This is a genomic window from Brevibacterium sp. CBA3109, assembly GCF_040256645.1.
GTDB lineage: Bacteria > Actinomycetota > Actinomycetes > Actinomycetales > Brevibacteriaceae > Brevibacterium > Brevibacterium koreense.
This window is the reverse complement of sequence record NZ_CP158281.1, coordinates 3,386,404-3,501,746: the sequence shown is the minus strand read 5'-3', so window position 1 is coordinate 3,501,746 and position 115,343 is coordinate 3,386,404. Positions and strand designations below refer to the sequence as shown.

Here is a 115,343-nt window from a genome sequence, read left to right as displayed (position 1 = left end):
GCGATGCGCACCCGCTCGAGGTCGAGTGCCTGCCGGGTCAGCTTCTGTTCCTGGCAGCGGACCTCGGCGTTGGCGGTGCGCAGCTCGTCCATGAGCCGGCGTTGGTTCCAGGCGCGGTTGCCGAAGAGCCAGGCGCCGCCGAAGAATGCCACGTTGATGAGGAAGGAGACTGCCGAACCCGCCGCGAACTGCAGGACGGTCATGTCTCCGATCGCCTCGAACTGCAGGGCCATCGATATGAGCAGGTAGACGAAGATCCCCACGCACAGTAGAAGACGAGAGACGAATGCCGCTCTGCGATTGCTCTGCCACGCGCCGACCGAATAGAGGCCCATGAACAAGATGATCTGAGTGACCCCGGGCTCCATGATGGCCAAGAACTGCGCAGTGACGAAGATAGTGGCCTGAATCCAGGCGACTTGGCTGGGATAGCGTCGTCGGTAGAGCAGCGGCACGGTGACAAGCACGGATGCCAGGCAGATCAGCCACAGCGGACCCTTGAAGGGCCAGTAGGCCGTCGTGTTGTACAGGATTGCAAAGACCATCGAAGCCCCGGCCAGCGCGAGCACCAGATACACATCGCCGCGCGTGGGTCTCAGCGATGCCGGTTTCTCTGCCATTCCTCAAGCTTAGACACTCGGACGGGCCTTCGACATCCGGCCGTGTGGGGAGCGGGAGGCGCGATGTCTCCGACCGGGGGCGGACGAGCCGTGAGCGTACCGAGATGCGACCGGCTCCAGGCAGACAGTCTGCCTGGAGCCGGTCATTCCTTGCAGAGCATCAGTGGACGTCTCTACAGTTCGACTGCCGCCACTGGGTCGCTCGTCGGCTGTTCGGATCCGCCCTCCGGCTCGACAGTGATGCCGAACAGGTTGCCGGCAGCGAAGCGTCGGTCGTCGATATTCGCCGTAGCCTCGGTCATCAGCCCTGCGCTCTCGGGGCCCTCGTCGCCGATCACCCACATCTGCAGGGACTTGCCTGACTCGGCCTCGACGCCTGTGGAGCTTACGTGGATGAGCTGCTCGCTCTCGGATGACACCACTGTGACTGAGCCGCCGTCGGGAAGCTCGGCAGTGTCCGTGCGCATATCGCTTGCCTGCATCAGCTTCGATGTCTCATCGAGCTGCTGCTGCGTTGCCGCCAGGTCGTCTTCCAGTTCGTTCTGCTTCTGCCAGGAATTCACCCCGACGCCGGCAGCGACCACGACTGCGGCAGCGGCGGCGGCCATCGAAATCCAGGGGCGGCGCTTCCTGCGGTGCTCAGCAAGGTCAGCTGGAGGAGGTGGTGATTCCTCGTGTGCTCGGCCGTGCGAATGAGTGTCTGAATCAGCGTGCGGCTGGGGCGTGGTGTCTTCCTGCGCATGCATGCTCGGGATGCCGAGGATTGCATCCCGGGTAGCCGCGCTGACGGACTGTGGTGCATCCGCAGCAGACATATCGGTCACCGCTGCATCGGATTCGGCCATGAGTGCCATGGTGTCGGCATATGCTGCGACCTCGGACCGGAAGCCGGCGTCGGTGTCTGCGAGAGTCTGTGCCTCGGACAGCTCCGAGTCGCTGAGTCCGCCCAGTGCCAGGCCGGCAGCAAGATAGTCACGATCGGTGTTCATCGACTTGCCTCCAACTCTTCTCGCAGCTTCTTCATTCCGTCTCTGATTCGTGACTTGATGGTACCGAGGGGCACCTTGAGATTCTGTGAAATCTCAGCGTGGGTCAGGCCCTGGTAGAAGGCCATGACGATGGGTTGTGCCTGGTCCTCGTGAAGGATCTTCAATGCCGTGACGGTTCTGTCCGACTCGGATCGATCGATGACCGTCTGCTCGACCTGCTCGCCTTCGTCCGCCGACGACCTCAGGCCGTCGGCGTAGTCGCGGTTCTGCTGGGCCTGCACACTGCGTACGCAGTCGATGGCTCTCCTGCGGCACAGTGTGATCAGCCATGCCCTGCCTGTCCCGAGCTGTGGGTCGAACCCGGAGCACCGAGTCCACACTTCGGTGAAGCATTCCTGGAGCACCTCCTCGGCGAGTGACTGGCTTCTCACGATCCGCAGGATCACGGCCATGAGGATTCGGGATTGTGCCACGAAGAGTTCTTCGAAAGCGGACCTATCACCGGTGGCGATCCTGAGCAGCTGGTCGCTGCTCGGGTCTGCTGCTGTGGTGACGGTGCCGTCAGACGCTCGGGCATCATTTCCCGGGGGTCTATGGCCTGGAGCCGAAGGATCATCTGAACTCATTGACCAATCATGTCATTCGATCGGCTTCTATTCTTCAGTTGTCCACGCATCGTATGAAAAAGGTGGTGGCCAAGGCCCGATCCGAGTCCTCGGAGTCGGTCCTTGGCCACTGCCCTGTGAAGCCCTGATGTCACTTAGAGGGCATCATCACGCTGTCGACCATGTACACGGTGGCATTCGAGGTTGCGACTCCGCCGCAGACCAGACCGGCATCGTCGAACTTGAGGTCGTCGCCCTCGCCGGAGATCGTCACCTTCGAGCCTTCGACGGTCTCGTGCTCACCGGCGATCTCGTCGGGGGACAGCTGTCCTGGGATGACGTGGTACGTCAGAACCTTGGTCAGCATGTCCGAGTCCTTGGCCAGTGCGTCCAGGTCGTCCTTGGGCACGTCGGCAAAGGCATCATCGGTGGGTGCGATGACGGTGAACTCGCCACCGTTGAGGGTGTCGACGAGGTCGACATCAGGATTGAGCTCGCCCGAAACAGCCTTGGTCAGGGTCTTGAGCATCGGGTTGTTCGACGCTGCTGTGGCGACCGGGTCCTGGGCCATTCCTTCGACAGATCCGCCGCCGTCAGGATTGGCTTCGGCGTAGGCCGCGCAATCGGGCCCGACGAGATCTCCGCCGGCCATGGCAGCGTCGCCTGACTCCTCGGGCGCGTCGCCGCTTTCGGCGGTATCGCTGGACTGGGTCTCGGTATCACCGGATTTGGAGTCGGAGCCCATGTCTGAGCAGCCGCTCAGAGCCATGAGGCCGATAGCGCCGGCGGCGAGGATGGTGGTGGTGCGATTGCGAAGCAGCGTTTTCATCGTTCTTCTCCTAATTGAGGTGGTGCATCAACGGTGGTGCGTATCAGCGCACAGCTCTGAAGTTGCCTTCATTGCTCGCTGTGTACCTGGTATTCGCAGCCCCCGCGGTCCTGGATGGGTGAAACTCAGATTTTCTTCGATATTTTTCCGAGTGCCGATCGGTTCGACGGGAGCGGCCCCAGGCTCCGCCTACATGGGGAGTCTGGGTCCGCGGTGCTGGGGGCTCTGCCTGGCCGCGAGTGCGGCGAGCACGTTCGTGCTGTGGCCGGACTGAGGATCGCTCTACTCAACACTGAACTGGATGTGGTGGTGACCGGTCGCGGAATTGGGGATGGACTTCCTGCGCTCCGGAGTCTGGACGTTTCCGTCCTGGTCGATCGCACGGACCGTGACGGTGTGCAATCCTGCATCAACGTCGCTGAATCCCGTCTTCCACTGGCGCCAGGTGTCGATATTGACCTCATCGCCGAGTTCGGCCGAAGTCCACTCCCCGTCGTCGAGTTTCACATCGACTCGCTTGATACCGCTCTGCTGCGCCCATGCCGTGCCAGCGACGGCCACATCGCCTGCCGGCACCTTGGCCAGCGGCTTCGGCACTTCGACTCTGGACGCGACGAGAATGGGTGCCCTGGCATCCCACCCTCGATCGGTCCAATAGGCGGTCTTCTCATCGAAGCGGGTGACCTCGAGTTCGGTGACCCATTTCGTGGCTGAGACGAATCCGTACAGTCCGGGAACGACGAGGCGGGCTGGAAAGCCGTGCTCGGGAGGAAGCGGGCTGCCGTTCATTCCCACGGCCAGCAGGGAATCGCGGTCATCGGTCAGGGCTTCGATCGGGGTCGAGGCCGAGAAGCCGTCGATGGAATGGGAGAGGACCATGTCTGCGTCCTTGTGGGGTTTTGCTTGGCGCAGCAGCTCACGCACCGGGTAGCCCAACCAAGTGGCATTGCCGACGAGGTCGCCCCCGACCGGGTTGGAGACGCAGGTGAGTGTGATGTGATGCTCGTCGAGAGGAAGGTCGAGCAGATCGTCCATCGTCAGAGTCACCTCCGACTCGACCATGCCGTGGATCCGCAAGGACCATTCCTGAGGGTCGATGACAGGGGGAGCCAGCGCCGTGTCGATGCGGTAGAAGTCCTTGGGATCCGTGACGAAGGGGGCCAAGCCCTCGACATCAGGATGTGCTGCGGCGGGAATCGGTGGAGCCTTCTTGGCAGGTGTCGGCAGAACCAGTTTGGCCACTGCCGCACCGGCATCCAGAGTCAATGAGGCAACGGTCTGTCCTGCCGCCACGGCAGCGGCCCCCGCCGCCCCGATGATGCCGGTGATGGCGAAGAAGCGGCGCCGAGATGGCTCTGCGGCCGGCGTCTCGGTCGTGTCGGATGGGGAGGGTCCGGGTGTGGACGAGCGAGCGGGGCGGGTCGCTGCAGGGAACTTCCTGGCAGCTGCGGGCGTTGTTCCGGTCACAGTCCGGCTCGTTGCGGAGCTGATGAGGACACGGAAGACGGTCATGCCCAGGACGAGTCCGATGAGCGTCGGGATGATGTCGAGGACACTGGACTCGGGGCGGATGAGAATGGCGAGGATGGGAGCCAGTCCGGCCGCGAACAGGAGCACGGTCGCCAGGCGGGGCCGGTGGGAGGCCAGCCAGCCGATGAGCCCGCCGAGGACCAACGCTGCGAAACCTGTGGTGAGGATGAGGAAGAGCTTGTCATTGGTGCCGAAGAGGTCGATGACAGGTTTGACGATTTCGGTGGGGGTGAGCGGAATGATCGTCTGACCCAGCGCCAGCAGAGGCGCCGACTGCGGACCGAACGCGCGGGCGATCAGGTCAGCGGCACCGAACAGGACAAGGGTGGCAACGATCCCAGCAAGGGCGGCGCGAAATGGTCTTCTCATGCCAGATATTCGGAGCAGGAGGCGATTCGGATGGGTGGCCCGGGTGCGAAGATTCGCCCCTGTGCCTCATCGTATTCACGAATTTGCCAGTGAACTTGTCATCAAGCTGACGTAGCATAGTGCAATGACTGAGAACCCAGGATACGCCGAGCCGCAGGCGCCAAGCGGAGACTCGGACGAACCAAGAAGTGCAAGTGCCCCCATCTATACGGCCAAGGTCGAGAACCTCGGCGGGACCTCGGGCGAAGTGCGAGTCGAAGACGGAAAGACGCTCGCGACGGCACCCACCTCACACGCTGATCGGGGGAACAACCCGGAGCAGTTCCTCGCCATGGCGTGGAGCACCTGCCTCGGCGAGACCCTCAAAGTGGTGCTGTCCGTCAATGAGGTCGAAACCCTGTCCCGCGTCCGCGTCGAGGTCGACCTGCACGGGGATGCCGCCGGGGGATTCTATTTCGAGCCCCGGGCCTACATCTCCATCGAAGGCGTCTCCGCCGACGATGCGGAGAAATACGCGGGCCGAGCTCACGCCAGATGCCCCATCTCGAAGCTGCTCAAGGGGCAGGGCAGCCCGATTGTCGAGATCGAGGATTACAAGAACCCCGACAACTTCCAGCTCAGCTGAACGCGGCGCTCGCCGCCGCCTCGGCGCACTGATATAACAGTAGTGACCGTTGCCGCAGCAGTGACCGCGCACCGAGTGCGTGCCTGGTCTCCGCAGTGCTGACCAGGCATCGTGTGGTGTGCGGAGAGTCGTTGACGGGCCGGAAGGGGAACAGTCGTGGACGTTCAGGAAGCAGTCTTCCTCGCACTCGACCTCACCGGCACCTTCGTCTTCGCGGTCTCCGGCGTCCTCTTGGCCGCCCGCCGGGGCTTCGACATCACCGGTGGTCTGGTGCTTGGACTGATGACGGGCATCGGCGGAGGCATGATCCGCGACGTCCTCCTCGATCGAGTTCCGAACGCGCTCGGTCAGCCGATCTATCTGGCGCCGCCGCTCATCGCCACACTGCTGATCTACCTCATCGGCAAGCACATTTCGCGTGCTCGGATCTGGATTGTCACCTTCGATGCGATCGGGCTCGCCATCTTCAGCGTCACCGGCACAACGATCGCCCTCGGTGCGGGTGCGAACTATCCTGCAGCGCTGCTCATGGGTGCACTCACGGCCTGCGGCGGGGGCCTCATGCGTGATGCCGTGGCCAGTGAGGATCCGGCGATCTTCCGCGGTACAGACCTCTACCTCATTCCCGCACTCTTCGGAGCGGGAGTCACGCTCATCGCCGATGCGACGAACTTCCTGGGCGGAGTGGTCTCGCTGATCATCGCCGCACTGGCATTCGTCTTTCGCATGCTGGCCTGGAAGCTGCAGTGGCGGGTACCGCAGCCGATGCGGCAGTGGTCGTACCGGGAGACGCCGAAGAGGATGAAGAGGCTGCCGTCCGTGTTCAGGAAGCCCGACTGAGGACGCAGAGCCTGCAGCGGCCACCAAAGATATAGACGCTGACCCTCCTGCCTGCAAAGATGTACGCATGAGCGAAAAGACAACGCAGAGTTGGACCGACGATCCTCAACCGCTGCTGCGGGCAGGGGAAGGATTTCGACTCGACGATGTTGATCCGAAGTCGACCCCTGGCTACGATGGCAACAAGAAATCCGGACGTCAGGACCTGAAAACCAGCGTTCCCGAGCTCGCTGACCTCCAGGAGCGACTGTTCGCGGCCCACCATGATGAGGAGTCGGGGCCAGCGGTCCTCCTCGTCCTCCAAGCGATGGACACAGCGGGCAAGGGCGGAATCGTGCGCCACGTCGTCGGCTCCGTCGATCCGCAGGGTGTTGAGCTCGCATCGTTCAAAGCGCCGACGAAGAAGGAGCTCGCCCACGATTTCCTGTGGCGTATCCGGCCACGCGTGCCTGGTCCCGGCATGATCGGCGTCTTCGATCGCTCCCACTACGAAGATGTGCTCATCGCCAAAGTCCGCGGGCTTGCCGACGGCAAAGAGATCGGACGTCGTTACAAAGCCATCAACGCCTTCGAGGCAGAACTCGCCGAGGCGGGTGTGCGCATCATCAAGGTTATGCTCCACATCTCCCCCGATGAGCAGAAGGACAGGCTCATGGAGCGCTTGGACCGCCCCGACAAGTACTGGAAGTACAACCCGAGTGATGTCGACGAACGCCTCCTGTGGCCCGACTACATGAAGGCGTATCAGGCGGTGTTCGAGGCCACCTCGACCGAGATCGCACCCTGGTACGTCGTGCCCGGGAACAGGAAATGGTATGCGCGTCTGGCGATCCAGCGACTTCTGCTGAATGCGCTGCGGACCATCGACCCGCAGTGGCCGGGCGCAGACTTCGACATCGAAATCGAACGGGAACGACTGGCCGAAAGCTGAGTTACCGCCCCGGCGACGGTGGAGTTCAGCCGTGGCCGGTGGTGAAAGTCAGCCTCAGTCAGCGCTGGTCACATAAGGTTCAGTCGCGGCGGATGCTGAAGTCGACCTTCGTCTCCTGCTCGACAGTCCGGGACACAGTGCAGTACTTGTCATGAGAGAGGCCGACGAGCTTCTCGATGCGGGCATCGGCCTTGCGGCCATCCTCGTCATCGGGGAAGGCGAGGTCGAAGTCGAGGTGGACGTTGTCCACTCGGGAAGCACCGTCCTCGTCGATCTTGTCGGCCGTGGCCGAGACATCGAAGCGCGTCGGCTCGGTGTGCCTGCTGGTTACAGTGTCGACGTCGATGGACGAGCACCCGGCGACGGCTGCGAGCAGCAGCTCGACAGGAGTCATCAGGCCCTCGCCGCGGCCGAATTCGATGCTCGCCCCGCTCGGCGCGGTGGCCCGGTAGTGGTTCTCTGCGATTCTGGTCAGTTCGATGCTGCGGGTGTCTTCGCTCATAGACCCATGATGTCAGGAAACCGGGTGGATCGCGCACCGGTTGCCCGACCTCGGCGAAATCATGGCGCGGTGAAGTCGACGACTGCTGATTCCTGCACTCGAGCGCTTCGTCCGGGTCCGGATTCGAAGCTCCAGCAGAGGTTCGTGTGTGAGACGACCTTGTCCGGCGATGGCGCTCGAGTGCAGGAAACGGCAGTGGCAGTTGTGCACGAGGTGCCAAAATGGTCCGGGTGAGCACGACACGCGATGATTCGTCCCAGAGCGCCCGGCGCCCCCGCCGCTTCGGCGTGCTGCGGAGCTGGGCGACGGCACCGTACCTGGTCGGGTCCGGGATGGCGATGATGGGCGACAACATCGAACACGTCATCACCTACTGGGTGCTGTGGCAGAAATTCGAATCACCGGCCCTTGTCGGGTTCCAACTCATCAGCCACTGGCTGCCGTTCCTGCTGCTGTCCGTCTACGCCGGATCCCTGGCGGAACGCTTCGACTGCAGGCGCCTGATCCAGATCGGGCAGGGCCTGTTCATGTTCGTGTCCCTGTGCTGGGGTGTCCTGTTCCTCACCGATTCGCTCCAGCTGTGGCAGGCGTGCGTGCTGCTGATCATCCACGGACTGGCCGGATGCCTATGGGGCCCCGCCGAGCAGATGATGCTCTACGACTTCGCCGGACGCAGCGAACTGCCCAGTGCGGTGCGCATCAATGCTACTTTCCGCAGCCTCGGCATCTTGTTCGGTCCCGTCGTCGGGTCTGCGCTCCTGCTGTCATTCGGCCCGACCTGGGGCATCTTCATCAACGTCGTCTTCTACCTGCCGCTGACGATTTTCCTCATGCGCACACCCTTCACCGGCCACACGAGGAGCGGGAGTCCGCGAACCACGCGAACCACCCTTTTGGCCTCGCTGCGGGTCCTCGCCGACGTCCGCCACAATCGTTCGATCATCAGCATGCTGCTGCTCGCAGCGCTCGCCTCGATCACGATCGGGGCCGTCCTGCAGACCGCGATGCCGGTCTTCGGAGGCATCTTCACCGGCCCTGGCGGGGACAGCGACTTCACCTACGGGCTGCTGCTCTTCGCCCTCGGAGCCGGAGGCGTGCTCGGCGGGTTCTTCCTCGAGGCCACAGGCTGGGTGCGACCGACACCCGCGGCGGCAGCGGTGGCCGCCACCGGCCTGGGCGCGAGCTCGATCGTCTTCGCTCTAGCCTCACATCTGTGGCTGGCGCTGACTGTCCTCGTCCTCGCTGGAGTCTGCAAGATCACCGCTGAGGCGACGCAGATGGCGATCATCCAGCTCGAGGCGCCACCTGAGATCCGTGGACGCGTCATCGGGTCCTACTCGATGTTCGGCCCCGGCATGCAGACCTTCTCCGGAGTGACCGTCGGGGTCCTCGGCACGATCGCCACGATCCCACAGGCCGTGACGATCGGCGGTTCCGTCCTGGCCATCGGCGCGCTCGGGATTGGTGCGTATGTCCTGGCCGGACGCGGGCGACGCGTCGGTTGAGGAGTGGGGCCGCCGACAGGGTTTTGGGGTACGCCGCTCAGGTGACTGCGCCGCGGACCTTGTGCGCAGGGGCGTCCCAGATCCGGTTGTCGAGGATGTCGCGCAGGGCTTCGACGGTGTCCCAGACATCGGTGAAGCCGAGGTAGAGCGGGGTCAGACCGAAGCGCAGAACCTCAGGTTCGCGATAGTCGCCGATGATTCCACGTTCGATGAGCGCACTCATGATCGCGAAGCCCTCGGGGTGCCTAATGGAGACCTGTGAGCCGCGGTGGGAGTGCTCACGCGGGGTGACGAGCTCGACAGGGTGCTCGGCCAGGCGAGATTCGACGAGCTCGATGAAGAAGTCGGACAGCTGCAGGGACTTCCGCCGCACCGCGGCCATATCGACCCTGTTGGCGATGTCGAGGCCCAGCTCGGCCACCGACATTGAGATGACGCCCTGCGTGCCGGTCAGATACCGGCGAATGCCTTCGGCCGGAGCATAGTCCGGCGACATCTCGAAGGGCTTCGCATGCCCCCACCAACCAGAGAGCGGCTGTGTGAAACGGTTCTGCAGTGCTTCACAGACCCAGATGAAAGCGGGAGAGCCTGGCCCTCCGTTGAGGAACTTGTACGTGCACCCGATGGCCATGTCCGCACCCGACCCGGCCAGGTCGATCTCCAGGGCACCCGCCGAATGGCACAGGTCCCAGATCACCATGCCCCCACCGTCATGGATCGCAGAGGTGGTAGTGGTCATGTCGAAGAGCCGGCCCGTGCGGTAGTTCACGTGGGTCAGGACGACGAGAGCCACCTCGTCGGTCATCGTGCTCGGGAACCCAGCGGTCACCTCGACGTCATCGACGAGGCGCACCTCGTAGCCACCACCCAGCTGCTCGGCCAGCCCCTGCAGCATGTAGATATCGGAGGGGAAATTCTCCCGCTGAGTGAGAATGACTCGACGGCCGGGCGCATCCGCGGCCTGCATCTTCAGCGCGGCCGACGCAGCCTTGAACAGGTTGATCGAGGTAGTGTCCGTGACAACTGTGCTTCCAGACCCGCCGCCGACGATGCCAGCGACCTTCTCGCCCAGCGTCGCCGGCAGATCGAACCATCCGGCGGTGTTCCACGAGCGGATGAGCCCGGCGCCCCACTCGTCGGCGATGACCTCCTGAGCGCGTTCGGCCGCGCCCTTCGTTCGGGCGCCGAGTGAGTTCCCGTCGAGGTAGATCGTGTCAGAGGGGAGGATGAACTCATCCTTGAACCCGCGCAGCGGATCCTCGGCATCGAGGCGTTCACAGGTACTGCGGTCACGAGGGGTGCTGTGTTCGGGAGTCGTCATAGGTCACCTTCATCGGGTCGGGCATGGGCCGGTGGTGCGTGGGGCCGGCATTGCTGGTGGCGAATCTCCTCACAGACTACCCAGATCACGGATATCATCGAATCATTCCGAACAGATGGCGGAAATAGGGAGTGATTCTTGTGGTGAATTCGGAATTGATCGTCGATCATCGTTCTCAATCGAACGATTCCCACCTCGCCGAGGTGGACCTGGCGATTCTGCGCGAGCTCAGTTCCGATGCCCGGATCTCCAACAAGGATCTCGCTGGCAGAGTGGGATTGGCTGCCTCCACATGCTCGGGGCGGGTCAGCGCCCTGAGGTCGCGGGGAATCATCAGCGGGTTTCATGCCCAGATCGACTTCGGAGCTCTCGGTCTGCACGTGTTCGGTATGATCTCGGTGCGGATGTCTCCAGTCGGGCGGTCGAAGATGAGCGAGGTCATCGCTGGGTTGCTCCGGGCCCCAGAGACCCTCGACGTCTTCCAAGTCTCGGGGGAGCGAGACTTGCTTGTGCACATTGCCACCGCCCATCCGACGGGATTGAATGCCTTCATCGATGAGCATCTCTCGGATCCAACGATCGCCCACACCCAAACCAGCCTCGTGTTCGGACATCACCGGCCTTAGGCTGCGACGTCCCACAGGATTCACTTCAAGCGAAGACGACTTGCAGGAGCACGAGAGACGCAGTCGAATTGATCGCCAAGTGCAGGCCCAGCGGCCCCCACAGATTTCCGTGGAATGCCCGCAACAGTGCAAGGCAGAGGCCCAGGGCCAGCATATAGGGCAGAAGAATCGGCACTCCGTGGCACAGTGCGAAGACGACAGCGCTGAGGGTGACCGCACCCGCTGCGCCGAGGCGATTGCGCACATAGCCAAAGATCACACCGCGGAAGAACAGTTCCTCCCAGAACGGGGTGATGATCGCGACGGCGAGGAACATCACGATCGCAGCGACAGAGCCGGCGTTCCCGGCGACCGAATCGGTCGATGAGTCACTGACTGGTTCCGAGCCGGTGATCGCGAAAACGAGGAGCTGCGCACCGAGCACGACAAGCACAGCAGCGGGAATCTGCCACAGCAGGTGGAGGAGGCGCAAAGAGGGACGGGAGAAGCCAATGGTCGATATTCGGTGTCCGCGGCGGCGCAGAACGAACGCCAGAGCAACCAGCGTCCCCACACTCTGCACGAGCAGTGCAACGATGATGAGGGTATCGAGATGTGCTGGGATTCCCGGAACAGTGAGGCCGATGGCGACGGCAGTGCCGAAGACGAGAGCACCGACTCCTAGGACCATGCCTGCCGAGATGAGCAGGGTTGTCGTCGTCAGCCGCCTTCGCTGTGGGGATTCGCGCATATCTCGACCGTACAAGTCGCTGATCAGCGCCGTTGTCGCCCAGAAGGATGAGATTCCATCGCACAGCTGGATGGGCGAAGGAAGCAGCGGTGCCAGATCGAATCGTGTCGGAATGCGTCAATCCATTTCGTGTGGATGACGGACTGCGTCGGAATCTGACGAGTGGCCCTCGCCGGAAAGGCCGGTGGTCCTAATCTGGGGATCACTCAAACGAAGGAGACGTCCCCATGACCATCACCGCTGATACGACCAAGAATACGGAACGGATACGAACACAGGTAGGACCGTTTTGATCAGCGCCGGAGACCGTGCCGATCGGCTCACCTCTGCAGGTCAGGCGTGGAATGAACAGATCGTCTCCTCGGCGAAGAATGCACAGCTGACGTTCTCGGCAGAGGGAAGCGCCCAGGGCTCGGTGTCCTCGGTCATAACGGCCGGAAACCACACTTTCACCGTCGACGAGCCGGCCCCACTGGCGGGCGACGATGTGGCCCCGAGCCCCGTCGAATACGCGTTGGGTGCCCTCATCTCATGCCAGATCGTCGTCTACCGGCTCTACGCGCACAACTTGGGGCTGACGATAGACAGCCTCGATGTCAGAGCAGAGGGCGACCTCAACGTGCAGGGACTCTTCGGAGCCGCTGAGGCTGTGCGCCCTGGCTTTTCAGCCGTTCGCGTCATTGTGGACATCACGGGACCTGACAGCGATGAGGCCTACCAGGAGCTGCAGACGACGGTCGATGCCCACTGCCCTGTCTTCGACATCTTCACGAACCCGACACCCATCGATGTCACCGTGACCAAGACGAACTGACGGGCGCGAGTCGGCAGAGCATCCGGCGTTGGATTTGAGCTCAGACCGCGCTGGACTCGAGCTCAGGCCGCGCTGGACTCGAGGATCTCGAGAACTCCGGGTCCATAACGATCGAGTTTCTTCAGACCCACGCCGCTGACCTGGCCGAGTTCGCTGATCGAGTTCGGCTTGGCTTCGACGATTCCGTACAGGGTGGCATCGGGGAAAACGACGTAGGCGGGAACGCCCTGTTCTTTCGCCTGATCGGCACGCCAGGAACGCAGAGCTTCGAACAGGGCTGTGTCCGCGGTCCCGAGTTCGACCTCGGGGCCGCCTCGGCGCTTGGCTCCTGCTTTCTTGGGCCCGGATTTCTTCACGGGGTCCACGCGCAGGGACACTTCCACTTCACTGCGCAGGACTGGACCCGCGTCCTCGGAGACGACGAGTACACCGTAGTCGCCGTGGGACTCCAGGAGGCCGCGGGCGAGGACCTGACGGACCACGGTCTTCCACTGCGTCTCACTGAGGTCTTCGCCGATTCCCCAGACGCTTAGGCTTTCGTGATCGGCCGCACGGGAGCGCTCATTGTCATTACCGCGCAGGACGTCGACGACCTGACCCGAGCCGAACTTCTGGCCGCGTTCACGGTCGAGTCGGATGACGGCCGAGAGCAGCTTCTGCACGGCCACTGTTGCGTTCCAGGTCACTGGGGGTGTGATGCAGGTGTCGCAGTTTCCACAGGGTGCGGATTCCTCGTCGAAGTAGCGCAGCAGCTGCACGCGCCTGCAATCGACGGTCTCGCACAGAGCCAGCATCGAGTCGAGGTGCGACATCGCGCGTCGTTGGTATGTACGATCACCGTCACCTGATTCGATGAGGCGGCGCTGGGAGACGACATCGCCGAGGCCGTAGACCATCCACGCATCGGCTGGTAGTCCGTCGCGTCCGGCACGACCGGTCTCCTGATAGTAGCCTTCGACGCTGCGCGGCAGGTCGAGGTGGGCGACGAAGCGGACATCGGGTTTGTCGATGCCCATGCCGAAGGCGATCGTCGCGACCATGACCAGGCCGTCCTCGCGGAGGAAGCGAGCCTGGTGGTCGGCACGCACCTCGGAGGGCAGCCCTGCGTGATAGGGCAGGGCGTTTATTCCGCGGGCCACGAGCGCCTCAGCCAGCTGCTCGACACCGCGGCGGGATAGACAGTAGACGATGCCGGAGTCGCCAGCGTGTTCGGTGGTGATGAAGTTGATGAGCTGCGAGCGGCCGGACTGTTTCGGTTCGATGCGGTAAGTGATGTTCGGGCGATCGAAGCTGGCGACGAAATGCTGGGCACCGCCCAGGTGAAGACGCTCGGTGAGTTCGGCGTGAGTGGCGGGTGTGGCCGTGGCTGTCAAGGCGATGCGTGGCACGTCGGGGAATCGTTCGGCCAGTACTCCCAGGCCCAGGTAGTCGCTGCGGAAATCGTGGCCCCACTGTGAAACACAGTGGGCCTCGTCGATGGCGAACAGGGCGACCTGTGCACGTTCGAGCAGCGCCATCGTGCGCGGCAGGACGAGACGTTCAGGTGCCAGGTAGAGCAGATCGAGTTCACCGGCCAGGAGCCCACGTTCGACGTTCTGCGCTTCCTCGAAGTCGAGGGTGGAGTTGAGGTACGCCGCTCGCACACCGAGGTTCTCCAAAGCGGCGACCTGATCTGCCATGAGCGCGATCAGCGGCGAGATCACGATGCCGGTGCCCGGCCTGACCAGGCTCGGAATCTGATAGCAGAGGGACTTTCCACCGCCGGTGGGCATGAGGACGACAGCGTCACCACCGCCCACGATCTGATCAACGACCGCTTGCTGTTGACCCCGGAACTCGTCATAGCCGAAGACATCGTGGAGGACGTCGAGCGGGGAGGTTGTGGGTGCCGAGGTCATGCTCTCAAGCCTAGTGGACGGTGCTGACTCGGCCGAACTTCTTACGCCGGACCCGTGCTTGGAGCATGCGCTCCGTGTCAGTGACGACGAAGAGGTGAGTGTTCAAGGGGCACAGGGGCAAGACACACACTATCTATGGCGGATGGGTGATGCCCGTTCGCCTTCGTGCCTGGGCTGACATCAGACTGCGCTGACATCAGAGCGGAGGCACTGAGCCTCGAGCTCGGAGGCAAGCCAGCCGCGGCGTATCCGAGTCTTCCCCTGCAGAAGGCCGGCGAGGGCCAGCACCGCATCCCTCGCGATTCGACCCCCTCACACGGCACCACCCCCAGACAACACTGATTCCAAGACTGCGCCCCGCCTTCGAAGCCCTATCGGGCCAGAGCTGCGCAATGCCCGGCGGTGGAAGCTCCAGCAGCAGGCAGCAACGGGCTCTCAACGGGAGGTTTCTGGTGACCTGGAGGTATGTGGTGGGCGTCACTCCCGCTTTTCCGATTTCGAGTTGCGTGGCAGTCCTGGCCTGGTCTAGAGTGGTATCTCGTTGCCCCGCAGAAAACGAGTTCTTCTCGAACAGTTTTCACCGGGTGTGACCAGCACAAACACAGTTTGGTTGGGTCGCACGAGAATGTGGGTAGCAGCAACATAATTGAAACTGACACCCCTGGTGAACACGGCCATTTATGGTTTGTGGTGACGGGTGAGTGTGTGTGGTTTGAGAATCCAATAGCGTATTTGTTTGAACAGATAGTGATGCCAGAAACATTTTTTCTGGTAAGACAATCACATGTCCAGACACCAGTGTTCGTTCCCCTCGCCGGGAATGGGCACTTTGTTGTGTGTGGGTATGAAATTTTTAGGTCAACTGCGATCACCCCGTGATCGTTGATTGACTGTCTTGCCGGGGTTATTAACGCAACATAATTTTTTTATGGAGAGTTTGATCCTGGCTCAGGACGAACGCTGGCTGCGTGCTTAACACATGCAAGTCGAACGCTGAAGCCCCAGCTTGCTGGGGTGGATGAGTGGCGAACGGGTGAGTAACACGTGAGTAACCTGCCCCCGACTTCGGGATAAGCCCGGGAAACTGGGTCTAATACCGAATATGACTCCGACTCGCATGAGTTGGAGTGGAAAGTTTTTTCGGTTGGGGATGGGCTCGCGGCCTATCAGTTTGTTGGTGAGGTAATGGCTCACCAAGACGACGACGGGTAGCCGGCCTGAGAGGGCGACCGGCCACACTGGGACTGAGACACGGCCCAGACTCCTACGGGAGGCAGCAGTGGGGAATATTGCACAATGGGGGAAACCCTGATGCAGCGACGCAGCGTGCGGGATGACGGCCTTCGGGTTGTAAACCGCTTTCAGCAGGGAAGAAGCCACCTTCGGGTGGTGACGGTACCTGCAGAAGAAGTACCGGCTAACTACGTGCCAGCAGCCGCGGTAATACGTAGGGTACAAGCGTTGTCCGGAATTATTGGGCGTAAAGAGCTCGTAGGTGGTTGGTCACGTCTGCTGTGGAAACGCAACGCTTAACGTTGCGCGTGCAGTGGGTACGGGCTGACTAGAGTGCAGTAGGGGAGTCTGGAATTCCTGGTGTAGCGGTGAAATGCGCAGATATCAGGAGGAACACCGGTGGCGAAGGCGGGACTCTGGGCTGTAACTGACACTGAGGAGCGAAAGCATGGGGAGCGAACAGGATTAGATACCCTGGTAGTCCATGCCGTAAACGTTGGGCACTAGGTGTGGGGGACATTCCACGTTCTCCGCGCCGTAGCTAACGCATTAAGTGCCCCGCCTGGGGAGTACGGTCGCAAGGCTAAAACTCAAAGGAATTGACGGGGGCCCGCACAAGCGGCGGAGCATGCGGATTAATTCGATGCAACGCGAAGAACCTTACCAAGGCTTGACATACACCAGACCGGCCTGGAAACAGGTTTTCCTCTTTGAGGTTGGTGTACAGGTGGTGCATGGTTGTCGTCAGCTCGTGTCGTGAGATGTTGGGTTAAGTCCCGCAACGAGCGCAACCCTCGTTCTATGTTGCCAGCACGTAATGGTGGGAACTCATAGGAGACTGCCGGGGTCAACTCGGAGGAAGGTGGGGATGACGTCAAATCATCATGCCCTTTATGTCTTGGGCTTCACGCATGCTACAATGGCTGGTACAGAGAGATGCGAGACCGCGAGGTTTTAGCGAATCCCTTAAAGCCAGTCTCAGTTCGGATCGTAGTCTGCAATTCGACTACGTGAAGTCGGAGTCGCTAGTAATCGCAGATCAGCAACGCTGCGGTGAATACGTTCCCGGGCCTTGTACACACCGCCCGTCAAGTCACGAAAGTCGGTAACACCCGAAGCCGGTGGCCCAACCCTTGTGGAGGGGGCCGTCTAAGGTGGGACTGGCAATTGGGACTAAGTCGTAACAAGGTAGCCGTACCGGAAGGTGCGGCTGGATCACCTCCTTTCTAAGGAGCACACATAAGAACCCCGACAACAGACACCGATTGTGTGTCTGGTTGGGCAGCTCAAGGGTGGAACATTGCTATTTTCGCTCATCCGACCTGCGTGGTCACGGTATGTTCCGTGTTCGCGGGGGTTGTGTGGTGGGCTAGAACAAGTACGTTATTGGGTCCTGGAATCACAGGCCCCACAACGATGCGCACTCTTTTGAGGGTGTGGTGGTTGTGGTGTGGTGGTTTCAATCTAACGGACCGACCCAGGTCATGGTCATACTGCTGTAGCAGTGTGGGTGTGGGTGGTGTTTGGTAGTGGTTTGAGAATCGTATAGTGGACGCGAGCATCAACAACACACTTGTGTGTGTTGTTTATGTAATGTGATTTTTCTTGTGAAATCCGAAAGTGTTTTTTTCGCGCACACAATTATCGACTGACTTCATTGTGGTTGGTATGAGTGTGTAAGAGCGCATGGTGGATGCCTTGGCATCAGGAGCCGATGAAGGACGTGGAAATCTGCGATAAGCCTCGGGGAGCCGATAAACGGGCTGTGATCCGAGGGTGTCCGAATGGGGAAACCCCGCCACATGAGAGTGTGGTGACCCGCATCTGAATATATAGGGTGTGTGGGGGGAACGCGGGGAAGTGAAACATCTCAGTACCCGTAGGAAGAGAAAATAAAATATGATTCCGGGAGTAGTGGCGAGCGAAACTGGAAGAGCCTAAACCTTGTCAGTGTCAAACGTGCTGGTGTTGCTGGCTTGGTGTTGTGGGGTATGCGTGTTCGGTCCAGCATGACCGGAACGTTGATGTGTGCTGCGTGTAGTCGAAGCTGGTGGGAAACAGTACCGGAGTGGGTGAGAGTCCCGTAGACGAAACATGTGGCCCCAACGTTGTGCATATACCCGAGTAGCACGGTACTCGTGGAATGTCGTGTGAATCTGCCAGGACCACCTGGTAAGGCTAAATACTTCCTGATGACCGATAGCGGATAGTACCGTGAGGGAATGGTGAAAAGTACCCCGGGAGGGGAGTGAAATAGTACCTGAAACCATGTGCTTACAATCCGTCAGAGCCTCCTTGTTGGGGTGATGGCGTGCCTTTTGAAGAATGAGCCTGCGAGTTAGCGGTGCGTGGCGAGGTTAACCCGTTGTGGGGTAGTCGTAGCGAAAGCGAGTCCGAATAGGGCGTTTCAGTCGCGTGTCCTAGACCCGAAGCGGAGTGATCTAGCCATGGGCAGGGTGAAGCGTGTGTAAGAGCGCGTGGAGGCCCGCACCCACTTCAGTTGAAAATGGAGGGGATGACCTGTGGTTAGGGGTGAAAGGCCAATCAAACTCTGTGATAGCTGGTTCTCCCCGAAATGCATTTAGGTGCAGCGTTGCGTGGTTCTTGCCGGAGGTAGAGCTACTGGATGGCTGATGGGCCCCACCGGGTTACTGACGTCAACTAAACTCCGAATGCCGGTAAGGTTCAGCGTGGCAGTGAGACAGTGGGGGATAAGCTTCATTGTCGAGAGGGAAACAGCCCAGACCATCAACTAAGGCCCCTAAGCGTGTGCTAAGTGGGAAAGGATGTTCAGTTGCGAAGACAACCAGGAGGTTGGCTTAGAAGCAGCCATCCTTAAAAGAGTGCGTAATAGCTCACTGGTCAAGTGATTGAGCGCCGATAATGTAGCGGGGCTAAGTACACCGCCGAAGTTGTGGCAGCATCCCAATAAGCCGTAATGGTGGGGTGTTGGGTAGGGGAGCGTCGTGCTGGCAGTGAAGTCGCCGTGTGAACGAGTGGTGGAGCCGGTACGAGTGAGAATGCAGGCATGAGTAGCGAAAGACGGGTGAGAAACCCGTCCACCGGATGACCAAGGGTTCCAGGGCTAGGCTAATCCGCCCTGGGTAAGTCGGGACCTAAGGCGAGGCCGACAGGCGTAGTCGATGGACAACCAGTCGATATTCTGGTACCGACGCATAACCGTCAATACCAAAACACGTGATACTAACCATGTCACATGCCCGTGATGTCTTCGGATGTCTGGTTGGTGTGTGGTGTGGGACCTGAGTGTGGAGTCGGTAAGCGCGAGGTGTGACGCAGGAAGGTAGCCAGGCCACGCGATGGTAGTCGTGGTCTAAGGTCGTAGCACGTGGGGGTAGGTAAATCCGTCCCCACATTGAGTGTGAGAGCTGATGGGCGCCCCATTTTGGTGGGGTGATCTGGTGATCCTATGCTGCCGAGAAAAGCATCGGCGTGAGGTTGTGTGTTGCCCGTACCCTATAACCGACACAGGTGGTCAGGTAGAGAATACTAAGGTGATCGAGAGAATCGTGGTTAAGGAACTCGGCAAAATGCCCCCGTAACTTCGGGAGAAGGGGGACCATCCCGGTGAAGCCAACTTGCTTGGTGATGTGCTGGTGGTGGTCGCAGAGGCCAGAGAGAAGCGACTGTTTATTAAAAACACAGGTCCGTGCGAAGATGTAAGTCGATGTATACGGACTGACGCCTGCCCGGTGCTGGAAGGTTAAGAGGACTCGTTAACCCCTTTAAGGGGGGTGAAGCGGAGAATTTAAGCCCCAGTAAACGGCGGTGGTAACTATAACCATCCTAAGGTAGCGAAATTCCTTGTCGGGTAAGTTCCGACCTGCACGAATGGCGTAACGACTTCTCTGCTGTCTCAACCACGAACTCGGCGAAATTGCATTACGAGTAAAGATGCTCGTTACGCGCAGCAGGACGGAAAGACCCCGAGACCTTCACTATAGTTTGGTATTGGGATTCGGTGTGGTTTGTGTAGGATAGGTGGGAGACTGTGAGACCTTCACGCTAGTGGGGGTGGAGTCGTCAAGTGAAATACCACTCTGACTATACTGGATTTCTTAACTTCGGACCCTGATCGGGTTCAGGGACAGTGCCTGATGGGTAGTTTAACTGGGGCGGTTGCCTCCTAAAGAGTAACGGAGGCGCCCAAAGGTTCCCTCAGCCTGGTTGGCAATCAGGTGTCGAGTGTAAGTGCACAAGGGAGCTTGACTGTGAGACGGACGTGTCGAGCAGGAGCGAAAGCTGGGACTAGTGACCCGGCCATGGCTTGTGGAAGCGTGGTCGCTCAACGGATAAAAGGTACCTCGGGGATAACAGGCTGATCTTGCCCAAGAGTCCATATCGACGGCATGGTTTGGCACCTCGATGTCGGCTCGTCGCATCCTGGGGCTGTAGTCGGTCCCAAGGGTTGGGCTGTTCGCCCATTAAAGCGGTACGCGAGCTGGGTTTAGAACGTCGTGAGACAGTTCGGTCCCTATCCGCTGCGTGCGTAGGAAATTTGTGGAGGCCTGTCCTTAGTACGAGAGGACCGGGACGGACGAACCTCTGGTGTGCCAGTTGTACCGCCAGGTGCATGGCTGGTTGGCTACGTTCGGGAAGGATAACCGCTGAAAGCATCTAAGCGGGAAGCCTGCTTCGAGATGAGATTTCCAACCCCACTTGTTGGGGGTGAGGTGTCCTATAGATTATGGGTTTGATAGGCCGGGTATGGAAGCATCGTGAGGTGTGGAGTTGACTGGTACTAATACGCCGATCACTCATACAATCCTTTATTGTGGTTGGTGTGTGTGAGTAACATTTGTAGGGTTTCACGAGACGTTCTTTGTGATGAGTCACGTTATGTGTGGTGTTCGCGTTCGCTGTACGGTTCTTGGACCGCTACTGACTCTTTGAGGACTGTGTGTTCTTGGGGTGGTAGTTGGTTTGTTGGTTTTGCGGTGGTGATAGTGGTGGGGAAACGCCCGGTTAACCGTTCCGATCCCGGTAGCTAAGCCCATTCGCGCTGATGGTACTGCAACTTGGTGGTTGTGGGAGAGTAAGTGACTGCCGCAATATTCTTTGAAGTGGCGGTGTAAGGTTCGATCCTTTATGGATTGTTCCTTACACCGCCACTTTTTATTCATGCTTGCTGCGGATCCTCAACGTTCGGGCCATCTCATATCTTATGGGGTGGCCTTCTTTGTATTCATGCGTTGGCTTTCGGACCGCTGGGCATGTTGGGGCCTGTTGCACTCGGCCCGCCTGGATCCGCAATTCGCGTGCTCGTTCGCGGCCCGGGCTGCAGCGGAATGCTGATGGCGGCAGCGATGGCGGAAGATCTACTTTGTTTCGCCGGTGCGAGGATGGTGCCTGTCCTTCCTGTGAATGCGGACGGGCGGCACTCAGTACGGTAGTCGGACAACACATGAGCGGGCAGTCAAGAAGCTCGGGGCACGAAGCTTACGTCCAGTGGCATTGCTGCGTCAGACCCTCGCGCTACCCTGGAAGCCGAGCAACCGAACCGAGGCCGAGCAAACCAATCGCAGCTGCGCGATTGACTCATAATCCAAGAACCGAGGAGCACAGTGGAAACAACCAGGCGCACAATCATCAAATCAGCGAGTGTGGCTGGATCCGTCGCAGTCGTCGGATCCTCGGCCGTGCTCACCTCAGCATGCACCTCGGCGGAGTCGGATGACTCGCAAGCGGAACCCGGGCCAGCTGCCAGCCTTTCGAGCAGCGAGGTTCCGGTCGGATCCGGCACCGTCGTCGACGACACCTATGTCGTGACCCAACCGAAGGAGGGCGAGTTCCACGCTTTCTCTTCCGTCTGCACGCACCAGGGTTGCCAGGTTCGCAACGTCACCGAGACGGAGATCGTGTGCCCGTGTCATTCCTCGATGTTCTCGACGACCACCGGTGAGGTGCTCGGCGGTCCCGCAACAGAGCCTCTTCCGGAATACTCCGTGTCCGAATCCAGCGGAGAGCTGACGATCTCCGGGACGTGAGCGCAAAGCCACCGTCGAGGGGCGGCCAGCGGACGGCGGGAGCGCGGGCGTGGTGCAGTCCTGAGAGGGACGGCCCGTGAACTCAGCTCAGCAGGATCCCAGGCACCACGAGGGCAGCGGAGATGACGATGACCAGGACACCTGAGAAGCAGAGGCTGGTGACCTCTGACCGACGAGCCTTCGCTCCCGCTGCACGCCACGGAAGGCTGGGCCACACTGTTGCGGCTCTGTACACGCCGTATGTGTAGGAGACCAGGCAGACCAGCCAGACGTAGATGAACCAGTCTGTCCATCCGCCGAAATCCACGACGAGACGGACGATCAGCAGCATGGCGGCGGCTGAGAAAAAGCGGCCCAGCAGGCCGGTGCGGGTCGTCGTGCTGTATGCCCGAATAGCGGTGAGGGCGCCCCAGGAAATGACGATGGCGCTGGCGACCTGGGAGAAGAGTTCGGGGCTCATGAGGGATCTCCCGCCGACGAAGAACGTGCGACTGTCGAAGTCTGCGAGCCTGCCCGTGGACCGCGTGTCAACTGTGGATCGCGTTTCGCCGCCCGAGGCGAAGCCTTGTCAGACGAGATCAGGTCGGCGGCGTTGTCGACCCCGTTGGTCGAGTCGGCGAGGACGATGATCCCCTGCCGAGACTCCGGATCGAAGCCGAGGTAAGACCGGTATCCGCCGGTGCCGCCGTTGTGCCAGGTGAGGTTGGGACTGCGATGTTTCGTTGTGAGCCACGCCCAGCCGATGCGATCCGACTCGTCGAAGTCCTCGCGTGGTTCGGCCGCCACGGCGCCGGGGGCTGTCTGGTTCATCGTAGCCCGCAGCCAGATGTCGAGGTCGTGAGCGGTCGATCGGATGGCACCCGCCGGGCCCGACCCGCCCAGGGTCCATGGCGCGGCCGGCAGCCCGGAGGCTGTATAGCCGTGGACCAACCCCTCGGCCGAGTCGGGAACGTAGGTGCTGTTCATCCCCAGCGGTGCAGTGATCCTGTCCCTGACGAGATCTCCATAGTCGGTGCCGGTCACGGTCGCCAGTGCCTGGCCAAGAACCGCGAACCCGAAGTTCGAATACTCCGGCTCCGTGTCTCCCACGCTGACATCCTCGAGTGAGTTGACGAGGTCGGCCGCGGTCCCTCGATACGGGTCAGTGTGGATGTACCTCGAGACGATGCTCGCGAGGCCGTCACCGAAGCTGACAGCCGGTTCCCGCGAAGGCAGCCCCGAACGGTGCATCGCAATCGACGTCAGCCTCACCGCGGCGACATCACCGTCGAGGTCGGGCCAGACATCGCCGAGGCTGGTATTCTCGTCGATCTCTCCGCGCTCGATCGCATCGGCGAAGAGAGCCGCTGTGAAGGTCTTCGTGATCGACCCGATCTCGAACTCGGAGTTCTCATCCGCCCCGACCCCGCTCCAGGTCACCTCGTCTCCGTCGATCTTCGCCGCGGCAAAGTGGTGCCAGTGCTTGCTGCCCAGCGCCTTCTCGACCTCGTCGACGAACGCGGCGCTGCCAGTGGGTTCGCCCTGGAATCCGTGTGGGAACGGAGTGATGAGCAGAAGCAGTCCGGTCGCAATCGCAGCGGCCATCACCGCGCTGATCCCGCGCCGAGGCGGCGACGGGTCGGTCGTCGCGGCGTTGGTGTGCATCGTGTCAGTGTCCATGGAACCTTCTCTTCGAACGCGTAGGGCCCGTCGGAATGTGCGGATCGAGATTGGCGAAAGTCGACCGCCGTCTGCTCGTATCTTTCAGCGGGTGCCGATGAGGATGAGTGTGAGCAGGGGGATGATCTTCTGGCCAGGGACCTGCCAGTGGCCGCGCCGAGAGCTCTCCAGCCAGCCGGCTCCGGCGAGGGCATGGATGTGGTGGTAGATCTGGCCGGTCGTGCCGAACCGGTCGTCCTCGCCGAGGTGGGCCACGGTGGTCGTGCCCTCGTAGATCGCCTGCAGGAGCTCAAGCCGGACGGGGTGGCCCAAAGCAGCCAGGGCCGGAGCCGCCTCGGCGAAGTTGAGATCCTCGAGGCCTGCCGAGGTCAGGCCCATCTGCCAGGAGACCGGGGACTTCGCGCCCGGCGGCGTCGTGTGACCGGTGTAGACGACACCGCCTTCGTCTCCCGCGTGGTCGATGAGGCCGTTGAGAGCCCAGAAGGTCTCGTCGTCGGCACTTCGGAGCCCTCGGCTCCGTGCAGGGGCAGAGCCGGCCTCGGGAGAAGGAACAGGTGCGACCGCCGCATTCTCCCAGCTGGCGACCTTGCGCTCGAGCTCTGCCAGGCGGGCCTCGACCGTGCCACAGGATTCATTCTTCGGTGACGTGCTCATTTCCCCATAGTAGACACAATACGTAATTACGTAAATACGTGGTTAGCTCGCTGGGTGCCCGGTGCCAGACAGACTCAGGTGAGAGACCTAAACTGGTGTTGTGATGAGTACCGACGAACCCCGCACCGAGCCCACGCAACCGCGACCCGACGCACTGCCCCAGTCCATCTCCGAGTCGAAGGCGCTCGGCGCACCGATGGTCGTCCGCGGAATCCTCGGCGTCGCCTTCGGCTTCGCGACGGTCTTCTGGCCACGCGATGCGGCCAGTCCCAAACACCTGTCGATGGACGTCGATATCGTCGACATCCTGTCCATCAGCTACCTCGTGCTCTTCGCTCTCGCCCTTGTCTACCAAGGTCTCCGTGCGCCGCTGAGTGTCCGCACTGCGGTCTATGGTCAAGTTGTCATCACGATCCCCGCGATCGTGTTCCTGTTCCTCGCAGATCAACCCGCGGAACTGCGCGCGGCACTGAGTATCTGGGCCCTGCTCCACGGGCTCATCGAGCTGTACAACTATCGTCAGCTCAAGTCCCACCCGATGGCATCGGACTTCCTCATCGCGGCGGCCTGCCATGTACTTCTCGGCGTGATCCTCATCTTCGGCGACGGATTCGGTGCGCTGTGGATCCTCGGCTTCACCGGTGTGGCCACACTCATCGCCGGCGTCATCTTCATCATCGGCGGCTACTCGCGCATCAGCAAGGCCAAGCAGATCGCAGCCGACAAAGAACCATTCGTCGACGGACTCCCCGCCGCCGAAGCCGATGCCCCAGACGTCCACGACGCTCCCGGTACGCCCGAGGCTCCCGACGACAAGAACTGAGCCAGGCCGCGCAGCCGGCACAACCGATGTCACCCGACGCCCACAGCCGAACTCGAGAAGACCGAGGTGAGATGAGTACAGGCGAGCATGACTATGAGAATCTTTCCCCACTGACTCCGATCGCCGCCTCCGTCAGCTCCTCGGGGCTGCTGGGAGACCTGGCCGAGGCCAGCCGTGAACTCTCCCCTGAGCTCTTCCGAAGGCTCTTCGAGGTCGCGCGCTCGCACACGCTCCTCATCGCCACCGATTACGACGGCACCATCGCACCGATCGTCGATCTGCCCAGCCGGGCCTTCCCGCTGGAGAGTTCGGTCGACTCCCTGCATGCGCTCGCTCAGCTCCCATCCACCTCGGCGGGGGTGATCTCCGGTCGCAGCCTCCGTGATCTCGCGGCGATGTCTCGGCTGCCACGCGAGGTTCACCTCTTCGGCTCCCACGGTGGAGAGACGGACACGGTCGCCATCGACACCCTCGACCCGGACCAGCGCTCGGCTCTCGACGGCCTTCGGCGAGACCTATTCCAGGCGCTGCCGACGACGATCCTCGAACACAAGACCACCGGTGCAGCTGTTCATCTGCGCGGACTCGACGAAGCCGAACGCCACCGGGTCGAAGCCGCCGTGAGTGAGCTCGTCGACACATATTCGATCTTCCCGACGCGGGGCAAGCAGGTCATCGACCTCTCGGTCGTCCCCTCCTCGAAGGCCGAGGCCCTGCAGCGCCTACGGCACCAGACCGGGGCAGAGGTGGTCGTGTTCATCGGCGATGACACCGCGGACGAATTCGCCCTCGAAACCTTGGGAGAGGCTGACCTGGGGCTCAAGGTGGGCCGCGATCCCGCCGAAACTCACGCGGACTTCCGCATCAGCTCTCCGGCAGAGGTCTCCGTCGTCCTCGCCGCAATCTACGAGCTGCGCAAATCCTGGCTGTTCGGCAGACGCGCGACCCCGATCCACCGGCATAGCCTTTTGGGGAACGGACAGTCGACGGCACTGGTCGACCCTCTCGGCAGCATCTGCTGGATGCCGCACCCGCTGCCGCACTCCTCATCGATGTTCTCCGAAATCCTCGGCGCCGAGGCCGCCGGGTTCTTCGCCGTCGATACTGAAGCCGGCGCCGCGCCGCTGACACAGCGCTACCTCACCCACTCGACGCTCCTGGAGACCCGGTGGCCGGGCCTGAACTGCATCGACTACCTCGCCCCGGTCGACGCCAACAGCGACGACACCATCGTCGTGCGCGTGCTCACCGGCGATACCGCCGCCCGAATCCGATTTGCTCCCCGCCTCGACTACGCCACCGTGCCAACGCGGATGGTCCGCACCCACGACGGCGTGCAGGTTCTCGGCACTTCCGAGCCCATCTCCCTGATCGCGCCCGGAGTCGACTTCGAGATCAGCGAGACCGGAATGTCCCATACCGCCGAGGCGGTCGTCGTGCCCTCGCAGCAGCCCGGGGGAGTCGTGGTGCTCGTCCTGGCGTGCGGCACAGGCACCGGCGATGCCCGCTACATGGCTACCGGCGGTGAGCACCATGTGCGCGAGCGCGCCCTGAACTTCTGGACCAACTGGGTCGACACCCTGAACATCCCCAGTCATCACCGCGAAGAGGTCATCCGCTCGGCGGTGACTCTGCGCGCCCTATGCCACGAACCGACTGGAGGTGTGCTCGCCGCACCGACGACCTCCCTGCCCGAGGGCATCGGCGGCGTGCGCAACTGGGACTACCGCTACACCTGGCTGCGCGACGGATCGATGACCGTGCGCGCGCTGCTCTCGCTCGGGTCCACCGGCGAAGCCGAAGGCTTCCTGTCCTGGCTTACGGGAATCCTGGCCCGCACGGTATCCCCCGAGCAGCTCCACCCGCTCTACGCAGTCGACGGTTCGGCTCTGACCACCGAGGCGGTGCTGGCCCATCTGCCCGGCTATGCGGGATCTCGCCCGGTGCGAGTGGGGAACGCGGCCGAGCACCAGGTGCAGCTCGATGTCTTCGGTCCGGTCACCGAGCTCCTCAACGATCTCAGCGAACACCTCGGCGATCTTCCCGATTCGTATTGGATGCTGACCTGTCAGATGGTCGCAGCGGTGAGCAAACGGTGGTTCGAAGCCGATCACGGCATCTGGGAGGCCAGGCGGCCGCCGAAGCACAACGTCTACACGCGAGTGATGTGTTGGGTGACGGTCGATCGGGCGCTGCAGATCGCCGAGCGCTTCGACCGTGAACTTCCCGGTGCCTGGCGGCAGCTGCGCGAGGAGATCGCGCACGATGTGCTCGAGAACGGGTACAACGAAGAGGTCGGCGCCTTCACCGTTGCCTACGGTGAGACCGACCTCGACTCGGCATGCCTGTTTGTCGGCCTCTCTGGCCTGCTGCCAGCCGACGATCCTCGCTTCGTCTCGACTGTCGATGCGATCGAGCGCGAGCTGCGGGTCGGGCCAACAGTCTTCCGCTACCGCTACGACGACGGGCTGCCCGGTCTTGAGGGCGGCTTCCACATCTGCACGACCTGGCTCATCGAGGCCTTCATCAAGGTCGGACGCATCGACGACGCCTGGGACCTGTTCCGGCAGCTGAACAACCTGCTCGGGCCCACCGGCCTGCTGGCCGAGGAGTACGACCCGGTCGCGGAGATGCACTTGGGCAACCACCCGCAGGCGTACTCGCATCTGGGCTACATCCGCGTCGCGCAGATGCTCGACGCGTACCGTCCGAGCTGAGGGCAGACCTCGGCTCGGACGGCGGTACAGTGACGCTCAGGTCACTCGACGAGGAGGGTGACCACCTCGGCGATGCACGCAGGACGCTCTTCGCCTTCGATCTCGATGACGTGCTTGAGGATGACCTGGGTGCCCTTGTCTCCGGGAATGACCTCGTTGACGCTGACGGTGCCGCGCAGGCGAGAGCCCACCGGCACCGGCTGAGCGAAGCGAACCTTGTTGAGGCCGTAGTTGACGCGGATGGACACGCCTTCGATAGTGAAGATCTCGCTCGAGAACTTCGGGATCAGTGACAGAGTGAAGAAGCCGTGGACGATCGTCGAACCGTACGGGCCCTTCGCCGCGCGCTGCTCGTCGATGTGGATCCACTGGTGATCGTCGGTGACATCGGCGAAGGTGTTGATCGCCTCCTGGTCGATCGTCGTCCATTCGGACGAGCCCAATTCGGTGCCGACGAGCGAGGTGATCTCATCGATTCCATTGAGTGTGCGCATTCTTCGTTCTCCTTTGATCCGTGATTGTCGTACGCAGAGAGTGTCAGGCGTGTTCTTAGCGGACATTCGATTGAAGGAATGCCGGTACTTGGCACCTTACTTGTTCGCATCGGACTTGGCACCGGTGTGTCCGGGATTCGGCTAGGTTGGTGGTATGGAACCTCTGACTCAGCCGCTCTCACCCCGGTGGATCGACCGACCGGCAGGCTACCGGGACTTCGAATCGGCCTTCTTCGTCGGTCATGGGCGTGACACCTTCGACCGCTGCGCGGAGGAACTGCTGCATTGGGAGGTGAAGATCCGCAGCGGGTTCGACATCGGTGTCCAGGCTCGGGAGGATGACACAGACGCCCTGGGCGTCGGCATGGGTATCGGCTCCCAAACCGGCTCCGGGCCGGGCTGCCCGCGGGTCCGGGCCGGACAGGAGCCGACGATCTTCGTCCGGATCGGGCCGTTCCGCCTGCCAGAGCCAGCCCGCGTCATCGAGGTCTTCGAGTCCGAAACACGTCGTGGCTTCACCTATGGCACGAAGCCTGGGCATCCGATCACCGGCGAGGAGTCATTCATCCTCACCCACACTCCCGATGGTCGAGTCTTCCTCGTGCTGCGCTCTGTCTCCCGAGCCGGAATGGGGATCTGGCGCCTCGGTGAACCCTTCGTCCGACTTGCCCAGATCATCTACCGCAGGCGATACTCCCGCGCTCTGCGTGGGTGAGGGCTGCGGGCTCTGCGCCGCCCGCTGACTCCCGCGCTCTGCGCAGCAGCCGCTAGATGGATTCGAGGTACTGCTTGAGCGCCTCATCCTGGGCCTCGGGATCCGGGAAGATCGCTTCGGTGCGTGCACCACCGGTGACCGGATCATTGCTGAAGATCAGGTGAATGCCCAGCAGACGAGCCTGTCCCTGTGCGATCACGAGCCCCAGGCCCATGCCTCCGCCGCCGGCGGAGACGAAGCGGGTCGGGCCGGTGTTGACGATGTCAGGCGGGTAGCCGGAGCCGGAGTCGGTGATCGTGATGCTGCGGGTGCTCGTCTCCAGGTGGATCGGATCCCCGCCGTGCTTGATCGCGTTGACCAGCAAGTTTGAGATGATGCGTTCGAAGCGGCGAACATCGGTGACCAGTGTCGAGTTCAGAGCTGCCAAGTGAGTGTCGATCTCATGGTCAGACAGGGCACCGGAGGCGGTCATGGTTCCCAGCAGCGACCGGACCGCTTGGTCGATGTTGACGCGAGTGAACTCGGGGTTCGCGCGACCCGCATCGAGGCGGGAGACTTCGAGCAGGTCTTCGACGAGGACCTGCATTCGCTGCACTCGGTCCTTGACGAGCTCGGCGGGGCGTGAATCCTCCTCGAGCAGGTTGGCCGCGTTGACGAGGCCGGTCAGCGGGGTCCGCATCTCGTGTGCCAGGTCAGCAGTGAAGCGCTGCTCGGAGTCGATTCGCTCGGTCAGCCGTGTCACGGCTGTGTCGACCGCCGAGGCGAAGGCCGCGACTTCTTGGTCCGTGTCGTCGACGACATCGGCGATCCTGATGCTCGTGTCTCCGGCCGCGATCTTCCGCGCAGCTTGAGCGCCCAGAGTCAGCCTGCGTGAGATGCGCCCGGCCACGATGGAGCCGACGCCGCCGACGACCAGTGCGGAGCCGATCATGCCCACCAACAGCGCCTGGTCGATGCGGCCGATGAGCTCCTGGCTGTCCGCGGTTGAGGCGCGCACGGAGATCACCTCGGTGTAGGTGCCGACCTCGATCGGGGCAGCCGCCCACACGATCTCCTCACCGTCGACCTCGGAACGCATCGTCACGCTCTGGCCCTTGAGCGCCTGGGCGCGTGCGTCCTTGGGCAGTGCAGGGTCGTCGATGCGGGCGTTGAGGGTGAGCACCCCGGTCTCGGAGAAGATGGCGACGGAGTTCGCAAGCTGCTCGGTCACGGTCGAGCGCATGCGGTCATCCTCGGCCCGGGCCGCGGACTGGCGCAGCACGATGGAGCAGGAGAGCACGGCGATGATCACCGAGGCAACGATGAGCAGGGAGATCTTCCAACGCAGTGACATGCGATCAGCCCGCGAAGCGGTACCCGAATCCGCGGACGGTCTCGATCATGTTGGCGCCGATCTTCTTCCGCAGGCGCTGGATGTGGACGTCAACGACACGGGAGTCGCCGGCCCATTCGTAGCCCCAGACGGTGAAGGCGATCTTCTCGCGGGAGTAGACGTGCTCGGGCTGCTCGGTCAGGAGCAGGAGGACGCGCAGCTCGGTGGGGGTGAGGTGGACTTCCTCGCCGTCGATCTCCACGGTCAGGCGACCGGTGTCGAGGACCAGCGAACCCAGCCGCGTCCGGAACGGACCGAGCTCGCTGTCGGAGTCGACGCTGCCGCTGTGGTTCTCGCCCGCGCCCGTATAGCCGCCCTGATTGGAGCCCGACTGCATGACCGGTGAGCCGTCCGGGCGGGGAGGAACGGTGACATCGCCGCCGATCATCTGCTCGTCCCCGCCGTCGTTCATGTCCGCCGAGGTGAATTTTCCGCCCGCTCCCAGGAAAGTGTCGTCGGACTCGAGTTGGGCCTTGAGACGTTCGCGGGTGTCCATGCCGGGGCTGGCGCCGAGCACCTCGGGGATGCCGTCCCCGGTGATCATGCCGCCGGGACCGATCACGGTTTCGTGCTCCTCGTCCAGCTCGGTGGTCGGGGAGTAGCCGAGTCTGTCGGTGCCGGTGGTGATGAAGCGGCGGACGACGGCACGGATGCGGGCATTGAGCACCTGCATGTCGAAGGGCTTGGTGAGGTAGTCGTCGGCTCCGGCTTCGAGTGCCTGGACGATGTCGATCGCATCCGAGCGTGCGGAGATGATGATGATGGGAATGGTGGATCGCTCACGCACGGCCCGGCAGATCGATGCGCCGTTCATGGTGGGCAGCATGAGGTCGAGAAGCAGAACGTCGGCACCATGTGCAGCGACGAACTCGTACCCCTCGCGACCGTCGGCGAATGCCGACACCGTGTAATCGAACCGTTCCAGGCCGATCTGGGTCGTCTCCCGGATGACCTCGTCATCCTCAACCAGAACAATATGCATTACGTTTCTCCATTTAGCCGCGTGAAGCGTTGACCCGGTTCAAATCTACCTTTATGCAGGCGGAACACCTGCACCGACCAGCCCGAAGGGCAGCAGGCCTCGTCGCCGTCGGCATACATCGCCTCCTGCACCACCAGTGTCCCATTCTTACCTGGGCTGAGTTTGAGCTGGTTGCCGGTGGCGATCAGTTCAAGGCGTGGTTCACCATCCTTCTCACTGATGACGGCGCCCGCAACGATCTCGCTCTTCTGCTGCGGGTTGGCCACGGTGACCAGTTGGAACTTCCTATCGTCGCTGAGGAAGGGTGTCGAGAATTTGAGGCATTCCCTGCAGTCGGCGATGACTCGCGCAGACTCCGTTGCCTTCCCCGTCACCGCGATTCCCGAGGCGTCCACAATGGCCTTGCGGATCTCCTTGAGCGAGAAGGGTTCATCGGGTGGCCCCGAGTCCGAATTCGCAGGTTTGAACTGAGTGGGAGATGTCTCACGTTCCGGTTCCACCCGCAATCCCCTGTCCGGGCCGCACGCGGTCATGCCCACCAGCGTGATCGTCGCAAGGACGATTGCGATCGCTGTTCTGCTGGCTGTGCGCGGGCGCGACTTCTGACCGGGGAGGAACTGGCTCGAGCTGAGCGCGCGCGACACCTCATCGGAGGGGCGCCGAATGGGGGTGGGCACGTAGACATTTTTGCGTGTTCTGCCCGGGTAGTCCACCCGCGTCCCGATTCTGGCGAGTCAGACGCGCCCGATTCCTCACATCGCCTCCGGGCCGCCGGTCGACCTCGGTGCACCGTTTCTCAGCTGAGGTCGGTACGCTGGGGGTATGGCAGCATCGAAGTCTGAGAAAAGGTCTACCAGCACCGTGTCCTACAAGGATGCGCTCAAAGTGGGGCTCGTCTGCGGCGTCGCAGTTCTGATCCTGTCGATCATCGTCACCCGCGCCTGGCAGGATTCGACGGCTTTCGGATTCGCTTTCGTCTATGCCGGTGCCGCGTTAGTCCTGGTCAGCGCCTTCGCCTGCATTCTCAATTGGGTGATGCGCAATGACACCCAGAATGACGATCAGTCCTATCCGATCCTCAAGTGAGCCCTATCCGATCCTCAAGTGAGCCTTACACGGTCCTCAGGTGAGTTGAGTGATCCTCAGGTGAGGATCGTCAGCTGAGGCTCACCCCGGTGACGTAGGGTTTCCCCATGGAGACGTGGAACACAGAACTTACGCCGCTGTCCTTTCTGCGCCGCTCTGCGGAAGTCTTTCCCGACAAGCGCGCCGTGGTCTACAACGACCAGGAGATGACCTACCGGGAATTCGCCGCGGCTGTGGAGACTCGCGCGCATGCTCTGCGCACGGCGGGCATCGAGCCAGGCGATCGAGTCGCCTACCTTATGCCGAACCTCCCCGAGGCGCTCATGGCCGCCTTTGCGGTGCCGCTGGCCGGGGCTGTGCTGGTGCCGATCAACACCCGGCTGGCTCCCGAGGAGGTTCGCTACATCTGCAACCACAGCCAGGCGAAGCTGCTTGTGGTGGACACGCAGCTGTGGCCCAGCGTCTCGCCGGTGATCGATGACCTCGACACGGTCGAGGCCATCGTCGACGTCGAGGACACAACGATCGAAACCTCCGCCGAGGTGGTTCGCCCGAATTCGTCCTCACCCGCCGTGACCAGCCTGGACGAGTTCCTGGCTGGTGCGAAGGACGATGCTGAGGAGTTCACCTGGCGCGTCGAGGACGAGCGAGCGACGTTGTCGATCAACTACACCTCAGGCACGACAGGACGGCCCAAGGGTGTGATGTATACGCACCGGGGCGCCTATCTCAACGCTCTCGGCGAGGTCATCCACTCCGAACACGACGGCAACAGCGTGTACCTGTGGACGCTGCCCATGTTCCACTGCAACGGCTGGTGCACGGGCTGGGCGCTGGCCGCTGCCGGCGGCGCCCAGGTGTGCCTGCGGGAAGTCCGCGGTGAGGTGATCTGGGATCTCATCGATCGTCACGCAGTCACGCACCTCAACGGTGCCCCGACCGTGATGAGCACAGTCATCAACGCCGAACAGGCACACTCTCTCGATCGGGCAGTGACCGCGACGATGGCGGGCGCCGCGCCGAGTCCGACCCTCATCTGGCAGTTGGAGGCGCTGAACTTCGAGATCGTGCACGTGTACGGACTCACGGAGACCTACGGCCCGTACGCCGTGTGCCAGTGGCAGGATTCGTGGGCTGGCCTCGATGACAAGTCCCGAGCCAGACTCCGCGCACGGCAGGGAGTCGGCATGGTCCAGGCCGATCAGGCCCGCATCGTCACCCTCGATTCAGGGGGCGAGCTCGTCGACGTTCCGGCCGATGGCGCGACGATCGGAGAGATCGTCATGCGCGGAAACAACGTGATGAAGGGCTATTTCCGAGATGTGAAAGCCACCGAGGAGGCCTTCCGGGGCGGCTGGTTCCACTCCGGTGACCTCGGCGTGATGCATGAGGACGGCTACATCGAACTGCGCGATCGTTCGAAGGACATCATCGTCTCCGGCGGAGAGAACATCTCGACCGTCGAGATCGAACAGGCGATCTCCTCGCACCCGGCAGTCCTCGAAGTCGCCGTCATCGGCGTGCCCGACGACAAATGGGGCGAACGGCCGAAGGCATTCATCATCGTGCGTGAGGGCCAGCCGGTCACCGAGGCTGAGGTCATCGACCATGTGCGCACTCAGATCGCGAAGTACAAGGCCCCGCGCGAGGTCGAGGTCGTCGCGGCTCTGCCCAAGACCTCGACCGGCAAGATCCAGAAGTTCGAACTCCGGAGCCAGGAATGGGGCGACCGGCAGTCACGTATACAGGGCTGAGGCGCTCTACTTGAACCGCAGCAGGCGCAAGCTGTTGAGGACGACGAACACTGAGGAGAACGCCATCGCGGCGCCGGCGATCATCGGGCTGAGCAGACCGAACGCGGCGATCGGGACGGCCGCCGTGTTGTAGGCGAAGGCCCAGAACAGGTTGCCCTTGATCAGTCCCAGAGTCTTCCGGGACAGGCGGATCGCCTGCGGGATCTGACGCGGATCCGAACGCACCATGGTGATGTCGGAGGCCGCCATCGCCGCATCGGTGCCCGATCCCATCGCGATGCCCAGATCGGCACCGGCCAGGGCAGCGGCATCGTTGATGCCGTCACCGACCATGGCCACGGCCTGCCCTTGAGCCTGCAGCTCATTGATCACTGCGACCTTGCCTTCGGGGCGGACGTCGGCACGGATCTCGGTGATGCCCAGCTTGCCCGCGACCACCTCGGCGGCTGGGGCATTGTCCCCGGTGAGGAGGACGGTGCTGATGCCCAGCGCGTGCAGTTCGTCGATTGCCTCGGCGGCACCGGTTTTGATCTCGTCGGAGACGAAGGTCAAGCCACGGAACTGCGAGTCGATGGCCAGGGCGACGATCGTGGCACCGGTGGGCACATCCTCGGCCGGGAACGAGACGTCGATCCCGCTCTCCCGGAGCAGATCCGGGCGACCGGCGAGCACCTCGGCGCCATCGATCGTGGCCCGCAGGCCGCCACCGGGAATGTTATCGAAGCCATCGATACCCGAGCGGTCGATGGTGGCGCTGCTGCTGCCGGGCGCCTCGGCGACTTTGTCCATCGTCGCAATCGAAGCCTCGACGATCGCGCGGGCCACGGGGTGTTCGCTCTGCGACTCCAAACGAGCCAGAACCGCAAAGTCCTCGTCACCCAGCTGCGTCCTCTGCAAGGACATGACACCAGTGGTCAGGGTGCCCGTCTTGTCGAGGACGACGGTGTCGATCGAACGTGTCGACTCGAGCGCCTCGGGTCCGGACACGAGGATACCCAGTTGGGAACCGCGTCCGGACGAGACGGCCAGAGCCGTCGGCGTGGCCAGGCCTAGCGCACAGGGGCAGGCGATGATGAGGACCGTGAGTGCGGCGTGCAGGCCCATCGCCCAGTCCCCGGTGATCAGTCCCCAGGCCAGGAGTGTGAGAGCACTGATCGCGAAGATGGTCGGCACGAACACCGCCGAGATCCGGTCGGCCAGTCGCGCCACAGCCGGTTTGCCCGTCTGCGCGCGGCTGACCAGATCAGCCATGGCGGCCAGAGTCGTATCGGCCCCGACTCGGGTGGCTCGGACCTCGAGCACGCCCGAGGCGTTGATCGTGGCGCCGGTGACCGAGTCGCCGAGTCCGACCTCGACCGGCACGGATTCGCCGGTGAGCATCGCTTCGTCGATCGCGGAGTGACCGGAGATCACCTCGCCGTCGGTGGCGATCTTCTCGCCCGGTCGAACGATGAAGACATCGCCGACGGTGAGCTCGTCGATCGGGACCTGGACCTCCACCCGATGATCGGTGCTGGAGTGCGCAGCGTCGGCGTCCGAGGTCGGCGAGTCGTCGGTGCGTTCGCGCAGCACGCTCGCGGACTTCGCGCCCAGTCCGAGCAGTGCCTTGAGTGCGGCGGTGGCCCGGCTCTTCGCTCGGTCCTCGGTGAGTCTGCCGATGAGCAGGAACACCGTGATCGCGGCAGCGGCCTCGAACCACACATGATAGTCCTCGGGGATCTGCCAGCCGTAGCCGTCGCCGACAGCCCGGCCCAAGGTGATGTAGGAGTAGAGGCTGGCGACGATGATTCCGACGCTGACCAGGGTGTCCATGGTCGTGGACCGGCCCCGTGCGGCCTTGAATGCTGCCGAGTGGAACGGCCACGCACCCCAGGTCACCACGGGCAGTGCGAGGATCGCGACGATCCACTGCCAGCCAGTGAAGTGCCAGCCCATGACCATGGAAACGGCCACGATCGGCACGGCAAGAATCAGGGATCCGATGAACCGCGGCCGCAGATGCCTGGGGTCGTAGTCGACGATCTCAGGTCCGCTCGCCGAGGCGGTTGTGACCGTGGCACCGTAACCGGCCTTCTCCACGGCGGCAGTCAGGTCCGCGTCGGAGAGTTCAGAGTCGACGACCACATGGGCGGAATTGAGCGGAAGATTGACCTCCGCGCTGACTCCGTCCAAGCGTGTCAGCTTCTTTTCGATGCGCGCAGAGCACGATGCGCAGGTCATTCCCGTGATGTCGAGATCAACCTCGCGTGACATCAGTTCACCTCATAGCCGGCTTCATCGACGGCGGCGCTGATCGCGGCATCGTCGAGGACCTCTTCGGAGGTGATGGTCACGGGGGAATCCCCGCCGGCGTTGAGCTCGACGGTGACCTCGGTGATTCCGGGCAGAGCCCCGAGCTCTTCCTTCACGGCGCCCACGCAGTGGCCGCAGGTCATTCCGGTGACGTTGATGGTGGTGGTCATCATGATGTGTCTCCTGTCTTCGCGCGTCAGCACCGGCAGGTTCGCCGATGATGTGCCCTCAGCTCTTGATGAGCCGGGAAATAGCGGCTGAAGCCTCTTCGATCTTCTTGCGGGCGGCGTCATCATCCCCTGAGGATGCGGCGTCGACCACGCAATGAGCGATGTGCTCTTCGAGGAGGTTGATGGAGACCGCGTGCAGCGCGGCCGTTGCTGCGGACACCTGGGTCAGGATGTCGATGCAGTACTTGTCGTCATCGATCATCTTTCCGATCCCACGGACCTGACCTTCGATCCGTTTCATCCGCTTCGCAAGGGCGTCTTTCTGCGGGGTGTATCCATGTTGCTCAGTCATGACGATACTCTATACCCCTGTAGGGTACTGGTCAAGAAGGGGCATGCATTGCCGGTGATTGTGCGATTGGTCTCACCGTGGGCACCCGATGGCGCCAAGCTCCTACAATTGAATCATGCGCATTGCCAGACTGTTCCGATTCCCCGTCAAGGGATTCCCTGCCGAAGAGATCACCGAGGCGGATGTGCGCACCGACCGAGGCATCCGCGGCGACCGCATCGCTGCGTTCACCAACGGCAGCCTCGACGTCCCCGCTGACAGTTGGCACAAATACTCCGCCTTCACTGTGCTCAAGAACAACACCGACCTGCAGAAATGGCAGGTGGCCATCGACCTTGAGGAAGCGGCCGCCCAGTTCGCACCCGAGGTCGAGGCGGATGAATCCTCGGTGGTGACCATGACCGATTCGCCGGCGACCGTGACCCTGACGTCCCCGACGGGGGAGTCCACGACATTCCACACGCATGACCGGGACACGCGGGCCGCCTCGGCAGATTTCCTCTCTGCACGCATACCACCGCAGGGTGACTTCCCACGCGCACTGAGTGTCGCGGACCAGGGAATGTTCGACTCGCGGGCCGCAGGTGTCTCGATCATCAACCCGGCCACGGTCTCGGCGATCTCCCAGACCGCCGACGGGCAGGCGGCCCTGGCGCCGAGCGAAACCGAACTCGACCCACTGCGCTTCCGCGGCAATGTGCTCGTCGACGGACTCGCCCCCTTCGAAGAGTTCGCACTCATCGGCAAGATCGTCCGCCTCGGCGGGGTGCGCCTGGCCATCACCCAGGCGATCGAACGCTGCCCGGCGACCACGGTCAACCCTGCCACCACCGAGGTCGACGTCAACGTCCCCCGGGTCCTGGTGTCGGCCTGCGGACACCTGCACTGCGGCATCTACGGCCGAATCCTCGAATCCGGACTGGTCAGCACGGGTGATCGGATCGAGATCGAAGGCGAGGCCCCACGCGAACTCGTCAAGACTGCGCGGACCCCGCGCTACATGACGGTGCTTGGCAGCCAGCAGATCTGCAACGATATCGTCGAAGTCTCCCTGCGCGATGATCAGGGTTGGATCCGTGAATTCGACGAACCCGGCACCAATCTGCGCGTCCACCTCGAGCTGAGCGAACCATTCTGGCGAACCTATACGATCACGGACGTGTCCGATGACATCGTTTCGATCGCGGTGCGTACCCAGGGCAAGGGCTCTCGGGCAGTCGCCGAACTCGCGGCCGGGCAGGTCATCCTCGCCTCCGGGCCGCACGGGACCATGACCGCCGACCGCGTCTTCGGCGGCACGACCGCGCTGGTCACCGCCGGCATCGGCATCACGCCGAGCCTCGGACTGATGCGCGGGGCCGAGTCGTCTGGCACGGAGAAGGTCAAGCTCTTCCACGTCGACCGAGACCACCGGACGGCCTGCCTCTGGGATCGCCTGCAGAAGCGTGCCCAGTCTCGGCAGATTCCGGTCGAAGCCCACCACCATGACACCGCGAGCCAGGGCAGACCAGGCCACGCCGAGCTCGTCGACTGGCTGAGAGACTGCGACAACGTCATGATCTGCGGACCCGCCGACTTCACCCGCGCGGTGCTCGACGCCAGCGCTGAGGCGGGAGTCCCGGCTGTGCATCAGGAGATCTTCGCCTCCCCGAACACCGGACATGTCGACGAGACCATCGCCCAGTGCCCGCCTGCCGAGGTGACCCTGGAGGATTCGGGGACCAGCTTCCTCTGGGAGCCGCAGCAGGGAACCCTGCTCGAGGCTCTGGAGGCCCGCGGATTGCAGGCCGACAACTCCTGCCGTGGCGGCTCGTGCGGAACCTGCGCCGTGTCCTTGGCCGCAGGGTCGGTCATCTACCCGGTCGAGCCTGCCGCGCGAATCACCGCCCATGAGGTGCTCGTGTGCTCCGCTGTTCCCTCCGGGCCCATCAGCCTCGGACTCTGACTGACTCGAGTCTGGAACTCTGACTGACTTGAGCCTGGACATTCCGCACGCGGCTGACCGGGGGCTGGGCGCAGCGGATGGCAGAATGGGCCCATGCCCCAGGATCAGCGTGCCGCAATCTCAGGAGGACTGTCAGGAGGACGGTCCGGACCGGTGGCACGTGTGAGCCGACGAATGAAGTTCGGCGTGGCCGGACGCATCATGTTTGCGAACTCGATCATGCTCGTGGGCATCATGGTGCTGACCACGAGTCTCCTCTACATCCAGCTCTCCCAACTGAACCAGAAGCGCGAACAGGATCTGCTGCGCTCCGCGGCAGACAATATGTCGATGTCGCTGAGCCTTGTCGGGTCAGGTGAGGTCGGTCCAGCCGACTTCATTGACGAGGACTCGCAGGGCAACGTCGAGAAGATGCTTGACAACGTCGTCAGCGAATACGACTTCGATGTGGCCGCGGTCGTCCCCCTCGACTACCTGGTCACCCCACCGTCATTGGGTTCGTCGAACCGGCAGGAGCGCAACGATGCAAGCATCGTGTCCTCGAACTCGGGAGGCGTGCCCGATGACTCCATTGATCAGCTCGCCACGGCCATCGACGGTTCGCGGGTCGCCGACGGTGAGTCCATCGTCCGCTTCCTCGACGATGGAGGCCCAGGCGGGGGCACCGTGTACGTCATCAGTCCGGTCTTCGCGAAGCACCTCGGCGTCGACGACACCGGCCCCAATGCCGTCGTCGGGGCAGTCATCGTCGGCAACTCAGCCGATTCGGTGCGGGAGGGCTTCTTGGCCCAGGGAAACTGGCTCATCGGCATCGCCATCACCACTCTGCTCCTGGGCATCGCCGCCTCCTGGGCGACCTCCCGCGGCCTGCGTCGAGTCACCGGCGACTACGGCGCCACTGAGCTGCGCAGCATGCTCGAGTTCTACTCTTCGGTGCTCAAAGCCGTGTCGGAAGGGCTGCTGCTCGTCGATCGCTCGGCGGGCATCGTCCTCATCAACGCCGATGCGCGCGAACTCCTGGGACTGCCCGCCACGGGAGAGGAGTCCACGGGTGAGCCGGTCGCAGCCACCGACGATCCCCTTCGGGCGACCTCGCCGATCGGCGGCATCGCGTTGCGTCAACTCAATCTGCCCGATGCCCTCATCGATCTGCTCTCGTCTGGACGGTGGGCCCGCGATGAGATCCACTACACCGACGATCGGGTGCTCGTCGTCAACCAGCAGCCCACCGATGCCGCCAGCGACACCTGGGTCGTGACGATGCGCGACCACACCGAACTCGCCGAACTCTCCGGTGAGCTCGTCTCCGTTCGATCGTTCTCCGACTCTCTGCGCGCACAGACCCATGAATACTCCAACCGTCTCCATATGGTCATCTCCCTGTTGGAGACCGGACATGTCGCCGAGGCGATCGAATTCGCGGCCAAGGACCTCGACGACCTCAACCGGGTCACCGGCGACGGGCAGATGAGCTTCGATCACCCCGTGCTCTCAGCACTGCTGCTGTCGAAGATCGCCCAAGCCGCCGAGGTGGGCATCGATATGACGGTGGATACAGCGGAACTCTCGGGCCGCCTCGGCGGGGATGACCGTGACCTTGCGACCATCCTCGGCAATCTCATTGACAACGCATTCGACGCGCTGAGCAGGCGAGACGTTCTTCCTGAGGACAAGAGGGTGCATGTGCACCTGAGCGGTGCGGGCGGTGCCGGCGGCTTCACGATCGAGGTCAGCGACGACGGCCCGGGCATTGACGAAGAATACGTCGACGCGATCTTCGAACGTGGGTGGTCGACCAAGCACGACGGTGTCGAGATCGACAAAGGACTCGGTCGGCAGGAGACCGGCACCCGCGGGGTCGGACTGTCCCTGGTCGTCCAGGCGATCCGTCGCCTCGGCGGGGCTGTCGACGTGGTGGGCCGCGGTGAGGACTGCGACGATTTCAAGGGTGCTGTGCTCACGGTGTGGCTGCCCGATCGCGAATACCTCGATCCCGGTGCGCTCGGCCAGGCGTCCGGGCGCACCTCCTCAGGGTCGCCGTCGTCGAGCCAGCAGCCATCCGGCAACCCGCCCACGGGGCCGATCCGGATCGTGTGCGACGACCGCGACTGACCTGGCCGAGCAGACGGCCAAGGGTGATGCGCGATATCCCATTGAATGAAACATTTCCTATCCATTTCATGGATCCGGCATAGGCTGTGCAGGAATGCCGGGCTGATGACCACGTGTCATCGGCGTGAGCGAAATCGAGTGGAGGAACCATGGGCCAAGACATCGTCGTTTGTGAACCGCTGCGCACCGCGATCGGAGGATTCGGAGGACAGTTCCGCGACATCCCCGCCCACGAACTCTCCGCCACCGTTGTCCGCGAACTCATCGCCAGAACCGGACTCGATCCGGAACTCGTCGCCGATGTCATCATGGGGCAGGGCTACTCCACCTCCGAGGCTCCCTGCATCGGCCGGGTCACGGCCCTCGACGCGGGCCTGCCCGTGACCGTGCCGGGCAGACAGGTCGACCGCCGCTGCGGTTCCGGACTGCAGGCAGTCATCGACGCCTCACTGGTCGTTGGCTCCGGCAACGGAGAATTCGTCATCGCCGGCGGTGTCGAATCGATGTCCCACGCCCCCTTCTACAACGACACCATCCGCTGGGGAGTGCGCGGCGGCAACGCCGAATTCGCCGACTCCCTGGGCCGGGGCCGCACCACTCCGGGCGGGAAGAACTATCCCGTTCCCGGAGGCATGCTCGAGACCGCAGAGAACCTGCGCCGCGAGTACTCGATCGGCCGCGAAGAGCAGGACGAACTCGCATACACCTCACACCAGCGTGCAGCTACCGCAGCCAAGGACGGACGCTTCGCCGAAGAGATCGTGCCGGTGACGATCCCCGCCACCCGGAAGGTCGCCGAACACCAGGTCGACGCAGATGAGCACATCCGTCCAGATACCAGCATCGCCAAGCTCGCCAAGCTGCGCCCCATCCTGGGCAAGGGCGATGATCAGGCAACAGTCACCGCAGGCAACGCCTCGGGACAGAACGACGGGGCTGCTGCTTCCATCGTCACCACCCGCGCCGCAGCCGAAGCACAGGGGCTCAAGCCGCTCGGCCGCCTGGTCAGCTGGGCCGTGGCCGGAGTGCCGCCGAAGACCATGGGCATCGGGCCTGTCCCGGCCACTGCGAAGGCACTCGAGAAGGCCGGGCTGAGCTTGGCCGACATCGACCTCATCGAACTCAATGAGGCCTTCGCCGCCCAGGCGCTGTCCGTGACCCGGGAATGGGGCTTCGGCAAGGACGACTTCGACCGCCTCAACGTCAACGGCTCCGGAATCTCCTTGGGCCACCCGGTCGGTGCGACCGGAGGTCGGATCCTGGCGACGCTGCTGCGCGAAATGGAGCGCCGCGACGCCCGCTACGGGCTCGAAACCATGTGCATCGGCGGAGGCCAGGGCATCGCCGCAGTCTTCGAACGCGCCTGAGGCAGGAGCTGCGGCTAGTGCCTAGGCGTGCCGACTGAGCCCAGTTTGACAGTTGCGCCCGGCTTGACAGCTGCGCAACCCGTTCCGCCTGCCGCCGCGATGCCTTCCAGACCTGTGCCAGAGATGTGCCCAGCCTGGAACAGAAAGCCCAGGATCCCCGTCATGGCGACGGTTAGACTGGCGGCATGTCAGATACATCTGCGCCTGAGTCGAGCATCGGTGTGCTCGTGGTTGAGGACGAGGCAGTCGCCGCCCGAGCCCACGCGAAGTACATTGACCGCATCGACGGATATCACATAGCTGGGGTGGCGAACAACGCCACTCAGGCGATGGCTGCTCTGACCGGAAAGATCTACGGCCTCGACGCCGAGGCCATCAACCTCGTCCTCCTCGATATGAACCTCCCCGACGGCCATGGACTGCAGGTCTGCCGGGCCATCCGCGGCCACCGCGTCGATGTCGACATCATCGCCGTCACCGCCGCCAGGGACATGCAGGTCGTGCAGGAGGCGCTGTCCTACGGTGTCGCCCAGTACATCATCAAACCGTTCACATTTCCCATCTTCAAATCCAAACTTGAGGCATACTCCTCGTTCCGCAACAGCCTCGGCGGGGACAGCACCGAGGGCGAGGTCACCCAGACCGACGTCGACACCGCGATCGCCGCGCTGCGCACCCACACGGTGACCGCGACCGCCAAGGGTGTCCCGGACGCCGTGCAGACCGAAGTGAAGTCCGTCCTCGGCGACAAGCCCGGACAGTCCGCCGCCGAGGTCGCCGTTGGTCTCGGTGTCTCCCGAGTGACCGCACGCCGGTACTTGGAGGCCATGGCCGACGCGGGTATGCTCGCCCGCCGGCCCCGGTATGGGGCAGCCGGGCGACCGGTGCTCGAATACACCGTCGTCACCGAGGACGCCTGAACCACCCTCCGGCATCGCAGACCAGCAAGTGGACTTCCCGGCCAACTACACCCATGATTGACCTATGACGAAGAAGTCCAGAACCTGGTTGGCCATCACAATCGTCGTCGTGCTGCTGGCTGGCGCAGGTGTCTTCGCCTTCCTCGCACTGCCGATGCGGGCTGATACAGCTGCCGAAGACGCCACTGCCGACTTGAACAGCCCCACCATCGAATCGAACGTCTGGTCCGATGAGGAGACGGCGAAGAAGCTGCACGAACTGGCCCTTGGGGCCCTCGATGAGAGCATGAATAAGCGCGCGGTGGAGCTCAACGGCACCGCGAAGCGCGGTGACGATGTGATCGCGAAACTGAAGTGGACGTGGACGAACCAGGATGATGACCTCTGGGAGTACACCTCCGAGCTTCCTCTGCACAAGAAGGGTCTGCTCTGGTCCGCGGAGCTCACCCCCGAGGTGCTCCATCCGGACCTCGAGGACGGACGAGTCCTCGTCTCCAAGAGGCACCCCGGCGAACGCGGCGCGATCCTCGGCGAAGGCGACGAAGAGCTGATGGCCGAGGGTACGGTCATCGATGTCGGCATCCACCCGGCCAAGCTTGAGAAGGCGGAGGGCGAGGGTGGCAAAGACGGCCAGGACACTCTCGCCACTCTCAAGGACGAACTCGACATCGATCTCACGGCGCTGAAGGAGCGCATCGACAAGGCCGAACCCGAGCATTTCGTTCCCGTCATCACATTGCGTGAAAGCGACTACAAGAACGTCAAGGACGCGATTCACTCCCTGCCCGGCACCGTTTTCAACACGCACACCCAGCCGCTGAGTCGGAAGAAGGACTTCGCCGGCCCAACGCTGGGAACGGCTGGAGCTGCCAGCGCCGAGGAGGTCGAGGCATCGGATGGAAAGCTCACCGGTGGGTCCATCGTGGGCAAGAGCGGACTGCAGAAGGCCTTCGACGAACAGCTGAGCGGGCCGGGCAGCGAGGAGATCATCATCACCGATGCCGACGACGGCAGTGCGGGCGGAGACCCCGTCCTCGTCCACGAATTCCCCGAACACGACGGCGAGGACGTCACCACGACACTCAACGTCGGGGTGCAGGAGGCCGCCGACAAAGCGGCTGCGACGGGCAAGAAGCCGACGGCGCTCGTGGCGATCCGGCCCAGTGACGGTCACGTCATCGCTGTGGCCAACCAGGATCCGGAAGGTGCCGCCTGGGACCGGGCGCTGACCGGGCAGTACGCGCCCGGCTCGGTGTTCAAGGTCGCCTCTGGCCTGGCCCTTCTGGAATCAGGAGTCGAGGCGAAGACGACTCTCGACTGTCCGAAGACCACGACGGTTGATGGAAAGAGCTTCAAGAACGCCGAAGACCATGTCCTGGGTGAGGTGGCCTTCGAAGACGACTTCGCCGAATCCTGCAACACCGCATTCGTCGATGCCGCGAAGAAGGTTTCGGGTCCGGATGTGGCGAATGCTGCATCGAGCCTGGGCATGGATGACGTCGATCTCGGAATCGGTGCGAAGATGGCGAGTGTTCCCAGCGATGATGACGCGGTGACACACGCGGCGCAGATGATCGGTCAGGGCAAGGTCGTCTCCAGCCCGTTGGCGGTGGCGGTGATGGCCGCCTCCGTGGCCGAGGGTGACACGGTCAGTCCGCTCCTCGTTCTGCCTGACGAGAGCGAGGATGGGAGCGAGAGCGACCAGGTGATCGACGCCGACGCAGCCACGACGATGCAGGAGCTCATGCGCCGCGCTGTGACCGAAGGGACAGCCAGCGCGCTGGCGGACGTCCCCGGCGAACCGATCCACGGCAAGACCGGTACCGCCGAATACGGTGATGAGACCCCGCCGCGCACCCACTCCTGGTTCGCCGGATATCAGGGCGACATGGCCGTGGCCGTCCTTGTCGAGGACGGAGGATTCGGCGCCGAGGCGGCTGTGCCGGTGGCGAAGAAATTCTTCGACGAGCTCAACTGAGGTGTGCACTCAACAGAAGCTGAGAATCACTTCATCCGCAGGGCACGCATGAGATCGAAGGCCGTGGTCAGGGTGCGGGCGAACCGCGACTGATCAAGCGGGCCGAACGGGGCGATGGGAACCAGGTGCTGCTCAGCGATGCTGTGCGTGTGCATGAACTGGTAGAGGCCCTCGACGCCATGCCGGTGACCCAGACCTGAAGCCTTGACCCCGCCGGCAGGAGCATCGATCGAGCCCCAAGCCGCCACGTACGCCTCATTGACATTGACCATTCCAGCCTCCACCTGCCGGGCTGTCTCGAGCCCCTGGGACTGGGAGTAGACGCTGGCGTTGAGACCGTACTGGCAATCATTGGCCCGGGCGATCGCCTCGGCGTCGCTGGCCACCGGATACACGGCCACAACAGGTCCGAACGTCTCCTCGGCGAACAGTTCGGCTGTCTCACTGACATCGGTGAGCACGGTCGGCAGATAGAAGTACGGGCCCAGTTCCGGCACCGGTCGGCCACCCGCGATGACCTGAGCCCCGCTGGCTCGTGCCTGCTCGACGTGCTCGCTGACCCGGGCGAGCTGCTTGGGCCCGGCCAGGGACCCCATGCCCGGGCCGTAGGAGTAGTCGGCGCTCAGCTCGAGGTTCCGGGTCGCCTCGGCGAAGTGGGCACAGAACTCGGAGTACAGGTCCTCATGGACGTAGATGCGCTCGATGGACAGGCACAGCTGCCCGGCCGAGGAGAAGCACCCGCGGACCGCTCCGTCGACGGCGGAACCGAGATCGGCATCGGAGAGGACGAGCATCGGATTCTTCCCACCCAGCTCAAGCGCGGTCGGAAGCAGACGACGACCCGCCTCGGCGGCGATCGAGCGCCCAGCGGCCGTGGACCCGGTGAAAGAGAGCCCATCGGCACCGGCCATGAGGGCAGGACCGACGTCGCCCCGCTGTCCGGGAACGAGCTGCCACACCTCGGCGGGCAGACCGCACGCGATGGCCAGCCGGCGCATGATGATCGCCGTGAGCGTCGTCTGGCTGTCGGGTTTGTGCACAACCGCGTTGCCGGCGGCCAAGGCCGCGAACAGGTCGGTTGCGCCCAAAGTGAGTGGATAGTTCCACGGCGTGATGAACCCGATCACGCCCAGGGGAGTGCGGGTGACCTCGGTGCGGGTCAGGCCGGGGACGGCGCCGCGGCGACGTTGCGGGCGCAGACGGGTCGGGGTGGTGACCCCGTAGTGACGGCACACGTTGTAGGTGTCGAGGATCTCGTCATATGCGTGGATGCGAGCCTTGCCGGTCTCGTACTGGATGATGTCGAGGAGCAGATCCTCATGCCGACGCAGCGCCGAGTGCAGGCGCAGCAGCACCCGGGAGCGGTGCTCGGGGGACCGGGCGGCCCAGGCGCGTCCGGCGATGCGGGCGGAGGCGAACGCCCGGTCGACATCACCGGTGGTGTTGGCGGTGAAGCGCGGCTGCTCAGCGCCGGTGAATGGGTCGGGACCGACGTGGGGCTCACCGCTGCCCGAAGCCTCAGCGTAGGGGTCCGTATCGAGGAATTCACGCAGGCGATCCGTGCCCTGGGTGAGGTCGGAAGTGGGCGTGACGGTGCTGGTGACGTCCGTGTTCATCATGCCTCCGTGTCGTCGTGAGTGGGTGGAATGCGGCCTGGAGAACTGCCAACTTACGCTACAGTATCTCTATGGTTTCACGTGAACTGCGTCACGCTCTGCGTGGGGTGGAGTCTCCTACCGCTGTGCTCGACCTGGATGCGTTCGACGCGAACGTCACCGCACTGGCCCAGCGCGCACAGGGCCTGCCGATCCGCGTCGCCTCGAAGTCGCTGCGCACTCCCGCTGCAATCGACCGTGCGCTCGCCCACCCGGGCTACTCGGGTGTCTTCGCCTATTCTCTGCCGGAGGCGCTGGCTCTCCACGCCCGTGGAGTCCGCGACATCCTCGTCGGCTATCCCACGGTCGATCGGGGCGCCCTGAAGCTGCTCTTCGCCGAGGCGGGGGCCGCGGCGAACATCACACTGATGATCGACTGTCCCACCCATCTCGACATCATCGACAGTGCCCGCAGCGACGTGGCAGCAGCCGGTGGCGCACAGTCGGTGCGCGTGTGCCTCGACGTCGATGCGTCGTATCGCCTCGGCGAGGGGGTGCTGGGCAGTCGGGTCCACATCGGGGCCAGGCGCTCGCCGATCCGAGATTCTGCCTCTGCCGTCGACCTCGCCGCACATGTCATCGCTCGTCCCGAGACCGACCTCGTCGGCCTGATGTCCTATGAAGGACAGATCGCCGGGACCGCCGATGCCGGGGCAACGGCCAAGCAGGCTGTGGTGCGCGCCATGCAGAAACGCTCGATCGCAGAGCTGAGGGTGCGGCGCAGACGTGTCATCGACGCGGTGCGTGAACTCGCCGAACTCGAATTCGTCAACGGCGGAGGCACCGGGTCCTTCGAATCCAGCGCCGCCGAAGGCACACTGACAGAACTGGCCGCTGGCTCCGGGCTCTTCTCCCCGGGGCTCTTCGACGGCTACACCCACTTTCAACACGAGCCGGCCGCCTACTTCGTCACTCCGGTGGTGCGTCGTCCCGGGCCTGGCTGGGTCACGGTGTTCAAGGGCGGTTTCATCGCCTCGGGCGTGCCCGGCACTGACCGCGTTCCGACGATCGCCTGGCCCCGGGGACTCGAATACGCGGGCCTCGAAGGCGCGGGCGAAGTCCAGACTCCACTCACCGGGCCCGGCACGGAGGACCTTCGCATCGGCGACCTGGTCTGGTTCCGGCATGCGAAGGCCGGTGAACTCGCCGAGCACTTCAACGAATTCCTCGTCGTCTCCGGTTCGCAAGTCATCGACTCCTGGTCGACCTATCGTGGGCAAGGATGGGTGCTGTGAGCGGGCCCGAGATGACGACACGAAGGCTGTTCCGGAACTGGTCGGGCCATGTCCACGCCCATCCGCACACCTTCGTCAGACCCACTTCGGCGGGGGAGCTGGGCGAGGTTCTGCAGTCCGCGGCCAGAGCCGGTCAACGTGTCCGGCCCGTCGGTGCCGGGCACTCATTCACCCCCGTCGCCGCAGGTGACGACGTGATGATCAACCTCGACCACATGAGTGGAATCATCACCGTCGACGAGGTGAGCCGGCGGGTGCGCTTCCACGCGGGTACCCGGCTGCGCGATATCCCGGCCCTGCTGGCGCCCTTCGGACTGGCCCTAGCCAACCAAGGCGACGTCAACCCGCAGGCGCTGGCCGGAGCGATCTCGACGAGCACTCACGGGACCGGGCTCGGCTTCACCGGATTCGCCGGAACCGTCACCGGTCTCTCGCTGATGGGACCCGACGGCACCGTTGGCCACCTGTCAACGACGAGTGAACCGGAGATCTTCGACCTGGCCCGCGTCAGCCTCGGCGTGCTGGGCATCGTCACCCAGATCGAGGTGCAGTGCGTGCCTTCCTTCGACCTCATCGCCGAGGAGGTCGTGACGGATATCGACGACTTGCTGGCCGAGCTCGAACCTCGGATGCGTGCGGCCGACCATTTCGAGTTCTACTGGTTCCCGCACACCGACACCGCTCTGACCAAGACGAACACCCGCGTCGGTGTGGGCGAGATCGGCCCGGGTCACCTCGCCGAGGCGGGGGTGCGCAACCAGCTCCTCAATCTCCTCGACAAGGAGGTGGTGGAGAACGGCGCGCTGCGGCTCGCCGTCGAACTCGGTGCTGCGCTGCCCAGCCTCGTCCCGCACATCAATCGGATCGCTCAATCTGCGGTCTCGGACAGGACCTACCGGGCACCGGGCCACGATGTCTTCGTGACGCCTCGGCGAGTGCGATTCAATGAGATGGAGTACGCGGTTCCCTTCGCAGTCGGTGCCCAGGTGATCCAGGAGATCCGAGACGCCATCGAGTCGAGAGGGTGGAAGATCTCCTTCCCGATCGAGGTCAGATCCGCGGCCGCCGACGACGTTCCGCTGTCGACGGCTTACGGGCGCGAGACGATGTACATCGCCGTGCACCGGTTCATCAAGGAGGACTTCGCCGAGTACTTCCGTGTCGTCGAACAGATCTGCCGCCGCCACGGAGGTCGGCCGCACTGGGGCAAGATCCACACCCTGGGTGCGGCCGAGTTGAGCGACCTCTATCCGCGCTTCGACGACTTCGGAGAGCTGCGAGAGCAATTGGATCCGCAGGCGATGTTCGGGAATCGATTCACGGATTCGCTGTTCGGGCTCGGATGAACGCATTCGGGCTCGAGCGAGCCCGATCCGGCGAGCCTGGACCAGGGCGGACGGATGGAATGGACCGGCGAAGACGGAAAAACGGGCCAGCGGGCACTGACTGTCCGGGACGAAAAGACGTAGGGTGGTCAGGAGTAAAGTCCGAACGGTCGGCCCTCAGCTGACGCAGCGTGAAGAACTGTCGCAGCATTTCTGAAGAAATGGAATCGTCGATGTCAGAATTCGAATCTCAGGCCCAATCGGGCCCCGCGGCTGACAACAGCCCGCAGAAGGAGAAGGGACGCCGGCGATCAATGATGGTCGCGGCCTTCGGCACCATCGTCGAGTGGTACGACTTCTCGATCTACTTCTACGTCGCGACGATCCTGACCAAGGAGTTCTTCGGCGATCGCACCGATTCCCTCCTGCTGACCCTGGGCGTCGGGGCCGCCGGGTTCCTGTTCCGACCGCTGGGTGCGATGGTCTTCGGTCACCTCGGCGACAGGGTGGGACGCAAATCAGCTCTTGTCGTCTCAGCCGTGCTCATGGCCGTTGCCATGCTCGGTATCGCGATCATGCCGACCTACGACATGATCGGCATCTGGGCCGGGGTCGGGATGGTCTTCTTCCGCTGCCTCTCGGGCTTCTCGGTCGGCGCTGAGTACACCGGCATCATGGTCTTCCTCATGGAGTCGGCCGGCAGTAAGAGGCGTGGTCTGGCAGCAAGTTGGGCCGCGGCCAACAGTGAAGTCGGTGCCCTGCTCGCAGTGGGTTCCGGTGCCCTGCTGGCCAACCTGCTGACCCCCGACGCGATGAGCTCGTGGGGATGGCGGGCCCTGTTCATCCTCGGCGCTGTCCTCGCCGCGATCATGGTGCCGCTGCGGAAGATGATGGAGGAGACCGACACCTTCAAACGACTGCAGGCCGCAGAGAAGAAGAAGCCAGCGGTCAAGCACACACGCTCGCCGCTGATCATCGCCTTCATCCAGCAGCCGCGTGCGATCCTCGTCGCGTTCCTCATCTCTTCTATCGGTTCGGTCAGCTATTTCCTCAACATCACCTATGTGCCGACCTACATCGAAGAGGTCGCGCATGTGAAGAGCTCCGGATCTTTGGCGTTGGGCACGATCGCGGCCGTCGTCGCGATCGTGATCACGCCGCTCTTCGGCGTCGCCTCTGACCGGTTCGGGCGGAAGAGGACGCTGGCTGTGCTCATGGCCGTATTCATCCTCACCACCGTTCCCGCATACGCGCTGCTGGCCGATGGGAACTCCGGAGTCGCGATTTTCGGTGTTGCGTTCCTTGCAGTGCCGGCCGCCGGCTGGAGTGCTGTGGCAGCGGCCATGGTGCCCGAGCAGTTCACCGGAACCAGCCGGTTCTCCGGAATGGCGATCGGGTACAACGTGGCCACGGTTCTCTTCGGTGGACTGTCACCGCTGATTGCGACCGCGCTGATGAGCTCGACCGGTTTCACGCTTGCGCCGGCGGTCTATGCGACCGTCATCGTCGTCGTGGCCGGCGTGCCGACTCTGTTCCTGGCGCGCAATATGGCGGGCCGGCCCTTGGCAGAGGTCGACAAGGATCGCGAGTTGGTCCCTGCCTGAGAGACCTGGCACCGGTCTGAGGGACCTGGCGCCGCCGTGAGGTCAGTTCTGGGGGAGCCGCTGCAGAAGCCAGGAGACGAGCTCGGGCCAGGCGTTTTCGGCGACCGAGCGTTTCAGCAGACCGTGATGGCCGATACCAGCGACCTCGAGTTCCTGGGGCGTGAAGGTGCGTCGTTCCACCTCGGTGAGGCGGACATGGTCGACGAGTGCGTCGATCTGCGCTGGTGACGCCCAATTGTCGTCGCTGGCCCCAGTCGCCAGCACCGGCGTGCGCAAACGGGCCATCCGAGCGGTTGCTCCCAGGGTCGGATCATCGAAGAAGTACTCGGACATGCGCACCCACCTGCCCCATTCGAGCATGGCCGCAGCGGGGATGTCCTCGCCGAGTCCGAGACGTCTGCCGGGCGCATAGCCGAGGATCGGACTGATCAGAGGGCCGAGTGTCCTGAGGATGAGACCGACCCGCAGCCGTTCGGTGACAGGAGTGATGTCGCGCAGCGCCGCTCGTGCCGTGCCCACGGTGACAATTCCGTACAGGTCGTCGGTGGCGTTTCCCAGCAGCAGGGCGTGACCGCCGAGGCTGTGTCCGAGTGCGACCTTCGGCAGTTCAGGAAATCTGCTCCTGGCCCAGGCGGCGACGGCATTCGCGTCCTGGTGCATCCAATCGCGCATCCGCAGCTGTGAGTGCTCCCGCGCCGGCCCTGAGGCCGCAACGCCTCGCACATCGTAGGTGAGCACGGCCAGGCCGCGTCCGACAGCGTGTTCGGCGAAATTCGTATAGAACCGTGCAGGCGTGGCCGTGGCGGGATGGATCGTGAGGAACCCGGTCGGAGTTCGCGGTGGCATCAGCAGCGTGCCGATGATGTGGTCCTGTCGGCCGGAGTTGCTTCCGTTCGCGCTTCCGGAACCGGCGGCATCGGTGTGCGCACAAGCGGTGACCGGAATGCGTACGGAACTCATCACAGTTCTTGTCATGAGCACAAGGCTAGTAGCGACCGAACGTATTCTCTGCTGTTCGATAGCGTTGAGTTCTGTGCGCCGAAATCAGCGTTGGGTGCGGGCTTTCCAGTCGGAGACCTCTGATTGCGCCAGCTGCGCGGCGACGCCGACGTAGGTGGCCGGAGTCAGCGCGGTGAGCAGTTCGGTCTCTGCTTCGGGCAATCCGAGACCGGCGACGAAGGACTGCAGATCGGCCTGAGTGATGCGCTTGCCGCGAGTGAGCGCCTTGAGCTTCTCGTAGGGACTGTCCATGTCCGGCACACCCTGCAGGCCGGCGGCGCGCATGACCGACTGGATCGCCTCGCCGAGGACCTCCCAGTTGGAGTCGAGGTCGGCGGCCAGAGCCTCCTCGTTGATCGCGAGCCTGTCGAGGCCCTTGATCAGGTTGTTCAGCGCCAGCACCGAGTGGCCGTAGGACACACCGATGTTGCGCTGTGAGGTCGAGTCCGTGAGGTCTCGCTGCATCCGCGAGGTCACCAGGGTCGACGCGAGTGAGTCGAGCAGTGCGCACGAGAGCTCGAGGTTCGACTCGGCGTTCTCAAAGCGGATCGGGTTGACCTTGTGCGGCATCGTCGAGGATCCGGTAGAGCCAGCGACGGGGATCTGCTTGAAGTAGTTCATCGAGACGTAGGTCCACATATCAGTCGCCAGATTGTGGGCGATGCGGTTGAACCGCGCGATGTCGGCAAAGAGCTCCGCATCCCAGTCGTGGGATTCGATCTGCGTGGTCAGCGGGTTGAATGTCAGCCCCAGGCTGCCTTCGACGAAGGTCTTGGCCAGCTTCGGCCAATCCGCGCTGGGCACGGCGGCCAGATGGGCCGAGTAGGTCCCGGTCGCACCGTTGATCTTGCCGAGGAACTCGCTTGCCTCGATCCGCTCATACTGGCGGCGCAGGCGGTGGACGAACACCGCGAGCTCCTTGCCCACCGTCGTCGGCGTCGCCGGCTGGCCATGGGTGTGGGAGAGCATCGGGACCTCGGCCAGCGCCGAGGCGGTATCGGCCAATGAGTCGATGAGTGCCTTCGCGCGGGGCAGCCACACATCAACGGTGGCACCCTTGATGCCGAGGGCCCAGGACAGATTGTTGATGTCCTCGGATGTGCAGCAGAAGTGGACGAGCTCGCTGAGATCGTCTGCGCCGATTTCGACTAGCGCTTCTTTGATTGTGTACTCAACGGCCTTGACATCGTGAACCGTGACGGCCTCATGGGCGGCGAGGGTGGCGATCGTCTTAGCATCGAAGTTCTCCGCGAAGCTGCGCAGTTCGGTGACCTCGTGCTCGGTGAGACGACGGACGCCGTCGATTACGGAGTTCTGGGCGAGGTGGATGAACCACTCGACCTCGACGGTGATTCGATTGCGGTTCAGAGCCGCCTCGGAGAGGTGATCGACGAGGTCAGCGGTGTCTTTGCGGTATCGACCATCGAGGGGTCCGAGAGCAATGGAGGGCGAGATGTCAGCAAGCGAAACGGTCGGCATAGCCCTATTTTCTCATGAGCCGCTCACGAACGCGGAACCGACCACCAGGCGGTCCTGTTGAGGGCTGAGGTCCGATTGTGACTCGTGCTCTTCCAGCTGTGGATTCGGCCGTAACTTCAACACCGGAAGCGTGTGGAGGGTCGACTGGTTTCCACAAGAGGAATCTGAGAGCTTCCGGTCGAAGGTGCCGATTCGTACGGTGAAGGCTGACGCCTAATCGCAAGGGGAGGACGACAGTGATCACCGATGAGCTGGCACTCAACCGGGACGGGTGGAGGCGGCGGGCAAATGAGCTGCGCAGACTGGCGCAGAACTGCCGGCAGGTCGAAGGGTGGGACTCCCCAGCAGGACGAATGCTCGGCGATCGTCTGCTGACGTGTTCGGACTCGATCATCGCTCTCGCAGACAGGGCCGACAAGCTCGCCGAGGCCTATGACCTGCATCTCCAGGTCGTCTCAGTGGGAGGTCGGATTCAGCTATGAGCGGCAGGGCGAAGCCGGCGGCCGAGCCGGGAAAGTCTGCGACTGAGCCGGGAAAGTCTGCGACTGAGCCTGGGAAGTCTGCGGAAGGGCGGGGCAGCAAGTGGTTTGCCGTCGACATTGCACGGATCATGGGGCTTCCCGAGCGACTGAGAACACTCTGGCCCCACGAGCTGATGCCACGTGCGGACGCTGCCGAAAACACCTCGGCACGGGAGGCGGCAATGGTCGTGACCACGGGCGCCGGAAAGGAGGTCGCGGAAACGGTGATGCTGGGGGACTCCGCCGACAGGAAATCCAAGCGCGGGCTCGATGTGCTCACTGCCTGGCTGACCGGTTTCACCGCCGAGCTCAATCTCACCCGCTCTCGGATCACCATCGTCATCAGCTCCGGAGACGAGACCGCCCACCTCGAGGTGTCCCTGTGCGATGACATCTGCCTGGCCATTCTGGTGCTGCACGGTGATGGCTTCGACGAGTTCGAAGGCTTCGAGCTCCTCAGACGCCTCCGACCTCAGGAGCTCGGACAGGTCACCGAGGAGCTGTGCTCTCTGGTCGAGAAGGACTGTGTGCTCACCCTGACCTACCTGAGCGAGGCCAAAGACGCCGGGATGGAGTTCCTGCACAGAGTTGACGGAACCTGGGCTCGGCCGACCCTGGAGCGCGACGGGGAGACGATCACCGTGGGGACTGAACACAACCTCGAAGCCGGTGCGGTGCGAGTCCTGATTGCGGCGACCCTGACTCTGCTCCGGACGACGGTGACCCGGCGATCTCCGACAGCCAAGCGACCGTCGACGGCCGGCCGCCGGTGATGATCGCGACCCGAACCGTTGGCGGTCCGCAGCTGAGGATCGATGACCGGGCAGACTCCAGCGGAGACGAACTTCAGCGCATCTGCGGCGATATCGCTGACCTGTCTGCGGAAGGATCACTCGCCGACTTCGACCTGGCCACACTCCTGACTCAGGTCCCCGCCCCACTCACGGCGATCAACCTCGACGCCTGCCGGGTCGTCTACCACCACCAAACGGCGGTCGTGCTCATCGAACTCGAAGCCACCGTCCTCGCCGTCAGAGCCGCGGCCCTTGCCTACCGGCAGGCAGAGAGGGGCATCAGCGACGCCTTCGGTGGGCTGCTCGACTATTTCGGCTACGTCACCGGTCGCGTGATCGCCATCAGCCTGCCAGTGCTCATTCCGATCGCGCTCGCGGTCGCGGCACCGATTTACCTGGGGATGAAGTTCCTCGACGTCACGGGCCTCGACGACGTGGTTGCCAAGCACTTCGGCATCGACCTGGCGCAGACGAAGGCGGCGGCCAAGGAGGCCTTCGTCGCACTCGTGTTCGAGAACTCCGATGTCTCCGGGGCCGTCATCGAACACGTGCTGCCGGGAATCGTCGTCGGCTTCATGGGGCTGCCGCCGACGGTGCTGGCCACCGAGGGTGACCACGCGCTGTGGCCGCACGACTCGTCATCGATGACGGCGTGGATCCTGGGAGGTGCGAACATGTTCGGACTGCTTCTGCCCTCGGACGTGGAGGTCTGGAGGGCCAAGGGAATCACTCCGGCCGATGATGAGCCGCCGCGCGACCTCGAAGACCTCTATGGCAGGGAGGCAGACCGCCACCGCGGCGCCGACTCCGGACAAGTCCGGATCGAAGAGATCACCTCCCCCGACGGGACTACTCGCTACATCGTCTACGTTCCCGCGACGACCGACTGGTCTCCCGACGCCGGTCAGAACACCACCGATCTGACGACGAACGTGCAGGCAATGGCCGGTAATGACACCGTCATGGCGGAGATGGTCCGCCAGGCCATCGCCGAGGCGAATATCGCGACTGATGCCGAGGTCATGCTGGTGGGGTATTCGCAGGGTGGAATCACTGCCGGCTCGCTGGCCGCCGACCCGGCATTCTTGGCCGATGTGAATGTCACCGCGCTCGTCACCGTGGGCGCACCGATCTCAGACTTCCCAGTTGACGAGGGCATCGACGTCCTCTCGATCGAGCACGAACAGGACCTGGTTCCCGACCTTGACGGCAACGAGAATCCGGTCGAAGACCATTGGTCGACGATCACCGTCGACTACGATCCCGAGCAGCTGCGCCGAGCCCCGAACCTGAAGGGCAGGACCGATGCCGAACTCGACGAACTGTTCGCCTCCGCCGGAGCCGCGCATTCTTCTGCCGCTTACAGTGCCTCGATCGGGCTCATGCTCGCAGCCGGCCATGCGGGTCTCAACCGATTCACCGCGAAGAACTCAGGGTTCTTCACCGGTGACCTCAAGGAAACCAGGGACTACCAGGGAAAACGCAAACGGACATGACCGTGGCCAAAAGCCAGCGCAGCCTCGGCGAAATCCGACCCGCACCTCGGCGAAATCCGACCCGCACCTCGGCGAGGTGAGGCTCTGATGTGCTCGGACGTGCGTTTGTCGGACGTTGGACCAACTCTGCGACGATCGACAATTCGGCATGGAACCCTTTGGACGTGAACCACACGCGCGAAATTCGCCTCCTAGGCTGAACCGAACCATAACAATTGGCGCTCGACGCACGTTGCCGATGTGGCATGCAGTCGGTGGATTCGGTATCGTGGTAGCACCTGTGAATAACATCACGCGAGGGCGAGAACTCACACCAGAGATCCCGTCCGCAGGACACCGTCCGCCACTGGTCACCTCCGGTGCGCTTGGACCTTGAACAAAGGAGAACTGAAATGACCTCCAACATTTCAGTGGGAACCGGGACTGCCCACAGTCAGTCATCGGAACCTCGGATGATCCAGATGCTCACCGAAGACGGCAATCGCGTCGAATCCGGTGAATATGACGCTTTCGCGGCAGAACTCACCGATGAGGATCTGCGCGGCTTCTACCGGGACATGGTCCTGGTGCGCCGCATCGATGCTGAGGGTGCGGCCCTGCAGCGTCAAGGACAGCTCGGCCTCTGGGCGCCGATGTTCGGTCAGGAAGCAGCCCAGATCGGAATGGGACGGGCGGCTCGCCCCCAGGATTTCGTCTTCCCGACCTATCGTGAACACGGCCTCGCCTACACTCGCGGTGTCGAACCGGAGACCCTCCTCGGCATGTTCCGCGGCCAGGACCACGGCGGCTGGGACCCTCAGGAACACCGTTTCCACACGTATACGATCGTCATCGGTTCGCAGACCCTGCATGCCACCGGCTACGCCATGGGCGTGTCCATGGACGGCGACGTCGGCACTGGCGACCTGGAACGCGACACAGTGGCCATCGCCTGCTTCGGCGACGGAGCCACCTCGCAGGGTGACGTCTCAGAGGCACTGACCTTCGCGGGAGCCTTCCACGCACCCGTGCTGTTCTTCTGCCAGAACAACCAGTGGGCCATCTCCGAACCCACCCACGTCCAGTCCGCGGCACCGCTGTGCAAGCGCGGCGAAGGATTCGGTGTTCCCGGCCTGCGCGTCGACGGCAATGACATCATCGCGATGTACGCCGTGGCCAGGGCCAGCCTGGATTCGGTTCGTGCCGGCAACGGTCCAATGCTCATCGAGGCCTTCACCTACCGTCGCGGTGCCCACACCACGGCCGATGACCCGACCAAGTACCGTGATCGGGCAGAGGAAGAGATCTGGGAGGACCGCGACCCGCTCAAGCGACTTCGGGCCTACCTCGACAACCACACGGACACCGCAGACGAGTTCTTCGCCGAGGTGGACGCTGAGGCCGACACTCTTGCCGCCCGCATCCGCCACAACTGCATGACCATGGAAGATCCCGATCCCGTCGAGATGTTCGCCCATGTCACCTCCGAACCTCACCCCCTCGTCGATGAGGAACGTGCGGAATTCCTCGCATACCAGGCCTCATTCGCCGATGCAGGTGAGGCCTGATGGAGAAACTTCCCCTGTCAAAGGCCATCACGGCCGGAATGCGCAAAGCCATGGAGGACGACCCGAAGGTCGTCCTCATCGGTGAGGACATCGGCAAGCTCGGCGGCGTCTTCCGCGTCACCGAAGGCCTGCAGAAGGACTTCGGTCCGCAGCGGGTCATCGATGCACCACTTGCCGAATCTGGCATCGTGGGAACCTCGATCGGCATGGCCGTGCGCGGTTACCGCCCGGTCATCGAAATTCAGTTCGACGCCTTCATCTTCCCGGCCTACGACCAGATCGTGACCCAGGTCGCCAAGCTCTACAACCGCACGCTGGGCAAGGAGCGAATGCCTCTCGTCATCCGCGTGCCCTACGGCGGCGGCATCGGCTCACCCGAGCACCACTCGGAGAGCCCGGAGACGGTCTTCGCCCATCACGCCGGACTGCGCCTGGTCTCACCGTCGAACGCCCATGACGCCTACTGGATGATGCAGGAAGCGATCAAGAGCGACGACCCGGTGATGTTCTTCGAGCCCAAGCGCCGCTACTGGCTGCGCGGAGACGTGGACACCGCGAACCGCGGTGGTCTGGGAATGCACGATGCCAGTGTCGTCTCCGAAGGCACCGACGTCACCCTGGTGGCCTATGGCCCACTGATGCCCACGGCCAAGGACGTCGTGGCAGCTGCGGCAGACGAAGGAAAGAGCGTCGAACTCATCGACCTGCGCAGCCTCAGCCCGATCGACTTCACGACGATTGAGAAGTCCGTGCAGAAGACCGGTCGCCTGGTCGTCGCACACGAGGCGCCGACGTTCCTGGGGCTGGGCTCCGAGATCGCGGCGCGCCTGTCCGAGCGCTGCTTCTTCAACCTCGAGGCGCCAGTCATCCGAGTCGGCGGCTATCACACGCCGTACCCCGGCTCGCGGATGGAAGAGCACTACCTGCCTGACCTGGATCGCATCTTCGATGGTGTCGACCGGGCACTGGCCTACTGACTCAAGGAGAGTTGATATGTCTTTTGAATTTTCTCTTCCTGACGTCGGTGAGGGCCTGACAGAGGCCGACCTCGTCTCGTGGAAGGTCGCCGTCGGCGACACCGTCACCGTCAACCAGATCCTCGTCGAGATCGAAACGGCCAAGTCTCTGGTCGAACTGCCGAGCCCCCAGGCCGGACCGATCGAAGCTCTGCTGGTCGATGAGGGCCAGACCATCGAGGTCGGAACACCGATCATCCGCTTCGGCGGCGGCGATTCCACCGGCAGCTCCGAGCCCGCAGGAGCATCGGCACCTGCTGCAGGAGACGCACAGGACTCGACCGAGAGCGGAGGCGACGCCGAAGGCGGCGCCACCCTGGTCGGCTACGGCGCCAAAGCAGCCTCGTCGAAACGCCGCCCCCGCAAGGGTGCAGGTGTTCCGGCCCCGGCAGGCTCGACCGCAGCGCCCGCCGCACCGGAAGCTCCAGCGTCAGCCGCACAGGAAGCTCCTGTGGCAGCGGCACCGTCCGAAGCCACGACACCGGTGACCGCCTCGGCGGACAAGCCCCTCGCCAAGCCTCCCGTGCGTAAGCTCGCAAAGGACCTCGGCATCGACCTGGTCACGGTCGTTGCGACCGGTTCGCGCGGCGAAGTCACCCGTGACGACGTCAAGGCCGCGGCCAGCGGCACCGGCGCAGCAGCCACCGCAGCGACAGCTTCGAGCGCCGGGGCCGCAACCGCCTCGGCGGGGGATGGTTCCACGGGCGAACTCGAGGAGCGGATCCCGTTCAAGGGCGTGGCGAAGATGATGGCCAAGGCCATGGTCGAATCCGCGTTCACGATGCCCCACGTCACCGAGTTCCTCGACGTTGACGTGACCGAGACGATGGCCTTCGTGCGCAAGCTCAAGTCCACGAAGTTCCTGGGCGAGGACATCAAGGTCTCTCCTTTGCTGCTCGTGGCCAAGGCTGTGGCCTGGGCTGTCGCCCGCAACCCGCGGATCAACTCGTGCCTTGAAGGCGAAGAGATCGTCGTCAAGAAGTACCTCAACCTCGGCATCGCCGCGGCCACCCCGCGTGGCTTGATCGTACCCAACATCAAGGGCGCACACGCGATGGGCCTGACCGACCTGGCTCAGGGCATTCAGGATCTGACCGCGCTGGCTCGTTCGGGCAAGACGCCTCCGGCCGACCAGTCGGGCGGCACGATCACCATCACGAACGTCGGTGTCTTCGGCGTCGACGCGGGAACTCCGATCATCAACCCCGGCGAGGCCGCGATCATGGCCTTCGGGCAGATCCGGAAGAAGCCGTGGGTCGTCGGTGACGAGATCGTTCCACGTGACATCACGACGCTGTCGGTGAGTGCTGACCATCGCGTCGTCGATGGCGAGATCATCTCGAAGTTCCTCGCCGACGTCGGCCGCGGACTTGAGGATCCGACGCTGCTGCTGGCCTGAGACGGCTCTTAGCCGGCAAGGGCAGGCATAAAAGCCGCCTACGTCAATCACCTCGGCGAGGTCGATGAGGTTCGGTACGGTGACCTTCCGGACCCGGTTCCGGGACCCACCGACTACCTCAGCGAGGTGAGCGCGGCCAGCCTCAACCACGTGGACGCCCTTGTGCATTCCGGTTGGTTCCCCACCTCGACACCCCTGCCCTTCGTTCTGGGCAGGGGCTTGGTGGGCACCGTTGTCGGCGCGCCCGTGGGAGGAGCTCTCCTACCTGGTCAGGCCGCGTGGTGCAGCAGTCTGGGCTAGGGCGGACGGCAGGGCTCATACTCCGACTATGCAGTCGTCCCCGACGACCGGCTCTACCCGGCCCCGCCTTCGGCAGGTGCCGGAATAGATGCGAACGGCAGCAGCGCCCATCGGCTCGTGGCGTTGGCCCGCCCCGCGACGACGGCATGGTTGGGCTGGTTCGAACACGGCCGGCTCACTCCCGGCCAGAGCGTCTTCGTGTGCGGGGGAGCGGGCAACGTCGGCACAGCCGCCGGCGCCGAGGTGGTTCTTGATCACGACCTGAGCCGAACGTCGGTGTCAGGGCCGCGGGCTCCGAACCGAGAAACGTGTTCCAGGGCACTACTCGTCGAGGTAGGCGCTGTTGTCGGTGGGGCTTCCGTCCTTGACCAGACGTTTGGCGAGGCAGTGGTTGCGATCCAATCCCCAGGAGCGGCACTGATCAAGTGCGGGTTCGGGGTCGCTGTAGGGGGTGTCGATGATGGTGACCCAGTAGTTGTCGTCCTTGTAGGAATCCCAGTCGCCGCTGTGGATGAGGATTGCACCCGGGTATTTGACGCGATTGGTCTCGAACTCGTCCACGATGTCCTGTGCTGTCCACGTCTTGCCCTCGGCCTCCAGGCCGACATCCTTAGCGCTGACCTGCGTCACCCACTGTCCTTCGAGGTCTTCGGCCTTCGCGGTGCCTTCCTTCGTGTAGGCCGACAGTGCCTCCTGCGGACTCGCTGTCGGCTGCACCAGAGGCTCGGAGGGGGAGGGGGAGGCCGATCCGGTCTCGTCGCCGCCGAAGTCGACAGGCACGGCTCCCGTTGACGGTGCCAACCAGCGCACTCCGAAGAAGGCCAGGAGCGCGAGAACCATGATGATGGCGATGATGACGACGGTGATCTTCGCCCCATTGCCCTTCTTCGCAGCCGGTGCAGGGTGGAGCGGGATCTGTCCGGATGCCGGGGCGTTGGAGCCGTGCTCGGGCTGTCCGGGTGAATTCTGAGACTGTTCCTGGAATGGGGAGGCCCCCGCTGGGGTGAAGGCGTTGCGCGAGCGATTTTTGGATACGGGGACGTCGCCAGTGTGCCTTTCGAGGTACTCGTAATAGGTCGAGTTGTCGAAGTCGGCAGCACTCTGGGCGGACTCCTGGCCCGGCGACGAGGTCAGACTGGCACGATCTGATTGGTCCTTCTGCCAGTCATCACTGGTCGCTGGACGGATTCGCGGCCTCGGTGGAACGTCGCTCATCGGTCCTCCTGAGTGCCAGGTGTGGTGGCAATCATCTTCTTACCTTGGCACGACATCGGCACGTGTTCAACACGAACCAGAGCAGGATGCGTTGTGTACTGGATCGCGGGCGCGAACATGCGTGTGGGATGAGTACGGGTGGGAAACGGTTCTCGCCCCGCGAATCCGGGCACAACGCGTTCTCGGAACCTCAGCGGCGACACCTCCAGGGGGTTCCATGACGGAGATTTGGTGAATTTGCTCTGAAGGCCTGTTTCTCTCTAAGATTGTTATCTGTTGTGTCGTAGCCGTTCGATCACCGATTGATCTGCTGAGGCCAACATGGTGCTCACCCACCGCTGCACTCCAGCTTCGGCCAATCTCTCACAGGCTACGGCTTCAGCGCTGGTGAGACATCTCGCCCAAACGGGCAAACCTGTTTTGGCGTACACAATTTTCATTGCGAACGCCGCATGCCGGGCAGCAGCCCGGTAGGTGGTCGGGCACTTGTCCGGCCGAGCAGCATTCGTGAAAATTTGTTGATGTCTTCCGACATCGGCGCAAGCGAGCGTGGATCCCACGCCGACCTGCTTGCTTCGAGAGTCGGTAACTTGTGAACTGGAGGAGAGTCATGGCAGCAAACTGCCAAGTAACCGGGGCCGTCCCTGGTTTCGGACACAATGTGTCCCACTCGAACCGACGCACCAAGCGTCGTTTCAACCCGAATATTCAGAAAAAGCGTTACTTCGTTCCGTCTCTGCGTCGCAGCGTCACCCTTAACCTGTCCGCCAAGGGCATCAAGGTGATCGACGTGCGTGGAATTGACGCCGTCGTCGGCGAACTCATTGCCAAGGGAGTGAAGCTCTGATGGCTAAAGCACAGGACATTCGTCCCATCATCAAGCTCAAGTCGACTGCTGGTTCCGGGTTCACCTACGTGACTCGCAAGAACCGCCGCAACAACCCGGATCGCATGGTGCTCAAGAAGTACGATCCCATTGTTCGTAAGCACGTCGATTTCCGAGAGGAGCGCTGAGCGCATATGGCTAAGAAGTCAAAGATCGCACGCGACAAGCAGCGTCGCGTCATTGTTGAGCGCTACGCGGAGCGTCGTGCGACGCTCAAGCGTCAGCTGACACACCCAGACAGCACCGACGAGCAGCGTGAAGAAGCACGCCTCGGACTGCAGAAGCTTCCTCGCGATGCCTCACCAGTGCGTGTGCGCAACCGCGACCAGGTTGATGGTCGTCCGCGCGGCTACCTCCGCAAGTTCGGTCTCTCCCGTGTGCGCTTCCGCGAAATGGCGCACAACGGCGAGTTGCCCGGCATCACGAAGTCCAGCTGGTAATCTCGAGGAAGTTCGTTATCGGAAAAACGGACCGATAACCGACCGACTTGTCCTAAGGAGGACACTTTTATGGCTAAGAACCGCAGTGAGCTCGTAGCAGAAGTTGCAGAGAATTCCGGACTGACCCAGAAGCAGGTTTCGGACGTTCTTGATGGTGTCTTCGATGTCTTCTCTGACGTCGTCGGCAAGGGTGAAAAGCTCACCATCCCCGGATGGGTGTCTGTCGAGCGCACCGAACGTGCCGCTCGCAAGGGACGCAACCCGCAGACCGGTGAAGAGATCCAGATCAAGGCCGGCTACTCCGTGAAGCTGTCCGCTGGTTCGAAGCTGAAAGCTGCTGCTGGCAGCCCTAACTGAGCCTCGCGCATCAGCGTGAAATGACCCGGACCATGTGGTCCGGGTCATTTTTTGTCTCCTCGCCGAGATCTCGAGCACGTCCGGGCTTCGCAGTTGGCTTGGTTTCAGACTCCGGCGATATCCTTGAACCATGAATGAAGCGGCGGTCTGCCACCAGTGAGCACTCAACTCTTCGAATCGGTCACCCGATTCGCGTCTCGCGCCGCCGTTCCCCTCGTCGTCATCGTCGGAGCTGCGGTGGGTGTGGTCGCAATGCTCTTCACCGGAGCGGCGGAGGCGACACTTCTCAACGATCCCGGCCCCTATGTCAGATTCGGTCTGCCGGCCGCGAAGTTCGTCTTCAACGTATCGATGGCGCTGACTCTGGGCGCACTCATGTTCGCCCTCCTCATCCTGCCCCGCACCCAGGGGCGAGGCCGAAATACGAAGACGCATCCCCAAGCCGCGAAGTCCGGTACCTCCGACGAGACTCCGCTCAACGCGCTCTGGGAGAAGACGCTGAAGATCGCCGAGGTGTCATCGGTGGCCTGGACGATCTCCGCCGTGGCCGTCCTCGTCCTCACCTTCGCCGACACTGTCGGAGCCCAGGCCTACCTCGACTTCTCCAATCAGCTCGGCGTGTTCCTGACCCAGATCGCCTTCGGGCAACTCTGGACTCTCATCGTCGTCCTCATCGCCGTCGCCTCGACCCTGTGCTTCGGCACGCGCAGCTACCTCGGCATCGCTGTGGCAGGCGTCCTCGGCATCGGCGTGATGATCCCCCTGGCGCTGATGGGCCACTCCGCTGAGGCCTCCGGACACACCCAGGCCGTCAACAGCATCGGTTTGCATCTGCTGGGCGTCACCATCTGGCTGGGCGGACTCTTCGTCATCGCCCTCCTGGGGTCGGATCTGGCCCGCTCCGACCAGCTGCGCACCACGATCGAACGCTATTCGTCGTTCGCGCTCGTCGCCTTCACCATCGTTGCCTATTCCGGTGTCGTGAACGCGCTGCTGCGTGTCCACAGCCTCGCTGACCTCATGACTCCCTACGGGCAGGTGATCGTGGCGAAGACGATCGCAACGGTTCTGCTCGGTCTCGTCGGGTTCTGGCATCGTCAGTTCGTCATCCGACGTTTGTGTGCCGCGGCCTCGGCGGCCAGGGAATTCTGGCGCCTCATCGTCGTGGAGTTCGTCATCTTCGGTGCCACGATGGGTCTCGCGGTCGCTCTGTCACGGTCCCAGCCCCCGGTCTCACAGGAGCCCGTGGGTGATCCGACCCCGGCAGAGATCCTCACCGGCGAACCGCTTCCGCCTCCGCCGACCTTTGCCCGCTACTTCACCGAGTGGTCCTTGGACCCGCTGTGGGTCGTCGTAGCCGTCGGCCTGTCCGCGGCCTATATCGTGGGTTTCATCAATCTCCGGCGCCGAGGCGACTCTTGGCCGATCCATCGCCTGGTCTCCTGGCTGGTCGGCATGCTCTTCCTCGTCTACGTGACCTCCGGCGGTGCCCGTGTCTACGGCGAGATCCAGTTCTCCGGGCACATGATCCAGCACATGCTCCTGATCATGGTGGTGCCCCTGCCGATGGTCCTGGGCGCACCCATCACGATGCTTATGCGGGGGACGAAGGCGCGTACGGACGGTTCGCGTGGGATCCGAGAATGGGTGCTGTGGCTCGTTCACACCCCGTATATGCGGTTCTTTGCGAACCCGATATTCGCCAGCGTGAACTTCGCTGGTTCCCTCGTCATCTTCTACTACTCGGGCGTGATGAAGTATGCGCTCGAATGGCACCTCGGCCATGAGCTGATGATCATCCATTTCCTCGGTGCAGGCTATCTCTTCGCACAGGCCCTCATCGGCATCGATCCCGGCGTGGAGCGCCCGGCGTTTCCGCTGCGGTTGCTCATGCTGCTCATCACGATGGCCTTCCACGCGTTCTTCGGCATCTCGATCATGAGCTCAGAAGTCCTCATCGAAGGCGACTGGTTCGGCAACATCGGCGCCGACTGGGGGTATTCGGCGATCGAAGACCAACAGTTGGGCGGCGGAATCGCCTGGGGCATCGGCGAGTTCCCCACCCTGTTCATCGCAATCATGGTCGCCTTCCAGTGGTCGAAGTCCTCGGATCGAGAGGCCAAGCGCGTCGACCGCCGCGAAGCGCGCACCAACGACGCGGAGCTTCGCGCCTACAACGACATGCTCGCCGGCATGGCCCAGCGCGACGCGAACACCGGTCCCAGAAGCAGATGAGCGCACACCTCATGTGCGGGAATGTGCACAGATAATTCTCTGATTCGAGCCCTTTCGGCACCCGATCCCTCGTCAGATGCCGCACACTGTTGCATGGATCATATTTATCCGCCGCGTCGCGCAGTTCGTGCCGATGGCGTGGACCTGAAGTCGCATAGCAGGGGCTTCCAGGCACACATCCTCACGGACTGAGACCCACAGCAAGTCGATCCGCACATTCAACGGTGATGCGGATCGTAGAAATCAAGGAGAGTCATGAGTTCTTCGAGCAATGCCGAGAGGAAGTCGATCCGCGCACAGCTGCGCAAGGTCGTCGCCGCCTCGATGGCCGGAACCGTCGTCGAGTGGTACGAGTTCTTCCTCTACGGTTCGGCCGCCACCCTGGTGTTCAACCACATCCTGTTCCCGCCGTCGGACGACCCTCTGACGCCGATTCTGGCCGGCTTCGCCACCTACGCGGTCGGCTTCATCGCTCGCCCCATCGGCGGCATCGTCTTCGGCCACTTCGGTGACAAGTACGGACGCAAGAAGCTGCTGCAGCTGTCGATCGTCCTTGTCGGTGCAGCCACGTTCCTCATGGGATGTCTGCCGACCTTCGACCAGATCGGGCCCTTCGCTCCGATCCTCCTCGTCCTGCTGCGCGTTGTTCAAGGCTTCGCCGTCGGCGGCGAATGGGGCGGAGCGGTTCTCCTCGTCGCCGAACACGCACCGGACAAGGAGCGCGGCTTCTGGTCGTCCTTCCCCCAGTCGGGCGTGCCCCTGGGCAACCTGTTGGCAACAGGCGTTCTCTTCGTACTCACCGCGACCCTGACCGACGAGCACTTCCTGTCCTGGGGCTGGCGTGTGGCCTTCTGGCTCTCAGCCATCATCGTCCTCATCGGCTACTACATCCGCACCCGTGTCTCCGACGCTCCGATCTTCGAACAGGTCCAGGCTGAAGAGATCGAAGAAGGCGTGGACTACGGAGTCAAGGCCGTCTTCAAGCGCTACCCGCGTGAGGTCTTCGCCGCGATGGGACTGCGGTTCGTGGAGAACATCCACTACTACATCGTCGTCACGTTCTCGATCACATATCTGTCGATCGCAGTCGGGGTCGAGGCGAATGAGATTCTGGGGCTCCTGCTCGGAGCTCACGCAATCCATGCCGTACTCGTGCCGCTGGTCGGCGCGATGGCGGACAGGGTCGGACGCAAGCTGCCCTATGGCATCGGCATCGTGCTCACCGCTACGTGGGGCTTCTTCGCCTTCCCGATGTACGACACCGGCAACGCTCTGCTGATCTTCTTGGCGCTGCTGCTGGGCCTCGTCTTCCACGCCCTGATGTATGCCGGTCAGCCGGCCATCATGTCGGAGATGTTCCCGACCCGCATGCGCAACTCCGGTGTATCTACGGGTTATCAGGTCACGGCAATCGTGGCGGGCTCGTTCGCGCCGATCATCGCCACAGCACTGCTGCAGCGCTTCGACTCCTCGGTGCCGATCGCGGTCTACGTTCTGATCGCCGCTGCGATTTCGATGGTCGCACTCCTGCTCACCCGGGAGACCAAAGGCATCGATCTGCGTTCACTCGACCAGGTGGACAAGGACCGTCGCCTCGCGGCGAAGCGCTGATCGGCACATCTCAACACTCGAATACACAACTGTGAGTTCGGTCTTCGGGCGGTTCCGATGAACATCGGTACCGCCCGAATGCACGACAGCGGACAACACGCTCGACTCACGACAACGATCGAAGGGACAGCAATGGTCGATCTCAGACACAAGCGCGCCCTCGTCACAGGGGGAGCCTCCGGCCTCGGCAAGGCGATGAGCGAAGCCTTCGCCGCAGCGGGAGCACACGTCATCGTCGCCGACGTCGACGCTGAATCTGCGCAAGCAGTGGCCGGCGACATCGGGGGTGAGGCGTGGACGGTCAACCTCGGCGACACCTCGGCGCTGGATGGAGTCGATCTCGACGTCGACATCCTCATCAACAACGCCGGCATCCAGCGGATCCACCCGATCACGGAATTCCCGCTCGAGGAATGGCGACTCATCAACACCCTCATGCTCGAAGCGCCATTCGTGCTCACCAAGTCCGCGCTGCCGACGATGTATGAGAAGGGGTGGGGCCGGGTCATCAACCTCTCCTCGATCCACGGCCTGCGCGCCTCGGCGAACAAATCAGCTTACGTGGCGGCCAAGCACGGGCTCATGGGATTGACGAAGACGACTGCACTGGAAGCCGGCCCACACGGTGTGACCTGCAACGCGATCAATCCCGGCTATGTGCTCACGCCAATGGTCAAGGGCCAGATCGCCGATCAGGCGACAACGAACGGCATCAGCGAAGACGAGGTCCTCGAACGGGTCTTCCTCGATCATTCTGCGGTGCCGAAGCTCGCCGAACCTGCCGACATCGCTGCGTTGGCGCTGTTCCTGGCCAGCGACGCTGCCGCCGTGATCAACGGCAGCGCACACAGTGTCGACGGGGGCTGGTCCGCCGCCTGACTCAGAGAACTTCGAGGACGCTGCGGACCCCCGCATTGCGCAGGGATTCGTGGCGGACCGAGGCCCAGTAGGAGACCGGTTTCGAGAACTCCTCGGGTAGCACCTGCACGAGACGGCTGTTGCCGGCAGCAAGGAAGTCGGGCAGGATCCCGATCCCGACTCCGTTCGACGTGGCGAGCACGTGCGCATGCACCGAGGTGGAACGGAAGAACCCCTTGCCGCGCGGCAGTGCATTGCCCGCCTCATCGAGGTCATCGACTTGGAGCGAGTTCTCGATGTAGTAGATGAGCCGGTGCTCGGCAAGATCGTCAAGCGTCATCGGCGTCGTGTGGGACTGCAGATATTCACGGGAGGCGTAGAGCTGGAGACGATAGTCGCGAATGTGCTTCGCGACGCTGCGTGGTGCCTCCGGCCTGCCGACGACGACCTCGATGTCGACACCCGAGCGGTACTGTCGGGCCCGCTGGGTGGCAGTGATGAGCTCGAACTGCAGACCGGGATGGCTGCGCTGCAGCTGGGCCAGGGCCGGTACCGCGAATTCAAGCGCGAAGGCCTGCGGGCAGGCCAGGCGGATCGTTCCGGACAGGGCGGAGCTGGCGTGAGCGTCGATGCGTCCCAGTGCGGATTCGATGTCCTCGGCCACCGGCAGCAGGTGGCGTCCGGCAGTGCTTAGCTCCCAGCCGTCCGGTGAGGCCACGAGCATTCGCTCGCCGTAGGCCTTCTCCAGCGCGGCGATGCGTCGGGACACCGTCGTGTGGTTGAGGCCCAAGCTGTGCGCGGCGGCCGTGAACTTGCCCAACCGGGCCACGGCAAGCAGCGTCAGCAGATCTTCGGGAGAGATCTGCGAACCGGAACCGCCAGGTGCATATGAAGCCATAGTGGTTCCATCCTATCTGCGTGCGCGCACATATCCGGTGCGGAATATGTGATTCTGCGCGACCGGTGTTGGTTCAGTGACTGGCGTACTGTGAGGGGAAACACTGCACCACCTGAAGAACATGATGCGAGGAGGCATATTATGTCGACAATTGGATGGGTCGGCCTGGGAAACATGGGTCGTCCGATGACAGCGAACCTGGTGAAGGCCGGTCACACGGTCAATGGCTTCGATCTCGTGCCAGAGGCCGTTTCCGCGGCTGCTGAACACGGTGTGACTGCCGTGGGCTCGATCGCCGAGGCGGTCGCCGGCGCCGATATCGTCTTCACAATGCTGCCCAAGGGTGAGCATGCCCGCACCGCTTACCTGGAGCCCAACGGTGTGCTGGCCAATGCCGACACGAAGACACTCCTCGTCGATTCCTCCACCATCGACTTCGACTCCGCCCGCGCCCTGCACTCCGAGGCGGCCAAGGCTGGCTTCCGCTTCGTCGATGGTCCGGTCTCCGGCGGCGTCACCGGCGCAGAAGCCGGCACGCTGACCTTCATGCTCGGCGGAACCGATGAGGATGTTGCTGAAGCGAAGTCCTTCATCGAGCCGATGGCCGGCAACATGTTCCATGCCGGTGGCGAGGCTGCCGGTCAGGCCGCCAAGATCGTCAACAACATGATGCTCTCGATCAGCCTGCAGGGCGTCGTCGAAGGTGCCGTCCTCGCCGAACGCTTCGGGCTTGACCCGAAGGTCTTCTACGACATTGCGACGGTCTCATCCGGTGACTCCTGGCCGCTGCGCACCTGGTACCCCGTGCCCGGAGTGACCGAGACCGCAGCTTCGAACAACGCGTTCAAGCCCGGCTTCGCCGCGGCGCTCATGCACAAGGACGTCGAGCTCGCCGTCGCCGGTGCTGAGACCCAGGGTCTCGACCTGCCGGCCGCGCAGCTTGTCCACGCTCAGCTGCAGAAGCTCGTTGACGAGGGCCTCGAGGGCCTCGACACCTCGGCGCTGATCAGGAACATCGACCCCAAGGCAGCAGGCCTGCCCGAGTAACTACTGGGCAATAGGCAACGGTCGGTAAGGGATGGTCGATCCGCCTGCGGATTTCGACCGTGACTTACCGACCGTTCGCCGTTGCGCGCCCCCTTGGCTCCCGTACCACGCCGGCTGTGCGCGTACGCCCCCGCCCTATGACCGCGACCTGCAACTTCGGCGGGGACATGTAAGACTGGAAGCATGAGTTCCCCAGGCACATCCGAACCACAGAACACACCGGAATCATTGGCCCCGGACGCCATTGCCTCCATCAGAGACAACCTCGACGAGGTGGCCACGCGTGCAGCGACCGCCGCCGAGGTGAGCGGTCGGACGAGTGCAGATGTGAAAGTTCTGCTTGCGACCAAGACTCAACCGGCTGCGACGATTCGAGTGGCGCTCGAGCATGGGTTCACCCTCATCGGCGAGAACAAGGTACAGGAACTGGTCGGCAAGGCGGACGACCTCGCCGACCTTGACCATGAAGCCCACCTCATCGGCCCTCTGCAGAAGAACAAGGTCAACCACACGCTGCGCCATGCGCACTGCATCCAGTCCGTTGACAACCTCGAACTGGCGACGAAGATCAACAACCGCCTCGACGTCCTCGACCAGAGCATGGACTTCTTCGTCCAGGTCAACACCTCGCGCGAGGACTCGAAGTCCGGGATCGCCCCCGATGAGGCAGAGGCTCTCATCTCTGAACTCCGGGGCCACTCACGGATGCGACTGCGTGGTCTGATGACGATCGGTCTGCCCGGACGCACACCGGAAGAGATCCGCCCAAGCTACGCAGAGCTGCGCGAACTCAGTCAGAAGCTCCTCGCCTCGGGAGCCATGCCCGCTGCAGCGACCGAGCTGTCCATGGGCATGAGCAACGACTTCGAACTGGCAATCGCCGAGGGGGCGACGATGGTCCGTGTCGGCTCCAGCATCTTCGGCGCCCGCGACTACTCCTGAACAAGGTCGCAGCGGGCGCCTCTACGTGACAGCGACTTGGGGTATTGGTCACATGATGACGCGGGGTCTCCCGCCGCGGCCCTGAATCTGTGAAGATGGAGCCATGAACGCCAGCTCGCAGGAATCCTCAAGCTCCGCCCACCAGGTCAAGGTACGTGCACCCGAACTCATCGGCCGCCGGTGGATGAACTCCGGAGGCAAAGAACTGAGCCTGGCCGACCTGCGCGGCAAGGTGATCCTGCTCGACTTCTGGACCTTCTGCTGCATCAACTGCCTGCACGTCCTTGACGAGCTACGCCCGCTCGAGGAGAAGTACAGCAAAGAACTCGTCATCATCGGCGTCCACTCCCCGAAGTTCGAGTTCGAACGCACCGTTGAGGCCGTCGACCAGGCGGTCGAACGCTACCAGGTCGAACACCTCGTCCTCGATGACCCCGACCTCGTCACCTGGCAGGCATACACCGCCCGGGCCTGGCCCACATTGGCCGTCATCGACCCTGAGGGCTACCTGGTAGCGACCCTGTCGGGCGAAGGCCACGGCGCCGGACTCGGCGAGATCATCGAAGGCCTCATCGTAGAGCACTCGGCGAAGGGCACACTGCACGCCGGCGATGGCCCATACGTGCCACCACCAGCACCGGAGACCGAGCTCTTCTACCCCGGGAAAGTCACCGCACTGCCCTCCGGCAACCTGCTCGTCGCCGATTCGGGACACCACAGCCTCGTCGAATACGACTCCAGCGGACAGACGATCATCCGCCGCATCGGCACCGGTGAACGCGGCGCAGACGACGGCGATTTCACCCAGGCGTCCTTCAGCGAACCCGGGGGCATCGCCGTCCTTCCCGATGACGTGGCTACGAAGGCCGGGTATCACCTCGTCCTCGCCGACACCGTCAATCACACCCTGCGCGGCATCAATCTCGAGACCGAAGCTGTGACGACGATCGCCGGCACAGGTGCGCAGCACATGGTCGGCGCGATCGACAACGTGGTCGGGGCCCACGGCGAACTCGGCCGCTACGACGGTCCCGGACTCGACGTGAAGCTGTCCTCGCCGTGGGACGTCCTCTTCGTCCCTTCCACCGCCGAGGTGGTTGTGGCGATGGCGGGCAACCACACCATCTGGTCGTTCAATCCCGAAACCGGGTTGATCCGCCTGCTCTCGGGCACAATGAACGAAGGACTGGCCGACGGCGACGCTGAGAATGCGTGGTTCGCGCAGACATCGGGCCTTGACCTCAGCTCTGACGGTGACGTGTTCATCGCCGACTCTGAGACCTCCGCGATCCGTCGCCTCGACCCGAGCACCGGAGCCGTGTCCACGCTGATCGGCGAGGGGCTCTTCGACTTCGGATTCCGTGACGGTCCCGCCGCTGAGGCCAGGCTGCAGCACCCCCTGGGTGTGCGGAGCCTGCCGGACGGGTCGATCGCGATCGCCGACACCTACAACGGGGCGATCCGCCGCTACGACTTCACCACGAACGAGGTCTCGACCCTGGCCCGCGGTCTGCGCGAGCCCTCCGACATCTTCGTCCTCGAGCCGGCCGCCCCTGGCGAAACCGCCGACCCCGGCGAAGCCGCCGACCCCAGCGCCGTGGGCGTCGATGCAGCAAACGTGAGCGAAGCCGAACTCCTCATCGTCGAATCCGCCGCGCACGCCCTGACCAGAGTGAAGCTGCCCAAGGACGCCCAGCGAGTCGACGAGGGTGCGCTCACCAGCAAACGACCGTCGACCGAAATCGCCTCGGGGCCGGTGGCAGTGAGTGTGAGCTTCACCGTTCCAGCAGGTCAGAAGTTGGACGAGCGGTGGGGAGACCCCACGTATCTGCAGGTCTCGTCGACACCACCGGAGCTCATCGTGACCGGCAGCGGAAGCGCAGAGGGTCTGAGCCGGGGCATCGTCATCAACCCGGAACTCGAATCCGGGGTCCTGCACGTGACCGCACGGGCCGCCGCCTGCGACGGTGAACCCGGAGGCGAGATCCCCCTGCATGCCGCATGCCATCTGTACCAGCAGGACTGGGGCATCCCCGTCGACCTCGTCGCCGATGCACCTGCTGAGCTCACCCTCGACCTCCGCGGCGCCTAAGGCCTGCGAAGCGGCCCGCAGACTGCTCGTCATTGTGGACTTGCGTGCGAAAATCGCGAACTTCTCGCACGCAAGTCCACACTGACGAGGGGCTTCGTCCCGCCCGGTGGTCGCGGTCAGCACGTCCCGGCGCTGAGGTCCCGGCGCCGTGCCCTCCGCAGCCTGCTCGCGGCTGATCTGCTATTTCACGGTCACGTCGCCGAGGCGGCGCGGATCGAAGCGGACCTGCGAGGACTTGACGACGACGGAGCCTCCCATGACGAAGGAGAGCGTCTCGTCGAAGTCATGCTCGGCCGCCGTGACGATGTCGCGATAGCGTCCCTGGATGCGCACCTCGACCGTGGACGGTGTGAGTTCGAGGTCATTGCCCGAGGCCGACAGGCTGACCTGTGGTTCGCGTGTCAGCGACCACTTCACATCGCCGAGGATCTCGTTGTCAGTCTCGTAGCCGAACACGCAGTCTGAGGGGAATAGGGTCTTCGACTTCACACACTTCTGCAGATGCTCGGTGACCTGCTCGGTGACAGCCTGCTCCAGCTTCGCCGTGGGTTCGGGCGACAGTGCGATCTGGGCGGTATCGGTCGGTGCGGTGACCTCGGCGCGTTCTGGCTTCGACTTGAGGTAGGTCGCATCGAAGCCGACGAGATAGGTGGCCGGGAACAGTACGGGAACCGTTCCCGCGGCGACTCCGTAGCCGTTGACCGTGGCCGTTGATGACCCTTCGACCTGCAGGTCGAGGCTCGGCCACTTCTCCTGCTCGATCGCCCACCGGTCGAACAGTCCGGCAGTCGCCGTCAGCTTCACCATCGACAGATCCACCGTCCGCGTCTGCGACGACAGAACATAGCTCAGCGAGACCTTCGCATGGTCGCCGTCCATCGAGACCGTCGTCGCCTCAGCATCCCGTGGCAGGTCAGGGGCGGCGGCGAGCACATCATGATTGAGCGCCAGGGTCGACGACGGGGTGGGGGAGGCGAGGTAGGAGAACGCACGCTCGGCGTTGGCGTCCTCGATCGCCGAAATATAGGCTTCAGCGGCGCGGGCAGGAGTGTAGACGGTGAGGTTGAGGAGGGGAACTGCAGCCGCGGTGAGGACGATGACCAGGAGCGCCGAAATCAGAAGCCTGCGCGAAGTTCGCATTGCTTCTCCTGAATCGGTGGGGGATGAAGGAATTTCAGTGTAATGCCAATTGCCCGCCATCCGACTTCATGAACTGCCGGCACACGGATCAGGGGAGTCGGAAGCGTGCAGGTGGGGATCATTCCACCGGGTAGGCGTGCAGTGCCGAGGTATCGACCTCGACGAACACATGGGTGCCGACCTTGACGGCGGCACGCAGGGCGGCGATCGACTCGCCGAGGCTGGGATGGAGCACGCCGAATCCGCTCTCACCCCCGCAAACCCCGGCCAAGTCGGCCAGGTCCACGTCGAGGGCGAGACCCATCTCCGTGTCCACCGGTGATAGCTTCGCCTGCAGGCAGGAACCACGATCGCGCAGTCCGATGACGATGGCTTCGAACACCGTCGCCGAGGTGAACGCCGCGTCGTGTTCGTCCAATGACAGGAGCGCACTGCGCCACCCGAGGGTGACGAAGACCTTCCCGTCGAGTTCGGTCCGAGCCTTCACCGCAGAGTGGCCGATCGACAACCAGCCCTTGCGCGCCAGCCCGGAATAGACGTTGACCCCGCTGAGCTCGGCAGGCAGCGAGCCCCTGGGCTCCGTGACGACCTGTTCCAGTGTGCCGAAAGCGACGAGCTCGCCTTTTTCGATATCGGCCACCCCCGCCTCGGCGACGGTGAAATCGGTCAGCGTATTCGAGGTGAAGACGATTCCACGGCCGTGTGCGGCGGCCAGGTCGGCCAGACGACCGCGCAGGCCTGCCCGCGCATGGCCGGGAACGGATGCGAAGGGGTCGATGAAGGTCAGCCACGTTGAGCCGCTCGCCCATGCCACGGCCAGGCCGAGTTTCGCACGCTCACTGGCATCGAGTTCGCCGAGCCGGCGCCCCAGCAGTTCGGGTTTGATCCCGAACTCCGTGCACGCCAGAGCCAATGCCGCCTCCCCAGATCCGGCATTGGCCTTGCGAAGATATGCTCTGACCCACCTGCGCACACGCGTGAGGCCCGCACGGAGTCCGGTCGGGAACTGCGGTGGAGGTGCGACGTCGGAGCGCGCAGCAACGGACAGCACCACCTCAGTGGTGCTGTCCGCGCTGCCCATGAGACCGAGCATTGTCCCTGCTCGGAGACGACCAAGATCGATCTGGTGTCTGCCGAGGTGCAGCCCCGCTAGGGACAATTCATCGTTCAACGGATCTTAGAACTCCGCAGGATCGTCGGAGGCGGTCATCCGCCGACGAGTGATGACGACAGCTGCGGCACCCACAACGAGGAGTCCGACGCCGAGCGCCAATCCGGTCATTTCGGTACCGGTGCGGGGCAGGTCACTGCCGCTCTCTCCGCCCTCATCGACGGAGGTGCCGTTGGTGACGACGGTGAAGCTGCCGCCTTGTGGCCTGTCAAAGCTCTCGGCCTGGGCCCGCACATTGTACGTTCCCAGCACAGCCTTGACCTTCGCCTGCACGCCGAACGTCGCCTTGCCCTCAGAGTCGGCTTCCTTGGTCATCGTGTAGCGATCGACCTTGCCCTGAGCATGTTCGACCGTGATCGTGATCTTCTCACCGGGCTGAGCGCCGGTGATGCCGAGCTTGATACCCTCGCTGAGGAAGTCCTCGGAGCTGATCTCGGTCGGATCGATGATGAGTGCCTGGGTCGCAGTGGTCGCGCCTTTCTTCTCACCTTCATCGGTGCCTGGGCTGGTCGGAGCGGTTGCCTCCGGGGTGTTCGACTCGGGAGTCTCGTCGGTCGTGCCCGCGGAATCGCTGGTGTCTTTGGAGCCTGAAGTGTCTGCGGATGTGTCTGCTTTGTCGTCAGACTTTTTGTTGGTGTCTTTGGAGCCTGAAGTGTCTGCGGATGTGTCTGCTTTGTCGTCAGACTTTTTGTTGGTGTCTTTGGAGCCTGAAGTGTCTGCGGATGTGTCTGCTTTGTCGTCAGACTTTTTGTTGGAGTCTTTGGAGCCTGAAGTGTCTGCGGATGTGTCTGCTTTGTCGTCAGACTTTTTGTTGGAGTCTTTGGAGCCTGAAGTGTCTGCGGATGTGTCTGCTTTGTCGTCAGACTTTTTGTTGGAGTCTTTGGAGCCTGAAGTGTCTGCGGATGTGTCTGCTTTGTCGTCAGACTTTTTGTTGGAGTCTTTGGAGCCTGAAGTGTCTGCGGATGTGTCTGCTTTGTCGTCAGACTTTTTGTTGGAGTCTTTGGAGCCTGAAGTGTCTGCGGATGTGTCTGCTTTGTCGTCAGACTTTTTGTTGGAGTCTTTGGAGCCTGAAGTGTCTGCGGATGTGTCCGCTTTGTCGTCAGACTTTTTGTCGTTGTCGTCCGGCTTCGGAGCAGCGGGCTTCCGAGCTTGCTTGGAATCTGTGGGGTCCCCGCTCGGCTCTTCCGTCTTGGTCTTGGTCGGAGTCGAGGTGGCGGTCTCAGACGGCTCCTCGGTCTTGGTCTCGGATGGCGCTGGGGCCGGTCCGGTTGCAGGGGTGCAATCGGGGCCCTTGGCGTCTTCATCGATGTCCGAGGCAGTGGGCACGACCTCGAAGGAGACCTTCGAGGAGTCCTTCTCGGTCTTCTCATCGGTGAGGTAGAGCGAGTAGTTGCCCGCAGGGACCTTGGCGTTGTCCGTGACAGAGAAGAAGTAGGTGCCCGACACCTTGCCCTTATCGTCGACGGTCAGCTTGGTCTCCGGCGAGTACTTGGACCCATCGGTGCCGACGACCGTGACGGTCGCCTTGTTGTCGGCGGTGAACCCGGTGCCGGAGAACCCGATGCCCTCCTTGCGATCCGCGATGTCGGCCCGGGTCACCTGTGCATCAGACAGTGTCGCCTGCGGGTCCGAGCTGTCGGGAACCTTGGAATCGGGGTCGGGTGATTGCTGCGCGTCATCATACGCACAGAGTGGGCCTGCCGGCACCGTAGCGGACTCTGTCGCTGCGAACGCGGGAGCGCCAGCAAGACCTGTCAATGCAACGGCTACTGCGGGGGCAAGCACAAGACGCGAGGTCTTCACAGTAATGCCTTTCGATTGTTGTCAACCCACGAAAAGCGATGGAACTCCCGGCATTCCTTGGCTTAAGAAGAGGAAGGCACCATCGTGCTCGGGTTCGTACAGCTCCCAACTCTAAAGCATTCACTGATGCCTATGGGGAGACACACGGGAGAAAACCAGCAAAAACAGCATGTATTGTTACCGATTTGTTACCTGATTCCGCGTGTTGCGGTGACTGTGAGGCTTTTCGCTCCCTCACAAGCGCAGCTCACTGCACTCCTGCGCCCTGGGCGACTACCATCGGATACGTGACTCTCCTTTCCGATCGCGACATTCGCGCCGAGCTCGACTCCGGACGCATCGCCCTCGACCCCTACGACCCTTCTCTGATCCAGCCCGCCAGTGTCGATGTGTGTCTGGACCGCTATTTCCGTCTGTTCGACAACCACAAATACCCGGTCATCGACCCGAGTCTCGATCAGCCCGAACTCACCCGCTTCGTCGAGGCGGCTCCGGGAGAGCCGTTCGTGCTGCATCCGGGCGAATTCGTGCTCGCCGCCACGCACGAACTCGTCACCCTGCCCGATGATGTGGCCGCGCGGTTGGAAGGCAAGTCATCACTGGGACGCCTCGGGCTGCTGACCCACTCCACGGCCGGTTTCATCGATCCCGGGTTCAACGGTCACGTGACACTGGAACTGTCGAACGTCGCGACTCTGCCCATCACTCTGTGGCCGGGAATGAAGATCGGCCAGCTCTGCTTCTTCCGTCTCAGCTCGGCTGCCCTCAACCCCTACGGCTCGCAGGCCACCGGCAATCGCTATCAGGGCCAACAGGGCCCCACCGCCTCCCGTTCGCATCTCAATTTCTATCGGAGGGACGTGTGACCACTCGTCGAGAGCTGCGGATGCAGCGTGAGGCTGCCGAGCGCGTCAGTGACACGGACGCCTCGGCGGACCTGCGCGGTTTTCATCTGCTTCTCCTCGACGACGGGGTCGAGGTCTCCGATGTGCTCGCACTCGTGCACAACAGGCTTCCCGATGTCGCTCCCCGTCTGGACGACAATCGTCAGCTGAAGCTGAGCCGACATTCGCGTCTGAGTGAGGGGGTCGACCTCGATGCAGCCACGATCGCCGCGCTCGAGCTGCCCGACTGGGCTCGTCACGCGGTTGTCATCGACTGCCCCCGGGACCGTGAGCCGGTCCCGCCGCCGGACTGGTTCAGCGATGCCGACGGGCTTCATGAGGCGTTTCCGGCAGGGCTGCCCGACCGGGAGGAGGAGCGGATGCTCAGCCTCATCCTGGCCATCGCGTCACGCCTGCACACGGGCGTTCGCCTCGCCGACGAGGCGGACCTGCCGACTCGGGTCATCGTGCCTGACCCGGAAGCGAAGATCGACCTCTATCTCTATTCGTCCTATTGGCTCGAGCCTGACGTTGCGCTGTCCCTCGTGCGCAAGCACGCTCCGCATGCCTTCCAGCAGGCGCTGCCGACGCCCGACGAGGCGGTCCTCGCCCAGGCCACGATCGACGATCCGCTCTTCGACGCCTCGGCGCCGGTCATCCTCGATGGCTATTCGCTCCTCGTCCCCCTCGGGGAGATCAGTGAGGCGGCCGGCATCATCGAGGTGCGGGTGTCGGAGGCTGACTGGGTGCCGCCGATCATTGCCAAGCATCGTCAGACGCCGCTCATCGAGTACCACGTGCATTGGATGGATGCGAAGTCCCAGCGCTACCAGCCGATCCAGACTCGACGGTTTCGGCGAATGCGCAACGAGGTCGCCGGCCTCGTCGACAGCATCGGAGCAGAACTGCTCATCGGCTGTGACGGCACCGGCTTGGACGAAACCGGGTTCCTCGTCACGAGCAGCCAACTCCGCAGCTGAGGCAGGCTCCTGCCCAGGCCTGTGGGCTGGGCTCGCCGAAGAGTCGATTCCAGCCCCACTGAGGGCCTTGTTCCAGGGTTGGCGAGTGTCCCGATTCGAGCAGAACCTGGGGGGAATCTGAGCGGAATGTGTTCATCATGACTGCCGTGAACGGCCTCGGTGATTGGGAGGTACGCAGTCTGTCATGAGAAAATAGTGGTGACCGCTACATTTTGGCAAATTGTATAAATGACGGAGGTGTCCGCCGGTGATAGTCATGACAGGAGCCTTCTTCGGGGCTGCTGTCATTGCGTTCCCATTGGTCAAACGCCTCGGTCGCAACGGGTTCTTCTTTCTTGCGTTGGTGCCGCTCGCCGGGTTGATCCTCAGCCTGGCCAAGGCTCCCGCCATCGTCGGGTCTGCAGGCTCACCGTGGGTCGAGAGCATGGGCTGGCTGCCGGCACTCGGTCTCGACGGCATCTTCCGCCTCGACGAACTCTCCTGGATCATGAGTCTCTTGGTCACCGGCGTCGGGGCCCTCGTCTTCGTCTACTGTGCTCGCTACTTCCCGCCCGATGAGCCGGGGTTGGCCCGGTTCGCCGGGGTCTTCATGGCCTTCGCTGGAATGATGTATGGGCTCGTCCTCGCCGATGAGCTCCTCATGCTCTACCTGTTCTGGGAGGGCACCACGGTCTTCTCCTACCTCCTCATCGGCCACAGCCAGTCCCGTCGCCGCTCCCGACAGGCCGCACTGCAGGCACTCATCGTCACCACAGCCGGCGGACTCGCCATGCTCGTGGGCATGATCCTGCTGATGTCAGCGACCGGAACGGGCCAGATCTCTGCGCTCATGGAGCGCGCGAGCCTCGGCCTGGACACCGGGCCCATCATCGTCACGGCCGTGATCCTCATTCTCGTCGGCGCAGTCTCGAAGTCTGCACTCATTCCCTTCCATTTCTGGCTCCCTGGTGCCATGGCCGCACCGACCCCGGTCAGTGCCTACCTGCATGCGGCAGCGATGGTCAAAGCAGGAATCTACCTCGTCCTGCGCTTAGCGCCGGGCTACCACGCGCTGCCCGGATGGTCGGAGACCCTGCTCACGCTGGGTCTGCTCACCATGTTCATCGGCGGCTGGCAGGCCCTCAAGCAGACCGACCTCAAACTTCTGCTCGCCTTCGGCACGGTGTCCCAACTCGGGTTCCTCACGACGATGGCCTCCTTCGGCACGCCCGACATCACAAAAGCCGCGTTGGCGATGCTCATCGCGCACGCGCTGTTCAAGGCCTGCCTGTTCCTCTGCGTGGGCATCATCGACCATCGTGCGGGCACGCGTGACCTGACGAAGCTCTCCGGAGGCTGGAAGGCATTCCCCATCGTGGCAGTCTGCGCCACCATCGCCGCCGCGTCGATGGCGGGCCTGCCGCCGCTGTTCGGCTTCGTCGCCAAGGAAGCCGTCTATTCGACTCTGCTGTCCTCACCAGACAAGGCCTCGATCATCGCGCTGATCGGCATCATGATCGGCTCGATGCTCACCGTGGCCTACTCGGCTCGGTTCGTCTGGGGCGCGTTCTCGAGCAAAGACGGCGTCGACGACATCGCCCGCCGCGACGAGAAGATCACACTGATCATCTCCCCGATCGTGCTCACCGTCCTCACCGTGGGGCTGGGCCCCGCAGCCGGCTTCATCGACGGCTGCTTCGCAGCCTGGACCTCGACGTTGCCAGTCATCGACTCACGCGACGGCGACTACCATCTGGCACTGTGGCACGGACTCGAACCGGCGCTGGCACTGTCTGCGGTCACGATCGCCGTCGGCCTCCTTCTCTTCTTCGTCCGCGACTCCTTCGCCAAGGTCCAATCGACACTGCCCTCCGGTCTGGACTTCCACGACCTCTACAGCAAGCTGATCAGCTGGATGGAGAAGCTGGCACTGTGGGTCACCTCCCGCACCCAGCGGGGCTCGCTGCCGTTCTACCAGAGCGTGATCTACCTCGTCCTGGTCGCAGGCATCGGCCTCGCCGTGATCTCAAACGACACCTGGAACATCGAATTCAAACTCGTCGACACCCCACTCGACTTCATTGTCGCCGCGGTCCTCATCATCGTCGCGGTCGCAGCGACCCGGGCCAAGAAGCGTTTCACAGCCGTGGTCGTCACCGGAATCTCGGGCTATGCCATGGTCGCCTACTTCGCCTTCGTCGGCGCACCGGACCTGGCTCTGACCCAGGTTCTCGTAGAGACCATCACGATCGTCGTCTTCGTTCTCGTCCTGCGCCGGCTTCCGGCCCGGATCGGTCAGAGCACCGGACGCTTCACCCCGGCCTGGCGCGCCATCATCGGTGCCGCCGTCGGAGTGACCATGATGTTCGTCGTGCTCATCGCCGCCGGCGTCCGTGTCAGCGACCCGGTGTCCGTGGACTTCGGCCAGCTCGCCTATGAAGTCGGCCACGGCAAGAACATCGTCAATGTGACCCTCGTCGACATCCGCGTCTGGGACACCCTCGGAGAGATCTCGGTCCTCGTCGCAGCCGGCACCGGAATCGCAGGACTGATCTTCGTCCGCGGACGCGAAGGACATCTCCATCGCTTCGTCTCCCGCCGCGACGGTACCGAACTGCAGGGGCGCGTGCGATTCCAACCGGTCCCCGAGGAGGTCGGCAACTTCCACGACCCCGGGCGCGAGGATGTGACGCAGCGCCGGATCTCCTGGCTCATCGCCGGACGCACACTGGCCCCACGCAACCGATCCATCATCCTCGAGGTCACCGCCCGGCTGATCTTCCACGCGGTCCTCATCTTCTCCCTCTACCTCCTGTTCGCCGGCCACAACGAGCCCGGCGGCGGTTTCGCCGGTGGGCTCGTTGCCGGTCTGGCGCTGGTCGTGCGCTACCTCGCCGGTGGCAAGTTCGAACTTGCCGAGGCCGCCCGCTTCACCCCGTCGGGCATGCTGGGAACCGGAATGATCATGGCCGTGCTCACGGGTGTCGGCGGTTGGATCTGGGGCGACACCGTGTTCAAGTCCGTCTACCTCGAAGGCGACGTTCCGGTGCTCGGGCATCTGTCGTTCGGAACCTCGACACTATTCGACATCGGCGTCTACCTCATCGTCGTCGGGCTCATGCTCGACATTCTGAGGTCGTTGGGCGCAGAGGTGGACCTGCACCAGGAGCGTGACGAAATGGTGCTGACCAAACGGCTCAACCAGTCTTATAACCTGTCGGAGACCTTCAGTGCCGAGGCGGAACAAAACGCCGTCTCCTCGATCCTCGACCGTGTCAACCACCTCGATGTGGACAACGGCGCCGAAGGGGGACGGCTATGACTCTGCCCTTCATCATGGTGCTGGCGATGGGGTTCCTCTTCGCCTGCGGCATCTACCTGATGCTCGAACGCTCACTGACCCGTGTGCTGCTGGGCTTCATCCTCCTGGGCAACGGCGTCAACCTCCTCATCATCCTCACCGCAGGCAGGGGAGCCCCACCGCTGACCGACGGGCAGAACCTGTCCACATTGGGCATGTCCGATCCGCTGCCACAGGCGCTCATCCTCACGGCCATCGTCATCACATTCGCCGTCACAGCGTTCCTGCTCGCCATGATCTATCGCTCCTGGCGATTGGTTCGAGCTGATTCGCTGGAGGACGACACCGCCGACCTGCAGGTGGCGATCACGAAGATGATCGACTCCGAGGCGGAGGCGAGCACGGACTACGACGACACCGAGTTCGGTGATGAGGCCGAGAGTCCCATCACCGGCGCCGTCGATCTCGACGACGACGGCACGCCTCATGAGCGTGAGGCCGCCGAGGACATCGCGAGCAAGGGCGCAAACAGCGCGCGCATCGGCAGGACCGGGACCACCTCGGCGAACAAGAGCGGCAAAGGCTCCGATGGAACCGAGACAGAGGAGAATATATGATCGATCTCCTTCCCGTGCTTGTGCCGCTGCCTGTCCTCCTGCCCCTCATCGGTGCCGGGCTGGCGCTGGTGCTGTCGAAGTACTCGCGGGCGCAGAACATCGTGTCGATCCTGATCCTCAGTGCGGTCATGATCATCTCGCTCATCATGCTCTTCGGCATCGACGCCCACGGTCCGCAGGTCGTGGCCATCGGCGGGTGGCAGCCGCCGGCTGGAATCGTGCTCGTCGCCGACAGGCTCTCCTCGCTCATGCTCGTCGTGTCCTCCCTGGTCACCCTGTGCGTGCTCGTCTACGCACTGAGCCAGGACGCCAACGACGACTCGAACGAGACCCCGATCTCCGTGTTCAACCCCAGCTATCTGGTGCTGTGCGCGGGTGTCGCCAACGCCTTTCTCGCCGGTGACCTGTTCAACCTCTACGTCGGCTTCGAAATGTTCCTCGTCGCCTCCTACGTGCTGCTGACACTGGGCGCCACTGCCGAGCGCATCAGGGCGGGCGTGACCTACGTCGTCATCTCCCTCGTGTCCTCGGTCATCTTCCTGGCAGCGATCGGCGTCATCTACTCTGCGACCGGAACAGTGAACATCGCGCAGCTGTCCGAGCGGCTCAGCGAACTGCCGTTGGATGTGCAGATGATCCTGCATGTCCTCTTGCTCATCGGCTTCGGCATCAAGGCCGCGATCTTCCCGCTGTCCTTCTGGTTGCCCGACTCCTATCCGACCGCTCCGGCGCCGGTGACCGCGGTCTTCGCGGGCCTGCTGACGAAGGTCGGCATCTATGCGATCATCCGCACCGAGACGCTTCTGTTCGCCGAGTCCTCCCTGCGAGTGCCGCTCCTGATAGCGGCAGCATTGACGATGGTGGTCGGAATCTTAGGCGCGATCGCCCAGTCGGAGATCAAGAGGATTGTGTCCTTCACCCTCGTCTCCCACATCGGCTACATGCTCTTCGGCGTGGCTCTGGGGACGACTGTCGGGCTCTCTGCCGCGATCTACTACACGGTCCACCACATCATCGTCCAAACCGCGCTGTTCCTGGCCATAGGAATGGTGGAAATGCGAGGTGGGTCAACCTCGACACGGTCTTTGGGTGGGCTCATGGTGCTCTCACCGGCACTGTCGATCATCTTCTTCATCCCTGCCCTCAACCTCTCAGGCATCCCGCCGTTCTCCGGGTTCATCGGCAAGGTCGCGCTCTTCGCCGCCGGTTTCTCCGACCATGACTGGCTCGCTGTCTCCCTCATCGCCGCCGGTACGGTGACCAGCCTGCTCACCCTCTACGTCATCGGACGTACCTTCAACCTGGCCTTCTGGCGCGACCCCGCGGATGCAGAGGAGCCGAACGAGGAACTCGTCGCAGAGTTCGCCGAACGCAGGAAGGCCAAGCTCGCGGGCAAGCCCTGGAAGTCGCAGATCGGCGTGCCGGGATCGATGTTCGCGGCCACCACGATGGTCGTAGTTGCTTCGATCGTTCTCACGGTCTTCGCCGCCCCACTGTGGGACCTGTCGGACCGTGCCGCGGAGAATCTGCAATCACCGGTGAGCTATGTGACGAATGTGCTCGGAGGTGATGATTCGTGAGCAAGGGCAGACCGCGCCGGATGGCGAAGGGGCGAAGCTTCGTCCAGCAGCTCGTGCTGGTGTTCTTCCTCGTGGTGCTGTGGGTGATGCTCTGGGACTCCGTGTCGATCATGCACATCCTCACCGGCGTCGTCCTCGCCCTTGTCGTGACCCGAGTGTTCTACCTGCCGCCGGTGGTGCTGTCAGGCCGCTTCAACATCATCCACGCCCTCAACTACGGGCTGTGGTTCCTGTACTCACTCTTTCAGGCCTCTGTCGAGGTCGCCTGGTTCGCTTTCCGTTCTCGCGCGGTGGGCTCCGGATCGGTCATCGCCTGTGACCTGCGCACGAGCTCGGATCTGCTGATGACGCTCGTGGCCGACACCGCCAGCCTCATCCCGGGGTCGATCATCATCGACAGCGATCGGGCGCTGGGCATCCTGTACCTGCACGTCCTCGACTGCGATTCCGAGGAGAAGATCATCTCTGCCAAGGAGCAGGTCTATCACATCGAAGAGCTGCTCATCCGGGCGCTCGGATCGCACCGGGACCTCGCCGCGCTGAAGGCGTACCCCAACCCGATGGCCGACGACGACGGAGGTGCTCGATGAGTCAGATCGTGCTCGATGCCCTCGTCGTCGTGGCCTCGGTGCTGCTGGCCGCCTCGGCGATCATGGCCCTCTACCGCATTGTCCGGGGGCCCTCGATTCTCGACCGCATGATCGCCACCGACGTCGTTCTGGCCTCGATTATGTGCGGTCTGGGCGGGTTCATGGCGTTGTCCGGCCGTACGGATCTCCTGCCCGTGCTCGTCGTGCTGGCGATGCTCGGTTTCGTCGGATCCGTCAGCGTCTCCCGGTACGTGTCGAAGTCCGATTCCATGACCCCCGGCGCCGAGGTCGGCTCGCTCAGTGACTTCTCCAGCTCCGATTGGCACATGCCCAAGGAATCAGCCGATGATGGCCAGAGCGAGGCCGGGACCCGCCGGCAGGAAGAGTCCGAGGACGGTGAGGAGTGGCCCGATGACGTGGCCCGCGGAATCTCCGATGTCGCCGACGGCCCCGACGCCATCACCGTGCAAGAAGGCGAAGAGCCCGTGACAGTGGGCCTTGACCAGGGAACCGATCCCGACGCCGAAGGCCTGGGGACGGGGCCCGACTCGGGGTCGGAGGACTCCGACGACGGTGAACGCACCGGACCCGAGCCCGATGAGAACGAAGGGGGACGCCGATGATCCTCGACATCATCTCTGCGGTGCTCATCCTCCTCGGCGGGGTGCTGTCCCTGGCCGCAGCGTTGGGTCTGCTGCGCTTCGGCGATCTCCTCTCACGCATGCACGCCAGTGCAAAGCCCCAGGTCCTGGGGCTGATTGTGGTGGCTGTTGCGATCGCGATCCAATACCCGACATGGGCGACGGTGACGACGCTGGCGATCATCATCTCCTTCCAGCTCGTCACGATCCCCGTGGCCACGCACATGGTGGGGCGCGCCGGTTATCGCACCAAACACCTGCGTCGTTCTATGCTGTACCGAGATGAACTCGCCGAGGCGGTCGATCGGGCAGAGGCCCGAGAACTCGCATGGGAACGCAGAAAAGGAATCGGAACGGACCACAATGACGGCTGATGATCAGCAAGAACCCCAGCCCTTGGTGCTGGTTGCCGATGACGAACCCGATGTGCTCGGCGCCGTTGTCCCCTTCCTCGAACGTTCCGGGTTCCGGGTGCTCGCCGCCAGTGATGGTCTGCTGGCCCTCGACGAGATCCACCGGCACAATCCCGACGTCTGTGTCCTCGACGTGCTCATGCCCGGTGCCGATGGCAGACAGGTTCTGCGACGGCTGCGCCAGGAGGAGAACTGGGTCCCGGTTCTGCTGCTGACCCAGGTTGGAGAGGCCGTCGAGCGGGCAATGGCGCTCGAAGAGGGTGCCGACGACTACCTCAACAAACCCTTCGACCCGCACGAGCTCGTGGCACGCATCCGCGCAGTGCTGCGTCGGACTCGCACAGACGGACCACCCCTGGCCACTGCTCCCGTGCTGGTCTCGAGCTTCGGTCTGCGCGTCGATCGTGTGGGCAGACGCGCTTGGATGGGCACTCGCGAACTGGTCATCACCCCTAAGGGCTTCACCCTGTTGGAATACCTTATGGTCCACAAGGACGAACTCATCGAACGTTCCCGTCTGCTCGAGATCCTGTGGGGCTTCGAAGAGGCTGTGGGCACCCGTGCTGTGGATTCCCGTGTCGCCGAACTGCGCCGTGTCCTCGGAGAGGACGCCGCCGAACCTCGGTGGATCGCCACCGTGCAGGGTCGGGGTTATCGATTCGTCGGTGAGGTCCGAGGCGAAGAGGGTCAGAGGACCATATGACGAACTTTCTGGTCTTCGAGATCCAGATCTGGCTGTTCCTGCTTCTGCTGGTCCTCGTGTTGGCAGGCGTGGCCGTCGGTGCGTACTTCGGCTGGAGGCATCTGCGCACACGTGAGGCCGCGCTGCGGGAATCAATCGAGACAGCTGCGAGCGAGGACTCCCTGGCCAAACGCAATCGGATGCTCATTCGTCTGGACCACGAGCTGAAGAACCCGCTCACCGCGCTGCGCACCTCCGCCGCGAGCATCCGCGACGTCGTCCGCGAGGGTGGCTCCATCACCGAGGTCGAAGCATCAGCCAAACAGGTCGACGTCTCCTCGCGGCGAGTCGCGCGTCTTCTGGCCGACCTGCGCAAACTCGCCGACGTCGAGACCCGCATCATCGAATACTCCCGAGTCGATCTCGATCGGCTCATCCATCAGGCCGTCGACGATGCCTCCACAGCACCAGGCGCCGAAGATCGCATGATCGTGGCCACGGTCGCCCGTGCTCCCTGGCGTCTGCCCGACGTCGCCGGTGAGGAAGATCTGCTGCTCACAGCGATCCTCAATCTGTTGGGCAATGCGCTCAAGTACTCCTCTCAGGCCGAAGTCGTCGAACTGCGTGCCAATGAGCAGGTCATCGACAGCCACCGGTGGGTCGTCGTCGAGGTGGCCGACACAGGCAGCGGCATACCTCTGACCGAGCAGGAGCAGGTCTGGGACGAGCTCTCGCGCGGTTCACGTGTCCGTGCGGTTGCCGGCTCCGGCATGGGACTGTCACTGGTCAGGGCGATCGTGACCCGCCACGGCGGTTCGGTGCAGCTGTTCAGCCAGGAGGGTGTGGGCACCTCGGTGCGCATGGTGCTGCCGGTGCTCGACGACGCCGCGCAGGTGACCGTGCCGCCGATGGCCGATCATGTCGGGCATGCCGCGGCCGGATCTCTTCCGGTCCAGCCAGTGCAGCTCCCCGCTTCGGGGCAGACCCCCGGATTCCTACCCCCCAGGCAACCCAACGAGGCCGAGCTTCAGGGACGGATCCTGGGCTCTCCGCGAAGAACCTCGAAACGGCGCCTCGAACGCGTCGACGGCAACCTCGTCCACCGTTCGACCGGAGAATCGCTGAGCGGCGGGTTCCCACCGGACTCCGGTCAGCACTCCCAGTTCAAGCCGGGGCCAGGTGTAGCTCGCGGACCGGTGAGTCCACCGTCGACGCCGCAGCCAGGCCCCCACCCCGGACCCCAGTCGGGGCCTGTGCAGGGTTTCGGTGGTCCGCAGCCGGGACCGCAGCACCCCCCGGAGCACCCACCGCAGATGCAAGAGCTCGATGCGGCACAGCAGCCACAGAGCCGCCGTGAGCTGCGGTCGAGGAATGAACGGTGAAGAGACATGCTGCGAAGGCGCGAACGGTCGTGACAGGAGCGGCACTGCTCAGCCTCGCCCTCAGTGGCTGCTCTGCTCTGCAGATCCGCACTGCGGAACGGGATTCTGGCCCCGTGAGCGTGGCTGTGCACGAAAAGGCCGGCGAGAACCCCACCACCCCACCCCCTGATGACGGAATTCCCGACGGGATGAAGGAAGTCTCGGTCAACCTCGGCGCCGAATGCCCGGTCGACGTCAGCGTTGCGATGACAGATGACTGGTCGGAGGCATCGGCCAGCGAGGAGTTCCACTCGTTCTCCCGCGGCACCTCCATCGCCGACAACGACACGATCCTCATCACCTGCACCAAGGGCTACGACGAGTCTCCGCAGTCGATTGTCGATGCGAAGAAGAAATACACGTTCTCGGAGCCGGACTCCTCGGTGATCTCTCAACGCACAGGCAGCCTTGCGGCCGGATCCTACTGGTCCTTCCAAGGTGTGCTCGGCCCGACGGAGATCTTCGCGATCAACCAGGAGCCGACCGTCATGTACGGGGCCCGGATCGGGTACAAGACCAATGGGCGCCTCGTCGACATCGGTGTCGAGATGCGCGCTCTCGAATCGGACACGGAAGCCGCAGAAGAGTTCAAGAAGATGCTGCCCACGGTCACCATCGACGATGAGTTGGTTCCCGCGCCGAGATTCAAATAGACGTTTGCCGGCCCGAACATCGCCGATGATCCTAGGATGGGATCATGACGATCAACGACGCTGTGACTGCTCTCCTCGATGCCCGCCGACTACAAGGCCTCCTGACGAACCGGAACGGCCGTGTCATCGCCCAGTATTCCTTCCTCAACGCCGAGGGCAGCACCTACCTCTCCCACCTGGCTGACATCGGCGGGGCGAGTCCGCGCCGAATCACCCGTGGTGATCAGTCCATCGGCGCGGCCGCGATCGGTGAGACCGGAACGATCTACTTCGCGGCCAAACGCACCGGTGAAGACGGCAAGGACGCCGCGAGCCCGAGCCTCTGGGCCCTGCCGGAGACCGGGGAGTCGCGCAAGCTGGCCGACCACGACGGTGGGTTCACCCGGATCGACGTCAAAGGTCAGTCCATGCTCGTGCAGTTCCCCGTCCACACCTGGGCCGCGAACGAAGACGAACACCGGGAGTTCAGCCAGGAACGCAGTGATTCAAAGGTCAGCGGCATCCTGCACTCCGGCTTCCCCATCCGCCGTTGGGACCACGACCTGGGACCAAGGCGAGAGAGACTCGCAATCGCAGACCTGAACACAGTCACCGACGAGTTCGACGAGGACCTCGCTGCGAACGTCACGGCAGACACTGCCAGTTTCGACACGACCACTTCAGATGCGACCACTCCCGACACCATCAGTTCCAGTGAAGCATCGAGGACCGCAGCGTCCACCGGACTCACCTTTCGCTATCTTGAGCTGCCACCCGGTCGCCTCGTCGACTGGGCCGTCGACGAGGAAGCGCAATTCGTCCTCATCCAGGTCGAGAAGCCGATCCCCGGTCAGCTCGAGGCCAGTGAGATCTGGCAGATCGACTTACACAAGCATGGCGCACCTCGGCTGCTGGTCGAGGCTGCCGCCGATCACGCATACAGCATCGATGCCATCAGCCCCGACGGAACCCGTGCGCTGCTCACACGGGAGCAGTTCTGGACGTCGACGACCAATCTTCGTGCCACACTCACGCTCCTCAACCTCGACACAGGGTCATTGAAGACGGTGTGGCCCGAGGCCGACCACTGGTTCGATCCCGTCTGGGCCGATGATTCGACGATCGTGGCGACCGCCGACGATCACGGGCGAGGCAGCGTCTTCATCGGTGATGTCAACGATGAACAGCCTCGGCGGCTGGTGGGCGGTCCGGGCCAGAAATATGCCTTTGCCGGACTGCAGGTGCAGGGACTCACGGTCGTGGCAATTGCCTCGGCGATCGACGTCGCACCTCTGCCCATCACCATCGACCTGGTCTCGGGCCAGATCAGCGAGCTCGCCAACCCGGGCAGCGTCATCGACGCGTCGGGCACCCTCACCGAGGTGGCCGCCGTTGGTGACGACGGCACAGAGGTGCGAGCCTGGCTGGCTCTGCCCGACGGGGAAGGACCGTTCCCACTCGTCGTGTTCGCCCACGGCGGGCCTTGGGGTTCCTGGAACTCCTGGACGTATCGGTGGAACCCGGGACCGTTCACCGCAGCCGGATACGCGGTGCTGCTGCCGGATCCGGCGATCTCCACCGGCTACGGTCAGTCGATGATCGACCGCGGTCAGCAGGAGCTGGGCGGGGCACCGTTCACGGACATCCTCGCACTCACCGATGCAGCAATCGAGAGGCCCGACATCGACGCAGAGCGCACCGCGCTGGCTGGCGGATCCTATGGCGGATATATGGCGAACTGGGTGGCCGGGCACACCGGTGACCGGTTCACCTGCATCATCACGCACGCCTCCCTGTGGAACACGACGTCGATGGGCCGGACCACGGACAACGCCTCCTGGGATGTGGCCATGCGGAAGCAGTCGGGGACGTATTCGCCGCACCTGTTCGCCGACAGGATCGAGGTGCCGATGCTCGTCATCCATGGCGACAAGGACTACCGGGTGCCGATCGGGCAGGGACAGGAACTCTGGTACGACCTGCTGACCGTCTCGAAGACACCCCTGGACGCAGAGGGGCTCACACAGCACCGCTTCCTGTACTTCCCCGATGAGGGCCACTGGGTGGCCGGTCGCGGCAACGCCGAGGTCTGGTACCGCACGGTCCTGGCGTTCCTCGACAGGCACGTCCTCGACATCGACGCCCAACGCGCCCGCACTCTGGGGTGAAGGCGGAAGTCGGACCGATGACGATTGACAACGCCCAGGTGAACACCAGGACGCCCGCGGACACGATCATCCACAACGCCATCATCCTCGACGGCGATCCGGCCGGTTTCGCCCTGGAATCGGCCGATGACTGGCTCGCCGAGGCCGGCGGTACCGTCATCGCCCGCGGCCGCGGTTCGGGCTGGCAGGAGCTGAGCACCTCGCCGAGGGTGAGGACCATCGACGCAGGAGGAGCATACCTGGCCCCCGCCTATGTCGACATCCACTGCCACGGGGCCGGAGGGTCGAGTGCCGAAGACGGGGAAGCCGGACTCGATGAGGTGCTCGCAGTCCACCGTCGACACGGAACCCGGGCGCTCGCACTCTCCTTCGTCTCGGACACGATCGCCGGCCTCTGTGAATCCCTGACCACTGGAGCCAGGCTGGTGAGGCAGAGGCCTGGCGTGCTCGGCCTGCACGCCGAAGGGCCGTTCCTGTCCCCGGACTTCAAGGGTGCACACGCACCCGAAGTGCTGACGTCGCCCACCCCGGAGGCGGTCGAATCGATACTCACGGCTGCTGACGGAACGCTGGCCCAGATCACGATCGCTCCTGAACTGCCCGGTGCACTCGACGCGATCTCACGGTTCGCCTCGGCGGGGGTGAGCGTGGCCATCGGGCACACCGCGGCCGGCTATGAGGAAGCGGCACGGGCCTTCGACGCGGGCGCGAGCATCCTCACCCACACGTTCAACGCGATGCCCGGCATTCACCACCGCGCACCTGGTCCGATCCTCGCCGCCGTCGACGCAGGACACGTCACGCTCGAACTCATCAACGACGGAGTGCATGTGGCGGCGCCACCTGCGCGAATGCTGACGAGGCTGGTGCCCGGGCGGATCGCACTGATCACCGATGCCATGGCCGCGACGGGGATGGCCGACGGGCGATACATGCTCGGATCGCTGCCGGTGCAGGTCGACGATTCCGTGGCACGCCTGCTGGGCGAGAACGGTTCGACCGGATCGATTGCCGGCTCCACCCTGACCATGGATGAAGCGGTGATGAGGGCAGTCACCGAGGTGGGCATGAGCCCGCTTGAAGCGGTCCGGGCCGCGAGCCTGGTGCCGCTGCGGGCACTGGGGCTCATCGCCGAAGACGAGCACAGTCTGCTGCGAGTCGGAACGCCCGCTGACTACCTGCTGCTGAACGCGGACATGAGCATCCAGGCTGAGAACATGGCACGATAGGAGACATGGATGCCCTGCTCCTCATCGACACTGACGACGCCAGTTACACCTCCGACGATCACGCCGAGATCTTAGTCGACATCGTCGGCCGCACTCGCACAGTCGGCGGTGTTCTCATATTCGCCTCGACGAAGGACGAACTCGTCGACGTCGACGATGAGGAACTGTCCATCTTCGTACCCGACGAGGAAGACCTCGTACTGCGCTCGGAGAAGCCCGACGTCTTCGACGGCATCCGCGACCTGGCCCCGGGCCTCCACGACATGGGCGTTGACCGCATCGTCATCGCCGGTGGGGACGTGAGCACAGTCGGAACGTCCGGCGACGCGGATGGCCCGGAAGACGTGGACTCCTCTGACGGCCCGGACACGGCAGACGCCACAGACGGTCCGGACACTGCGGACGACGTGGACACAACAGAGGCCTCTGACGGCGCTGGCACGTCTGACGTCACTGGCGCCGGCGAGCTGCCGGGATCTGTGCGCGCCTCGGCGATGGCCGCACTCGTCTGCAACTTCGACGTCATCGTCCTCTCCGACGCAGTGATCGACCCCGACGGCCGGCCGGTGACCTGGCTGGACGAGGCCGAAGAAGCCGGAGCCATGATCAAGAAGACCGCTGACACCTGGCTGAGGATGTAACCTCTGAGGGCACTGACCGGCTCAGCTCGGGTGATGACCGGTTCCACTCTGGCGTTGTCGGCCATCTTAGTTCTACACTGAGTAGAAGTGTTGAGTCTCCTGAGACTCAGTCGCGAAGTCGTTCGCGTGAGCAGCCCAAGGAGAGGAGAGGCATGACCGGGTCGAACAAGTCGATTCGTGCTCTCTTCGCCGCCCTCATGACGACCCTGCTGGCTGTGCTCATGCACGTCGGCGCCGGCGGCACGGCCTCTCCCCTCGGCATCGTGATCGTCTTCGTCTTCGCCCTGTGGGCCGCAATGATCCTCGCTGGCCGTCGCCTCGGATATCTGGCACTGGGGTCACTGCTCGGTCTCGGTCAGATCCTCATGCACCTGTCGATGGGCTGGTTCACTGCCGCACCCACCTCCACTGGTGCTGCGATGACCGGAACAGCCATGGGCCACCAGCACCTGAACCATGGAACCGGCGCCCTCGACCTGGGCCAGGGCGCGCCGATGGCGCACTTGGCGGGGGACGGGTCGAGCGCGAGTCTGGCCATGGTGCTCGCTCACGCCGCCGCAGTCATCGCCACCGCAGTGGCCCTCAAGCGCGGCGAAGACATCATCCTCACCATCCTGCAGCTGGCACTCGGGCCGGTGGCCACCGCACTCCGGGCACTCGCCGAGGCGGTCGGCATCCTGGCCGACTTCCATGCCCGACCCGGCCAGGGCGAGTTCCATCTGCCGCAGGCCATCACCTCCGCCGTCGTCGGCCCCAACTACCGACGCGGACCGCCCGCTCTCGTCTGAGTTCAGAACTTCACCAGCGACGGATACACCGCCGCCCCACACATCATTGGTGACAGCCGAACATCGTCGTCGACGAACTGTACCGTGCGACCGGGTACCCAAGTGCCCAACTGCCCGAAACGTCCTGGGGGCCCGAGTGCCTGAAGGGTTCGTGTGCTCGAGCACCCGAATACGCCCGGGACTCTTGCCGCAATACACGTCACGACTCGTGCCCGGCTGCACCGAGACACCGAAAGTGCAGACGAAATGCGAAAGAACCCCACCTTGATGGCCACCCTGTCCATTGCCGCCATGATCGGGCTCAGCGCCTGCGGCCAGAGCCAGGCGAACGAACCCGAAACCAAGAGCGAAACCCAGGTCGGCGCCCATTCACTCAGCCTCGACAACTCCTGGGTCAAGGCAGCCGACGACGGCATGACCGCTGTATTCGGCGAACTGCAGAACACCAGTGATGAGGACATCAACCTCGTCTCGGCCAAATACGATGACGCCGATGAGGTCCAACTCCACGAAACTCTCGAGAACAGCTCGGGAGGCATGTCGATGCAGGAGAAGAAGGACGGCTTCACGATCCCTGCGGGCAGATCCCTGAGTCTCAAACCCGGTGGCGACCACATCATGGTCATGGGCTTGGCGAAGCCGATCAAACCAGGAGAAGAGATCTCTCTCGACCTCGTCACCGCCGATCAGCAGACCATCCCGGTGACCGCCGTCGCCAAGGACTACTCGGGAGCGCAGGAGAACTACGCACCGGGCGAAGCCGACGACGAGGGCGACGGAGCTGGCGCCGACCACACGGATATGGAACACGGGGTTATGGGCCACGGCCAGAAGGATCACGGCGAGATGGACCATGGGGATCACGGTGACCACTGAGCCCCAACCTGAGCACTCTGGTCACAGTGATCACACCGACACCACAGGCAAGCCATCTGCAGGTCCCGCACCGCGGCCTCATGGCTTCAGCCGCCGGCGCCTCATCGCGTCGGCGGCTGCGGCGGGAGGGACGGGTGTCGTCGGCGCCGTCGCAGGCTTCGGCGTGGGGCGCTCCGGTGCCGAAGACCGTGCTGAGGCCGAGCCGTCCCGGGATCTCACCGGGGCCAACGGTCCGGCCACCGTACCCTTCTATGGTCCTCACCAGTCGGGGGTCGAAACTCCTCCTCAGGCTCATGCGCACTTCCTCGCATTGACGCTGAAACCCGGCATCAAAGCCGCCGATGTGGTCCGCTGGCTGCGACTACTCACCGCCGATGCTGCCGCCCTGACCCAGGGCAGCGGCCCACTTGCCGACTCCGAACCCGAGCTTGCCTCCGATCCGGCTCGCCTGACTGTCACCTTCGGATTCGGACGGGGGCTCGTCGAATTGGCGGGTGGGAAATCTGTGCCGAAATGGTTGGGTCCGCTGGAGAAGTTCCCAATCGACGATCTCGACTCCGACCGGTGCACCGGGGATCTGCTCCTGCAGATCTGCGGTGATGATCCGCTGACCTTGGCACATGCCTGGCGGATGCTGTGGAAGGATTCCCGGAATTTCGCCGAGGTGGCCTGGCAGAGAGACGGGTTCCGTCGTTCCTATGGCAGCCAGGGGGAGGGGAAGACCCAACGGAACCTCTTCGGGCAGTTGGACGGGACGGCCAATCCGGGGCCGGGATCCGAGGACTTCGCACGTCTCGTCTGGGGGCAGAGCACTGGCCGGAAGGACGCTGTGCACTCCGCGCGCGGGGAACCGCCGGCCAACCTCGGCGCTCATCTGCCTGAATGGATGCGTGGGGGAACGACCCTTGTGCTGCGCGATATCGCGATGAACCTCGACACCTGGGACAAAGCTGACCGACCAGCACGTGAGTTCGCGACGGGACGGACCCTCGATAAGGGTGCACCGCTGTCAGGAACTGACGAGTTCGATGCTCCCGACTTCACCGCAGTGGACAAGCGGGGCCTGACGAAGATCTCGGCGGCCTCGCATGTGGCCAGGGCTCGTGATGGGTTGGGCCCGGAAACGCAGATCCACCGGCGCACGTTCAACTATGAGACGGGTGCGGGGCAAGGTGCAGGACTGCTGTTCGCATCGTTTCAGGCCGATATCGAGAGGCAGTACCTGCCGATCCAACGCCGCCTCGCCGAGGTGGATCTGCTCAATGAGTGGACGACGCCGATCGGGTCGAGTGTGTGGGCGATTCCGCCGGGGATCAAAGAGGGGGAGTACATCGGGCAGAGCCTCTTCGAGGGCTGATTCTCACGAAGCGCTGGCTGCGCCGGGGTTGCTCAGAACAGTGTTGGGGGAAGCGCATTCTCGAACTCGAGCAGCCAGCGCTTCGTGTCCAGTGCGTTGCCTCGGCGGCCACCGGAATAGCCGCCCAGCCCGTCGCTGGCCACGACGCGATGGCAGGCGATGACCACAGGAAGGGGGTTCATCCCCATGATGCTGCCGATCCCTCGTGCGTGGATTCCGGCCCCGCTTCGCCGGGCGAGCTCGCCGTAGGTCACGGTGGTGCCAGGCTCGACCGTTTCATCGAGGGTAGTCAGCACCCTGCGTGCAGTTTCAGAGATCTGGCCCAGATTCAGGGGCAGATCGAAGGCTCTCAGGGTTCCGTCGAAGTAGGCGCGGAGCTGTCGAAGTGCTTCGGTGAGAAGAGGGTCGGAGGCATCGGTGCTCGAGTCGATTCCGATATCGGTTCCGGGGCAGATTTCGGGTTCGGTGTCGATGGCGGCGTTGCCCACAGGCCTGGCATCGGGTTCACACCACTCGACGCGGACGATGGCCAATCCGTTGCTGGAGACGGTGATGGGGCCGACGGGTGTGGTCACCGTGGCCTTGACCATCACGCACCTCCTCCACCCCGTCGAATCAGCAACATCAGCTCTTAAGGCTTCCGGAGTCTGCCGAGCCCGTCACAGACAACTTAGCGCACGCGGAGGGATCGGTCGAGAGTGCCACAGGACCCTCAGAGCCAGACAGCCAAACTTGTGAGCATGCCTGTTGGGAAGTCTGTGACGAAGCGTCTCAGCGCAGAAGATGAGGGAGTGTCGCAGACAATCGTCTGCAACACTCCCTCATCTCGCTATCTTTAGGCTCAGCCAGTTGCTTGGCTGTCATTCGACCCAGCGGTCGGATGGCTCAATTACTTGGCGAGCTCGCCCTTCTTCCACGTGTCGACGAAGTCCGGGTTGTCCTTCAGCCATTCGGCAACGGCCTTCTCGTGGTCCTTGCCGTTGTAGTGGTCCTCGGAGAACATGAGGTTCTCGAGGCTGGCCAGGTGGTCATCGTCGAGGACGAGGTTCTGCAGCAGCTGTGAGACGTAGGGGTGCTGATCTGCCGCATCCTTGCCGGAGAAGCTGTAGATCCTCTCGGCGTCTCCCATAGCACCCTTCGGGTCCTTGAGGTCACGAACGGGGAAAGCATCGTAGGCCCAGTGCGGACGCCACAGGGTCACGGCCACGTTCTCGTCAGCATCGGTCGATTTCTTCAGCTGTGCCAACATGGCTGGAGTCGACGAGATCTTGTAATCGAGATTGTCGAGACCGTATTCAGGAATCGCCTCTTCCTTCGTGGTCTTCGTCAGACCCGCGCCGGCCTCAATTCCATAGAGCGTGTTGTTGTACTCGTCTCCCATGTCCTTGAGGTCACCGATGGTTTTGGCCGGTGAGTCCTCGTTGACGGCGATGGTGAGTTTCGCATTGTCATACCAGCAGCCGTGATCGACAAGATCGTCGCCGAACTGCTCGATGTAATTGGCGTGCGTCAGCGGCAGCCAACCATCGGTGAAGAAGTCGATATCCCCCTGAGCCACACCGGTGAACATCGGTCCGGCATCGAGTTCATCGGTCTTGACCTTGTAACCGTCGTCTTCAAGGACGTTCTTGAGCAGGTAGATGGTGGCATAGGACTCATCCCAGCCGTTGAAGATTCCGAGCGAGACGTCCTTGTTGTCGTCGCTGGTCCCAGCGACGTCCTTCGAGCCGTCGCCCGGTTTGCAGTCGGACCAGTCCCGGTCCCCTGCCTTGGTCTCGTCGCCGCCGCCGGCAGGTTCACCACCCGAGTTGGAAGCACCGCAGGCAGTAAGAGCGAGGGCGCTGGCGGCGAGGATTCCGCCGAGCTTGGTCAATGTTGTCGTTTTCATGAGTTTCTCCTTTGTTGCTTGAACTGCATGGATCAGGAAGATGCTGCTTCGGCCTTTCGGGCCCGTTCAATGGGTGTTCTCTGCCCCAGCGCGGCCGTGACTCGATCGAGGAAGATTGCTACGACGACCACTGCCAGGCCTGCTTCGACGGCGAGTGGCACGTTGAGTGAGCTGATTCCGCCGACGACGGCACCACCGAGACCACCAGCACCGACCATGCCGGCGAGGACGACCATCGACAGTGCGAGCATGATGACCTGGTTGACGCCGGCCATGATCGTCGGCATCGCCAGAGGGATCTGAATCTTGCCGAGGATGTGTCCCGGTGATGCACCGAAGGCCTGGCCGGCCTCGACCACTTCGGAGTTGACCTGGCGGATCGCCAGCTCGGTGAGGCGGACGCCGGGCGGCAGCGCGAAGATGATCGTCGCGATCGCGCCTGGAGTCTGACCGATGCCGAACATGAGGATCGCCGGCACTAGGTAGGCCAGGGCCGGCATCGACTGCATGAAGTCGAGGACGGGTTTGACCACGGTCGAGACCCAGCTGACCTTCGCAGACAAAATGCCGAGAGGGATGGCGATGAGCAGCGCGACGATGACTGCGACGATGACCAGCGCAAGCGTTGACATCGTGTTGTCCCACTGATCGAGGGCGCGAACGAAGTAGAAGCCGATGAGTGTGAACACCGCGACCTTCCACCCGGCCGAGAAATGGGCGATGACCGCCAAGATCAGGATCATCACGAGGTAGATGGGCGAAGAGAAGGCCATATACAGAAAGTCGTACAGGCCCCCGAGAACCAGGTTGATGAAATCGAGCAGCCATTGGAACGTGCTCGTGAACCAGTCGAGAAAACTGCTGACCCAGCTACCGAGCGGAAGCCGGGGATTCATGAAGTCCATCAGAGGTTCCTCCCTTCAGGATTGTTGGAATCTCCTGTGATGTCGCTGCCTGCTTCTGCCACAGCGCCGGCGACGGCACTCGGGGTGTTCTGCTCATTCTCGAATGCTGCAGCTTCGTCGTTATCCGATGCTCCGGCAGTCGGCGATTCGAGGAGCGGCTCAGGCGCATCCGCGACGGTCGGGATCTCGCCCGTCGACGGTCCGGGATCGGCCATTGAGTTGAGCAGTGCGACGCGGGGGATGATCCCGAGAAGCCGGCTGTTGTCATCGACAACCGTCAGCGGCACCTTGGCCGTGGAGCTGGGCGCGAAGAGCTCAGAAATCGGAGTGTCGGGGCGAACCGTATACAGGTCTGTCTTCTCGACGATCTCATGAATCGTCTGGTGGCCCTCGCGCACGGCTTTGACTACAGCTCGGTCGCTGATCAGCCCCAACACCGTTCTGCTGTCATCGAGGACGAGGAGACCGGAGGAGTTGTTGTCCTCCAGCGTCTTCATCGCCAGACGTGGTCCCGAATCGATGTTGATCGTCGCCTTTGTCTCGCGCATGATCGACGAGGCGGTCAGGACACGGGTGCGGTCGACGTCCTGGACGAACTCTGCGATGTAGTCGTCAGCCGGCTCGGTGAGGATCTCTTCCGCGGTGCCGATCTGTACGATGCGTCCGTCACGCATGACGGCGATTCGATCACCGAGGAACATCGCCTCGTTGAGATCGTGGGTGATGAAGATGATTGTCTTGTTCAGACGCGATTGGAGCTCGACCAGCTGTTCCTGCATTTCGCGCCTGATCAGAGGGTCCAGGGCAGAGAAAGCCTCGTCCATGAGCAGGATGTCTGTTTCGGCCGCGAGTGCGCGCGCCAGACCGACGCGCTGCTGCATGCCGCCGGACAGCTGCTGCGGATATTTGTCTCCCCAGCCGTCGAGGCCGACGGCTTTCAGCCATTCTTCGGCCTTCTCCAAGCGCTTCGCCTTGGGAATGCCCTGGACCTCCAACGAGTACGCTGCATTCTCGCGCACAGTCCGGTGAGGTAGCAACGCGAAGTGTTGGAACACCATCGAGACGTGCTTCCCGCGCACCTCGCGCAGGGTGGACGCATCGGCCTTGGCGATATCTGTTCCGAGGACCTCGACGGATCCTGCTGTGGTCGGCCACAGTCCGTTCAGGGTGCGGATCAGGGTCGATTTGCCGGAACCGGACAGTCCCATGACTACAAAGATTTCACCGGCTTCGACCTCAAAGCTCGCGTCGATCACAGCCGCCATGCCCAGCTTGGTCAGGTCATTGCGATCTGCGCCCTCGTCGAGGCGTTTGACGACCTCATTCTGGCGCTTACCGAAGACCTTGTAAACGTGTGATGCTTTGACAACGCTCACGCTTTTCCTCCTTACATTCTTGACTCTCCGCAAGAACGAGAGGCTGCACCCCCGTTTTGCGATGCGGTTGTGGTCGGTCCGAACTGGGTCGATCGCTCACTAGCCTCACCGCACACGGATATCTCACTACTCATTGTAGATTTGTTCAGAGTTTTCGGCAGTAGTTTTGTCGATAGAACGCGGAGTGGCGGACTTGACGACCCCTCTGACCTGGGATGATGTGCAAACAGGCGTTACTTGATTGTTACAAACTATGCTTGAGGCACATAGGTATGGCCTTATCCGATTTGTTACATGATGGCGACTGTTGATGTGGAACAAGGCTGTCAGCTCTTCGAAGAGAACCCGCTGCGGCCCAGGGGACACTCAGGAAGCAGCACTCAGGAACCCGATGATCTCGGGGTTGACCACCTCGGCGAACTCTTCGAAGAAGCCGTGCCGACCACTGGGGCAGATGAGGATCCGGGAGCCCGGAATGCGCTCATGCAGCAGGCGTGCGTTCTCGACGGGATTCATCAGGTCGTCGTCGCCGTGGACGATGAGCGTCGGAGCAGTGATCTGCGGCAGGCGGTCCCAGGCATTGTGTCCGGCGCTGATGCGCAGATGCGCCGCGGACTCCTGAGTGGTCATCGTGTCATCGCCGAGCAGTTTGCTGTACCTCGGGGCCACCGTCCAGCTCGGGGTGTAGAACAGCGAGAACAGGTACTGGGTGTGTTCGCGACCGCGCAGTCGTGCCAAGGACTGACCCACCTCCCGGGGCCGTTTGACGGAATTCGGCCCTCCGGGCGTCGTGCACCCCAGAGCAAGTGCGCTGACGCGGTCGGGGAAGTTCAATGCCAGCATCTGAGCGATGCGCCCACCCATCGACGTTCCGTAGACGGCAGCGCGTGTGATGCCCATATGGTCAAGAACCTCGACGGCATCGGCTGCGAAGCTGGCAGTCGAGAGTTCGGTCAGTTCGCCGCGGCTGCCGCCGGTGCCGCGGTAGTCGAAGGTGACGGTGCGAAACTGGGGCTCGAAGTCCGAGCGCAATTCGTCCCACCATTCGTGAGAGTTCGACTGCCCTTGGAGGAGGAGCAGGGCCGGTGCCTCGGGTGGGCCGCTGACCTGGATCGTGAGCGGGAAGCCGTCGCGCGTGATGATGGTGAGCTGGTCCCTGGTCTCCACGTGGTGTTCCTCTTCCCTGGTGCGGGGCCCCAGCATCTAGGCTTGGGCCATGAAGCAATTGCCGTTCCTCAATGATGCCGCAGGCCACCGGGTTGCTGTCGATTCGCGGCGCCCGGCCATCATCGTTCCTGTCCAAGCAACTGCACCCGAGGAGATCGCACGGCAGTGCAGGGCCATCACCGATGCCGGAGTCGTCGACGTCATCGAATGGCGCATCGATCCCGTGCTCGCCAGTATCGCGGAAGAGTGCCGTGCGGGGTCCCGCGCGGCTGCTCCCCAGGAGTTCGCCGAGGCGGTTCTGGGCTTGGCCGCGCACGTGAGCACGGCAGGGCTTCCGGTGCTCATCACCTTGCGGACGGGGTTCGAGGGCGGTAGTGCCGATGTGAGCGAAGACGTCTACACAGAGATTCTCACGACAATCATCACCGGGCTGTCTGAATCGTCCGGACTGTCTGGAGCGTCCGGGCCGGCGATCCCGACTGCAGGAACTACGTGGGCCCTCGATGTCGAAATCGATCGCAGAGGTGCGGCAGAGCTCATCGACATGGCGCACGACCGGGGGCTGTCGGTGGTGGCCTCACACCACAATTTCGCCCGAACGGACTCGGCCGAGTCATTGGCAGCTACGTTCACCACGATGGCTGCGGCTGGGGCAGATGTGGCGAAGATTGCGATGATGCCGGTGACCCGTGCGGATGTCGCGGAGCTCCTGCGGGCTACCGCACTCGCGGAGGAGGCTCTTGCGGTTCCCGTACTCGGAATCTCGATGGGTCAGCTGGGCAGGACCAGTCGGGTCATGGGCGCGGATTTCGGAAGCTGCGCAACGTTTGCGCAGCTGGGGGAGTCGTCGGCACCCGGCCAGATCGCTGTTGTGGATCTGGCCGGGATTGTCGACCGGCTCTACGGCTGAGTGATCAGCGAGGCTGTCTGGTCGGCGGTGCTGAACGATCAGTGGTGCCGACTGGTCAGTCGACGTCTTCTTCGATCGGCTTGCGGAACTTCTTGGGCAGAGCCTCGTCGCCGAAGCTGTTGCGCACTGCGCTGGTGGCAATACGCTGCACGACGAGCCGAGCCACGGCGACACCGACGCCGGAGACGATGGTCCAGGCCAGGGCCTCGGACATCGAGATCTCGTCATCGACGGGGTTGTTCGGTGCGGGACGTTTGGTCGACTTCTCCCAAGCGAAGGTCAACGCCTTGCGAGCCGCGAATGTTGCCACGATGGGCGCTCCGACGCCGATGACCTGCCATGCGAGCTTTCCCATGCTCGTGTCCTTTCGTTAGACGCTGTGCCTGCGACGATGATCTGTCGCGCAGATGTCGCTGGGGTGCGAATCCGTACGTGACCACACTAGCGCAGGCGATCCACTCATACGCAGGAGGCAGAACTTCATACTTTCGAGGGATGTGCGGGGCTCACGCGACCGGTAGAGTGAAGCTTCAGTGCACGAGGGGAGCAGGGATGCTCAGCAAATGGAAAGTCACGGTCATCACCGGGCTGTTCGTCTTCGGCGCGCTGAGCTTCATTCTGGGGCTTTTCCCCTTGCTCGCTGAGATCTTCTGGATTCTGTGGTTCGCGGGCTGCGGCGCATGCATCCGCGCGTTGGTCCTGACGGTGGTCGTGCCGTCTCATCGGCCCACAGCGAACCGACGCGAAGCGGGCCGGTCGGCAGCGGATCCGACCGATGGCGTCAACCGGCCATGATCAGCGTCTGAAGCTCCGCCGTAAGTTTCTCGTCCCGCGGGATCGGGTTCCCGTCCAGCTGGATGAGTGACACGGCCGTGCGCATCGAGGACACATACCAAGCGCCATCGGCCTCGATCACGTCGTTGAGGCCGAAGTCCGCATATTCGGCACTGAGTCCGAGCTCTGCAGCATGGTCGAAGACCAGCCGCTGGGCCGTCCCCGACAGCAGGCCTGCTTCCGGGGGCGGTGTGAGGAGGCGCTCGCCTCGTCGAATGATGAGGTTGGATGTCGGACCCTCGAGGACGACGCCATCATGGGAGACGAACAGGGCCTCATCTGCACCCTGCTCCGCCGCATGCCTGCCGGCAGCCTGGTTGACCGCATAGGACAAGGTCTTGGCTCCTATGAGCAGCCAGGGTGCCTTACCTCCAAGGTAGGCGTCGTAGCCACGATCGAGGCTGACGGCGGAGATGCCCTGTGCTCGTGCTCGCCTGATCTTTTCGTCGACGGGTACGTTGAATGCCCACCCCCGAGGGCTCTGGCTTCCGTCTGAGTTCTGGGTGCCGCGTGAAAGTGCGTAGCGGACCCCGAACTCGGTGATGGTCGGATCCTTTGCGCGCACCTCGGAGATCACGGTGTCGAGGCCGCGGTCCCACAGTTCCGGTTCCGGATCGGGCAGACCCAGCGCCGAGGCGGACGCGCGGAATCGTGCGAAATGGCGATCATGAGATACCACGGTTACTCCACCGCTGATGCGCACGAGAACGGTTTCGAAGATGCCGTCGCCACGATGTGCCGACAGATCCGTGACGGGAAGCTGCGGGGAACCGAGATCGGCCACCTCGACGGTGGACGCGGCAGGGTTGATGAGGACAAGGGCATCGGTCATACCGACAGTCTAGGTTCTCGGGAAACCTTCGCCGAGCCCGCTGTGCTCAGCCTGTGCTGACGCCGAAGAGGAGCCCGAGGGCGTAGGTTACGGCCGCTGCTCCGAATCCCACTGCAAGCTGCCTCAGCGCACGTGGTGCCGGAGCGGTTCCAGACAGGAGGCCCACGGTGCCGCCGGTGAAGAGGAGCGCGATGCCGACGAGGCCCGCAGAAACAATCACCGCGGGCAGGCCGGACATGCCGAAGATATAAGGCAGGATCGGGATGAGCGCGCCCGAGGAGAAGAATCCGAAGCTCGACAGCGATGCGCCCAGACCGGTGCCCAGTTCGGCGCGGTCGACTCCTGCATCAAGGTTGGGCAGCTGAGGTGCCTTCTTGTTCTTGGCCGCGGCGATCGTCCTATGTGCTTGAGCATCGGCTTCGGGGGAGTCCATGCCCCTGGCGCGGAAGACGAGAGCGAGCTCGTTGGCGTCGATGTTGAGATCGGCCAGCGCATGGCGTGATTCAGGATCCGGTGTCGACGCATCGAGCAGCTCACGCTGGGACCGCACGGAGATGTACTCTCCGGCCGCCATGGACAGTGCCCCGGCGAGCAGGCCGGAGACGCCGGCGAGCAGGATGACCTGGTTGCCCACGCCAGCGGCGCCGACGCCGAGAACGAGTGCGAGGTTCGACACGAGTCCGTCATTGGCGCCGAAGACGGCGGCCCGGAAATTGCCCGACAGTCGGGCCCGGGAGCGGGCGGCGAGAGCGCGGACGACCTCGGCGTGGATCCGTTCGTCGGCGGCCATCTCTGCCGATGCCGCCTCGTCGTCGTCATACGGTGAGCTCGTCTCCGACTGCTGCGCCAGTGCGAGGACGAAGACCGACCCGAACAGTCGACCCAGGAACGCCAGTCCCAGAGTGACCAGGTCGGGGGCCCGCTTCTTCTGTGCGTGCTCGCCGAGGAGGTCGATCCAATGCTCCTGATGCCGGGATTCGGCGGCGGCCAGGGCCAGCAGGATCTCCCGATCTTCGCCGGAGCGGCGCTCGGCCAGATCGCGGTAGACGCGCTCCTCGAGCCGCTCATTGGCAAGGTATCTCTGCCAGCGTCTGATTGTCCTGCGATCGGGCTCATGGAGCGCGTCGGGGACCGTTGATTCGTTGTTCATCACTGATCAGATTCTACTTGGAGTAGGTGATTGAATTCAATACTTGCGCAATCGACGAAGTATCGGTTGTTATCGATTCGTTACCTCAAGCATCCAGGGGATGGGCTAGATTAAAGCTCAATGTGAGTTGTGTCACCGTTTCGTTATAGATGTATGTATTTCGTTACCAATGGCGAATACATTGCGAAACGGGAGAATCAAGCTTCCCCTTGAGCTCGACAGGTTGGCACCGCTGCTGTTGTGAACTTCTGACAGCCTCGGTGTCTCCGGTTCGCGCTCAGCTATTCGTGCGCTGCGATTACCCGGTGGGTGACGTTCGGTCCAGGACCGGACGCGGTCAGAGATGCCCGCTCGCAGATGTGTGCGAAAAGCAGCCATGGTTCGTCTGGCACCTGAGGAGCGAAAGGAACTCTATGAAGTTGCGTACCAAAACATGGTTGGCGATCACCGCCGCCGCCGGTCTGGCTCTCGGCGGATTCAGTCCGGCACTGGCTGCTGGGAACGCGGGACCGACCGAACACACCGATATGGGCGTCACCGGCGACGCCGTGATGGACCATCTGCAGAAGATCTCCGATATCTCGACCTCCCACTCCGAGGAGGGATTCCGCGCCCTGGGGACGCCCGGCTACGAGGAGTCAGTCGAATACGTCGAGCAGACTCTCGAGGCCACGGGTGCCTTCGACGTCGAACGACAGGCCTTCGAGGTCGGTGACCAGGCATTCGGCGAGGTCGCTGTCAGCGTGGACGGCGAGAAGCTCCAGGTCACCCCGGCCAGCTTCACCGAGGGCACCGAAGAACCCCTGACCGATCTGTCCGTGGCGCTGCCGGTCGACGACGACTACAGCGACCTGGCCGGCGGCCAGCTGGGTTGCGAGGCCAGCGACTTCGACGACAGCGCCGAGGGCGCACTCGTCCTGGTGGCACGCGGCAGCTGCGCCTTCGGGGAGAAGACCCAGGCGGCCACGGATGCCGGAGCCGCAGCAGTCGTCCTCTACAACAACGACACCTCTGCACCCGATGAGGCACTCAATGCCACCCTCGGCGAACGCGTCGAGAACGGTGCACCCACCGTCGGTGTCAGCTATAACGAGGGCAATGACCTGCTGACCAAGATTGAAGGGGCTGTCGAGGGGGAGCCGCTGCTGGCGGACTTCACCCTCGAAACCGAATACACCACCTCGACGACCTGGAACGTCATCGCCGAAACCAAGGCCGGCGATCATGATAATGTCCAGATGTTCGGCGCCCACCTCGATGGTGTCGCCGATGGGCCGGGGGCCAACGACAACGGGTCCGGATCGGCGGCACTGCTGGCCAGCGCCGAAGCACTGGCAGAGCAGCCGACCGAAGCCGACAACGCCATCCGCTTCGGCTGGTGGGCCGCGGAAGAGGTCGGGCTCGTCGGCTCGACCCATTACGTGGAGAGCCTCAACGAGGCAGAACTCTCGAAGGTCAAGTCGTACATGAACTTCGACATGATCGGATCCGACAACTACATCGTCGGCACGCTGGACTCCGACGGCTCCGATGTGCCCATCCCCGATGGGGTCAGCGTGCCCGAGGGCTCGGCGGAGCTCGAGAAGGTCTTCACCGACTACTTCGACACGAAGGATCAGCCCAACGTCGGAACGGACTTCTCAGGACGCTCGGACTACCAGGCCTTCATCGACAACGGCATTCCCTCCAGTGGTCTGTTCTCCGGGGCCGATGGCACGAAGACGCCGGAGGAGGCCGACATGTTCGGTGGAACCGTTGGCGACAAGCACGACACCAACTACCATCAGCCCACTGACACGATCGAGAACGTGAGCCGGGAGTCTCTCGACATCTTCTCCCCAGCCATCGCCTATGCGGTGCATACGCTGGCCTACGATCTCCGCGATGCACCGGCCCCGACCGATCCGCCGAGCACTCCGCCGACGGATTCGCCGACGGAGACTCCTACCGAGACGCCGACGGATGCCCCGGGCGAGCGGAGTCTGAGCATCGATCCGACCACGATCGACCAGGCGGATTTCGTCGGTGAGCGCGGTGTGCAGGTGGCAGCTGCCGGTTGCACCCCGGACGCCACCGCCACGATGACAGTGGAGCCGCAGAACGGCGCGATCGAGACATTCGAGCAGACCGCGACGGCAGATGCCGATTCTGTGGCCAAGTTCGGTGTCCGCGGACTCGATGAGTCCAAGGCGGCAACCTATGTCGGCACTTATGAAGTCACGGTCGACTGCGAGGGCGGTGACCCGCTGTCCGGTTCGTTCGAGGTCCTGGCTGCCGACAGCGACGGTCCAGGCGCAGGTGATGGCGGCGGAGAGCTGCCACGCACAGGTAATGAGGCCCTGCCTCTGGTGATCTCGGCCGGAGCACTCATCGTGCTCGGTGTGATCATGACCATGGGAGCTCGCCGCCGCAAGGCCTGAGCATCCCCTGAATGCCACGTGGGCCGGTGACTGAATAAGTCTGCTGGCCCGCGTGCCCATTCATCCGCTGCAGTGAGACGCCTCCGCTCAGTCGGTGGAGTCGTTCAGTACCTGCCCATCTTGGTCGGGCACAATGGACTCCTGTGACTCCCAAACTCTTCTTCAAGATCTTCGCCGTCGCGGAGACCATCACCTGGACACTGCTCATCATCGGCATGATCCTCAAATACACCCATATCACCGAGATCGGTGTGCGCATCGGCGGCGGAATCCACGGGTTCGTCTTCATCTGCTTCGTCATCGCCGTCATCGGCGTGGGAACCTCGCAGATGTGGAGCAAGAAGCGCATCGCCACGGGCCTGGGATCGGCCATCATTCCCTACGCTACGATTCCCTTCGAACGATCCGTGGAAAAGACCGGAGCACTCGAGGGTGACTGGGGTCTGGGCGCGAACGGACGCACCCCACGCAACTGGTTCGAAAAGCTGACTTCCTGGGCGATCCGCTCACCGTTCCTGGCCATCGGTGTCGGACTCATCCTCGTCGTCATCGTCTTCAGTGGGCTGCTGCTCCTCGGCCCTCCCGGCGAATGGGGTCAGTGAACCTCAGGCCAACCTCGGCGATGAACTGATCATCGTAGGGACGGCCGAACCACCTCGGCGCCAGACCATTCTGTGCAAGGGTTGAGCCCTCGCATAGGATGAACACAACGGACGCTGTGGTCTCACCTTGTCCGGCCCCTTCCACCATCGAATCTCGGAAAGGCCCAAGGATGGATTTCATCGTGGGCGCCGGAGTCATCGGCGTCATAGTCATCATCGCCCTGATCGCGTTCTTCGTGATCATGCGCTCGATCAAGATCGCCTCCCCCTCTGAGGCGCTCATCATCACTGGCCGCAATGCGTCCGGGCTCGGCGGCAGCGGCCGCATCATCATCGGCGGTCGATCGGTCGTCTACCCGATCGTGCAGAAGGCATTCACTCTGTCGCTGTCATCGCGCCAGATCGCTGTTGCCATCGACGGCATCTCGATGAACGGTATCGCGCTGCGCCTGCACGGCGTCGCGCAGGTCAAGGTCGGCGGCACCGAGGAAGATGTGCGCAAGGCCGCCCAGCGCTTCCTCGACCAGCAGGACCAGATCGAGCCCTACAGCACGGAGATCCTCTCCGGCACTCTGCGCGCTGTCGTCGGTACGCTCACCGTCGAGCAGATCATCCAGGACCGTGCCTCCTTCGCCGCCCAAGTGCAGGAGGAATCCGCACATTCGATGAACAACCAGGGTCTGGTCATCGATACGTTCCAGATCTCCGCGGTCGAGGATGAGGGCAGCTACCTGAAGGACTGGGGTCGCCCACAGGCGGCCGAGGTCGCGAAGAACGCTGCCATCGCCGAGGCGAACGCCAGCCGTGCCTCGGCCGTTGAAGAAGCGCTGCAGACAGAGGAGACACAGAAGCAGCAGGCGCTGACCGATCAGGCCATCGCCGAACAGCAGCAGCAGCTTGCACTGCGTCGCGCGGCGCTGAAAGAAGAAGCAGATCAGCGTCAGGCAGGTGCCGACAATGCCGGTCCGCTGGCGAACGCGGCGGAGAAGCAGAAGCTGCTCGAGCGCGACCGAATCGTCGCGAAGGAGGCCGCAGAGCTGCGCGCCGAACAGCTCGATGCTGAGGTCAGGCGTCCTGCCGATGCGGAGCGGTACCGCCAGCAGGCAGATGCCGATGCGCGTGCCTATGACGTCGAAGCTCAGGGCCGGGCCGAGGCAGCCGCTGAGCTGCACCGCCGGTCCAAGGACGCTGAGGCCATTCGGCTTGAGGGTGAGGCCCAGGCTGATGCGATCAAGGCGCGCGGCGAGGCGGAAGCCGGGGCCCTCCAAGCTCAGGCGGAGGCCTACAAGAAGTTCAACGATGCGGCCGTGCTGTCGAAGGTCCTCGAGGTCCTGCCGACCATCGCGGGTGAGCTCGTCGCACCATACGCGAACATCAAGGACCTCTCGATCGTCTCGACCGACGGAGAATCCAAGCTGGCGAACTCGGTGTCGAACAACCTCGCCCAAGTTCTCGAGGTCGTGCGCGGCACCACAGGCATCGACCTCAGCGATCTGGTCAGCAAAGCTCAGCACCAGGGCGATTCGAAGTCCACCACCGGCGGGGGCCGCGACGGCACGTCCGCGTCTGATGACGCGGGGGACCACGACGGAACGGGGGACTTCGCTGGGTCGGGTTCTGCGGACGGCAGTGATGCTGACGGTGACGATCAGGTCGTCGAAGGTGAGATCTCCGAGGGACACGGTGGCCAGCCGGGTCGCTCGGGTCGCTCGAATCGCGGTGGGTCGAAGCCTTCCGGTCTGGGAGATCCCAGCGCATGGTCGGGTGGGAACTTCGATCCGAAGGACTACCTCGACGAGAACGGTGAACTCGACCTCACCCATATCGGTGATGACGTGAAGAAAGCCACCGGAATCGATGTGCAGTCCTACATTGCCGATGCGCTGCGCCGCCGCGACGGCCGCGACGGTGATTCGGACGGCTCAGGCTCGAACGGGCCGAAGGGCGGCTCGGGCGGTCCCGACAAGAAATGATCTGTGCTCTGACCGGCACTCACACCGCACGGGGGTGAACTGCTGGCTCTGTGCAGAATTGACGCGTACGTGCTCGGCGGCTGCTGCCGGGCACGTACGCTCTCTCGTTCGGGTTCTATTCCCCAGGTCCCGCCTCGGCGGTGGCTGTCGGCAGCCGGAGCTGGATGAGTGTCGGGAACCGAAGTGCGGTGAGATCACGTGATGATGCGCTCATTCATAAAGACATGCGCATATGTTAATGTGATTGTATAGGAGGTTCCCATGGCACACGACCACTCGCACACCTCAGGATCGCGTCGACGCTTGGCGATCGTCTTCGGCATCGTTCTGGTGATCTTCGTCTTCCAGGTGATCGGCTCGATTATGACGGGCAGCCTGGCGCTGCTGATCGACACCGGACATAATTCCGTTGACCTCATCGGCATCGGGATCGCGCTCTTCGCCGCCACCCTGGTCCGGAAGCCGCCGAAGGGTCAGAAGACCTGGGGTTTTCGCCGGGCCGAAGTGCTTGCCGCCGGAGCGCAGGCGACTCTTCTGCTGGGGCTCGGTGTCTACAGCCTTATCGAAGGCATCCGTCGCTTCTTCGTCCCGCCCGAGGTGCCGGGCCCGGAACTGATGCTCTTCGGTGCCGTCGGACTGGTCGGCAACATCGTGTCGATCATCATCCTCAGTTCTTCCAAAGAGCAGTCGCTCAATCTGAGGGCCGCATTCCTCGAGGTCATCGCCGATGCGTTGGGTTCTGTCGCCGTCATCCTCGCTGCCGTCTCGATCTGGCTCTTCGACTGGACGCGGGCCGATGCGGTGGCAGCCCTGTTCATCGCAGCGCTGATCGTGCCCCGGGCCTTCTCCATCCTGAAAGAGACCGGTTCGATCCTGCTCGAGGTCGCCCCCAGGGAACTCGACCTCGACAAGGTCAAGATGCACATTGAAGGAGTCGAGCACGTCCAAGAAGTCCACGATCTTCACGTGACGCGCATCGATTCGAACCTCCCAGTGCTCACCGCGCATGTGGTCCTCGCTGATGAATGCTTCTACGACGGTCACGCCCCGCGAATACTCACCGCGCTTCAGGAATGCCTGGCTGAGCACTTCAAGGTCGCGATAGAACACTCGACGTTCCAGTTCGACAGGGCGAAGGACGCGGCGCGGGAGACACATACCCACAACTGAGCCGACGGCACTGTCGACGGTGCTCCGCTGCGGACCATGGCAACTACCTCTCATGCAGAGGTGTTGCAACGACAGTTTGAAACCGCGGTTCACTTTATGCCGTCTGGTCGCTTCAGCTCTGCGGGAGGATCCCCACCGAGTCGGTGCGGAACTTCTCGAGTCTCGCGGGGTTGATCGACACACCGAAGCCGACACCTGTGGGCACGTCGACTTTGCCGTCATACATGACGATCTCTTCGGTGATGTCCTCGTGGAAGAAGCGATTCGATCCCGAGATGTCTCCGGGCAGCGTGAAACCGGGCAGAGATGCCAGTGCGGCATTGGCGGCCCGGCCCAGACCGGTCTCGACCATTCCACCGTGCCAAACGGCCACACCATGGGCGGCGCAGAGGTCGTGGATCTTCTTCGCTTCGATGAAGCCGCCCACTCGCCCGGGCTTGATGTTGATGACGGCGGCCGCACCCATGGAGATCGCATCGGCGGCGGCTTCAGCGGAGTCAATCGACTCGTCCAGACACATGGGAGTCTCCATCAGCTTCGCGAGCTCCCCGTGCTGGCGGATGTCGGCCTCGCCCAAGGGCTGTTCGATGAGGAGGAGGCCATAATCATCGAGCCTGCGCAGGTGTGAGGCATCGACGAGAGTGTAAGCGGCATTGGCATCGACTTGGAAGCCGAAGTCGTCTCCGAAGGCCTTGCGCACCGCGGCGACGGGCGCAATGTCCTTGCCCGGTTTGATCTTGAGCTTGATGCGGGCGTAGCCCTCTTCCAGGTAACCGCCGATGACCTTGACGGTGTCTTCGACTGAGTCCTGGATGCCCACAGAGACTCCGGAGGGAACGGAGTCGACGACGCCACCCAGGTAGCTCTTGAAGGACTGGTCATTGAGTTTGAGCTGGGCCTCGATGACTGCCATCTCCAGCGCTGACTTCGCCATCGGGTGACCGATCACGTGACGCAGGTGCCAGGACACGGTCTCCGCCGTCAGGCCGTCGACGTCGAAGAGGATCGGTGCCAGCCATCGCTTTGTGACATCGATGCCCGATGCCACGTACTCAGAGGAGTACAGCGGGGAGATCATCGCCACCGACTCTCCCCACCCCGTGATCTCACCCTTCGGAGTATCGAAGGTGGCCTCGACGAGGTAGCAGTCCTTCTCCGTCTCTCGCATGAACGAGGTCTCGAAGGGGGTGACGAGGGGAATGGATACCTGGTGGAGAGTGATTGACTTGAGCTTCATGCGCCATGCACCTTCTTTGTGATCGGGTCCGATGATCCTGTGACCCAGCTTATAACCACTTGCAGAGCTGCCTCGGCAGGCGTTGGAGTATGGGACAGAGGGGACCACAACGGCAGTGTGGGCGGACCATACCGGCAGCTTGCATTGTTCGTCTCATGACTGTGCTGCCTCTAGAGACAGCGGTCTCGACATTGGTACTGTGAATCAAAGGTTCCGCTCAATCGAGGGAGAGCTACGTGAACGACTACCTGCGGTCGCTCAAAGGCCGGAAGCAGAAGTGGTTCGGACTCAAACTGCCCGTCAAGACTGCACTCGCGCAACCGTATCTCCACCCGATGCTGAGGACGCTGGCACCCCACATCAACGGCATCAAGGTCGGCAGACTGCCCGCACCGATCGGACTCACCGAGGTGCGCGGGCGTGCCGGAGGCGCCGGCTTCTACCTCGTCGATCCATTTCGCTGTGAGATCGCCAAGGAATTCTATTGGGGCAAGGGTCGCCGGACGGAGGCAGAGGACGCCTTCGCGCTCGACCTCATGGTCGAACTGTCCCGCGACGCGGACGTGTTCCTCGACATCGGTGCCTACACCGGGGTATTCACGATGGCGGTTCTGGCCGCGAATCCGGCCGCGGTCGCCCACTCCTTCGAGATCATCCCTGCCGTCGTCACCGGGCTGAAGAAGAACATTGCCCGCAATCACCTCGGCGATCGGGTGAGCGTGCATCCGACGGGGGTCGGCAAGACCGGCACCACGATGCACGTACCCACTGGTGACGGGGGTTCGGCTCTGCCGTCGTTCTACGGGGCGGGCATGGACTTCGACTCCGGTGCGCAGGTGCACTTCACCTGCCTCGACGAGCTCCTCCCGGACCTGCCGCCCGGTCACCCGCAGGTGACGGTGAAGATCGACGTTGAGGGTGCGGAGAACGATGTCCTCGACAACGGTCGGGAACTGTTGGGCACACTGCAGCCGGACATCCTGTGCGAGGTTCTCGAAGAGAGGGCGCAGCCCGCGCAGCTGATGCGCATCCTCGATCGCTTCGACTGCCACTACTACCTCGTCGGCCACGATCACCTCAGTGCCCGTGACGAGATCGTCCCCGACCCGCATTTGCGCGACTGGCTCTTCACCATGAAGAACCCGGAGGATATGCGGGTCGCGGGCTACCCGATCACGTGACTGCCTCGCTTCAGCCCTTGAGCTGATCGGCGATGAGGGCTGCGAGCAGAGCGGTGCGCGGGGCGATCTCAGCGATGACGGCGTGCTCGTGTTCGGCATGTGCACCATCGCCCACGGCACCCAGACCATCAAGTGTCGCGATGCCGTCGCCGGCGGTGAAGTTACCGTCCGAGGCGCCGCCCACGGAGACACCTTCGGGAGCGGCCAGACCAAGTTCAGCGGTCAAGGCAGTGGCGCGATCGAAGAGTGTCGCCGACTGCTCGCGCTCGAACGGTGGACGGTTGATTCCGCCGATGACCTCGATCGACGAGCCCTCGAGTTGGGGCCGTGTGGCGAGCTCACGCATGGCGGCATCGACTCGGTCGAGTTCGGCGGCGGTGCGTGCACGCACATCCACATCGACACGTGCCTCGGCGGGGACCGTGTTCGAGGTGGTGCCCGCACTGATCACGGTCGGCACCACAGATGTCCCCTCCTTAGGGTTGGCGAGATCGGCGACGAGGGGCAGATGCAGGGCCAGTGCCATGCCCGCGTTGATTCCCTTCTCCGGTTCGAGCCCGGCATGGGAGGCCTTGCCCGTGAAGACGAGTGTGTAGTTGCTCGTGCCCTTGCGTTCGAGTTTGAGCGCACCCCCGGCGCTCGCCTCCATCACATACACGGCCTTCGCCTCGGCCGCCTCGGCGCGAATGAGATCCGAGGACGAGATCGACCCGATCTCCTCATCGCCGGTGACGAGGATCGACAGACCGTCGAGGGCACTCTCGCCGAGCTGCTCGCTCAGGATCGCGCTCGCGTGGATGCTCATGATCGCCCCGGTGAGCATGTCGAAGCTGCCCGGCCCGCGCAGGATTCCGTCGTCGGTGGAGAAGGGGATGCGGTCTAAGGTCCCGTGCGGCCACACCGTGTCCTGGTGGTTGAGGAGGACGACGCGGGCCGGCCCCGAGCCGAAACGCAGCCGCACATGGGCAGTGTCATCGATGGTGATGACCTCGGCCGACGCACCGAGGCGTTCACGCAGCAGTTCGACGAAGTCGTGGGCACCGGCGGCCACAGCTTCTTTGTCGTGAGAAGGTGTTTCCTTCGTGATGACGCGTTTGATGTCATCGAGGATGAGGGGGAGGCGGTCGGTGGCCTTGGCAACGAGGTCAGCGGACTGGAGCTCTGAGGACTGAGAGGTAGTCATGGCCCGATTCTACGATGAGGCCTGCAAGGGCGGTTGCAGTGTCCGCATCGTGTGACGGAAATAGCCTACGCAAACCGCCTCAGCCTGTGGTTTGCTTGACCCATGGGTGAGGCAGTCAATTCCAAGCGGTACACGCCGGAAGAACGCACGCTGTATCGGGAGAAGCTCGCGGAGAACCTCGAGCTCTTCGACACGTACCTGCGGCATGCGGAGTTCAAGTCTGCGGGCACGATCGGTCTGGAGCTCGAACTCAACCTCGTCGATGAGAACAATCAGCCGAGTCTGAACAATACAAAGGTTCTCA

The 115,343-nt window shown here is 63.2% G+C and carries 98 protein-coding genes and 3 rRNA genes (2 of these 101 only partly in view); 64 read left to right on the top strand and 37 right to left on the bottom strand.

Features of this window, described 5'->3' with window-relative positions:
• From AAFP32_RS15960 to AAFP32_RS15940, 5 genes are all read right to left on the bottom strand, one after another.
• Positions 1-620, bottom strand: partial view of a sensor histidine kinase gene (locus AAFP32_RS15960; protein ID WP_350269962.1) — the 5' end (the start) only. The gene continues 832 nt to the left of window position 1, outside the view; the window shows 620 of its 1,452 coding nt (coding positions 1-620); its start codon is at positions 618-620; the stop codon falls past the left edge of the window.
• Between the two features lie 173 nt (positions 621-793).
• Complete coding sequence (locus AAFP32_RS15955; RefSeq protein WP_350269961.1) at positions 794-1,609, bottom strand: anti-sigma factor; 816 nt, start codon at positions 1,607-1,609, stop codon at positions 794-796.
• Complete coding sequence (locus AAFP32_RS15950; protein WP_350269960.1) at positions 1,606-2,235, bottom strand: sigma-70 family RNA polymerase sigma factor; 630 nt, start codon at positions 2,233-2,235, stop codon at positions 1,606-1,608. Before AAFP32_RS15950 ends, AAFP32_RS15955 begins: the two co-directional genes overlap by 4 nt.
• Before the next feature lie 130 nt (positions 2,236-2,365).
• Positions 2,366-3,043, bottom strand: coding sequence for a fasciclin domain-containing protein (locus tag AAFP32_RS15945; RefSeq protein WP_350269959.1), 678 nt, complete (start codon positions 3,041-3,043; stop codon positions 2,366-2,368).
• 282 nt (positions 3,044-3,325) lie between these two features.
• Positions 3,326-4,942: a molybdopterin-dependent oxidoreductase gene (locus AAFP32_RS15940; RefSeq protein WP_350269958.1), complete on the bottom strand. Its 1,617-nt coding sequence runs from the start codon at positions 4,940-4,942 to the stop codon at positions 3,326-3,328.
• A 124-nt stretch (positions 4,943-5,066) separates the two neighbouring features.
• Between AAFP32_RS15940 and AAFP32_RS15935 the strand changes: the two genes are divergently transcribed.
• The 3 genes from AAFP32_RS15935 to AAFP32_RS15925 all read left to right on the top strand — a co-directional run bounded on the left by AAFP32_RS15935 (position 5,067) and on the right by AAFP32_RS15925 (position 7,338).
• Positions 5,067-5,567, top strand: a complete 501-nt coding sequence (locus AAFP32_RS15935; protein WP_101618854.1) for an OsmC family protein — start codon at positions 5,067-5,069, stop codon at positions 5,565-5,567.
• Positions 5,568-5,723: 156 nt separating this feature from the next.
• A complete protein-coding gene (locus AAFP32_RS15930) occupies positions 5,724-6,407 on the top strand; it encodes a trimeric intracellular cation channel family protein (protein WP_350269957.1) in 684 nt (227 codons plus the stop codon).
• Between the two features lie 67 nt (positions 6,408-6,474).
• On the top strand, positions 6,475-7,338 hold the full coding sequence (locus AAFP32_RS15925; protein WP_101642942.1) for a PPK2 family polyphosphate kinase: 864 nt from the start codon (positions 6,475-6,477) through the stop codon (positions 7,336-7,338).
• A gap of 79 nt (positions 7,339-7,417) precedes the next feature.
• Here the strand turns inward: AAFP32_RS15925 and AAFP32_RS15920 are convergent, their stop codons facing one another.
• Entirely contained in the window at positions 7,418-7,840 is a 423-nt protein-coding gene (locus AAFP32_RS15920; protein WP_101642944.1) for an OsmC family protein, read from the bottom strand.
• A gap of 230 nt (positions 7,841-8,070) precedes the next feature.
• Here AAFP32_RS15920 and AAFP32_RS15915 point away from each other — a divergent pair, with 230 nt between their 5' ends.
• Positions 8,071-9,345: an MFS transporter gene (locus tag AAFP32_RS15915; protein ID WP_350269956.1), complete on the top strand. Its 1,275-nt coding sequence runs from the start codon at positions 8,071-8,073 to the stop codon at positions 9,343-9,345.
• A 37-nt stretch (positions 9,346-9,382) separates the two neighbouring features.
• Here the strand turns inward: AAFP32_RS15915 and kynU are convergent, their stop codons facing one another.
• Positions 9,383-10,666 (bottom strand): kynureninase, encoded by a 1,284-nt coding sequence (gene kynU / locus AAFP32_RS15910; protein ID WP_350269955.1) that lies wholly within the window; start codon positions 10,664-10,666, stop codon positions 9,383-9,385.
• A gap of 143 nt (positions 10,667-10,809) precedes the next feature.
• On the opposite strand from kynU, the gene AAFP32_RS15905 reads away from it, so the two are divergent.
• Positions 10,810-11,292 carry an Lrp/AsnC family transcriptional regulator gene (locus AAFP32_RS15905; protein ID WP_350269954.1) on the top strand — a complete coding sequence of 161 codons (483 nt, stop codon included), beginning with the start codon at positions 10,810-10,812 and terminating at the stop codon, positions 11,290-11,292.
• Between the two features lie 25 nt (positions 11,293-11,317).
• Here AAFP32_RS15905 and AAFP32_RS15900 read toward each other — a convergent pair whose 3' ends face one another.
• Positions 11,318-12,022, bottom strand: a complete 705-nt coding sequence (locus AAFP32_RS15900) for a CPBP family intramembrane glutamic endopeptidase (protein WP_350269953.1) — start codon at positions 12,020-12,022, stop codon at positions 11,318-11,320.
• A 289-nt stretch (positions 12,023-12,311) separates the two neighbouring features.
• Between AAFP32_RS15900 and AAFP32_RS15895 the strand changes: the two genes are divergently transcribed.
• Positions 12,312-12,836, top strand: coding sequence for an OsmC family protein (locus AAFP32_RS15895; RefSeq protein WP_350269952.1), 525 nt, complete (start codon positions 12,312-12,314; stop codon positions 12,834-12,836).
• A gap of 62 nt (positions 12,837-12,898) precedes the next feature.
• Here the strand turns inward: AAFP32_RS15895 and recQ are convergent, their stop codons facing one another.
• Positions 12,899-14,734: a DNA helicase RecQ gene (gene recQ / locus AAFP32_RS15890; RefSeq protein WP_350269951.1), complete on the bottom strand. Its 1,836-nt coding sequence runs from the start codon at positions 14,732-14,734 to the stop codon at positions 12,899-12,901.
• Positions 14,735-15,659: 925 nt separating this feature from the next.
• Between recQ and AAFP32_RS15885 the strand changes: the two genes are divergently transcribed.
• The 4 genes from AAFP32_RS15885 to AAFP32_RS15870 all read left to right on the top strand — a co-directional run bounded on the left by AAFP32_RS15885 (position 15,660) and on the right by AAFP32_RS15870 (position 21,975).
• Positions 15,660-17,193 (top strand): 16S ribosomal RNA (locus tag AAFP32_RS15885).
• 440 nt (positions 17,194-17,633) lie between these two features.
• Positions 17,634-20,753 (top strand): 23S ribosomal RNA (locus AAFP32_RS15880).
• A 168-nt stretch (positions 20,754-20,921) separates the two neighbouring features.
• Positions 20,922-21,040, top strand: a 5S ribosomal RNA gene (gene rrf, locus AAFP32_RS15875).
• The 16S, 23S and 5S rRNA genes sit together here, the layout of an rRNA operon.
• A 512-nt stretch (positions 21,041-21,552) precedes the next feature.
• A complete protein-coding gene (locus AAFP32_RS15870) occupies positions 21,553-21,975 on the top strand; it encodes a Rieske (2Fe-2S) protein (RefSeq protein WP_350269950.1) in 423 nt (140 codons plus the stop codon).
• 82 nt (positions 21,976-22,057) lie between these two features.
• Here AAFP32_RS15870 and AAFP32_RS15865 read toward each other — a convergent pair whose 3' ends face one another.
• The 3 genes from AAFP32_RS15865 to AAFP32_RS15855 all read right to left on the bottom strand — a co-directional run bounded on the left by AAFP32_RS15865 (position 22,058) and on the right by AAFP32_RS15855 (position 24,288).
• Positions 22,058-22,435, bottom strand: coding sequence for a hypothetical protein (locus AAFP32_RS15865; protein WP_350269949.1), 378 nt, complete (start codon positions 22,433-22,435; stop codon positions 22,058-22,060).
• On the bottom strand, positions 22,432-23,634 hold the full coding sequence (locus tag AAFP32_RS15860) for a serine hydrolase domain-containing protein (protein ID WP_350269948.1): 1,203 nt from the start codon (positions 23,632-23,634) through the stop codon (positions 22,432-22,434). The genes AAFP32_RS15865 and AAFP32_RS15860 overlap by 4 nt, the downstream gene beginning before the upstream one ends.
• Positions 23,635-23,718: 84 nt before the next feature.
• Positions 23,719-24,288, bottom strand: coding sequence for a winged helix-turn-helix domain-containing protein (locus AAFP32_RS15855; protein WP_350269947.1), 570 nt, complete (start codon positions 24,286-24,288; stop codon positions 23,719-23,721).
• A gap of 103 nt (positions 24,289-24,391) precedes the next feature.
• On the opposite strand from AAFP32_RS15855, the gene AAFP32_RS15850 reads away from it, so the two are divergent.
• Positions 24,392-25,111, top strand: coding sequence for a hypothetical protein (locus AAFP32_RS15850; protein WP_350269946.1), 720 nt, complete (start codon positions 24,392-24,394; stop codon positions 25,109-25,111).
• Positions 25,112-25,182: 71 nt separating this feature from the next.
• Positions 25,183-27,828: a trehalose-phosphatase gene (gene otsB, locus AAFP32_RS15845; RefSeq protein WP_350269945.1), complete on the top strand. Its 2,646-nt coding sequence runs from the start codon at positions 25,183-25,185 to the stop codon at positions 27,826-27,828.
• Positions 27,829-27,869: 41 nt separating this feature from the next.
• Here otsB and AAFP32_RS15840 read toward each other — a convergent pair whose 3' ends face one another.
• A complete protein-coding gene (locus tag AAFP32_RS15840) occupies positions 27,870-28,322 on the bottom strand; it encodes a MaoC family dehydratase (protein ID WP_101620500.1) in 453 nt (150 codons plus the stop codon).
• 154 nt (positions 28,323-28,476) lie between these two features.
• On the opposite strand from AAFP32_RS15840, the gene AAFP32_RS15835 reads away from it, so the two are divergent.
• Positions 28,477-29,037, top strand: a complete 561-nt coding sequence (locus AAFP32_RS15835) for a DUF1990 domain-containing protein (protein WP_350269944.1) — start codon at positions 28,477-28,479, stop codon at positions 29,035-29,037.
• Between the two features lie 52 nt (positions 29,038-29,089).
• Here AAFP32_RS15835 and AAFP32_RS15830 read toward each other — a convergent pair whose 3' ends face one another.
• Genes AAFP32_RS15830 through AAFP32_RS15820 form a run of 3 tightly spaced genes read right to left on the bottom strand, consistent with a single transcriptional unit; the run spans position 29,090 to position 32,068 of the window.
• Positions 29,090-30,370, bottom strand: a complete 1,281-nt coding sequence (locus AAFP32_RS15830; protein WP_350269943.1) for a sensor histidine kinase — start codon at positions 30,368-30,370, stop codon at positions 29,090-29,092.
• 4 nt (positions 30,371-30,374) lie between these two features.
• A complete protein-coding gene (locus AAFP32_RS15825; protein ID WP_350269942.1) occupies positions 30,375-31,391 on the bottom strand; it encodes a response regulator transcription factor in 1,017 nt (338 codons plus the stop codon).
• Positions 31,391-32,068: a hypothetical protein gene (locus AAFP32_RS15820; RefSeq protein WP_350269941.1), complete on the bottom strand. Its 678-nt coding sequence runs from the start codon at positions 32,066-32,068 to the stop codon at positions 31,391-31,393. Before AAFP32_RS15820 ends, AAFP32_RS15825 begins: the two co-directional genes overlap by 1 nt.
• A gap of 145 nt (positions 32,069-32,213) precedes the next feature.
• Here AAFP32_RS15820 and AAFP32_RS15815 point away from each other — a divergent pair, with 145 nt between their 5' ends.
• Both AAFP32_RS15815 and AAFP32_RS15810 read left to right on the top strand, forming a co-directional pair.
• Positions 32,214-32,477, top strand: a complete 264-nt coding sequence (locus AAFP32_RS15815) for a hypothetical protein (RefSeq protein WP_350269940.1) — start codon at positions 32,214-32,216, stop codon at positions 32,475-32,477.
• A gap of 107 nt (positions 32,478-32,584) precedes the next feature.
• Positions 32,585-34,231: a long-chain-fatty-acid--CoA ligase gene (locus AAFP32_RS15810; protein WP_350269939.1), complete on the top strand. Its 1,647-nt coding sequence runs from the start codon at positions 32,585-32,587 to the stop codon at positions 34,229-34,231.
• A 6-nt stretch (positions 34,232-34,237) separates the two neighbouring features.
• On the opposite strand, the gene AAFP32_RS15805 is transcribed toward AAFP32_RS15810, so the two are convergent.
• The 3 genes from AAFP32_RS15805 to AAFP32_RS15795 are packed head-to-tail and all read right to left on the bottom strand — an operon-like array spanning position 34,238 to position 37,045.
• Entirely contained in the window at positions 34,238-36,484 is a 2,247-nt protein-coding gene (locus AAFP32_RS15805) for a cation-translocating P-type ATPase (RefSeq protein ID WP_350269938.1), read from the bottom strand.
• Complete coding sequence (locus AAFP32_RS15800; protein ID WP_350269937.1) at positions 36,484-36,696, bottom strand: heavy-metal-associated domain-containing protein; 213 nt, start codon at positions 36,694-36,696, stop codon at positions 36,484-36,486. The genes AAFP32_RS15805 and AAFP32_RS15800 overlap by 1 nt, the downstream gene beginning before the upstream one ends.
• Before the next feature lie 55 nt (positions 36,697-36,751).
• Complete coding sequence (locus AAFP32_RS15795; protein ID WP_101620508.1) at positions 36,752-37,045, bottom strand: metal-sensitive transcriptional regulator; 294 nt, start codon at positions 37,043-37,045, stop codon at positions 36,752-36,754.
• Positions 37,046-37,160: 115 nt separating this feature from the next.
• On the opposite strand from AAFP32_RS15795, the gene AAFP32_RS15790 reads away from it, so the two are divergent.
• The 5 genes from AAFP32_RS15790 to AAFP32_RS15770 all read left to right on the top strand — a co-directional run bounded on the left by AAFP32_RS15790 (position 37,161) and on the right by AAFP32_RS15770 (position 45,367).
• Positions 37,161-38,990, top strand: coding sequence for an MOSC domain-containing protein (locus AAFP32_RS15790; RefSeq protein WP_350269936.1), 1,830 nt, complete (start codon positions 37,161-37,163; stop codon positions 38,988-38,990).
• A 93-nt stretch (positions 38,991-39,083) separates the two neighbouring features.
• Positions 39,084-41,102, top strand: a complete 2,019-nt coding sequence (locus AAFP32_RS15785; RefSeq protein ID WP_350269935.1) for a sensor histidine kinase — start codon at positions 39,084-39,086, stop codon at positions 41,100-41,102.
• Between the two features lie 149 nt (positions 41,103-41,251).
• Complete coding sequence (locus AAFP32_RS15780) at positions 41,252-42,469, top strand: acetyl-CoA C-acetyltransferase (protein WP_350269934.1); 1,218 nt, start codon at positions 41,252-41,254, stop codon at positions 42,467-42,469.
• A 185-nt stretch (positions 42,470-42,654) separates the two neighbouring features.
• Entirely contained in the window at positions 42,655-43,389 is a 735-nt protein-coding gene (locus tag AAFP32_RS15775) for a response regulator (RefSeq protein ID WP_350269933.1), read from the top strand.
• Between the two features lie 64 nt (positions 43,390-43,453).
• Entirely contained in the window at positions 43,454-45,367 is a 1,914-nt protein-coding gene (locus AAFP32_RS15770) for a penicillin-binding transpeptidase domain-containing protein (protein ID WP_350269932.1), read from the top strand.
• 26 nt (positions 45,368-45,393) lie between these two features.
• On the opposite strand, the gene AAFP32_RS15765 is transcribed toward AAFP32_RS15770, so the two are convergent.
• Positions 45,394-46,983, bottom strand: coding sequence for a succinic semialdehyde dehydrogenase (locus AAFP32_RS15765; RefSeq protein ID WP_350269931.1), 1,590 nt, complete (start codon positions 46,981-46,983; stop codon positions 45,394-45,396).
• A 71-nt stretch (positions 46,984-47,054) separates the two neighbouring features.
• Here AAFP32_RS15765 and AAFP32_RS15760 point away from each other — a divergent pair, with 71 nt between their 5' ends.
• From AAFP32_RS15760 to AAFP32_RS15750, 3 genes are all read left to right on the top strand, one after another.
• Positions 47,055-48,257 carry an amino acid deaminase/aldolase gene (locus AAFP32_RS15760; protein ID WP_350269930.1) on the top strand — a complete coding sequence of 401 codons (1,203 nt, stop codon included), beginning with the start codon at positions 47,055-47,057 and terminating at the stop codon, positions 48,255-48,257.
• Positions 48,254-49,603, top strand: a complete 1,350-nt coding sequence (locus tag AAFP32_RS15755; protein WP_420883374.1) for a D-arabinono-1,4-lactone oxidase — start codon at positions 48,254-48,256, stop codon at positions 49,601-49,603. Before AAFP32_RS15760 ends, AAFP32_RS15755 begins: the two co-directional genes overlap by 4 nt.
• Positions 49,604-49,815: 212 nt before the next feature.
• Positions 49,816-51,186 carry an MFS transporter gene (locus AAFP32_RS15750; RefSeq protein ID WP_350269928.1) on the top strand — a complete coding sequence of 457 codons (1,371 nt, stop codon included), beginning with the start codon at positions 49,816-49,818 and terminating at the stop codon, positions 51,184-51,186.
• A 42-nt stretch (positions 51,187-51,228) separates the two neighbouring features.
• Here AAFP32_RS15750 and AAFP32_RS15745 read toward each other — a convergent pair whose 3' ends face one another.
• Positions 51,229-52,161: a serine aminopeptidase domain-containing protein gene (locus tag AAFP32_RS15745; protein WP_350269927.1), complete on the bottom strand. Its 933-nt coding sequence runs from the start codon at positions 52,159-52,161 to the stop codon at positions 51,229-51,231.
• A gap of 69 nt (positions 52,162-52,230) precedes the next feature.
• Positions 52,231-53,664 (bottom strand): adenylosuccinate lyase, encoded by a 1,434-nt coding sequence (gene purB, locus AAFP32_RS15740; RefSeq protein WP_350269926.1) that lies wholly within the window; start codon positions 53,662-53,664, stop codon positions 52,231-52,233.
• 236 nt (positions 53,665-53,900) lie between these two features.
• Here purB and AAFP32_RS15735 point away from each other — a divergent pair, with 236 nt between their 5' ends.
• From AAFP32_RS15735 to AAFP32_RS15710, 6 genes are all read left to right on the top strand, one after another.
• On the top strand, positions 53,901-54,146 hold the full coding sequence (locus AAFP32_RS15735; RefSeq protein WP_101620519.1) for a hypothetical protein: 246 nt from the start codon (positions 53,901-53,903) through the stop codon (positions 54,144-54,146).
• Positions 54,143-54,958 carry a hypothetical protein gene (locus AAFP32_RS15730; protein ID WP_350269925.1) on the top strand — a complete coding sequence of 272 codons (816 nt, stop codon included), beginning with the start codon at positions 54,143-54,145 and terminating at the stop codon, positions 54,956-54,958. The genes AAFP32_RS15735 and AAFP32_RS15730 overlap by 4 nt, the downstream gene beginning before the upstream one ends.
• Positions 54,958-56,475, top strand: coding sequence for a hypothetical protein (locus tag AAFP32_RS15725; protein WP_350269924.1), 1,518 nt, complete (start codon positions 54,958-54,960; stop codon positions 56,473-56,475). The genes AAFP32_RS15730 and AAFP32_RS15725 overlap by 1 nt, the downstream gene beginning before the upstream one ends.
• A 392-nt stretch (positions 56,476-56,867) precedes the next feature.
• Complete coding sequence (pdhA, locus tag AAFP32_RS15720; protein ID WP_101620522.1) at positions 56,868-58,022, top strand: pyruvate dehydrogenase (acetyl-transferring) E1 component subunit alpha; 1,155 nt, start codon at positions 56,868-56,870, stop codon at positions 58,020-58,022.
• Entirely contained in the window at positions 58,022-58,999 is a 978-nt protein-coding gene (locus tag AAFP32_RS15715; protein WP_350269923.1) for an alpha-ketoacid dehydrogenase subunit beta, read from the top strand. The genes pdhA and AAFP32_RS15715 overlap by 1 nt, the downstream gene beginning before the upstream one ends.
• 16 nt (positions 59,000-59,015) lie before the next feature.
• Positions 59,016-60,437, top strand: a complete 1,422-nt coding sequence (locus tag AAFP32_RS15710) for a dihydrolipoamide acetyltransferase family protein (RefSeq protein ID WP_350269922.1) — start codon at positions 59,016-59,018, stop codon at positions 60,435-60,437.
• Between the two features lie 621 nt (positions 60,438-61,058).
• On the opposite strand, the gene AAFP32_RS15705 is transcribed toward AAFP32_RS15710, so the two are convergent.
• Positions 61,059-61,952 carry a protein kinase gene (locus AAFP32_RS15705; protein ID WP_350269921.1) on the bottom strand — a complete coding sequence of 298 codons (894 nt, stop codon included), beginning with the start codon at positions 61,950-61,952 and terminating at the stop codon, positions 61,059-61,061.
• A 610-nt stretch (positions 61,953-62,562) separates the two neighbouring features.
• Here AAFP32_RS15705 and rpmB point away from each other — a divergent pair.
• The 7 genes from rpmB to AAFP32_RS15670 all read left to right on the top strand — a co-directional run bounded on the left by rpmB (position 62,563) and on the right by AAFP32_RS15670 (position 68,360).
• Positions 62,563-62,799, top strand: a complete 237-nt coding sequence (gene rpmB / locus AAFP32_RS15700) for a 50S ribosomal protein L28 (protein WP_101620527.1) — start codon at positions 62,563-62,565, stop codon at positions 62,797-62,799.
• Positions 62,799-62,966 carry a 50S ribosomal protein L33 gene (gene rpmG, locus AAFP32_RS15695; protein ID WP_101571628.1) on the top strand — a complete coding sequence of 56 codons (168 nt, stop codon included), beginning with the start codon at positions 62,799-62,801 and terminating at the stop codon, positions 62,964-62,966. Before rpmB ends, rpmG begins: the two co-directional genes overlap by 1 nt.
• A gap of 6 nt (positions 62,967-62,972) precedes the next feature.
• Positions 62,973-63,278 carry a 30S ribosomal protein S14 gene (gene rpsN, locus AAFP32_RS15690; protein WP_009882241.1) on the top strand — a complete coding sequence of 102 codons (306 nt, stop codon included), beginning with the start codon at positions 62,973-62,975 and terminating at the stop codon, positions 63,276-63,278.
• 69 nt (positions 63,279-63,347) lie between these two features.
• Positions 63,348-63,635 carry an HU family DNA-binding protein gene (locus tag AAFP32_RS15685; protein WP_101620528.1) on the top strand — a complete coding sequence of 96 codons (288 nt, stop codon included), beginning with the start codon at positions 63,348-63,350 and terminating at the stop codon, positions 63,633-63,635.
• Positions 63,636-63,791: 156 nt separating this feature from the next.
• A complete protein-coding gene (locus AAFP32_RS15680; protein ID WP_350269920.1) occupies positions 63,792-65,870 on the top strand; it encodes a cytochrome c oxidase assembly protein in 2,079 nt (692 codons plus the stop codon).
• A 255-nt stretch (positions 65,871-66,125) separates the two neighbouring features.
• On the top strand, positions 66,126-67,481 hold the full coding sequence (locus tag AAFP32_RS15675) for an MFS transporter (RefSeq protein ID WP_350269919.1): 1,356 nt from the start codon (positions 66,126-66,128) through the stop codon (positions 67,479-67,481).
• 132 nt (positions 67,482-67,613) lie between these two features.
• Positions 67,614-68,360 (top strand): 3-hydroxybutyrate dehydrogenase, encoded by a 747-nt coding sequence (locus AAFP32_RS15670; protein ID WP_350269918.1) that lies wholly within the window; start codon positions 67,614-67,616, stop codon positions 68,358-68,360.
• Between the two features lies 1 nt (position 68,361).
• Here the strand turns inward: AAFP32_RS15670 and AAFP32_RS15665 are convergent, their stop codons facing one another.
• Positions 68,362-69,237, bottom strand: coding sequence for a LysR family transcriptional regulator (locus AAFP32_RS15665; protein ID WP_350269917.1), 876 nt, complete (start codon positions 69,235-69,237; stop codon positions 68,362-68,364).
• Positions 69,238-69,378: 141 nt separating this feature from the next.
• Here AAFP32_RS15665 and mmsB point away from each other — a divergent pair, with 141 nt between their 5' ends.
• The 3 genes from mmsB (at position 69,379) to AAFP32_RS15650 (ending at position 73,318) form a co-directional block, all read left to right on the top strand.
• Positions 69,379-70,284 carry a 3-hydroxyisobutyrate dehydrogenase gene (gene mmsB, locus AAFP32_RS15660; RefSeq protein ID WP_350269916.1) on the top strand — a complete coding sequence of 302 codons (906 nt, stop codon included), beginning with the start codon at positions 69,379-69,381 and terminating at the stop codon, positions 70,282-70,284.
• Between the two features lie 183 nt (positions 70,285-70,467).
• Complete coding sequence (locus tag AAFP32_RS15655; RefSeq protein WP_101620532.1) at positions 70,468-71,226, top strand: YggS family pyridoxal phosphate-dependent enzyme; 759 nt, start codon at positions 70,468-70,470, stop codon at positions 71,224-71,226.
• 103 nt (positions 71,227-71,329) lie between these two features.
• Positions 71,330-73,318 carry an NHL domain-containing thioredoxin family protein gene (locus AAFP32_RS15650; RefSeq protein WP_350269915.1) on the top strand — a complete coding sequence of 663 codons (1,989 nt, stop codon included), beginning with the start codon at positions 71,330-71,332 and terminating at the stop codon, positions 73,316-73,318.
• A gap of 180 nt (positions 73,319-73,498) precedes the next feature.
• Here AAFP32_RS15650 and AAFP32_RS15645 read toward each other — a convergent pair whose 3' ends face one another.
• The 3 genes from AAFP32_RS15645 to AAFP32_RS15635 form a co-directional block, all read right to left on the bottom strand.
• Positions 73,499-74,458, bottom strand: a complete 960-nt coding sequence (locus tag AAFP32_RS15645) for a hypothetical protein (RefSeq protein WP_350269914.1) — start codon at positions 74,456-74,458, stop codon at positions 73,499-73,501.
• Between the two features lie 118 nt (positions 74,459-74,576).
• Positions 74,577-75,539, bottom strand: a complete 963-nt coding sequence (locus AAFP32_RS15640) for an ABC transporter (protein ID WP_350269913.1) — start codon at positions 75,537-75,539, stop codon at positions 74,577-74,579.
• Positions 75,540-75,635: 96 nt separating this feature from the next.
• Complete coding sequence (locus tag AAFP32_RS15635) at positions 75,636-77,336, bottom strand: LPXTG cell wall anchor domain-containing protein (RefSeq protein ID WP_350269912.1); 1,701 nt, start codon at positions 77,334-77,336, stop codon at positions 75,636-75,638.
• Positions 77,337-77,719: 383 nt separating this feature from the next.
• Here AAFP32_RS15635 and dcd point away from each other — a divergent pair, with 383 nt between their 5' ends.
• From dcd to AAFP32_RS15550, 17 genes are all read left to right on the top strand, one after another.
• Positions 77,720-78,298 (top strand): dCTP deaminase, encoded by a 579-nt coding sequence (gene dcd, locus AAFP32_RS15630; RefSeq protein ID WP_101643958.1) that lies wholly within the window; start codon positions 77,720-77,722, stop codon positions 78,296-78,298.
• Positions 78,295-79,296 carry a hypothetical protein gene (locus AAFP32_RS15625; protein WP_350269911.1) on the top strand — a complete coding sequence of 334 codons (1,002 nt, stop codon included), beginning with the start codon at positions 78,295-78,297 and terminating at the stop codon, positions 79,294-79,296. The genes dcd and AAFP32_RS15625 overlap by 4 nt, the downstream gene beginning before the upstream one ends.
• Positions 79,297-79,552: 256 nt before the next feature.
• On the top strand, positions 79,553-82,597 hold the full coding sequence (locus AAFP32_RS15620; protein ID WP_350269910.1) for a Na+/H+ antiporter subunit A: 3,045 nt from the start codon (positions 79,553-79,555) through the stop codon (positions 82,595-82,597).
• The gene (locus AAFP32_RS15615; protein WP_350269909.1) at positions 82,594-83,193 is read left to right on the top strand and encodes a Na(+)/H(+) antiporter subunit C; all 600 of its coding nucleotides are present in this window, start codon (positions 82,594-82,596) and stop codon (positions 83,191-83,193) included. The genes AAFP32_RS15620 and AAFP32_RS15615 overlap by 4 nt, the downstream gene beginning before the upstream one ends.
• Entirely contained in the window at positions 83,190-84,773 is a 1,584-nt protein-coding gene (locus AAFP32_RS15610; RefSeq protein WP_350269908.1) for a Na+/H+ antiporter subunit D, read from the top strand. Before AAFP32_RS15615 ends, AAFP32_RS15610 begins: the two co-directional genes overlap by 4 nt.
• Complete coding sequence (locus AAFP32_RS15605; RefSeq protein ID WP_350269907.1) at positions 84,770-85,363, top strand: Na+/H+ antiporter subunit E; 594 nt, start codon at positions 84,770-84,772, stop codon at positions 85,361-85,363. Before AAFP32_RS15610 ends, AAFP32_RS15605 begins: the two co-directional genes overlap by 4 nt.
• Positions 85,360-85,986, top strand: a complete 627-nt coding sequence (locus tag AAFP32_RS15600; RefSeq protein ID WP_350269906.1) for a monovalent cation/H+ antiporter complex subunit F — start codon at positions 85,360-85,362, stop codon at positions 85,984-85,986. Before AAFP32_RS15605 ends, AAFP32_RS15600 begins: the two co-directional genes overlap by 4 nt.
• Positions 85,983-86,378 (top strand): monovalent cation/H(+) antiporter subunit G, encoded by a 396-nt coding sequence (gene mnhG / locus AAFP32_RS15595; protein WP_101620544.1) that lies wholly within the window; start codon positions 85,983-85,985, stop codon positions 86,376-86,378. The genes AAFP32_RS15600 and mnhG overlap by 4 nt, the downstream gene beginning before the upstream one ends.
• Entirely contained in the window at positions 86,368-87,120 is a 753-nt protein-coding gene (locus AAFP32_RS15590) for a response regulator transcription factor (protein WP_350269905.1), read from the top strand. The genes mnhG and AAFP32_RS15590 overlap by 11 nt, the downstream gene beginning before the upstream one ends.
• A complete protein-coding gene (locus AAFP32_RS15585; protein ID WP_350269904.1) occupies positions 87,117-88,481 on the top strand; it encodes a HAMP domain-containing sensor histidine kinase in 1,365 nt (454 codons plus the stop codon). The genes AAFP32_RS15590 and AAFP32_RS15585 overlap by 4 nt, the downstream gene beginning before the upstream one ends.
• Positions 88,478-89,173 carry a hypothetical protein gene (locus tag AAFP32_RS15580; protein ID WP_350269903.1) on the top strand — a complete coding sequence of 232 codons (696 nt, stop codon included), beginning with the start codon at positions 88,478-88,480 and terminating at the stop codon, positions 89,171-89,173. The genes AAFP32_RS15585 and AAFP32_RS15580 overlap by 4 nt, the downstream gene beginning before the upstream one ends.
• A gap of 44 nt (positions 89,174-89,217) precedes the next feature.
• Complete coding sequence (locus tag AAFP32_RS15575) at positions 89,218-91,320, top strand: S9 family peptidase (protein ID WP_350269902.1); 2,103 nt, start codon at positions 89,218-89,220, stop codon at positions 91,318-91,320.
• 17 nt (positions 91,321-91,337) lie between these two features.
• Positions 91,338-92,549, top strand: a complete 1,212-nt coding sequence (locus AAFP32_RS15570; RefSeq protein WP_350269901.1) for an N-acetylglucosamine-6-phosphate deacetylase — start codon at positions 91,338-91,340, stop codon at positions 92,547-92,549.
• A gap of 5 nt (positions 92,550-92,554) precedes the next feature.
• The gene (locus AAFP32_RS15565) at positions 92,555-93,190 is read left to right on the top strand and encodes a hypothetical protein (RefSeq protein ID WP_350269900.1); all 636 of its coding nucleotides are present in this window, start codon (positions 92,555-92,557) and stop codon (positions 93,188-93,190) included.
• Positions 93,191-93,342: 152 nt separating this feature from the next.
• A complete protein-coding gene (locus AAFP32_RS15560; protein ID WP_350269899.1) occupies positions 93,343-93,978 on the top strand; it encodes a hypothetical protein in 636 nt (211 codons plus the stop codon).
• 246 nt (positions 93,979-94,224) lie between these two features.
• A complete protein-coding gene (locus tag AAFP32_RS15555) occupies positions 94,225-94,854 on the top strand; it encodes a copper chaperone PCu(A)C (protein ID WP_350269898.1) in 630 nt (209 codons plus the stop codon).
• A gap of 103 nt (positions 94,855-94,957) precedes the next feature.
• Positions 94,958-96,211 carry a Dyp-type peroxidase gene (locus AAFP32_RS15550; protein ID WP_420883405.1) on the top strand — a complete coding sequence of 418 codons (1,254 nt, stop codon included), beginning with the start codon at positions 94,958-94,960 and terminating at the stop codon, positions 96,209-96,211.
• 32 nt (positions 96,212-96,243) lie between these two features.
• Here AAFP32_RS15550 and AAFP32_RS15545 read toward each other — a convergent pair whose 3' ends face one another.
• The 5 genes from AAFP32_RS15545 to AAFP32_RS15525 all read right to left on the bottom strand — a co-directional run bounded on the left by AAFP32_RS15545 (position 96,244) and on the right by AAFP32_RS15525 (position 101,547).
• Positions 96,244-96,801, bottom strand: coding sequence for a methylated-DNA--[protein]-cysteine S-methyltransferase (locus AAFP32_RS15545; RefSeq protein ID WP_350269896.1), 558 nt, complete (start codon positions 96,799-96,801; stop codon positions 96,244-96,246).
• Positions 96,802-97,100: 299 nt separating this feature from the next.
• Positions 97,101-98,099: a glycine betaine ABC transporter substrate-binding protein gene (locus tag AAFP32_RS15540; RefSeq protein ID WP_350269895.1), complete on the bottom strand. Its 999-nt coding sequence runs from the start codon at positions 98,097-98,099 to the stop codon at positions 97,101-97,103.
• A gap of 32 nt (positions 98,100-98,131) precedes the next feature.
• Positions 98,132-99,004: an ABC transporter permease gene (locus tag AAFP32_RS15535; protein WP_350269894.1), complete on the bottom strand. Its 873-nt coding sequence runs from the start codon at positions 99,002-99,004 to the stop codon at positions 98,132-98,134.
• The gene (locus AAFP32_RS15530) at positions 99,004-100,380 is read right to left on the bottom strand and encodes a glycine betaine/L-proline ABC transporter ATP-binding protein (protein WP_350269893.1); all 1,377 of its coding nucleotides are present in this window, start codon (positions 100,378-100,380) and stop codon (positions 99,004-99,006) included. Before AAFP32_RS15530 ends, AAFP32_RS15535 begins: the two co-directional genes overlap by 1 nt.
• A 366-nt stretch (positions 100,381-100,746) precedes the next feature.
• Positions 100,747-101,547 carry an alpha/beta hydrolase gene (locus tag AAFP32_RS15525; RefSeq protein ID WP_350269892.1) on the bottom strand — a complete coding sequence of 267 codons (801 nt, stop codon included), beginning with the start codon at positions 101,545-101,547 and terminating at the stop codon, positions 100,747-100,749.
• 49 nt (positions 101,548-101,596) lie between these two features.
• On the opposite strand from AAFP32_RS15525, the gene AAFP32_RS15520 reads away from it, so the two are divergent.
• Positions 101,597-102,457, top strand: coding sequence for a type I 3-dehydroquinate dehydratase (locus tag AAFP32_RS15520; protein ID WP_350269891.1), 861 nt, complete (start codon positions 101,597-101,599; stop codon positions 102,455-102,457).
• A 55-nt stretch (positions 102,458-102,512) separates the two neighbouring features.
• On the opposite strand, the gene AAFP32_RS15515 is transcribed toward AAFP32_RS15520, so the two are convergent.
• Complete coding sequence (locus AAFP32_RS15515) at positions 102,513-102,812, bottom strand: DUF4235 domain-containing protein (protein ID WP_101620558.1); 300 nt, start codon at positions 102,810-102,812, stop codon at positions 102,513-102,515.
• Positions 102,813-103,009: 197 nt separating this feature from the next.
• On the opposite strand from AAFP32_RS15515, the gene AAFP32_RS15510 reads away from it, so the two are divergent.
• Positions 103,010-103,252, top strand: a complete 243-nt coding sequence (locus AAFP32_RS15510) for a hypothetical protein (protein WP_350269890.1) — start codon at positions 103,010-103,012, stop codon at positions 103,250-103,252.
• Here the strand turns inward: AAFP32_RS15510 and AAFP32_RS15505 are convergent.
• Both AAFP32_RS15505 and AAFP32_RS15500 read right to left on the bottom strand, forming a co-directional pair.
• Positions 103,239-104,123 carry an aminotransferase class IV gene (locus tag AAFP32_RS15505; protein ID WP_350269889.1) on the bottom strand — a complete coding sequence of 295 codons (885 nt, stop codon included), beginning with the start codon at positions 104,121-104,123 and terminating at the stop codon, positions 103,239-103,241. The genes AAFP32_RS15510 and AAFP32_RS15505 overlap by 14 nt on opposite strands.
• Before the next feature lie 46 nt (positions 104,124-104,169).
• Positions 104,170-105,273, bottom strand: a complete 1,104-nt coding sequence (locus AAFP32_RS15500) for a VIT1/CCC1 family protein (RefSeq protein WP_350269888.1) — start codon at positions 105,271-105,273, stop codon at positions 104,170-104,172.
• Positions 105,274-105,686: 413 nt separating this feature from the next.
• Here AAFP32_RS15500 and AAFP32_RS15495 point away from each other — a divergent pair, with 413 nt between their 5' ends.
• From AAFP32_RS15495 to AAFP32_RS15480, 4 genes are all read left to right on the top strand, one after another.
• On the top strand, positions 105,687-107,693 hold the full coding sequence (locus tag AAFP32_RS15495; RefSeq protein ID WP_350269887.1) for a M20/M25/M40 family metallo-hydrolase: 2,007 nt from the start codon (positions 105,687-105,689) through the stop codon (positions 107,691-107,693).
• Positions 107,694-107,836: 143 nt separating this feature from the next.
• A complete protein-coding gene (locus AAFP32_RS15490) occupies positions 107,837-108,295 on the top strand; it encodes a DUF3817 domain-containing protein (protein ID WP_350269886.1) in 459 nt (152 codons plus the stop codon).
• Between the two features lie 170 nt (positions 108,296-108,465).
• Positions 108,466-110,268, top strand: a complete 1,803-nt coding sequence (locus AAFP32_RS15485) for a flotillin family protein (RefSeq protein ID WP_350269885.1) — start codon at positions 108,466-108,468, stop codon at positions 110,266-110,268.
• A 261-nt stretch (positions 110,269-110,529) separates the two neighbouring features.
• Positions 110,530-111,438, top strand: coding sequence for a cation diffusion facilitator family transporter (locus AAFP32_RS15480; RefSeq protein WP_350269884.1), 909 nt, complete (start codon positions 110,530-110,532; stop codon positions 111,436-111,438).
• A 112-nt stretch (positions 111,439-111,550) separates the two neighbouring features.
• Here the strand turns inward: AAFP32_RS15480 and menC are convergent, their stop codons facing one another.
• The gene (gene menC, locus AAFP32_RS15475; RefSeq protein WP_350269883.1) at positions 111,551-112,675 is read right to left on the bottom strand and encodes an o-succinylbenzoate synthase; all 1,125 of its coding nucleotides are present in this window, start codon (positions 112,673-112,675) and stop codon (positions 111,551-111,553) included.
• Positions 112,676-112,911: 236 nt separating this feature from the next.
• On the opposite strand from menC, the gene AAFP32_RS15470 reads away from it, so the two are divergent.
• Positions 112,912-113,856 carry an FkbM family methyltransferase gene (locus AAFP32_RS15470; RefSeq protein ID WP_350269882.1) on the top strand — a complete coding sequence of 315 codons (945 nt, stop codon included), beginning with the start codon at positions 112,912-112,914 and terminating at the stop codon, positions 113,854-113,856.
• 10 nt (positions 113,857-113,866) lie between these two features.
• On the opposite strand, the gene AAFP32_RS15465 is transcribed toward AAFP32_RS15470, so the two are convergent.
• Positions 113,867-115,039, bottom strand: a complete 1,173-nt coding sequence (locus tag AAFP32_RS15465) for a M20 family metallopeptidase (RefSeq protein ID WP_350269881.1) — start codon at positions 115,037-115,039, stop codon at positions 113,867-113,869.
• Between the two features lie 102 nt (positions 115,040-115,141).
• Here AAFP32_RS15465 and AAFP32_RS15460 point away from each other — a divergent pair, with 102 nt between their 5' ends.
• Positions 115,142-115,343, top strand: the start of a protein-coding gene (locus tag AAFP32_RS15460; RefSeq protein ID WP_350269880.1) for a glutamate--cysteine ligase. It continues 1,277 nt past the right edge of the window; the window shows 202 of its 1,479 coding nt (coding positions 1-202); it begins with the start codon at positions 115,142-115,144; the stop codon falls past the right edge of the window.

Coding starts and splice junctions, on each gene's coding strand:
- AAFP32_RS15955 (WP_350269961.1), bottom strand. CDS start 1,609: ATGAACACCGATCGTGACTATCTTGCTGCCGGCCTGGCACTGGGCGGA.
- AAFP32_RS15950 (WP_350269960.1), bottom strand. CDS start 2,235: ATGAGTTCAGATGATCCTTCGGCTCCAGGCCATAGACCCCCGGGAAAT.
- AAFP32_RS15945 (WP_350269959.1), bottom strand. CDS start 3,043: ATGAAAACGCTGCTTCGCAATCGCACCACCACCATCCTCGCCGCCGGC.
- AAFP32_RS15940 (WP_350269958.1), bottom strand. CDS start 4,942: ATGAGAAGACCATTTCGCGCCGCCCTTGCTGGGATCGTTGCCACCCTT.
- AAFP32_RS15935 (WP_101618854.1), top strand. CDS start 5,067: ATGACTGAGAACCCAGGATACGCCGAGCCGCAGGCGCCAAGCGGAGAC.
- AAFP32_RS15925 (WP_101642942.1), top strand. CDS start 6,475: ATGAGCGAAAAGACAACGCAGAGTTGGACCGACGATCCTCAACCGCTG.
- AAFP32_RS15920 (WP_101642944.1), bottom strand. CDS start 7,840: ATGAGCGAAGACACCCGCAGCATCGAACTGACCAGAATCGCAGAGAAC.
- kynU (WP_350269955.1), bottom strand. CDS start 10,666: ATGACGACTCCCGAACACAGCACCCCTCGTGACCGCAGTACCTGTGAA.
- AAFP32_RS15900 (WP_350269953.1), bottom strand. CDS start 12,022: ATGCGCGAATCCCCACAGCGAAGGCGGCTGACGACGACAACCCTGCTC.
- recQ (WP_350269951.1), bottom strand. CDS start 14,734: ATGACCTCGGCACCCACAACCTCCCCGCTCGACGTCCTCCACGATGTC.
- AAFP32_RS15865 (WP_350269949.1), bottom strand. CDS start 22,435: ATGAGCCCCGAACTCTTCTCCCAGGTCGCCAGCGCCATCGTCATTTCC.
- AAFP32_RS15860 (WP_350269948.1), bottom strand. CDS start 23,634: ATGGACACTGACACGATGCACACCAACGCCGCGACGACCGACCCGTCG.
- AAFP32_RS15855 (WP_350269947.1), bottom strand. CDS start 24,288: ATGAGCACGTCACCGAAGAATGAATCCTGTGGCACGGTCGAGGCCCGC.
- AAFP32_RS15850 (WP_350269946.1), top strand. CDS start 24,392: ATGAGTACCGACGAACCCCGCACCGAGCCCACGCAACCGCGACCCGAC.
- otsB (WP_350269945.1), top strand. CDS start 25,183: ATGAGTACAGGCGAGCATGACTATGAGAATCTTTCCCCACTGACTCCG.
- AAFP32_RS15840 (WP_101620500.1), bottom strand. CDS start 28,322: ATGCGCACACTCAATGGAATCGATGAGATCACCTCGCTCGTCGGCACC.
- AAFP32_RS15835 (WP_350269944.1), top strand. CDS start 28,477: ATGGAACCTCTGACTCAGCCGCTCTCACCCCGGTGGATCGACCGACCG.
- AAFP32_RS15830 (WP_350269943.1), bottom strand. CDS start 30,370: ATGTCACTGCGTTGGAAGATCTCCCTGCTCATCGTTGCCTCGGTGATC.
- AAFP32_RS15825 (WP_350269942.1), bottom strand. CDS start 31,391: ATGCATATTGTTCTGGTTGAGGATGACGAGGTCATCCGGGAGACGACC.
- AAFP32_RS15815 (WP_350269940.1), top strand. CDS start 32,214: ATGGCAGCATCGAAGTCTGAGAAAAGGTCTACCAGCACCGTGTCCTAC.
- AAFP32_RS15810 (WP_350269939.1), top strand. CDS start 32,585: ATGGAGACGTGGAACACAGAACTTACGCCGCTGTCCTTTCTGCGCCGC.
- AAFP32_RS15805 (WP_350269938.1), bottom strand. CDS start 36,484: ATGTCACGCGAGGTTGATCTCGACATCACGGGAATGACCTGCGCATCG.
- AAFP32_RS15800 (WP_350269937.1), bottom strand. CDS start 36,696: ATGATGACCACCACCATCAACGTCACCGGAATGACCTGCGGCCACTGC.
- AAFP32_RS15795 (WP_101620508.1), bottom strand. CDS start 37,045: ATGACTGAGCAACATGGATACACCCCGCAGAAAGACGCCCTTGCGAAG.
- AAFP32_RS15790 (WP_350269936.1), top strand. CDS start 37,161: ATGCGCATTGCCAGACTGTTCCGATTCCCCGTCAAGGGATTCCCTGCC.
- AAFP32_RS15785 (WP_350269935.1), top strand. CDS start 39,084: ATGCCCCAGGATCAGCGTGCCGCAATCTCAGGAGGACTGTCAGGAGGA.
- AAFP32_RS15780 (WP_350269934.1), top strand. CDS start 41,252: ATGGGCCAAGACATCGTCGTTTGTGAACCGCTGCGCACCGCGATCGGA.
- AAFP32_RS15775 (WP_350269933.1), top strand. CDS start 42,655: ATGTCAGATACATCTGCGCCTGAGTCGAGCATCGGTGTGCTCGTGGTT.
- AAFP32_RS15770 (WP_350269932.1), top strand. CDS start 43,454: ATGACGAAGAAGTCCAGAACCTGGTTGGCCATCACAATCGTCGTCGTG.
- AAFP32_RS15765 (WP_350269931.1), bottom strand. CDS start 46,983: ATGAACACGGACGTCACCAGCACCGTCACGCCCACTTCCGACCTCACC.
- AAFP32_RS15760 (WP_350269930.1), top strand. CDS start 47,055: ATGGTTTCACGTGAACTGCGTCACGCTCTGCGTGGGGTGGAGTCTCCT.
- AAFP32_RS15750 (WP_350269928.1), top strand. CDS start 49,816: ATGTCAGAATTCGAATCTCAGGCCCAATCGGGCCCCGCGGCTGACAAC.
- AAFP32_RS15745 (WP_350269927.1), bottom strand. CDS start 52,161: ATGACAAGAACTGTGATGAGTTCCGTACGCATTCCGGTCACCGCTTGT.
- purB (WP_350269926.1), bottom strand. CDS start 53,664: ATGCCGACCGTTTCGCTTGCTGACATCTCGCCCTCCATTGCTCTCGGA.
- AAFP32_RS15730 (WP_350269925.1), top strand. CDS start 54,143: ATGAGCGGCAGGGCGAAGCCGGCGGCCGAGCCGGGAAAGTCTGCGACT.
- AAFP32_RS15725 (WP_350269924.1), top strand. CDS start 54,958: ATGATCGCGACCCGAACCGTTGGCGGTCCGCAGCTGAGGATCGATGAC.
- pdhA (WP_101620522.1), top strand. CDS start 56,868: ATGACCTCCAACATTTCAGTGGGAACCGGGACTGCCCACAGTCAGTCA.
- AAFP32_RS15715 (WP_350269923.1), top strand. CDS start 58,022: ATGGAGAAACTTCCCCTGTCAAAGGCCATCACGGCCGGAATGCGCAAA.
- AAFP32_RS15710 (WP_350269922.1), top strand. CDS start 59,016: ATGTCTTTTGAATTTTCTCTTCCTGACGTCGGTGAGGGCCTGACAGAG.
- AAFP32_RS15705 (WP_350269921.1), bottom strand. CDS start 61,952: ATGAGCGACGTTCCACCGAGGCCGCGAATCCGTCCAGCGACCAGTGAT.
- rpmB (WP_101620527.1), top strand. CDS start 62,563: ATGGCAGCAAACTGCCAAGTAACCGGGGCCGTCCCTGGTTTCGGACAC.
- rpmG (WP_101571628.1), top strand. CDS start 62,799: ATGGCTAAAGCACAGGACATTCGTCCCATCATCAAGCTCAAGTCGACT.
- rpsN (WP_009882241.1), top strand. CDS start 62,973: ATGGCTAAGAAGTCAAAGATCGCACGCGACAAGCAGCGTCGCGTCATT.
- AAFP32_RS15685 (WP_101620528.1), top strand. CDS start 63,348: ATGGCTAAGAACCGCAGTGAGCTCGTAGCAGAAGTTGCAGAGAATTCC.
- AAFP32_RS15675 (WP_350269919.1), top strand. CDS start 66,126: ATGAGTTCTTCGAGCAATGCCGAGAGGAAGTCGATCCGCGCACAGCTG.
- AAFP32_RS15670 (WP_350269918.1), top strand. CDS start 67,614: ATGGTCGATCTCAGACACAAGCGCGCCCTCGTCACAGGGGGAGCCTCC.
- AAFP32_RS15665 (WP_350269917.1), bottom strand. CDS start 69,237: ATGGCTTCATATGCACCTGGCGGTTCCGGTTCGCAGATCTCTCCCGAA.
- mmsB (WP_350269916.1), top strand. CDS start 69,379: ATGTCGACAATTGGATGGGTCGGCCTGGGAAACATGGGTCGTCCGATG.
- AAFP32_RS15655 (WP_101620532.1), top strand. CDS start 70,468: ATGAGTTCCCCAGGCACATCCGAACCACAGAACACACCGGAATCATTG.
- AAFP32_RS15650 (WP_350269915.1), top strand. CDS start 71,330: ATGAACGCCAGCTCGCAGGAATCCTCAAGCTCCGCCCACCAGGTCAAG.
- AAFP32_RS15645 (WP_350269914.1), bottom strand. CDS start 74,458: ATGCGAACTTCGCGCAGGCTTCTGATTTCGGCGCTCCTGGTCATCGTC.
- AAFP32_RS15640 (WP_350269913.1), bottom strand. CDS start 75,539: ATGGGCAGCGCGGACAGCACCACTGAGGTGGTGCTGTCCGTTGCTGCG.
- AAFP32_RS15620 (WP_350269910.1), top strand. CDS start 79,553: ATGACAGGAGCCTTCTTCGGGGCTGCTGTCATTGCGTTCCCATTGGTC.
- AAFP32_RS15615 (WP_350269909.1), top strand. CDS start 82,594: ATGACTCTGCCCTTCATCATGGTGCTGGCGATGGGGTTCCTCTTCGCC.
- AAFP32_RS15610 (WP_350269908.1), top strand. CDS start 83,190: ATGATCGATCTCCTTCCCGTGCTTGTGCCGCTGCCTGTCCTCCTGCCC.
- AAFP32_RS15600 (WP_350269906.1), top strand. CDS start 85,360: ATGAGTCAGATCGTGCTCGATGCCCTCGTCGTCGTGGCCTCGGTGCTG.
- mnhG (WP_101620544.1), top strand. CDS start 85,983: ATGATCCTCGACATCATCTCTGCGGTGCTCATCCTCCTCGGCGGGGTG.
- AAFP32_RS15590 (WP_350269905.1), top strand. CDS start 86,368: ATGACGGCTGATGATCAGCAAGAACCCCAGCCCTTGGTGCTGGTTGCC.
- AAFP32_RS15585 (WP_350269904.1), top strand. CDS start 87,117: ATGACGAACTTTCTGGTCTTCGAGATCCAGATCTGGCTGTTCCTGCTT.
- AAFP32_RS15575 (WP_350269902.1), top strand. CDS start 89,218: ATGACGATCAACGACGCTGTGACTGCTCTCCTCGATGCCCGCCGACTA.
- AAFP32_RS15570 (WP_350269901.1), top strand. CDS start 91,338: ATGACGATTGACAACGCCCAGGTGAACACCAGGACGCCCGCGGACACG.
- AAFP32_RS15565 (WP_350269900.1), top strand. CDS start 92,555: ATGGATGCCCTGCTCCTCATCGACACTGACGACGCCAGTTACACCTCC.
- AAFP32_RS15560 (WP_350269899.1), top strand. CDS start 93,343: ATGACCGGGTCGAACAAGTCGATTCGTGCTCTCTTCGCCGCCCTCATG.
- AAFP32_RS15555 (WP_350269898.1), top strand. CDS start 94,225: ATGCGAAAGAACCCCACCTTGATGGCCACCCTGTCCATTGCCGCCATG.
- AAFP32_RS15545 (WP_350269896.1), bottom strand. CDS start 96,801: ATGGTCAAGGCCACGGTGACCACACCCGTCGGCCCCATCACCGTCTCC.
- AAFP32_RS15540 (WP_350269895.1), bottom strand. CDS start 98,099: ATGAAAACGACAACATTGACCAAGCTCGGCGGAATCCTCGCCGCCAGC.
- AAFP32_RS15535 (WP_350269894.1), bottom strand. CDS start 99,004: ATGGACTTCATGAATCCCCGGCTTCCGCTCGGTAGCTGGGTCAGCAGT.
- AAFP32_RS15520 (WP_350269891.1), top strand. CDS start 101,597: ATGAAGCAATTGCCGTTCCTCAATGATGCCGCAGGCCACCGGGTTGCT.
- AAFP32_RS15515 (WP_101620558.1), bottom strand. CDS start 102,812: ATGGGAAAGCTCGCATGGCAGGTCATCGGCGTCGGAGCGCCCATCGTG.
- AAFP32_RS15510 (WP_350269890.1), top strand. CDS start 103,010: ATGCTCAGCAAATGGAAAGTCACGGTCATCACCGGGCTGTTCGTCTTC.
- AAFP32_RS15505 (WP_350269889.1), bottom strand. CDS start 104,123: ATGACCGATGCCCTTGTCCTCATCAACCCTGCCGCGTCCACCGTCGAG.
- AAFP32_RS15500 (WP_350269888.1), bottom strand. CDS start 105,273: ATGAACAACGAATCAACGGTCCCCGACGCGCTCCATGAGCCCGATCGC.
- AAFP32_RS15495 (WP_350269887.1), top strand. CDS start 105,687: ATGAAGTTGCGTACCAAAACATGGTTGGCGATCACCGCCGCCGCCGGT.
- AAFP32_RS15485 (WP_350269885.1), top strand. CDS start 108,466: ATGGATTTCATCGTGGGCGCCGGAGTCATCGGCGTCATAGTCATCATC.
- AAFP32_RS15480 (WP_350269884.1), top strand. CDS start 110,530: ATGGCACACGACCACTCGCACACCTCAGGATCGCGTCGACGCTTGGCG.
- menC (WP_350269883.1), bottom strand. CDS start 112,675: ATGAAGCTCAAGTCAATCACTCTCCACCAGGTATCCATTCCCCTCGTC.
- AAFP32_RS15465 (WP_350269881.1), bottom strand. CDS start 115,039: ATGACTACCTCTCAGTCCTCAGAGCTCCAGTCCGCTGACCTCGTTGCC.